At 72.4% G+C, this 110,620-nt stretch carries 109 protein-coding genes and 3 pseudogenes (2 of these 112 running past the window's edge); 62 read left to right on the top strand and 50 right to left on the bottom strand.

Features of this window, described 5'->3' with window-relative positions; genetic code table 11:
- Positions 1-831 carry the 5' portion of a universal stress protein gene (locus AB0L37_RS04660; RefSeq protein ID WP_365500047.1) on the bottom strand. It extends 33 nt beyond the left edge of the window, so the window shows 831 of its 864 coding nt (coding positions 1-831); the start codon lies at positions 829-831; the stop codon falls past the left edge of the window.
- A gap of 172 nt (positions 832-1,003) precedes the next feature.
- Here AB0L37_RS04660 and AB0L37_RS04655 point away from each other — a divergent pair, with 172 nt between their 5' ends.
- The 17 genes and pseudogenes from AB0L37_RS04655 (at position 1,004) to AB0L37_RS04575 (ending at position 19,136) form a co-directional block, all read left to right on the top strand.
- Positions 1,004-1,504: a hydrogenase maturation protease gene (locus AB0L37_RS04655; protein WP_365500044.1), complete on the top strand. Its 501-nt coding sequence runs from the start codon at positions 1,004-1,006 to the stop codon at positions 1,502-1,504.
- Positions 1,505-1,508: 4 nt separating this feature from the next.
- On the top strand, positions 1,509-3,824 hold the full coding sequence (gene hypF, locus AB0L37_RS04650; protein ID WP_365500041.1) for a carbamoyltransferase HypF: 2,316 nt from the start codon (positions 1,509-1,511) through the stop codon (positions 3,822-3,824).
- Positions 3,825-3,832: 8 nt separating this feature from the next.
- Positions 3,833-4,087, top strand: a pseudogene (locus tag AB0L37_RS04645) (HypC/HybG/HupF family hydrogenase formation chaperone); the annotation flags it as partial.
- A 110-nt stretch (positions 4,088-4,197) separates the two neighbouring features.
- Complete coding sequence (locus AB0L37_RS04640; protein ID WP_365500038.1) at positions 4,198-6,891, top strand: GNAT family N-acetyltransferase; 2,694 nt, start codon at positions 4,198-4,200, stop codon at positions 6,889-6,891.
- Positions 6,892-6,917: 26 nt separating this feature from the next.
- Entirely contained in the window at positions 6,918-7,628 is a 711-nt protein-coding gene (locus tag AB0L37_RS04635; RefSeq protein ID WP_365500035.1) for a CBS domain-containing protein, read from the top strand.
- Between the two features lie 13 nt (positions 7,629-7,641).
- Positions 7,642-8,154 carry a flavodoxin domain-containing protein gene (locus tag AB0L37_RS04630; protein WP_365500032.1) on the top strand — a complete coding sequence of 171 codons (513 nt, stop codon included), beginning with the start codon at positions 7,642-7,644 and terminating at the stop codon, positions 8,152-8,154.
- A gap of 115 nt (positions 8,155-8,269) precedes the next feature.
- On the top strand, positions 8,270-8,977 hold the full coding sequence (locus AB0L37_RS04625; RefSeq protein ID WP_365500029.1) for a universal stress protein: 708 nt from the start codon (positions 8,270-8,272) through the stop codon (positions 8,975-8,977).
- Positions 8,978-9,082: 105 nt separating this feature from the next.
- Complete coding sequence (locus tag AB0L37_RS04620) at positions 9,083-10,219, top strand: 4Fe-4S dicluster domain-containing protein (RefSeq protein WP_365500026.1); 1,137 nt, start codon at positions 9,083-9,085, stop codon at positions 10,217-10,219.
- Positions 10,216-10,680, top strand: coding sequence for a cyclic nucleotide-binding domain-containing protein (locus tag AB0L37_RS04615; protein ID WP_365500023.1), 465 nt, complete (start codon positions 10,216-10,218; stop codon positions 10,678-10,680). The genes AB0L37_RS04620 and AB0L37_RS04615 overlap by 4 nt, the downstream gene beginning before the upstream one ends.
- On the top strand, positions 10,677-11,489 hold the full coding sequence (locus AB0L37_RS04610; protein ID WP_365500020.1) for an FAD/NAD(P)-binding protein: 813 nt from the start codon (positions 10,677-10,679) through the stop codon (positions 11,487-11,489). Before AB0L37_RS04615 ends, AB0L37_RS04610 begins: the two co-directional genes overlap by 4 nt.
- On the top strand, positions 11,489-12,271 hold the full coding sequence (locus AB0L37_RS04605) for an oxidoreductase (protein ID WP_365500017.1): 783 nt from the start codon (positions 11,489-11,491) through the stop codon (positions 12,269-12,271). Before AB0L37_RS04610 ends, AB0L37_RS04605 begins: the two co-directional genes overlap by 1 nt.
- Positions 12,268-13,596, top strand: coding sequence for a Ni/Fe hydrogenase subunit alpha (locus tag AB0L37_RS04600; protein ID WP_365500014.1), 1,329 nt, complete (start codon positions 12,268-12,270; stop codon positions 13,594-13,596). Before AB0L37_RS04605 ends, AB0L37_RS04600 begins: the two co-directional genes overlap by 4 nt.
- 9 nt (positions 13,597-13,605) lie before the next feature.
- Positions 13,606-14,244 carry a CBS domain-containing protein gene (locus AB0L37_RS04595; RefSeq protein ID WP_365500011.1) on the top strand — a complete coding sequence of 213 codons (639 nt, stop codon included), beginning with the start codon at positions 13,606-13,608 and terminating at the stop codon, positions 14,242-14,244.
- Complete coding sequence (hypD, locus tag AB0L37_RS04590) at positions 14,241-15,362, top strand: hydrogenase formation protein HypD (protein ID WP_365500008.1); 1,122 nt, start codon at positions 14,241-14,243, stop codon at positions 15,360-15,362. Before AB0L37_RS04595 ends, hypD begins: the two co-directional genes overlap by 4 nt.
- Positions 15,359-16,393: a hydrogenase expression/formation protein HypE gene (gene hypE, locus AB0L37_RS04585; protein WP_365500006.1), complete on the top strand. Its 1,035-nt coding sequence runs from the start codon at positions 15,359-15,361 to the stop codon at positions 16,391-16,393. Before hypD ends, hypE begins: the two co-directional genes overlap by 4 nt.
- A gap of 111 nt (positions 16,394-16,504) precedes the next feature.
- Positions 16,505-18,130, top strand: coding sequence for a phosphodiester glycosidase family protein (locus AB0L37_RS04580; RefSeq protein WP_365500003.1), 1,626 nt, complete (start codon positions 16,505-16,507; stop codon positions 18,128-18,130).
- A 19-nt stretch (positions 18,131-18,149) separates the two neighbouring features.
- Positions 18,150-19,136, top strand: coding sequence for an alpha/beta hydrolase family protein (locus tag AB0L37_RS04575; RefSeq protein ID WP_365500000.1), 987 nt, complete (start codon positions 18,150-18,152; stop codon positions 19,134-19,136).
- Positions 19,137-19,193: 57 nt separating this feature from the next.
- Here the strand turns inward: AB0L37_RS04575 and AB0L37_RS04570 are convergent, their stop codons facing one another.
- From AB0L37_RS04570 to yicI, 3 genes are all read right to left on the bottom strand, one after another.
- Positions 19,194-20,558 (bottom strand): FAD-dependent oxidoreductase, encoded by a 1,365-nt coding sequence (locus tag AB0L37_RS04570; RefSeq protein ID WP_365499997.1) that lies wholly within the window; start codon positions 20,556-20,558, stop codon positions 19,194-19,196.
- Between the two features lie 180 nt (positions 20,559-20,738).
- Positions 20,739-21,137 (bottom strand): VOC family protein, encoded by a 399-nt coding sequence (locus tag AB0L37_RS04565; RefSeq protein WP_365499993.1) that lies wholly within the window; start codon positions 21,135-21,137, stop codon positions 20,739-20,741.
- Between the two features lie 54 nt (positions 21,138-21,191).
- Entirely contained in the window at positions 21,192-23,414 is a 2,223-nt protein-coding gene (yicI, locus tag AB0L37_RS04560) for an alpha-xylosidase (RefSeq protein WP_365499990.1), read from the bottom strand.
- Positions 23,415-23,725: 311 nt separating this feature from the next.
- Here yicI and xylA point away from each other — a divergent pair, with 311 nt between their 5' ends.
- From xylA to AB0L37_RS04535, 5 genes are all read left to right on the top strand, one after another.
- The gene (xylA, locus tag AB0L37_RS04555; protein ID WP_365499987.1) at positions 23,726-24,904 is read left to right on the top strand and encodes a xylose isomerase; all 1,179 of its coding nucleotides are present in this window, start codon (positions 23,726-23,728) and stop codon (positions 24,902-24,904) included.
- Positions 24,905-25,094: 190 nt separating this feature from the next.
- Complete coding sequence (locus AB0L37_RS04550; RefSeq protein ID WP_365500577.1) at positions 25,095-26,297, top strand: sugar ABC transporter substrate-binding protein; 1,203 nt, start codon at positions 25,095-25,097, stop codon at positions 26,295-26,297.
- A 14-nt stretch (positions 26,298-26,311) separates the two neighbouring features.
- A complete protein-coding gene (locus AB0L37_RS04545) occupies positions 26,312-27,262 on the top strand; it encodes a sugar ABC transporter permease (protein ID WP_365499984.1) in 951 nt (316 codons plus the stop codon).
- A gap of 5 nt (positions 27,263-27,267) precedes the next feature.
- Positions 27,268-28,107 (top strand): carbohydrate ABC transporter permease, encoded by an 840-nt coding sequence (locus AB0L37_RS04540; protein WP_365500574.1) that lies wholly within the window; start codon positions 27,268-27,270, stop codon positions 28,105-28,107.
- A gap of 8 nt (positions 28,108-28,115) precedes the next feature.
- Positions 28,116-29,504, top strand: coding sequence for a GH1 family beta-glucosidase (locus AB0L37_RS04535; protein WP_365499981.1), 1,389 nt, complete (start codon positions 28,116-28,118; stop codon positions 29,502-29,504).
- 39 nt (positions 29,505-29,543) lie between these two features.
- Here AB0L37_RS04535 and AB0L37_RS04530 read toward each other — a convergent pair whose 3' ends face one another.
- From AB0L37_RS04530 to AB0L37_RS04505, 6 genes are all read right to left on the bottom strand, one after another.
- Positions 29,544-30,803 carry an ROK family transcriptional regulator gene (locus tag AB0L37_RS04530; protein ID WP_365499978.1) on the bottom strand — a complete coding sequence of 420 codons (1,260 nt, stop codon included), beginning with the start codon at positions 30,801-30,803 and terminating at the stop codon, positions 29,544-29,546.
- A 13-nt stretch (positions 30,804-30,816) separates the two neighbouring features.
- Entirely contained in the window at positions 30,817-31,218 is a 402-nt protein-coding gene (locus AB0L37_RS04525) for a 5-carboxymethyl-2-hydroxymuconate delta isomerase (RefSeq protein ID WP_365499975.1), read from the bottom strand.
- An 84-nt stretch (positions 31,219-31,302) separates the two neighbouring features.
- Positions 31,303-31,809, bottom strand: a complete 507-nt coding sequence (locus tag AB0L37_RS04520) for a hypothetical protein (RefSeq protein WP_365499972.1) — start codon at positions 31,807-31,809, stop codon at positions 31,303-31,305.
- 89 nt (positions 31,810-31,898) lie between these two features.
- The gene (locus AB0L37_RS04515; RefSeq protein ID WP_365499969.1) at positions 31,899-32,537 is read right to left on the bottom strand and encodes a YceI family protein; all 639 of its coding nucleotides are present in this window, start codon (positions 32,535-32,537) and stop codon (positions 31,899-31,901) included.
- 182 nt (positions 32,538-32,719) lie between these two features.
- On the bottom strand, positions 32,720-33,343 hold the full coding sequence (locus tag AB0L37_RS04510) for an isochorismatase family cysteine hydrolase (RefSeq protein ID WP_365499966.1): 624 nt from the start codon (positions 33,341-33,343) through the stop codon (positions 32,720-32,722).
- Positions 33,344-33,443: 100 nt separating this feature from the next.
- Positions 33,444-33,716, bottom strand: a complete 273-nt coding sequence (locus AB0L37_RS04505; protein ID WP_365499963.1) for a hypothetical protein — start codon at positions 33,714-33,716, stop codon at positions 33,444-33,446.
- A gap of 137 nt (positions 33,717-33,853) precedes the next feature.
- Between AB0L37_RS04505 and AB0L37_RS04500 the strand changes: the two genes are divergently transcribed.
- The 3 genes from AB0L37_RS04500 to AB0L37_RS04490 are packed head-to-tail and all read left to right on the top strand — an operon-like array spanning position 33,854 to position 36,585.
- A complete protein-coding gene (locus AB0L37_RS04500; protein ID WP_365499960.1) occupies positions 33,854-34,729 on the top strand; it encodes an oxygenase MpaB family protein in 876 nt (291 codons plus the stop codon).
- Between the two features lie 60 nt (positions 34,730-34,789).
- A complete protein-coding gene (locus tag AB0L37_RS04495; protein ID WP_365499957.1) occupies positions 34,790-35,077 on the top strand; it encodes a hypothetical protein in 288 nt (95 codons plus the stop codon).
- Positions 35,074-36,585 (top strand): helix-turn-helix transcriptional regulator, encoded by a 1,512-nt coding sequence (locus AB0L37_RS04490; RefSeq protein ID WP_365499954.1) that lies wholly within the window; start codon positions 35,074-35,076, stop codon positions 36,583-36,585. The genes AB0L37_RS04495 and AB0L37_RS04490 overlap by 4 nt, the downstream gene beginning before the upstream one ends.
- 148 nt (positions 36,586-36,733) lie before the next feature.
- On the opposite strand, the gene AB0L37_RS04485 is transcribed toward AB0L37_RS04490, so the two are convergent.
- The 3 genes from AB0L37_RS04485 to AB0L37_RS04475 all read right to left on the bottom strand — a co-directional run bounded on the left by AB0L37_RS04485 (position 36,734) and on the right by AB0L37_RS04475 (position 39,913).
- Complete coding sequence (locus tag AB0L37_RS04485) at positions 36,734-37,339, bottom strand: GNAT family protein (protein ID WP_365499951.1); 606 nt, start codon at positions 37,337-37,339, stop codon at positions 36,734-36,736.
- Positions 37,336-38,496 (bottom strand): ThiF family adenylyltransferase, encoded by a 1,161-nt coding sequence (locus tag AB0L37_RS04480; protein WP_365499948.1) that lies wholly within the window; start codon positions 38,494-38,496, stop codon positions 37,336-37,338. The genes AB0L37_RS04485 and AB0L37_RS04480 overlap by 4 nt, the downstream gene beginning before the upstream one ends.
- Positions 38,497-38,632: 136 nt before the next feature.
- Positions 38,633-39,913 carry a DUF5933 domain-containing protein gene (locus AB0L37_RS04475; RefSeq protein WP_365500572.1) on the bottom strand — a complete coding sequence of 427 codons (1,281 nt, stop codon included), beginning with the start codon at positions 39,911-39,913 and terminating at the stop codon, positions 38,633-38,635.
- Positions 39,914-40,228: 315 nt separating this feature from the next.
- Here AB0L37_RS04475 and AB0L37_RS04470 point away from each other — a divergent pair, with 315 nt between their 5' ends.
- Together AB0L37_RS04470 and AB0L37_RS04465 are read left to right on the top strand one after the other, a co-directional pair.
- The gene (locus AB0L37_RS04470; protein ID WP_365499945.1) at positions 40,229-40,633 is read left to right on the top strand and encodes a hypothetical protein; all 405 of its coding nucleotides are present in this window, start codon (positions 40,229-40,231) and stop codon (positions 40,631-40,633) included.
- A gap of 84 nt (positions 40,634-40,717) precedes the next feature.
- Positions 40,718-41,404, top strand: a complete 687-nt coding sequence (locus AB0L37_RS04465) for a DUF6766 family protein (protein ID WP_365499942.1) — start codon at positions 40,718-40,720, stop codon at positions 41,402-41,404.
- A 17-nt stretch (positions 41,405-41,421) separates the two neighbouring features.
- On the opposite strand, the gene AB0L37_RS04460 is transcribed toward AB0L37_RS04465, so the two are convergent.
- A complete protein-coding gene (locus tag AB0L37_RS04460) occupies positions 41,422-43,491 on the bottom strand; it encodes an efflux RND transporter permease subunit (RefSeq protein WP_365499939.1) in 2,070 nt (689 codons plus the stop codon).
- A 93-nt stretch (positions 43,492-43,584) separates the two neighbouring features.
- Between AB0L37_RS04460 and AB0L37_RS04455 the strand changes: the two genes are divergently transcribed.
- Positions 43,585-44,058, top strand: a complete 474-nt coding sequence (locus AB0L37_RS04455; protein ID WP_365499936.1) for a MarR family transcriptional regulator — start codon at positions 43,585-43,587, stop codon at positions 44,056-44,058.
- Positions 44,059-44,073: 15 nt separating this feature from the next.
- Here AB0L37_RS04455 and AB0L37_RS04450 read toward each other — a convergent pair whose 3' ends face one another.
- Positions 44,074-45,045, bottom strand: a complete 972-nt coding sequence (locus tag AB0L37_RS04450) for an LLM class F420-dependent oxidoreductase (protein ID WP_365499933.1) — start codon at positions 45,043-45,045, stop codon at positions 44,074-44,076.
- A 130-nt stretch (positions 45,046-45,175) separates the two neighbouring features.
- Between AB0L37_RS04450 and AB0L37_RS04445 the strand changes: the two genes are divergently transcribed.
- Genes AB0L37_RS04445 through AB0L37_RS04435 form a run of 3 tightly spaced genes read left to right on the top strand, consistent with a single transcriptional unit; the run spans position 45,176 to position 47,214 of the window.
- Positions 45,176-45,904 (top strand): hypothetical protein, encoded by a 729-nt coding sequence (locus AB0L37_RS04445; RefSeq protein WP_365499930.1) that lies wholly within the window; start codon positions 45,176-45,178, stop codon positions 45,902-45,904.
- 46 nt (positions 45,905-45,950) lie between these two features.
- Entirely contained in the window at positions 45,951-46,166 is a 216-nt protein-coding gene (locus AB0L37_RS04440) for a DUF6479 family protein (RefSeq protein WP_365499927.1), read from the top strand.
- A gap of 7 nt (positions 46,167-46,173) precedes the next feature.
- A complete protein-coding gene (locus tag AB0L37_RS04435) occupies positions 46,174-47,214 on the top strand; it encodes a PHP domain-containing protein (protein ID WP_365499924.1) in 1,041 nt (346 codons plus the stop codon).
- Here AB0L37_RS04435 and AB0L37_RS04430 read toward each other — a convergent pair.
- Positions 47,201-48,163 (bottom strand): endonuclease/exonuclease/phosphatase family protein, encoded by a 963-nt coding sequence (locus tag AB0L37_RS04430; RefSeq protein ID WP_365499921.1) that lies wholly within the window; start codon positions 48,161-48,163, stop codon positions 47,201-47,203. The genes AB0L37_RS04435 and AB0L37_RS04430 overlap by 14 nt on opposite strands.
- 171 nt (positions 48,164-48,334) lie before the next feature.
- Here AB0L37_RS04430 and AB0L37_RS04425 point away from each other — a divergent pair, with 171 nt between their 5' ends.
- The 4 genes from AB0L37_RS04425 to AB0L37_RS04410 all read left to right on the top strand — a co-directional run bounded on the left by AB0L37_RS04425 (position 48,335) and on the right by AB0L37_RS04410 (position 50,819).
- The gene (locus tag AB0L37_RS04425; protein WP_365499918.1) at positions 48,335-49,552 is read left to right on the top strand and encodes an MFS transporter; all 1,218 of its coding nucleotides are present in this window, start codon (positions 48,335-48,337) and stop codon (positions 49,550-49,552) included.
- A gap of 70 nt (positions 49,553-49,622) precedes the next feature.
- Positions 49,623-50,183, top strand: a complete 561-nt coding sequence (locus tag AB0L37_RS04420) for a hypothetical protein (RefSeq protein WP_365499915.1) — start codon at positions 49,623-49,625, stop codon at positions 50,181-50,183.
- A gap of 83 nt (positions 50,184-50,266) precedes the next feature.
- Positions 50,267-50,581 carry a WhiB family transcriptional regulator gene (locus AB0L37_RS04415; protein ID WP_365499912.1) on the top strand — a complete coding sequence of 105 codons (315 nt, stop codon included), beginning with the start codon at positions 50,267-50,269 and terminating at the stop codon, positions 50,579-50,581.
- A gap of 10 nt (positions 50,582-50,591) precedes the next feature.
- Positions 50,592-50,819, top strand: a complete 228-nt coding sequence (locus tag AB0L37_RS04410; RefSeq protein WP_365499909.1) for a hypothetical protein — start codon at positions 50,592-50,594, stop codon at positions 50,817-50,819.
- Positions 50,820-50,834: 15 nt separating this feature from the next.
- On the opposite strand, the gene AB0L37_RS04405 is transcribed toward AB0L37_RS04410, so the two are convergent.
- From AB0L37_RS04405 to AB0L37_RS04380, 6 genes are all read right to left on the bottom strand, one after another.
- Entirely contained in the window at positions 50,835-52,793 is a 1,959-nt protein-coding gene (locus tag AB0L37_RS04405; RefSeq protein WP_365499906.1) for an acyl-CoA dehydrogenase, read from the bottom strand.
- Between the two features lie 94 nt (positions 52,794-52,887).
- A complete protein-coding gene (locus tag AB0L37_RS04400; protein WP_365499903.1) occupies positions 52,888-56,016 on the bottom strand; it encodes a discoidin domain-containing protein in 3,129 nt (1,042 codons plus the stop codon).
- A 250-nt stretch (positions 56,017-56,266) separates the two neighbouring features.
- The gene (locus AB0L37_RS04395; protein WP_365499900.1) at positions 56,267-57,325 is read right to left on the bottom strand and encodes a vWA domain-containing protein; all 1,059 of its coding nucleotides are present in this window, start codon (positions 57,323-57,325) and stop codon (positions 56,267-56,269) included.
- Positions 57,326-57,409: 84 nt separating this feature from the next.
- The gene (locus AB0L37_RS04390; RefSeq protein ID WP_365499897.1) at positions 57,410-57,649 is read right to left on the bottom strand and encodes a hypothetical protein; all 240 of its coding nucleotides are present in this window, start codon (positions 57,647-57,649) and stop codon (positions 57,410-57,412) included.
- 86 nt (positions 57,650-57,735) lie between these two features.
- Positions 57,736-58,560 (bottom strand): SigB/SigF/SigG family RNA polymerase sigma factor, encoded by an 825-nt coding sequence (locus AB0L37_RS04385; protein ID WP_365500569.1) that lies wholly within the window; start codon positions 58,558-58,560, stop codon positions 57,736-57,738.
- A gap of 139 nt (positions 58,561-58,699) precedes the next feature.
- Positions 58,700-58,843, bottom strand: a complete 144-nt coding sequence (locus tag AB0L37_RS04380) for a hypothetical protein (protein WP_365499894.1) — start codon at positions 58,841-58,843, stop codon at positions 58,700-58,702.
- Between the two features lie 612 nt (positions 58,844-59,455).
- On the opposite strand from AB0L37_RS04380, the gene AB0L37_RS04375 reads away from it, so the two are divergent.
- Positions 59,456-59,842, top strand: coding sequence for a hypothetical protein (locus tag AB0L37_RS04375; RefSeq protein ID WP_365499891.1), 387 nt, complete (start codon positions 59,456-59,458; stop codon positions 59,840-59,842).
- 36 nt (positions 59,843-59,878) lie between these two features.
- Here AB0L37_RS04375 and AB0L37_RS04370 read toward each other — a convergent pair whose 3' ends face one another.
- A complete protein-coding gene (locus AB0L37_RS04370; RefSeq protein WP_365499888.1) occupies positions 59,879-60,403 on the bottom strand; it encodes a MarR family winged helix-turn-helix transcriptional regulator in 525 nt (174 codons plus the stop codon).
- Here AB0L37_RS04370 and AB0L37_RS04365 point away from each other — a divergent pair.
- Positions 60,402-61,262: pseudogene (locus AB0L37_RS04365) on the top strand (DMT family transporter); the annotation flags it as partial. The gene AB0L37_RS04370 and the pseudogene AB0L37_RS04365 overlap by 2 nt on opposite strands.
- A gap of 4 nt (positions 61,263-61,266) precedes the next feature.
- Here AB0L37_RS04365 and AB0L37_RS04360 read toward each other — a convergent pair.
- The 3 genes and pseudogenes from AB0L37_RS04360 to AB0L37_RS04350 form a co-directional block, all read right to left on the bottom strand.
- Positions 61,267-61,850, bottom strand: a pseudogene (locus tag AB0L37_RS04360) (hypothetical protein).
- A 14-nt stretch (positions 61,851-61,864) separates the two neighbouring features.
- A complete protein-coding gene (locus AB0L37_RS04355) occupies positions 61,865-62,530 on the bottom strand; it encodes a hypothetical protein (protein ID WP_365499885.1) in 666 nt (221 codons plus the stop codon).
- Between the two features lie 131 nt (positions 62,531-62,661).
- Positions 62,662-63,267 carry a TetR family transcriptional regulator gene (locus AB0L37_RS04350; protein ID WP_365499882.1) on the bottom strand — a complete coding sequence of 202 codons (606 nt, stop codon included), beginning with the start codon at positions 63,265-63,267 and terminating at the stop codon, positions 62,662-62,664.
- A 90-nt stretch (positions 63,268-63,357) separates the two neighbouring features.
- Between AB0L37_RS04350 and AB0L37_RS04345 the strand changes: the two genes are divergently transcribed.
- Positions 63,358-64,050, top strand: a complete 693-nt coding sequence (locus AB0L37_RS04345; RefSeq protein WP_365499879.1) for an NAD(P)H-binding protein — start codon at positions 63,358-63,360, stop codon at positions 64,048-64,050.
- Positions 64,051-64,067: 17 nt separating this feature from the next.
- On the opposite strand, the gene AB0L37_RS04340 is transcribed toward AB0L37_RS04345, so the two are convergent.
- Positions 64,068-64,748, bottom strand: a complete 681-nt coding sequence (locus tag AB0L37_RS04340; protein ID WP_365499876.1) for a TetR/AcrR family transcriptional regulator — start codon at positions 64,746-64,748, stop codon at positions 64,068-64,070.
- A gap of 66 nt (positions 64,749-64,814) precedes the next feature.
- Between AB0L37_RS04340 and AB0L37_RS04335 the strand changes: the two genes are divergently transcribed.
- Genes AB0L37_RS04335 through AB0L37_RS04325 form a run of 3 tightly spaced genes read left to right on the top strand, consistent with a single transcriptional unit; the run spans position 64,815 to position 67,184 of the window.
- Positions 64,815-65,306, top strand: coding sequence for a quercetin 2,3-dioxygenase (locus AB0L37_RS04335; RefSeq protein ID WP_365499873.1), 492 nt, complete (start codon positions 64,815-64,817; stop codon positions 65,304-65,306).
- 57 nt (positions 65,307-65,363) lie between these two features.
- Entirely contained in the window at positions 65,364-66,299 is a 936-nt protein-coding gene (locus tag AB0L37_RS04330; protein WP_365499870.1) for a hypothetical protein, read from the top strand.
- 51 nt (positions 66,300-66,350) lie between these two features.
- A complete protein-coding gene (locus AB0L37_RS04325; RefSeq protein WP_365499867.1) occupies positions 66,351-67,184 on the top strand; it encodes a tetratricopeptide repeat protein in 834 nt (277 codons plus the stop codon).
- Positions 67,185-67,194: 10 nt separating this feature from the next.
- Here AB0L37_RS04325 and AB0L37_RS04320 read toward each other — a convergent pair whose 3' ends face one another.
- The gene (locus AB0L37_RS04320) at positions 67,195-68,025 is read right to left on the bottom strand and encodes an AraC family transcriptional regulator (RefSeq protein ID WP_365499864.1); all 831 of its coding nucleotides are present in this window, start codon (positions 68,023-68,025) and stop codon (positions 67,195-67,197) included.
- A gap of 202 nt (positions 68,026-68,227) precedes the next feature.
- On the opposite strand from AB0L37_RS04320, the gene AB0L37_RS04315 reads away from it, so the two are divergent.
- Positions 68,228-69,016 carry an alpha/beta hydrolase gene (locus AB0L37_RS04315; RefSeq protein ID WP_365499861.1) on the top strand — a complete coding sequence of 263 codons (789 nt, stop codon included), beginning with the start codon at positions 68,228-68,230 and terminating at the stop codon, positions 69,014-69,016.
- Here the strand turns inward: AB0L37_RS04315 and AB0L37_RS04310 are convergent.
- From AB0L37_RS04310 to AB0L37_RS04280, 7 genes are all read right to left on the bottom strand, one after another.
- Positions 69,003-69,863 (bottom strand): anchored repeat-type ABC transporter permease subunit, encoded by an 861-nt coding sequence (locus tag AB0L37_RS04310; RefSeq protein ID WP_365499858.1) that lies wholly within the window; start codon positions 69,861-69,863, stop codon positions 69,003-69,005. The genes AB0L37_RS04315 and AB0L37_RS04310 overlap by 14 nt on opposite strands.
- Positions 69,860-70,606, bottom strand: a complete 747-nt coding sequence (locus AB0L37_RS04305; RefSeq protein WP_365499855.1) for an anchored repeat-type ABC transporter ATP-binding subunit — start codon at positions 70,604-70,606, stop codon at positions 69,860-69,862. The genes AB0L37_RS04310 and AB0L37_RS04305 overlap by 4 nt, the downstream gene beginning before the upstream one ends.
- The gene (locus AB0L37_RS04300) at positions 70,603-72,165 is read right to left on the bottom strand and encodes a TIGR03773 family transporter-associated surface protein (protein ID WP_365499852.1); all 1,563 of its coding nucleotides are present in this window, start codon (positions 72,163-72,165) and stop codon (positions 70,603-70,605) included. Before AB0L37_RS04300 ends, AB0L37_RS04305 begins: the two co-directional genes overlap by 4 nt.
- A complete protein-coding gene (locus tag AB0L37_RS04295; RefSeq protein WP_365499849.1) occupies positions 72,165-73,700 on the bottom strand; it encodes an anchored repeat ABC transporter, substrate-binding protein in 1,536 nt (511 codons plus the stop codon). The genes AB0L37_RS04300 and AB0L37_RS04295 overlap by 1 nt, the downstream gene beginning before the upstream one ends.
- Before the next feature lie 101 nt (positions 73,701-73,801).
- Positions 73,802-75,460, bottom strand: coding sequence for a choice-of-anchor M domain-containing protein (locus tag AB0L37_RS04290; RefSeq protein ID WP_365499846.1), 1,659 nt, complete (start codon positions 75,458-75,460; stop codon positions 73,802-73,804).
- Positions 75,457-76,092, bottom strand: coding sequence for a choice-of-anchor M domain-containing protein (locus AB0L37_RS04285; protein ID WP_365499843.1), 636 nt, complete (start codon positions 76,090-76,092; stop codon positions 75,457-75,459). The genes AB0L37_RS04290 and AB0L37_RS04285 overlap by 4 nt, the downstream gene beginning before the upstream one ends.
- 93 nt (positions 76,093-76,185) lie before the next feature.
- Positions 76,186-77,049, bottom strand: a complete 864-nt coding sequence (locus AB0L37_RS04280) for an alpha/beta hydrolase (protein WP_365500566.1) — start codon at positions 77,047-77,049, stop codon at positions 76,186-76,188.
- Between the two features lie 129 nt (positions 77,050-77,178).
- Between AB0L37_RS04280 and AB0L37_RS04275 the strand changes: the two genes are divergently transcribed.
- Positions 77,179-77,580, top strand: a complete 402-nt coding sequence (locus tag AB0L37_RS04275) for a helix-turn-helix domain-containing protein (RefSeq protein ID WP_365499840.1) — start codon at positions 77,179-77,181, stop codon at positions 77,578-77,580.
- A 24-nt stretch (positions 77,581-77,604) separates the two neighbouring features.
- On the opposite strand, the gene AB0L37_RS04270 is transcribed toward AB0L37_RS04275, so the two are convergent.
- Entirely contained in the window at positions 77,605-78,549 is a 945-nt protein-coding gene (locus tag AB0L37_RS04270) for an alpha/beta hydrolase (RefSeq protein WP_365499837.1), read from the bottom strand.
- Positions 78,550-78,800: 251 nt separating this feature from the next.
- Here AB0L37_RS04270 and AB0L37_RS04265 point away from each other — a divergent pair, with 251 nt between their 5' ends.
- Entirely contained in the window at positions 78,801-79,226 is a 426-nt protein-coding gene (locus tag AB0L37_RS04265; protein ID WP_365499834.1) for an organic hydroperoxide resistance protein, read from the top strand.
- Between the two features lie 270 nt (positions 79,227-79,496).
- Positions 79,497-80,036, top strand: a complete 540-nt coding sequence (locus AB0L37_RS04260; RefSeq protein WP_365499831.1) for a GPP34 family phosphoprotein — start codon at positions 79,497-79,499, stop codon at positions 80,034-80,036.
- Positions 80,037-80,150: 114 nt separating this feature from the next.
- On the opposite strand, the gene AB0L37_RS04255 is transcribed toward AB0L37_RS04260, so the two are convergent.
- On the bottom strand, positions 80,151-80,681 hold the full coding sequence (locus AB0L37_RS04255; RefSeq protein ID WP_365499828.1) for a hypothetical protein: 531 nt from the start codon (positions 80,679-80,681) through the stop codon (positions 80,151-80,153).
- Between the two features lie 262 nt (positions 80,682-80,943).
- On the opposite strand from AB0L37_RS04255, the gene AB0L37_RS04250 reads away from it, so the two are divergent.
- Positions 80,944-81,441 (top strand): sigma-70 family RNA polymerase sigma factor, encoded by a 498-nt coding sequence (locus tag AB0L37_RS04250; protein WP_365499825.1) that lies wholly within the window; start codon positions 80,944-80,946, stop codon positions 81,439-81,441.
- An 11-nt stretch (positions 81,442-81,452) separates the two neighbouring features.
- Here AB0L37_RS04250 and AB0L37_RS04245 read toward each other — a convergent pair whose 3' ends face one another.
- Positions 81,453-82,013 carry a CGNR zinc finger domain-containing protein gene (locus AB0L37_RS04245; protein WP_365499822.1) on the bottom strand — a complete coding sequence of 187 codons (561 nt, stop codon included), beginning with the start codon at positions 82,011-82,013 and terminating at the stop codon, positions 81,453-81,455.
- A gap of 308 nt (positions 82,014-82,321) precedes the next feature.
- Here AB0L37_RS04245 and AB0L37_RS04240 point away from each other — a divergent pair, with 308 nt between their 5' ends.
- The 4 genes from AB0L37_RS04240 to AB0L37_RS04225 all read left to right on the top strand — a co-directional run bounded on the left by AB0L37_RS04240 (position 82,322) and on the right by AB0L37_RS04225 (position 85,875).
- A complete protein-coding gene (locus AB0L37_RS04240) occupies positions 82,322-82,990 on the top strand; it encodes a molybdopterin-dependent oxidoreductase (protein WP_365500563.1) in 669 nt (222 codons plus the stop codon).
- Complete coding sequence (locus AB0L37_RS04235) at positions 82,938-83,558, top strand: cytochrome b/b6 domain-containing protein (RefSeq protein WP_365499819.1); 621 nt, start codon at positions 82,938-82,940, stop codon at positions 83,556-83,558. Before AB0L37_RS04240 ends, AB0L37_RS04235 begins: the two co-directional genes overlap by 53 nt.
- Positions 83,559-83,670: 112 nt before the next feature.
- Positions 83,671-85,263: a tannase/feruloyl esterase family alpha/beta hydrolase gene (locus tag AB0L37_RS04230; RefSeq protein WP_365499816.1), complete on the top strand. Its 1,593-nt coding sequence runs from the start codon at positions 83,671-83,673 to the stop codon at positions 85,261-85,263.
- 18 nt (positions 85,264-85,281) lie between these two features.
- Complete coding sequence (locus AB0L37_RS04225; RefSeq protein WP_365499813.1) at positions 85,282-85,875, top strand: DUF308 domain-containing protein; 594 nt, start codon at positions 85,282-85,284, stop codon at positions 85,873-85,875.
- A gap of 82 nt (positions 85,876-85,957) precedes the next feature.
- On the opposite strand, the gene AB0L37_RS04220 is transcribed toward AB0L37_RS04225, so the two are convergent.
- From AB0L37_RS04220 to AB0L37_RS04205, 4 genes are all read right to left on the bottom strand, one after another.
- Positions 85,958-86,749, bottom strand: coding sequence for a Bax inhibitor-1/YccA family protein (locus AB0L37_RS04220; protein ID WP_365499810.1), 792 nt, complete (start codon positions 86,747-86,749; stop codon positions 85,958-85,960).
- Positions 86,750-86,807: 58 nt separating this feature from the next.
- Positions 86,808-87,275 (bottom strand): SsgA family sporulation/cell division regulator, encoded by a 468-nt coding sequence (locus AB0L37_RS04215; RefSeq protein ID WP_365499807.1) that lies wholly within the window; start codon positions 87,273-87,275, stop codon positions 86,808-86,810.
- 224 nt (positions 87,276-87,499) lie between these two features.
- Positions 87,500-87,988: a DNA starvation/stationary phase protection protein gene (locus AB0L37_RS04210; RefSeq protein WP_365499804.1), complete on the bottom strand. Its 489-nt coding sequence runs from the start codon at positions 87,986-87,988 to the stop codon at positions 87,500-87,502.
- Between the two features lie 113 nt (positions 87,989-88,101).
- A complete protein-coding gene (locus AB0L37_RS04205) occupies positions 88,102-90,894 on the bottom strand; it encodes an AAA family ATPase (protein WP_365499801.1) in 2,793 nt (930 codons plus the stop codon).
- Positions 90,895-91,047: 153 nt separating this feature from the next.
- Here AB0L37_RS04205 and AB0L37_RS04200 point away from each other — a divergent pair, with 153 nt between their 5' ends.
- The 5 genes from AB0L37_RS04200 (at position 91,048) to AB0L37_RS04180 (ending at position 96,534) form a co-directional block, all read left to right on the top strand.
- Positions 91,048-92,337 (top strand): cytochrome P450, encoded by a 1,290-nt coding sequence (locus tag AB0L37_RS04200; protein WP_365499798.1) that lies wholly within the window; start codon positions 91,048-91,050, stop codon positions 92,335-92,337.
- Complete coding sequence (locus AB0L37_RS04195) at positions 92,334-92,528, top strand: hypothetical protein (RefSeq protein ID WP_365499795.1); 195 nt, start codon at positions 92,334-92,336, stop codon at positions 92,526-92,528. Before AB0L37_RS04200 ends, AB0L37_RS04195 begins: the two co-directional genes overlap by 4 nt.
- Positions 92,529-92,656: 128 nt before the next feature.
- Positions 92,657-94,390: a ubiquinone-dependent pyruvate dehydrogenase gene (gene poxB / locus AB0L37_RS04190; protein ID WP_365499792.1), complete on the top strand. Its 1,734-nt coding sequence runs from the start codon at positions 92,657-92,659 to the stop codon at positions 94,388-94,390.
- 167 nt (positions 94,391-94,557) lie between these two features.
- Positions 94,558-96,090, top strand: coding sequence for an MDR family MFS transporter (locus AB0L37_RS04185; RefSeq protein ID WP_365500560.1), 1,533 nt, complete (start codon positions 94,558-94,560; stop codon positions 96,088-96,090).
- A gap of 81 nt (positions 96,091-96,171) precedes the next feature.
- Complete coding sequence (locus tag AB0L37_RS04180) at positions 96,172-96,534, top strand: response regulator transcription factor (RefSeq protein WP_365499789.1); 363 nt, start codon at positions 96,172-96,174, stop codon at positions 96,532-96,534.
- A gap of 18 nt (positions 96,535-96,552) precedes the next feature.
- On the opposite strand, the gene AB0L37_RS04175 is transcribed toward AB0L37_RS04180, so the two are convergent.
- A complete protein-coding gene (locus AB0L37_RS04175; RefSeq protein ID WP_365499786.1) occupies positions 96,553-97,212 on the bottom strand; it encodes a response regulator transcription factor in 660 nt (219 codons plus the stop codon).
- A gap of 402 nt (positions 97,213-97,614) precedes the next feature.
- Between AB0L37_RS04175 and AB0L37_RS04170 the strand changes: the two genes are divergently transcribed.
- The 3 genes from AB0L37_RS04170 to AB0L37_RS04160 are packed head-to-tail and all read left to right on the top strand — an operon-like array spanning position 97,615 to position 99,043.
- Positions 97,615-98,229, top strand: a complete 615-nt coding sequence (locus tag AB0L37_RS04170; protein WP_365499783.1) for a DUF308 domain-containing protein — start codon at positions 97,615-97,617, stop codon at positions 98,227-98,229.
- Between the two features lie 47 nt (positions 98,230-98,276).
- Entirely contained in the window at positions 98,277-98,684 is a 408-nt protein-coding gene (locus tag AB0L37_RS04165) for an SsgA family sporulation/cell division regulator (RefSeq protein WP_365499779.1), read from the top strand.
- A 50-nt stretch (positions 98,685-98,734) separates the two neighbouring features.
- The gene (locus AB0L37_RS04160) at positions 98,735-99,043 is read left to right on the top strand and encodes a WhiB family transcriptional regulator (RefSeq protein WP_365499776.1); all 309 of its coding nucleotides are present in this window, start codon (positions 98,735-98,737) and stop codon (positions 99,041-99,043) included.
- On the opposite strand, the gene AB0L37_RS04155 is transcribed toward AB0L37_RS04160, so the two are convergent.
- The 3 genes from AB0L37_RS04155 to AB0L37_RS04145 all read right to left on the bottom strand — a co-directional run bounded on the left by AB0L37_RS04155 (position 99,012) and on the right by AB0L37_RS04145 (position 101,627).
- Positions 99,012-99,530 carry a hypothetical protein gene (locus AB0L37_RS04155; RefSeq protein ID WP_365499773.1) on the bottom strand — a complete coding sequence of 173 codons (519 nt, stop codon included), beginning with the start codon at positions 99,528-99,530 and terminating at the stop codon, positions 99,012-99,014. The two genes, AB0L37_RS04160 and AB0L37_RS04155, sit on opposite strands and share 32 nt — an antisense overlap.
- Before the next feature lie 171 nt (positions 99,531-99,701).
- The gene (locus AB0L37_RS04150; RefSeq protein WP_365499770.1) at positions 99,702-101,105 is read right to left on the bottom strand and encodes a CHASE3 domain-containing protein; all 1,404 of its coding nucleotides are present in this window, start codon (positions 101,103-101,105) and stop codon (positions 99,702-99,704) included.
- Positions 101,106-101,156: 51 nt separating this feature from the next.
- Positions 101,157-101,627 (bottom strand): SsgA family sporulation/cell division regulator, encoded by a 471-nt coding sequence (locus AB0L37_RS04145; RefSeq protein ID WP_365499767.1) that lies wholly within the window; start codon positions 101,625-101,627, stop codon positions 101,157-101,159.
- Between the two features lie 206 nt (positions 101,628-101,833).
- Here AB0L37_RS04145 and AB0L37_RS04140 point away from each other — a divergent pair, with 206 nt between their 5' ends.
- Positions 101,834-102,598, top strand: coding sequence for an alpha/beta hydrolase (locus tag AB0L37_RS04140; RefSeq protein WP_365499764.1), 765 nt, complete (start codon positions 101,834-101,836; stop codon positions 102,596-102,598).
- Positions 102,599-102,600: 2 nt separating this feature from the next.
- Here the strand turns inward: AB0L37_RS04140 and AB0L37_RS04135 are convergent, their stop codons facing one another.
- Complete coding sequence (locus AB0L37_RS04135; RefSeq protein ID WP_365499761.1) at positions 102,601-105,363, bottom strand: AAA family ATPase; 2,763 nt, start codon at positions 105,361-105,363, stop codon at positions 102,601-102,603.
- Between the two features lie 323 nt (positions 105,364-105,686).
- Between AB0L37_RS04135 and AB0L37_RS04130 the strand changes: the two genes are divergently transcribed.
- Genes AB0L37_RS04130 through AB0L37_RS04120 form a run of 3 tightly spaced genes read left to right on the top strand, consistent with a single transcriptional unit; the run spans position 105,687 to position 107,999 of the window.
- The gene (locus AB0L37_RS04130) at positions 105,687-106,520 is read left to right on the top strand and encodes a hypothetical protein (RefSeq protein WP_365499758.1); all 834 of its coding nucleotides are present in this window, start codon (positions 105,687-105,689) and stop codon (positions 106,518-106,520) included.
- Positions 106,495-107,334, top strand: coding sequence for a prephenate dehydratase (locus AB0L37_RS04125; protein WP_365499755.1), 840 nt, complete (start codon positions 106,495-106,497; stop codon positions 107,332-107,334). Before AB0L37_RS04130 ends, AB0L37_RS04125 begins: the two co-directional genes overlap by 26 nt.
- The gene (locus tag AB0L37_RS04120; RefSeq protein ID WP_365499752.1) at positions 107,331-107,999 is read left to right on the top strand and encodes an HAD-IA family hydrolase; all 669 of its coding nucleotides are present in this window, start codon (positions 107,331-107,333) and stop codon (positions 107,997-107,999) included. Before AB0L37_RS04125 ends, AB0L37_RS04120 begins: the two co-directional genes overlap by 4 nt.
- Here AB0L37_RS04120 and AB0L37_RS04115 read toward each other — a convergent pair.
- The 3 genes from AB0L37_RS04115 to AB0L37_RS04105 form a co-directional block, all read right to left on the bottom strand.
- Positions 107,988-108,497 (bottom strand): TetR/AcrR family transcriptional regulator, encoded by a 510-nt coding sequence (locus AB0L37_RS04115; RefSeq protein ID WP_365500557.1) that lies wholly within the window; start codon positions 108,495-108,497, stop codon positions 107,988-107,990. The two genes, AB0L37_RS04120 and AB0L37_RS04115, sit on opposite strands and share 12 nt — an antisense overlap.
- Before the next feature lie 64 nt (positions 108,498-108,561).
- Positions 108,562-109,056 (bottom strand): SRPBCC family protein, encoded by a 495-nt coding sequence (locus tag AB0L37_RS04110; RefSeq protein ID WP_365499749.1) that lies wholly within the window; start codon positions 109,054-109,056, stop codon positions 108,562-108,564.
- A 114-nt stretch (positions 109,057-109,170) separates the two neighbouring features.
- Positions 109,171-110,620: the 3' portion of an AAA family ATPase gene (locus AB0L37_RS04105; protein WP_365499746.1), read on the bottom strand. Its footprint extends 1,346 nt past the window's final position; the window shows 1,450 of its 2,796 coding nt (coding positions 1,347-2,796); its start codon lies beyond the right edge, outside the window; the stop codon is at positions 109,171-109,173.

Here is a 110,620-nt window from a genome sequence, read left to right as displayed (position 1 = left end):
GCTGTGGTGCAGCACCGCGTGGTTGACCGGACCGAGCTGGAGACCGACGCGGCCGTCACGGCGCCGGGCGCCGACGACCAGCAGGTCGGACAGGGCCGACGCCTCCAGGAGCACGTCCCGCGGGTGCCCCTCGTGGGCGTGCGCACGTACGTGGATCGAGGGGTGAGCCGTCCGGGGCACGTCGAGCGCGGCTTCCAGCTCGGTCTCGGCACGCACCTGGTGGGCCGTGCTGTCGGCCGTCGGATAGTCGACGCCCTCGTGCGCCGGGCAGCGCCAGGTCCGCACGGCGAAGACCTCCGCACTCCGCAGCTCGGCCTCGTGCAGCGCGAACTCGAGGGCCGCCGGTGCCTGCGGGGCCTCCCCGACACCCACGGTGATCTGGCCGAAACCGGCCGTCGGGTGGGTGCCGGTGCCGCGGACCACCACGACCGGTGTCTCGGCGTACGCGGCGACCGGCAGACTCACGGACCCGAGCAGCAGACCGGTGAGCGCGCCCCGCCCCCGGCTGCCCACGACGACCGCGGACGCGTCGCGGCCCGCCTCGATCAGCGCGGCCGCCGGGTCCTCGGGCACCACCAAGGTCTCGACCTTCACCTCGGCGGACCGCTGCCCGGCCCGCTCGGCGGCCTGGGCCACGATGTGCTCGGTGTACTGCCGCACCGACCCGCGGTGGAGCTCGAAGGACGGCTGATGTCCCTCGTACCACTCCCAGCGCGAGCCGTGCACGACGCGCAGCGCGACGGACCGCCGCGCGGCCTCGTCGACCGCCCAGTCCAGGGCGCGCAGGCTCGACTCCGAACCGTCGACCCCCACGATCAGCGGACGTTCCACCGTCCCCACCTCCGTACCCGAGGGCCCGCCTGCGGCGCGCCGGTGCGATGCACGCTGCCACCGGCGCGTGAACCCGATAAGGGACGAACTGGCCTCACCCCTTGGGCCCTTCGGCCCCGTGCCGTCCCCCGCCCGCGCGGCGACGGTGAAGGGGAATCCGAGGGGAGCCGTCATGACCCGGCACACACATATCGCGGTGATCGGCGTGGGCAACGCGTTCCGGCGCGACGACGGAGTCGGCCATGCCGTCGTCGCCGCGCTCCAACAGCGTGCCCGGCAGCGGCCGTTGCCGCCCGGCACCGTCCTGACCGCCTGCGACGGCGACCCCGCGCGCCTCATCGCGCTGTGGGCGGACGCCGAGCTCGCCGTCGTCGTGGACGCCGCCCACGCGCACCCCGCCCATCCGGGCCGCGTGCACCGCCTCGAACTCGACGCCGAGCACCTGGAACGGCCGCCGACCACCAGCTCGCACGGGCTCGGCCTCGGCGAGGCCGTCGAACTCGCCCGCGTCCTCGGCCGGTTGCCGCGCCGCCTGGTCGTGTACGCGGTGGAGACCGCCGAGACGACCCTGGGCGATGAGCTGTCCGCGACCGTCTCCGCCGTCGTGGACCCTCTCTCCGCCGACGTCGAGGCGGAGATCGTCCGGCACCGCGACGCCGCGGCGCGAGGCTGATCCGGTGGCCCGCAGGGCACGCGACTTCGAGGTCACCGGCATCGTCCAGGGCGTCGGCTACCGGCCGTTCGTGCACCGCACGGCCACCGCACTCGGCCTGGACGGCTGGGTCGTCAACGTCGACGGGCACGTCGAAGGGGGCGTCGCCGGATCGCCGTACGCCGTCGAGGAGTTCACCCGCCTCCTCGCGTCGGCCGCCCCGCCGCTCGCCCGGGTCCGAGAGGTGCGCACGACCCCCGCCACAGGGCCGGGGCCCGCGCCCGGCAGCGGCTTCGAGGTGCGCGTCAGCGGGCTGCGCCACGTGCCCGGCGGGCCGCGCGAGATCCCGCCGGACGCCGCGCTCTGCGCCGCCTGCCTGCGCGAACTCCTCGACCCGCGCGACCGGCGCCACCGCTACCCGTTCGTCAACTGCACCGACTGCGGCCCCCGCGCCACGATCATCGAGGACCTGCCCTACGACCGGGTCCGCACCACCATGCGCCGCTTCCCGATGTGCGCGGACTGCGCCGCCGAGTACGCCGACCCGCGCGACCGGCGCTTCCACGCCGAACCGATCGCCTGCCCGGCCTGCGGACCCCGCCTCGCCTGGGACGACCTGGCCGGCGATGACGCCCTCGCGGCGGCGGTCAAGACCGTCGACGCGGGCGGCACCGTCGCCGTACTGGGGCTCGGCGGCTACCAGTTGGTGTGCGACGCGACCGACCCCGCCGCCGTGGACCGGCTGCGCCGGCGCAAGCACCGCCCGGCGAAACCCCTCGCCGTGATGGTCCACGACCCGGCCGAGGCGCGCCGCCTCGCACGGGTGGGCACCGGTGCCGCCGCGCTGCTCACCTCACCGGCCCGGCCGATCGTCCTGCTGCCCGCTCTACCAGGAGGCGGGCAGCGGATCGCCCCCGGCGTGCACCCCGGCACCGACCGGATCGGACTGTTCCTGCCGACCACAGGGCTGCACGAACTCCTGCTGCGCGACCTGGCCAGGCCCCTCGTCGTCACCAGCGGCAACCTCTCCGGCGAACCCCTCGCGCTCGACGCGGCGACGGCCCGCCGCACCCTGGGCGCGGTCGCCGACGGCTTCCTCGACCACGATCGCCCGGTGCGCGCCCGCTACGACGACTCCGTGACCCAGGTGACGGGCCGCACCGTCCGCACCGTCCGCCGCGCCCGGGGCCTCGCCCCCGCCCCGCTGCCCTGCCCGGCGACGGACGGCGTGGTCGGCGCGGGCGCGCAGCTGAAGCACACCTTCACGCTCGCCGCCGACGGCCGCGCCCATCTCGCCCCGCACGGCGGCGACTTGTCGGACCCGGCGACGTACGACGCGTTCACGACCTCCTACGAGCATCTGCGCGCGCTCACCGACATCACGCCGCGCGCCGTCGCCCACGACCTGCACCCCGGCTACCTCTCGACCCAGTGGGCGAGGGAGCAACGCCTGCCCCTCGTGCCCGTGCAGCACCACCACGCGCACCTCGCCGCGTGCGCCGCCGAACACGGGCTGACCGGACCGTTCACCGGCGTCGCCTACGACGGCCTCGGTCTCGGCGACGACGGCACCCTGTGGGGCGGCGAGATCCTCGTCGCCGACCTCACCGGCTACCGCCGGGTGGGCCGCCTCGCCACCGCGCCCCTGCCCGGCGGCGACGCGGCCGTCCGCCATCCCTGGCGCACCGCCCTCGGCCACCTCCACGGAGCCGAGTTCCCCCAACAGGGCACAGGAGTGGGGGAGTTGTTCGACGGGCGGATCGACCCGCGGCACGTCCTCGCCGTACGGACCATGGTCGAGCGCGGCCTCAACTGCCCGCGCGCCTCCAGCGCGGGACGCCTCTTCGACGCGGTGGCGAGCCTCATCGGCCTGGTCGACAGCGTCAGTTACGAGGGCGAGGCCGCCGTCGCCCTCGAAGCCGCCGCCGGACGGACCCGGGCCGTCCCCTTCGACCATCGCCTCGTCCGCGTCGACGGGCTGTGGGTGTACGACACCGCGCCCACCCTCGCCGACCTCCTGACCCGGCGCGCCGACGGCGCCGACCAGGCTCATCTCGCGGCCGCCTTCCACGAGACCCTCGCCCGCGCCACCGCCGAGCTCGTGGGCCGCGCCGTCGCGGCGGGCGCCCCGCGCACCGTCTGCCTGGCCGGCGGCTGCTTCGTCAACCCGCGCCTGCTCGGCGACGTACGCCGGCGGCTGCGCGCGCAGGGTCTTCGCGTCCTGACCGGCGAGGCCGTCCCCGTCGGCGACGGCGGCATCAGCTACGGGCAGGCGGCGGTCGCCGCCGCACGCCTCGCATCCCGTACGTCCACGACTTCCAAGACATCCAGGAAGGGGTGAACACCCTCATGTGTCTGGGCATCCCCGGCAGGATCATCGAGATCCACGAGCGCCATCAACTCCCCATGGCCACCGTTGACTTCGGCGGACTGCGCCGCGAGGTCTGTCTCGCGTACACGCCGGACGCGGCCGTCGGCACGTACGTCGTCGTGCATGTCGGCTTCGCCATCACCACCGTCGACGAGGCCGAGGCGCAGCGCACCCTCGACGTGCTGCGCGCCATGGCCGACGCCGTGGAGGGCGAGCTGGGAGTGCCGCTGCCCGTGCGGGGGCCGACCGGCCCCACCGCGGTGCCCGGGCAGCCCATGGGGCCCGGAGCCCGCACGCCCGACGCTGGGCAGGACACGGCACGGCCACGCGAAAGGCGGACGCCATGACGGACACGCACGCGACCACGGGAGCGGTGCACGCGCTCCTCACCGACGGCACCACCGCCCGCATCCGACCGCCCAGGGCGTCCGACCACGACCTGGTGCAGGGCATGTACGAGGAGATGTCGGACCAGAATCTGCGGCTGCGCTTCTTCGGCGTGAGCCGCGGCTCCGCCAAGGCGGCGGCCGACCGGATGTGCGGCCTCGCCCGAGAGGGCCACCGCGGCCTGCTGGCCGAGGCCGACGGGCAGTTGCTGGGGGTCGCCGAGTACGAGCGGGCCGCCGGCACGGACCTCGCCGAGATCGCCCTCGCGGTCGGCGACGAGTGGCACCACCGCGGCGTCGGCACCCTCCTGCTCGAACACCTGGTGTCGGCGGCCCGCGCCCAGGGCATCATCGCGTTCACCGCGGACGCCCTCGCCGAGAACCACGAGGTCCTCAAGGTCTTCGCCGACCTCGGACTGCGCACCGCCCGCCGCTTCGACGGACCCGAGGTCCACTGCACCGTCCAACTCGCCGATGACGAGGGCTACTTGACTGCCGTCGAGGAGCGGGGCCGGGCTGCCGACGTGGCCAGCCTCGTCCCCCTGCTGCGCCCCCGCTGCGTCGCCGTGGTCGGAGCGGGCCGCAAGCCCGGCTCCGTCGGCCGGGCGATCCTGCGCAACCTGTGCACCGCCGGGTACACAGGACGCCTCTACGCCGTCCACCCCCAGGCCCACGCCGTGCTCGGCGTGCACGCCCGCCCGTCCGTGTCCGCGCTGCCCCAGGTGCCCGACCTCGTCGTCGTCGCCGTCCCGGCCGCCGAGGTCGTCACGGTCGCCACCGACTGCGGCAAGGCCGGGGTGCGCGCCCTGCTCGTCGTCACGGCGGGGCTCGACACCGACCAGGCCGCCGGCCTCCTGGAGACCTGCCGCACCCACGGCATGCGCCTCGTCGGCCCCAACTGCCTCGGCATCGCCCACACCGACGTCGGCGTGCGCCTGGACGCCACCTTCGCCGCCGCGCACCCGCGGCCCGGCACCGCGGGCGTCGCCGTCCAGTCCGGCGGCGTCGGCATCGCGCTGCTCGGCGGCCTCGCCCGGCTCGGCATCGGCGCGTCCAGCTTCGTGTCGCTGGGCGACAAATACGACGTCAGCGGCAACGACCTGCTCCAGTGGTGGGAGAGCGACGGCCGCACCGATCTCGCGCTCCTGCACCTCGAATCGTTCGGCAATCCGCGGGCGTTCTCGCGCACCGCGCGCCGTGTCACCCGCCGCATGCCCGTCCTGACCGTCGACGCGGGCCGCACCGAAGCGGGCCGGCGCGCCGCCGCCTCGCACACCGCGGCGGCCGCGACCCGCACCATGACCCGGCAGGCCCTGTTCGCCCAGGCCGGGATCACCGCGACCCGCACGGTCCCCGAACTCCTCGACGCCGCGGCCCTGTTGCACGCCCAGCCGCTGCCCACCGGCAGCCGCGTCGCCGTCCTCACCAACGCCGGCGGCGCCGGGGTCCTCGCCGCCGACGCGCTCGCCGAAGCCGGACTGAGTGTGCCCCCGCTGCCCCCGGCCCTCGTCGACGCCCTTCTCGCCGTGCTGCCGCCGGGCGCCCGCGCCACCAACCCCGTCGACGCCGGGGCCGCCGTCACCGAGGCCGAACTGCGCGACGCCTTCGAGGTGCTGACCGCCAGCGCGTCCGTCGACGCGGTCCTCGTGGCCCTCGTACCCACCGCCGTCTCCGCCGCGACCGGCGACGATCTCGTCCGGTCCCTCACCCACAGCCCCGGGCGCGATCGCGGCCGCCCAGTCGCCGCGGTCCTCCTCGACCAGGCCGAACCCGTCTGTCTGCTCGCCGCCGACGAGGGGCGGATCCCCGCCTACGCCGACCCGCAGGCCGCCGCCCGCGCCCTCGCCCACGCCGCGGAGCGCGCCCGGTGGCTGGCCCGGCCCGCGGGCACCGTCCCCGCCCTCGACGGCATCGACACGGCCCGCGCCACCGCCCTCGTCGAGGAGTGGCTCGCCGCCCACGAGGACGGCGGCTTCCTCGACCCGCACACCTGCGCCGCCCTCCTCGACTGCTACGGCATCCCGCAACTGCCGTGGGCCTGGGCCGACACCGAGGACGACGCCGTGCTCGCCGCCGAACGCGTCAAGGGGCAGGGCGGCCTCGTGGTCCTCAAGGCCCACTGGCCCGGCCTGCTGCACAAGACGCAGGAGCACGCCGTCCACCTCGACCTGCGCGGCGACAGCCAAGTACGCGCCGCCTACCGGGACTTCGAGACCCGCTTCGGCGCTCTGCTCACCGGCGTGGTCGTCCAGCCGCTGGCCGCCCGCGGCATCGAACTGTTCACCGGCGTCGTCCAGGACGCCGTGTTCGGGCCGCTGGTCCTGTTCGGGCTCGGCGGCACCGCCACCGAGGTCCTCGCCGACCACGCGGCACGCCTCGCCCCCCTCACCGACCACGACGTGCACGACCTGATCACGGGACCGAGGTGCGCCCCGCTGCTGTTCGGCCGCGGCGGCGGCGGACCGGTCGACCTGGAAGGCCTCGAAGACCTCCTGCTGCGCGTCTCCCGCATGGCGAGCGACCTGCCGCAGCTCACCGAGGCCGACCTCAACCCCGTCCTCGCCCGGCCCGACGGCATCACGGCCCTCGACGCCCGCATCCGCCTCGCCCCGGCCCGCACCCGCGACCCGTACCTGCGCCGGCTGCGCTGAGCGAACACCCCAAGGAGGCAGGAACCATGAAACACAGCAAAGTCGGCTCCGTGATGGTCGGCGACGTCGTCCGCGTGCGGTACGCCACCCCGTTCAAGGACGTCGTCCGCCTCCTCGACCAGCACCGCATCAGCGGACTGCCCGTCGTGGACGAGGAGGAGCACGTCATCGGTGTGATCTCCGAGACGGACCTGCTGGTCCGGCAGGCGGGGGAGCGGGAGCACCGCTGGTCGCGCCTGTCTCCGGGCGCACGCACCACGCGCCGCAAGGCCCGTGCCCGTACGGCGGGACAGCTGATGTCCGATCCGCCCGTCACCTCCCGCGCCGACGACACCATCGCGGAGGCCGCCCGCACGATGGCCCGCCACAAGGTGGAGCGGCTGCCCGTGGTCGACGAGGCCGACCGGCTCGTCGGCATCGTCACCCGCCGCGACCTGCTCCAGGTGTTCCTGCGTGCCGACGAGGAGATCCGCCGCGAGGTCGTCGACGAAGTCCTCGTCCGCGCCCTGTGGCTCTCCCCGCAGACCGCCACCGTCCAGGTCCACGAGGGCGTCGTCACGCTGTCAGGACAACTGGAGCGGCGCAGCGAGAAGGAGATCGCCGCCCGCATGGCCGGACACATCGACGGTGTCGTCGCCGTCGTCGACAAACTGACCTACCGCCTCGACGACGCGCATCTGCAACCGGACGAGCAGGCACTGCACGGCATCCAGGAAGACTGGCTGCGGGGTCACTGAGGAGGCCGACACCATGCACACGCACGACACACGCCCCCGGGTCCTCGTCGCCTACGGGACCAAGCGCGGCGCCACCGCCGACATCGCCGAGCAGATCGCCGACGCCCTGAAGAAGACGGGCTGCGCCGCCGAGACGCGGCCCGCGGGCGAGGTCCGTGACCTCGCGGAGTACGACGCGGTCGTGCTCGGCGGCGCGCTCTACGCGGGGCGCTGGCACCGCGACACGCGTCGGCTGGCCCGCCGCACGGAGAAGGTCCTCGCCGACCGGCCCGTCTGGCTGTTCAGCAGCGGCCCGCTGGACGACTCGGCGACGCGCCGCGACATTCCCGCGGTGCCCGCGGTCCGCCGCGTCGCCGACCGGGTCCACGCCCGCGGGCACGTCACGTTCGGCGGCTGCCTCACCGACGACACCCGTGGCCGCACGGCCCGGATGATCGTGAAGTCCGGCCGTGGCGGCGACTTCCGCGACGCCGACCAGATCGCGACCTGGGCCGCGGAGATCGGACGGGAACTGACCCGGACCTAGGCCCTGAACCACCCCTTCAAGGGACCGAACGGCCCTCCCGCGCCACGCGCGCACTGCGCGAGCCTGGGCGCGGGCCGGCCGACCGGACGCCGGCGCTCCGTGGAGGTGAACAGCCGTGCGACAAGCGGTGGTTGTGGTGGCGGCCGGTACGGCGGCCGGTACGGCGGCCGGTACGGCGGACGGCCGCGCCGCGGCGCAGTGGGCGGCATTGGAGGCGGCCCGCGGCGGCCTGCGGCTGCACGTGACACAGGAAGGCGAGCCGGACGCCGTGCTGCGCGAGGCCCGGCCGGCCCGCCTGCTGGTCCTCGGCGCGCACGACACGCGCCAGGTGCGCGCCGTGGCCGCCCAGGCGCCCTGCCCCACGGTGGTGGTGCCCTCGACGACGGCACACGGCGGCGGAGGGTCGCGCGAGATCGCCCTCATGCTCGACGCCCGGCACCCGGCCGAACCGGCCCTGGACTTCGCCTTCGACCGCGCGCGTCGGCTCGGGGTCCCGCTGCGCGCCGTCCACGCCTGGCGGCTGCCCGACATCGTCGAGCGCGCCTGGCCGTTCGCGGTGCCGGAGGCGGAGCGGGCCACGTGGGAGGCCCACGAGACGCAGCTGCTCGCCGATGCGCTGCGCCCCTGGCGGCACAAGTACCCGCAGGTCGACGTCGTGCCGGACGTCGTCAGGTTCAGCGCGGCCGACGCCCTGGTGTGGGCCGCGCGGCGGGCGGAACTCCTGGTCGCCGGGCGCACCGGCACGTGCCTCGAACCGGGGCTGCGCGCCCTCCTCGCCCACCCCGAGGGCGCGGTGATCGCCGTCGTGCCGGACGGCCCGTAGGGGCGCATGGACCGGCCCCGGGGCCACTCGGCCCATGCCGCCGCGGCCTGCGGCGCAGAACGCTGGATGTGAAGGAACCAGGCGACGCAACCGAGGGAGAGCGCGATGCACCCGTCCGCAGCCACGCCGGTCCTGATCGACCGCGCCGGACTCGACGCCCTGGTCGCGGCGCTGCGCGCCGACGGCCGCACGGTCGTCGGCCCCACGGTGCAGGACGACGCGATCGTCCTCGCCCCGCTCACCGGCGCCGACGAACTCCCGTGGGGGTGGGGCACCGAACTGGACGCGGGACGCTACCGGTTGGTGCGCCGCGCCGACGGCTCCGCGTTCGCGCACACCGCGGGACCGCAGTCGTGGAAGACGTTCCTGCACCCGCAGCGCGAGCGGCTGTGGCAGACCGACCGCGCCCCCGACGGAACCCTCACCGTCACCGAGGACCGGCCGGAGCAGCCCGCGTACGCGTTCCTCGGCGTACGCCCCTGCGATCTGCGGGCCATCGCGATCCAGGACCGGGTCCTGGCCGGCGGCCGCTTCGCGGACGACGGCTACGCGCGCCGCCGCGGGGGAGCCTTCCTCGTCGCCGTCGAGTGCACCGAACCCGGCGCCACCTGCTTCTGCGTGTCCATGGGCGGCGGACCGGCCGCCGACGCCGGCTACGACCTCGCCCTGACCGAACTGCCCCAACTCCCGGAAAGCGGACACCGTTTCGTCGCCCGGGCCGGCAGCGCCGACGGAGAGCGGATCCTCGCCCGGCTCCCGCACACCCCGAGCGACCCGGACACACAGCACACCGCGCGCGCCGCCGTCGACGCCGCCCGCGACCGTATGGGCCGCGCCATGCCGCCCGTCGACCTGCGCACCCTGCTCGGCGCGAACCCGGACGCCGACCGCTGGGACGACGTCGCGTCCCGCTGCCTGGCCTGCGGCAACTGCACCATGGTCTGCCCCACCTGCTTCTGCACCACCACGGAGGAGGTCACCGACCTCACCGGCGACCACGCCGAGCGGTGGCAGCGCTGGGACTCCTGCTTCGACCTCGACTTCAGCCACCTGCACGGCGGCCCCGTCCGCGCCTCCACGCGCGGCCGCTACCGCCAGTGGCTCACCCACAAACTCTCCACCTGGTACGACCAGTTCGGCTCGTCGGGCTGTGTCGGCTGCGGGCGCTGCGTCACCTGGTGCCCGGTCGGCATCGACCTCACCGAAGAGGTCGACGCGCTCGCGAAGGAGGCCCGGAAATGATCGCCACGACCACCCCCCGGATGATGCAGGCCCTGCCCGCCCCCCACCGCGACCGGCTGATGGCCCTGTCCCGGCAGGTCAACTTCCCGCAGGACGCGCGGCTCTTCGAGGAGGGCGGCAAGGCCGACCGGTTCTGGATCATCAAGTCCGGCACCGTCGCCCTCGACCTGCACGTCCCCGGCCGCCGGCCGGCCGTCATCGAGACCCTCGGCTTCGGTGAACTCGTCGGCTGGTCCTGGCTGTTCACCCCGCACGTGTGGCAGCTCGGCGCCGAGGCCGTCTCGCCGGTGCGCGCCTACGAGTTCGACGCGCAGGCCGTCCGCGCGCTGTGCCAGGCCGACCCTGAGCTGGGCCGCGAGGTCGGCGAGTGGGTCGGCCGGGTCCTCGCGCACCGGCTGCTCGCCGCCCGCACCCGCCTGCTCGACCTGTACGCCCCGCACGGCAGCGGACTGCCCCGATGAGCCCGCCCCCCGTCCCGTACACCGTGGTGGACCGTGTCCGGGAGACCGCCGACACCGCCACGCTGCGCATCGCCCCGGCCCGGCGCCGCCACGGCCTCGGCCCGTTCGCGCCCGGCCGGTTCGCGATGGTGTACGCGTTCGGGGTGGGGGAGATCCCGCTGTCGGTCAGCGCCGTCGAACCGGACGGGGTGCTCGCCCACACCGTCCGCTCGGTCGGCGCAGTGTCCGACGCGCTGTACCGGGCCCGCGTGGGCGACACGGTCGGTGCGCGCGGCCCGTTCGGCACGGGCTGGGAGCTGGAGCGGGCCGCCGGGCGTGACGTGCTCGTCGTCGCGGGCGGCATCGGCCTCGCCCCGCTGCGCCCGCTCGTGCGCGCCGCCGTCGACGCCCCCGACGCGTACGGGCGGCTCAACGTCCTCATCGGCGCCCGCACCCCCGAGGACCTCCTCTATCCGGCCGAGTCGCAGATGTGGAGCACCACGAGCACCGGCGTCACCGTCGACCACCCCGGCCCCGGCTGGCGCGGCGAGACCGGCCTCGTCACCCGGCTCCTGGACGCGGCGCGGTACGACCCGCCGCAGACCACCGCGTTCATCTGCGGACCCGAGCCGATGATCCGGGCCACCGCCCGCGACCTCGCCCACCGCGGCGTCCCCGCCGACCGCATCCGGGTCTCCCTGGAACGCAACATGCGCTGCGCCACCGGACACTGCGGCCACTGCCAGCTCGGCCCGGTGCTGCTGTGCCGCGACGGCCCCGTCATCGGCTTCGACCGCGCCGAACGCCTCATGTCCGTAAGGGAGTTGTGATGACCGTGACGCACACCCCGACGCTGGCCGTGTTCAAACTCGCCTCCTGCGACGGCTGCCAGCTCACCCTCCTCGACTGCGAGGACGAACTCCTCGGCCTCGCCGGGACGGTGCGCGTCGCCCACTTCCTGGAGGCGTCGAGCAGGGTCGAGCCGGGCCCCTACGACCTCACCCTCGTCGAAGGATCGATCACCACGGCCGCCGACGCCGAGCGGATCCGCGCCATCCGCGCCGCCTCCCGCCACCTCGTCACCATAGGTGCCTGCGCCACCGCAGGCGGCATCCAGGCGCTGCGCGACTTCGCCGACGTCGACGAGTTCCGCCGCACCGTCTATGCCCGCCCCGACTACATCGACACCCTCGCCACCTCCACCCCCGTCTCGGCCCATGTCGAGGTCGACTTCGAACTGCGCGGCTGCCCCATCGACCGGCGCCAACTCCTGGAAGTCCTCACGGCGTTCCTCGCCGGGCGCAAGCCCGACATCCCGAACCAGAGCGTCTGCTTCGAGTGCAAGCGGCGCGGCACGGTCTGCGTCACCGTCGCCCGCGGCACCCCGTGCCTGGGCCCCGTCACCCACGCCGGGTGCGGCGCGCTCTGCCCGGCGTACGGACGCGGCTGCTACGGCTGCTTCGGCCCGGCCGGCACCGTGAACCTGCCCGCGCTCATCCCCGTCCTGCACCGCGACGGCCTCGACGAACGCGACACCGAGCGCTTCCTGCGCACCTTCAACGCCGCCGCCTTCGACACCTATGCCACCGACGACACGGAGGCCCGGCCGTGACGCACCGCGGATCACGTGTCCTGCACGTCGGCTCGCTCGCCCGCGTGGAAGGCGAGGGCGCCCTCCACCTCAGCGTCTCCGGCACCGCCGTCACCGCGGCCCGCCTGCAGATCTACGAACCCCCACGCTTCTTCGAGGCGTTCCTGCGCGGCCGCGCCCACACCGAACCCCCCGACATCACGGCCCGCGTCTGCGGCATCTGCCCCGTCGCCTACCAGCTGAGCGCCTGCGCCGCGATCGAGGACGCCTGCGGCATCGAAGTCCCCTACCGGATAAGGGAGTTGCGCAGGCTGCTCTACTGCGGCGAGTGGATCGAGAGCCAGACCCTGCACATCTACCTGCTGCACGCCCCCGACTTCCTCGGCCGCGACGGCGCCATCGACCTGGCCCGCACCCACCGCGCCGACATCGAACGCGGACTGCGCCTCAAACAAGCCGGCAACGCGATCCTGGAACAGCTCGGCGGACGCGCCATCCACCCCGTCAACGTCCGCGTCGGCGGCTTCCACCGCGCCCCCACCCGCGCCGAACTCCAGCCCCTCGCCGAGCGGTTGCGCCGCGCCCTCGACGACGCGCTGCACACCGTGCGCTGGGCGGCGGGCTTCGACTTCCCCGACGCCGAGTGCCCGTACGACCTGCTGGCCCTGTCCGAGCCCGGACGGTACGCCATCGACACCGGGACGCCCACCGTCCTGACCCAACAGGCCGACGACGTACGGCAGTTCCCCCTCGCCGACTTCACCCGCGAGGTCGCCGAGGAGCAGGTCCCGCACTCCACCGCCCTGCACGCCACCCTGCGCGGCCGCCGCCATCTGACCGGTTCCCTCGCCCGGTTCGCCATCAACCACCGCTCCCTGTCACCCGTCGCCCGGCAGGCCGCGTCCGACGCGGGCCTCAAGGGGGAGTGCCGCAACCCCTTCCGCAGCATCCTCGTCCGCGCCGTCGAAGTCGTGTACGCCGTCGACGAAGCCCTGCGCATCATCGCCGCCTACGAGCCGCCGGAGCGCCCGTACGTGGAGGTGCCCCCGCGCGCCGGCGTCGGCCACGGCGCCACCGAAGCGCCCCGCGGACTCCTCTACCACCGCTACGTCCTCGACGCCGACGGCACGGTCACCGACGCCCGGCTCGTGCCGCCCACCGCCCAGAACCAGGGCGCCATCGAGGAGGACCTGCGCCGCCTCGCCGAGAGCGCCCTGGTCCAACAGGACATGGGTGACGCCGAGTTGACGCACCTGTGCGAACGGGCCGTCCGCAACCACGACCCGTGCATCTCCTGCTCCACCCACTTCCTCGATCTCACCGTCGACCGCACCCCGCACCCCTAGGAGGCCACCGTGCACACCGGTCCGCACATCGTCAGCGACGTCATGACCCACACCGTCGTCGCCGTCGGCCGCGACGCCCCCTTCAAGGAGGTCGTCGCGCTCATGGAGCAGTGGAAGGTCAGCGCCGTACCCGTCCTGGAGGGCGAGTCCCGTGTCGTCGGCGTCGTCTCCGAGGCCGACCTGCTGCCCAAGGAGGAGTTCCGCGACGCCGACCCCTCCCGCCACGACCAGCTGCGCCGCCTGTCCGACCTGGCCAAGGCCGGAGCGGTCAGCGCGGGCGAGCTGATGAGCAGCCCCGCGGTGTGCGTACGTGCCGACGCCACCCTCGCCGAGGCCGCCCGCGTCATGGCGCACAGCAAGGTCAAACGGCTCCCCGTCGTCAACGCAGAGGGCATGCTCGAAGGCGTCGTCAGCCGCTCCGACCTGCTCAAGGTGTTCCTGCGCCCCGACTCCGACATCGAGGAGGAGGTGCGCCGCACCGTCGCCGCCTACCTGTTCCCCGAGCAGCCCGTCACCGTCTCGGTGCGCGAGGGCGTCGTCACCTTCGGCGGGAACCTCGGCAACCGCAACCTCGTCCCGGTCGCCGCCCGTCTCGCCCGCGCCGTCGAGGGAGTCATCGACGTCCGCATGGACTTCCGTACGTCATGAAGTACCTGGACGAATACCGCGATCCCGTCCTCGCCCGCCGGCTCCTCGCCGATCTGACGGCCACGGCCACCCGGCCCTGGCGGATCATGGAGGTGTGCGGCGGCCAGACGCACACTCTCGTCCGCCAGGGCATCGACGAGCTGCTGCCGGCCGGGATCCGGATGATCCACGGCCCCGGCTGCCCGGTCTGCGTCACCCCGCTGGAGACCCTGGACCGGGCGATGGCGATCGCCGCCCGGCCCGGCACCGTCCTGACCAGCTTCGGCGACATGCTGCGGGTCCCCGGCTCCACCACCGACCTGCTCACCCTGCGGGCCCGCGGCGCCGACGTCCGCGTCGTCTACACCCCCATGGACGCGGTGCGCCTGGCCGCCGAACTCCCGGACAGGGAGGTCGTGTTCCTCGCCGTGGGCTTCGAGACGACCGCGCCCGCCAACGCCATGGCCGTCCTACACGCCGCGCGCCTCGGCCTGACGAACTTCTCCGTCCTCGTCAGCCACGTCCTCGTCCCGCCCGCGCTGACCACGCTCCTGAACGACCCCGACTGCGAGGTCCAGGCATTCCTCGCCGCCGGGCACGTCTGCGCCGTCATGGGCTGGCGCGCCTACGAACCGATCGCCGCCCGCCACCACGTCCCCATTGTGGTCACGGGGTTCGAGCCGCTCGACCTCCTCGAAGGCATCCTCATGACCGTCCAGCAACTGGAGCAGGGCCGCCACGAGGTGGAGAACCAGTACGTACGGGCCGTGCGCCGCGACGGCAACACGGACGCCCAGGACGCCCTCACCGAGGTCTTCCGCGTCACCGACCGGGCCTGGCGCGGTATCGGCGTCATCCCGGCGAGCGGCTTCGAACTCGCCGCCGCCTACCAGGAGTTCGACGCCGCACGGCGCTTCGACGTCGGCGGTCTGAGCCCCGTCGAGGACCCGGCGTGCCTCGCGGGCGCCGTCCTGACCGGCGCCGCCCTGCCCACCGACTGCACCGCGTACGGCACCCGCTGCACACCCCGCACCCCGCTCGGCGCGCCCATGGTCTCCAGCGAGGGCACCTGTGCCGCGTTCCATCTGGCGGGCCGCACCCGCGCCGCCGACCCCCCGCCCGTCAGGAGTGCGCCGTGAACGTCAACTGCCCCCTGCCGCGACCCGGCCACGACACGCTCCTCCTGGGCCACGGAGCCGGCGGCCGTCTGACGGGTGAACTCCTCGACGACCTCGTGCTGCCCGCCCTCGGCATTCCGCCGGACGGCGTCCTGGAGGACGCGGCGCTGCTGCCCGGCGACGGCGAACTCGCCCTCACCACCGACTCGTTCGTGGTCAGCCCGCTGTTCTTCCCCGGCGGCGACATCGGCTCCCTCGCCGTGCACGGCACCGTCAACGACCTCGCGATGCGCGGCGCCCTGCCGATCGCCCTCGCCCTGGCCGTCATCGCGGAGGAAGGACTGCCGCTGGCCGAGCTGCGCCAGGTGCTCCAGTCCGCGGGCAAGGCCGCCCGGGAGGCGGGCGTGCCGGTCCTCACCGGCGACACCAAGGTCGTCGGGAGGGGCGCCGCCGACCGCCTCTTCCTCACCACCACCGGCATCGGCCGCCGCATCCCGAGCCTGACCCCCTCCGCGGCCCGCGCCCGCCCGGGCGACGCGATCCTCCTGTCGGGCCCCATCGGCCTGCACGGCACCACGGTCCTGTCCACCCGCGAGGGCCTCGGCTTCGCGGCGGACATCGCCTCCGACACCCGGCCCCTGCACCGCCTCGTGGCCCGGCTCGCGCCGCTCGGCCCGGCCCTGCACACCCTGCGCGACCCCACCCGGGGCGGCCTCGCCGCCGCCCTCAACGAGATCGCCCGCGACGCCCGGATCGGCGCCGGGATCGACGAGACGTCCCTGCCCGTCCCCTCCGTCGTCGCCGCGGCCTGCGACCTCCTCGGCCTCGACCCGCTCACCGTCGCCAACGAAGGCTGCATGGTCGCCTTCGTGGACCCCGCCCACGCCGACGCGGCGCTCGACGCCCTGCGCTCGCTGCCGGAAGGCGCCGACGCGACCCGCATCGGCGAGGCAGTCGCCGACGCACCCGGCCGCGTCGTCCTGCGCACCTCGGTCGGCGCCCGCCGCATCGTCGACCTGCCGCTGGGCGAACAACTCCCCAGGATCTGCTGAACGTCGACGGGCCCGCCCCGGTACGTCTGCCCAATGACGTGCGCATGCCTTGACTGGTGGTCGTGGTGTCGCGCACCGTTGCTGGGGTCCGTGTCGCTGCCTGGGGGGTACGTGAACAGCAGACTGCTCGGCTCGGGGACGGTCCTGGCCGTCCTCGCCCTGATGAGTGCCCTGCCCGCTCCGGCCCAGGCGTCGTCCGAGGTGACCGCCCGCCCGCTGCCGCTCGGCGCCGCCGGACTCACCGAGACCCGGACCACCCGCACGCTCCAGCCGGGCGTCACCCTCACCCGCATCGTGCGCGGCGCCGACGCGCCCGCGATGGCGTGGACCGTCGAGATGTCCATCCCCGGCGGCGCGGGCTCCCCGGACCCGGACGCCCCGCCGACCGCCCTCAAGGACCGGGTCAGCGCCGACGCGTTGACCGCCGCCTTGCGCGCGGGTGGCTTCGACGCCCGCGCCGAGGAGGTCGTCACTCCCGCCCTGGCCGACTACGCGGGCGGTTCGCTCGGCTGGCGGGTCCGCGTCGGCACGTTCGCCTCGCAGGACGCGGCGACGGCGGAACGCACCCGCCTGCGGAACGCCGGGTACGCCGGGTCGGCGCTCTACACCGGCTGGGACGGCGACCCCGGCGACCGCGGGCCCTGGCGGATCGACGTGCTGACCATCGACCCGCACCGGTTCCGCGGCACGCTCGACGCCTCGTACGGACCCGACCTGGAGGACCGCGAGACGACCGGCGACCTGGCGCGCACGGCCGGCGCCACGGCGGGTGTCAACGCCGGGTTCTTCGTTCTCGACCCGCGCGCCGGCGCCCCGGGCGACCCGGCCGGCGTCGGCGTCTACGACGGACGGCTGCTGAGCGAACCGGTCAACGGGCGCCCGAGCCTCGTCGTCGGCGACACGGCGGCCGACAGTCGCGTCACGCGGCTCACCTGGAAGGGACGGGCCGTCGGACCCGACGGCTCCCTGCCGCTCGACGGCGTCAACCGGGTCCCCGGCCTGATCAGGAACTGCGGCGGCACCGCCGACGACGCCCCCACGGCACGCCCGCTGCATGATGCGACCTGCACCGACCCGGACGAACTCGTCGCGTTCACCGAGGACTTCGGCCCGAGCACCCCGGCGGGCGAGGGTGCGGAGGCCGTTCTCGACGCCCGCCACCGGGTCCTCTCCGTGCGTTCACCGCGCGGCGGCCCGCTGCCCGACGGCGGCAGCTCCGTCCAGGCCACCGGCGCCCAGGCGACCGCGCTCACCGCTCTCGCCCAGGTCGGCCACCCGCTGCGCGTCCAGGGCACCCTGCACGACGCCAAGGGCCGGCGCGTCACCCCGTCCCCGCGCACGGACGTCGTCAACGGCGGACCCGAACTCGTCCGCGACGGACGCCCGCACGTCACCGTCGCCGCCGACGGCATGGTCAAACCGAACGACCCGAGCTTCTTCTACGGCTGGGTCCACAAACGCAATCCGCGCACGCTGGCCGGCGTGGACGCGGCGGGCCGGACCGTCCTCGTCACCGCCGACGGACGCGCCACCGGATCGCTCGGCCTGAGCATCCCCGAGAGCGCCGGCGTCGCCCGTGCGCTCGGCCTGCGCGACGCCATCAACCTCGACGGCGGCGGCTCCACCACGATGGTCGTCGACGGTGCCGTGATCAACCAGCCGTCCGACGCGACCGGTGAACGCCCCGTAGGAGACGCCCTGTTGATCCTCCCCGACCGATCGTCCGCCGCGCACTGAACCGATCCAGGGAGCCGTCATGACCGCCGCCACCACCCGCCGCGCCAGACCGCTCCTGCTGGTCCTGGCCGCCCTGCTCCTCGTCCTCGCCCCGCTCCCGACGGCGGGCGCCGCCCTCGCCGCGGCGCCCCCGCGCGGCGCCGAGGTCGTCGCCGTCACCCGGGTCGCCGACCGTCAGGTCGACCTGTCGGTACGGTCATCAGCGCTCGGCGGTCGCACCGTGAAGGTCCGCCTGCTCACCCCGGAAGGCTGGCAGCCGGGCCGGCACTGGCCGACCCTGTGGCTGCTGCACGGCTGCTGCGGCGACTACACGTCCTGGACCGCCAAGACCGACGTCGCCCGCATCGCCGCCCTGCGCGACGTCCTCGTGGTCATGCCGGAAGCCGGCTGGAACGGCTGGTACAGCGACTGGTGGAACGGCGGTGAGGGCGGCGACCCGGCCTGGGAGACCTTCCACACCAAGGAGCTCAGGCACCTGCTCGAACGCGACTGGGGCGCCGGCCCCGACCGCGTCGTCGCGGGCCTGTCCATGGGCGGCCAGGGAGCACTGATGTACGCGGCCCGGCACCGCGGGATGTTCAAGGCGGCCGCCGCCTACTCCGGCTCCGCCCACCCGCTCCTGAACGACGAGTCCGTGAACCGCATCATGGGCTTCTTCGGCGGCCAGGGCGACGACCCGCGCCGCGTGTGGGGCGACCCGGTCGCCCAGCGCGACGTGTGGGAGGCGCACGACCCGTACTACCTCGCGAAGAACCTCAAGAACATCCCCGTGTACCTGTCGTGCGGCGACGGCACCACGGGCCCGCTCGACGCACCCGGCGCCACCAGCGCTCTGGAAGCTGACTTCAACCGGCAGAACCAGGCACTCGCGGGCGCCCTGGAGCACGCCGGCGCCCGGCGGCTGACGACGCACTTCTACGGCCCGGGCACGCACGCGTGGCCGTACTGGGAGCGGGAGTTGCACGCATCGCTGCCGATGCTGCTCGACGCGCTGCACACCGCGTGAACGCCGAATGCCGGGCCGGGGCGTGTGCCCCGGCCCGGCATTCCCGTCGGCGGCAGGTCAGGCGCCGCTGGCGTCGAGCATGCCCTCGCGCTCCACGATCTTCACGCGCTCGCGGCCCTGCGGCTCACCCAGCGCCTTCTCGGCGGCGTCGAGCTTGTACCAGCCCTCCCACGTGGTGAACCGGACACCGCGCTCGCCGAGGAACGCCTCGACGGCCTCCGGCGCGGGCGTGACGGGCTCCGGCAGCCGGCCGGCGGCGTGGTCCTCCAGGAGGTTCGCTACGGTCTCGTTGGCGTCGCCCTTGGTGTGGCCGATCAGGCCGATGGGGCCGCGCCGGATCCAGCCGGTCACGTACGTCGACGGCAGGTGCTCGCCGGACTCCTGGATCACCCGGCCGCCCTCGTCGGGAACGGTGCCCGAGGCGAGGTCCCACGGCAGCTTCGGCAGCTCGTCGGAGAGGTAGCCCACGGCGCGGTACACGGCGGACAGGTCCCAGTCGGTGAACTTTCCGGTGCCCTTGACGTTGCCGGTGCCGACCAGCTCCGTGCGCTCGGTGCGCAGGCCGACGACCTTGCCGTCCTCGCCGAGGATCTCGGCGGGCGACTCGAAGAAGTGCAGGAACAGCTTGTGCGGGCGGTCGCCCTCGTCGCGGATCGCCCAGTTCTCCAGGGTCTTGGCGACCATGTCGACCTGCTTGTTGGCCCGCCGCTCGGTGATCGAGCCCTCGTCGTAGTCGATGTCCTCGGGGTTGACGATGACCTCGATGTTCGGCGAGTGGTCCAGCTCGCGCAGCTCCATGGGGCTGAACTTGGCCTGTGCGGGACCGCGCCGCCCGAAGACGTGGATCTCGCGCGCCTTGTTGGCCTTGAGGCCGTCGTACACGTTCGCCGGGATCTCGGTCGGCAGCAGCTCGTCCGCGGTCTTCGCGAGGATGCGGGCGACGTCGAGCGCGACGTTGCCGACGCCGAGGACGGCGACCTTCTCGGCGTCGAGCGGCCAGGTCCGCGGCACGTCCGGGTGCCCGTCGTACCAGGAGACGAAGTCCGCGGCGCCGTAGGAACCGTCGAGCTCGATGCCCGGGACGTCGAGGGCACGGTCGGCGGTCGCCCCCGTCGAGAAGATCACCGCGTCGTAGAACGCGCGCAGGTCGTCGAGGTCGATGTCACGGGGGTAGTCGACGTTGCCGAACAGCCGGATCTGGGGCTTGTCGAGCACCTGGTGCAGGGCCTTCACGATGCCCTTGATCCGCGGGTGGTCGGGGGCGACGCCGTAGCGGATCAGGCCGAAGGGGGCCGGCATGCGCTCGAAGAGGTCGATGGACACGCCGGGGTCGGCGGCCACTGCGGACTTCAGCAGCGCGTCGGCGGCATAGATTCCGGCGGGACCGGCTCCGACAATGGCTACCCGCAGAGGGCGAGGCATCAGGTTTCCCTTCGAGCGATTTCGGGGTACTCGAAGAGATCTTAAAGTAAGGCAAGCCTTAGTTGGCAGGCGGGTCAGGTCTATGGGGTCATAAGGCGAGGTTATGAGAAGCCATACATCTGCTTTGGGGGCTGCCGGGGGCCAGGGCCTGTCGCCAGACTCCCGCCTGCCTCGCAGGCCCTAGGCCGGTGCGTCCGTCGCCGCGTCCGCGGGCTCCGTGAACACGCAGAACTCGTTGCCCTCAGGATCGGCCAGGATGTCCCAGTCGATCTCGGCGTCACGGCGCCGGACCACGCTCGCCCCCAGCTCCACGAGCCGCCGCACATCGCCCCAGACGTCCAGGTGCAGGCGGTTCTTGACCGTCTTGGCCTCGGCCACCGGGTTGATCCAGATCAGCGGGGCCGAGCCGGACGGGTCGACCAGCGGCACCGGCCACGCGGCAGGCCGCTCCTCGCCGCTGTCGAGCGGCCTGCGGACATAGCCGAGCGCCGCGCACCACCAGTCCGCGAGGGACTGGTGGTCCACGGCGTCCAGTGCGAGGTCCTTGAAACGGGCCGGGGCCCCGTCGATGCGCGTCATGGCCGCCATGAAACCAGCAAGGGCGATCACGCGCAGGGCAGTTGGGCCCCGCGGTCAGAGGACGGTGACCTCCGGGGCGGGGCCGTCCCCGGCCGCCGTCACGGCGCCGGTCTCCGCGTCCCGCGTCACCCGGTACGTCGCCGCGACACCGCCGTCGTGGTCGGGCACCGTCACCGTCACGTCCTCCGCTCCGGGCGCCACGAGCAGGGTCAGGCCGTCGAGCCAGTCGCCGTCGGGGCGCTGGTCGTCCGCGCCGAGCGGCAGCACCGCACCCTCGCGGACGTACAGCGGCAGGCTGTCGAACCCGTGCCGCTCGCTGCGCCAGGCCGGACCCTGCACCCGCTCGCCCGTGAGGAGGTGCGTCCAGGTGCCCGCCGGCAGGTAGTACTCGACGTCGCCCTCGGCGGAGAACACCGGAGCGACCAGCAGATCCGGGCCGAGCATGTACTGACGGTCGAGGGCCCGGGCCGTCGGGTCGGCCGGGAACTCCAGGAGCATCGGCCGCATCAGCGGGACGCCAGTGGCGCGGGCCTCGGCGGCGGTCCCGTACAGATACGGCATCAGGCGGTGCTTGAGCAGCGTGAACTTCCGGGCCACGTCGACGGCCTCGTCGCCGAACTCCCACGGCACCCGGTACGACGACGAGCCGTGCAGCCGGCTGTGCGAGGAGAGCAGGCCGAAGGCCAGCCAGCGCTTGAACACCGCCGGGTCCGGCGTGCCCTCGAAGCCGCCGATGTCGTGCGACCAGAACCCGAACCCGGACAGCGACAGGGACAGACCGCCGCGCAGCGACTCGGCCATCGCCCCGAACGACGACCAGCAGTCGCCGCCCCAGTGCACCGGGAACTGCTGGCCCCCGGCCGTGCCCGAGCGCGCGAAGAGCACCGCCTCACCGCTGCCGCGCTCCTTCTCCAGCAACTCGAAGACGGTGCGGTTGTACAGGTGCGTGTAGTAGTTGTGCATGCGCTCCGGGTCGGAGCCGTCGTGCCAGACGACATCGGTGGGGATGCGCTCGCCGAAGTCCGTCTTGAAGCAGTCGACGCCCTGGTCGAGCAGGACCTTCAGCTTTGCCTGGAACCAGGCGCGGGCCTGCGGGTTCGTGAAGTCGACGAGCGCCATGCCGGCCTGCCACAGGTCCCACTGCCAGATGTCGCCGTCGGCCCGCGTCACGAAGTAGCCCTCGGCCGTGCCCTCCTCGAACAGCGCCGACTTCTGCGCGATGTATGGGTTGATCCACACGGAGATCTTGAGGCCGCGCTCCTTGAGGCGGGCGAGCATCCCCTCCGGGTCCGGGAACACGTCCGGGTCCCAGGCGAAGTCCGACCACTGGTACTCGCGCATCCAGAAGCAGTCGAAGTGGAAGACCGACAGCGGGATGTCCCGCTCGGCCATGCCGTCGACGAACGAGGTCACCGTCGCCTCGTCGTACTGCGTGGTGAAGGAGGTGGTCAGCCACAGCCCGAACGACCAGGCGGGCGGCAGTGCCGGGCGGCCGGTGAGGGCGGTGTAGCGGCGCAGCACGTCCTTGGGGGTCGGGCCGGCGATCACGTAGTACTCCAGCGTCTGGTCCTCGACGCTGAACTGCATCTGGCCGACCGACTCCGAGCCGACCTCGTAGCTGACCCGGCCGGGGTGCGAGACGAACACGCCGTGCGCGCCGGCGGGGGAGACGTGCAGGCTGAACGGCACGTTCTTGTACGCCTGCTCGCTGCTGGTGCCGCCGTCGGCCTGCCACATGTCGACGACCTGGCCGTTCTTCACGAACGGGGTGAAGCGCTCACCGAGGCCGTACACCTGCTCGCCCACCCCGAGCGTCAGCTGCCCCGCCATGTGGTGGGTGCCGTCGCCGGTGGTGAAGAACGCGGTGCCCTTGCGGCCCGCCGAGGTGATCTCGCGCCCGTCGGCGTCCCGGAAGGACAGCGTCCAGGGCGCGGCCTCGTCGAGCCGCACCGACAGGGCGCCGCTCGTCAGCTCCACCAGCGATCCGTCACGGCGCACCGCACCGGCGCCCGCGTCCGCGCCCGGCAGGTCGAACTCAGGGCCGCGCCGCTTGCGGCCGGCGAGGTGGGTGACCCGGACGCCGATGACCCCGTCGGCGGGGGAGAAGCAGTCCACGGTCAGGAGCGGGGAGTTCAGGGTGTCGCCGCGCCGCTCGACCCGTTTGATCGAGGCGAAGGCGGTGAAGCGGTCGGCGTCCGCGCGGACGTCACGGACCTCGGTGGCGTAGGAGGCCTCGACGCCGTCGCGCATGAGCCAGAAGCCGTCGGTGAACTTCATGATCTTCCTCGGGGTGGTGCCGTCCGCCCACTTGTGTGTGACCTTGAAGGCGAAGTGTCTGTAAGTCGCATTTGATCGTACAGAAAACAAAAGATCAATAGGCCCTGTGACGGCAGGTCGCGGAAGCGCTTCGACACGGTGATTCACCAGGTGACGGAGGGGTAACGGGATGTGAGATCCAGCGGAGGGTCTGGTGTCGAAGCGCTTGATGGCGTATTAGTCATGTCAGGAAACAAACGCGCTCGCCGGGCGCCGAGCCACCCCCAGGCGCAGCCGAGCAGAGTTGCCGAGCACGAGGTAAGGGCCGCACCATGTCCGACCGGACCACCCGCTTCACCCCCACCCCCGATGACAAGTTCACCTTCGGTCTGTGGACCGTCGGCTGGCGGGGCAACGACCCCTTCGGCGACGCCACGCGTCCGGCGCTCGACCCGGTCGAGTCCGTGCACCGGCTGGCCGAACTCGGGGCGCACGGCGTCACGTTCCACGACGACGACCTGATCCCGTTCGGCGCCTCGGACGCCGAACGCGAGGCGACCGTCAAGCGGTTCCGCGCCGCGCTCGACGCGACCGGGCTCACCGTCCCGATGGCGACGACGAACCTCTTCACGCACCCGGTCTTCAAGGACGGCGGCTTCACCGCCAACGACCGTGACGTACGCCGCTTCGCGCTGCGCAAGACGATCCGCAACATCGACCTCGCCGTCGAACTCGGCGCGAAGACCTACGTCGCCTGGGGCGGACGCGAGGGCGCCGAGTCCGGTGGCGCGAAGGACGTGCGCGACGCCCTCGACCGCATGAAGGAAGCCTTCGACCTGCTCGGCGAGTACGTCACGGAGAAGGGCTACGACCTTCGCTTCGCCATCGAGCCGAAGCCCAACGAGCCGCGCGGCGACATCCTGCTGCCCACCATCGGCCACGCGCTGGCGTTCATCGAGCGCCTGGAGCGCCCCGAGCTGGTCGGCGTCAACCCGGAGGTCGGGCACGAGCAGATGGCGGGCCTGAACTTCCCGCACGGCATCGCCCAGGCGCTGTGGGCGGGCAAGCTCTTCCACATCGACCTCAACGGCCAGACCGGCATCAAGTACGACCAGGACTTCCGCTTCGGCGCCGGCGACGTGCGCCAGGCGTTCTGGCTCGTCGACCTCCTGGAGAGCTCCGGCTACGACGGCCCGCGCCACTTCGACTTCAAGCCGGTGCGCACCGACGGCTTCGACGGCGTGTGGGAGTCCGCCAAGAACTGCATGCGCAACTACCTGATCCTCAAGGAGCGGGCGGCCGCGTTCCGCGCCGACCCCGAGGTCCGCCAGGCGCTGCTCGACTCCCGTCTCGACCAGCTCGCGCAGCCGACCGCCGCCGAAGGCCTTGCCGAACTCCTCGGCGACCGGGGCGCGTTCGAGGACTTCGACGTGACGGCCGCCGCCGAGCGCTCGATGGCCTTCGAGCGGCTCGACCAGCTCGCCATGGACCATCTGCTCGGCGTCCGCTGACGTCGGCCCTCACGCGACACGACCCGTACGGCGCAGGCCGGAGCCGTACCGGGCAGGAGCGAACACCTCGACGGGACACGGGCGTCCCGTCGAGGCCGGCCACCCCTCCCAGGCAAGGGCAACCACCGTGACAGCAGTAACTCCACCGGAGGCGACGCGCGCCAGGCGCCGCCGTCCCGGCCGGCGGGCCGTGCTCCCGCTCACCGTTGTCTCCGCACTCGTCGCGGGCGTCGCCCTCGCGGGCTGCGGCCAGCAGCGCGACGACGACGTCTACACCGTCCTCAACTCGTCGACCGACGACTCGTACCACGGCTGGGACGCGGCCACCCTCAAGCGGTGCAGCGCGCGGCTCGGCATCACCATCGAGCAGCGGAGCGTCCCGGCCGCCCAGGTCATGACGAAGTCGCTGCGCATGGCCTCCTCCAAGTCCCTCCCGGACGTCATCCAGTTCGACGCCTCCGAGATGCCGACGTTCGCGGAGCCGGGCGGCCTGGTCGACCTGCGCACCCTGGGCCTGTCCACCAAGGACATCCCCAAGGGCATCGTCGACTTCGGCTCCTACAAGGGCACGTACTACGGCGCAGCGCGCACGGTGAACACCCTTGCCCTCTTCTACAACAAGGACATCCTGAAGAAGGCGGGCCTCCAAGTTCCCACCACCTGGGACGAGATGCGGGAAACCGCGAAGAAGCTCACCCAGGGCAAGCAGTACGGCATCGCGCTCAGCGCGGGCGGCGCCGAGGACGGCGTCTTCCAGTTCACGCCGTTCATGTGGTCCAACGGCGGCGACGAGACGAAGCTGGACACCAAGAACGTCGCCGGGGCCCTCGACTACTGGAAGGGCCTCATCAAGGACGGCTCCCTGTCCAAGTCGACCGTCAACTGGACCCAGGCCGACGTCAACGACCAGTTCATGGCCGGCAACGCCGCGATGATGATCAACGGCCCGTGGCAGGTGGAGACCCTCAACACCAAGAAGAACCTGCACTGGGGCATCGCGCAGATCCCCGTCCCGAAGAGCGGCGACAAGTCGGTCGGCCCGCTCGGCGGCGCCATCCTCACCGTGCCCAACACCGGTGACACGGCCCGCGAGAAGACCGCCGCGAAGATCATCGAGTGCATGTCCTCCGAGAAGGAGCAGATCACCTACGCGCGCAACAGCTGGATGGTCCCGGCCAACGAGAAGGCCGCCGCGATCTGGCGCAAGGAAGTGCCCGAACTCGACGCCCTCGCCGACCAGGTGGCCACCGCCCGCTCCCGTACCGCGAAGGTCGGAGCCGGCTGGTCGTCCGTGTCGCTGGCCCTCCAGAGCGCCTTCCAGTCGGCACTCACCGGTCAGGACAGCGCGGCCGCGCTGAAGAAGGCGCAGGCCCGCGCCACGAGCGGGAACTGAGGGGACACACGAACATGTCGACCACCACCGCTTCGGCGCCCGCCGTCAAGCCCGCCGCTCCCGTGAAGACGGCCGATCCGCAGCGCGCCCGGCGCCGCCGCAGACTCTCCCAGTGGGGGTTCATCGCCCCCGCCGTCGTCTTCATGCTGTTCTTCTTCGGCTACCCCCTCGTCCGCAACGTCGTGATGAGCTTCCAGGACTTCTCGCCGTCCACCTTCTTCGACGGCAAGTCCCCCTTCAACGGCACCGACAACTGGAGCAAGGTCTTCCAGGACGACCTCTTCGGCAAGGCGCTGTGGCACACCGTCGTCTTCACGATCGGCTCGCTGATCGGCCAGTTCGGCATCGGCCTCGCGCTCGCCGTCTTCTTCACCAAGAAGTTCCCGCTCAACGGCTTCCTGCGCTCGCTGATCCTGCTGCCCTGGCTCGTCCCCATGGTCGTCTCCGGCATCGTCTGGCGCCGCATCCTCGACCAGGACACCGGAGTCCTCAACTCCTTCGCCGACACCGTCGGCCTCGGCGGCCACACCCCGTGGCTGACCAGCCCGAGCATGGCCCTGTTCTCCGTGATCATGGTGAACATCTGGATCGGCATCCCGTTCAACATGGTCATCCTCTACGGCGGACTCCAGGAGATCCCCAAGGAGCTCTACGAGGCCGCGTCCCTGGACGGCGCCTCCGCCTGGCGGACCTTCCGCTCCATCACGCTGCCGCTGCTCAAGCCCGTCATCACGGTCGTGCTGGTCCTCGGCTTCATGTCGACGGTGAAGATCCTCGACCTGATCCTCGCGCTCACCGACGGCGGCCCGGCCGACTCCACGCAGACGCTCGGCACGCTCACGTACCAGAACTCCTTCGTGCAGCTGGACTTCGGCGCGGGCGCCGTCGTCGGCAACGTCCTCATCCTCATCTCCGCCGTCTTCGCGGTGTTCTACCTGCGGGCCAACCGCTCCGAGGGGAAGTGACCGACATGGCAACCGTCTCCGAGACCGCCGCGACCACCGCGCCGAAGCGCCGCTGGGGCGCCACCGCCGCCGGCGTCGTCATCCTCGCCGTGATGCTCTTCCCGCTGTACTGGATGATCAACACGGCGCTCCAGCCCGAGTCCGGGCTGCTCGAAGTCTCACCCGTACCGCACTCGCTGGACCTGTCCGGCTTCACCTCCGCGATCAGCGAGCAGGGCGGCCATCTGCTGACCTCCCTCGCGGTCGCGCTCGGCGCCGTCGTGATCTGTCTCGCCGTCGCCGCGCCCGCCGCGTACGGCCTCGCGCAGTTCCGGCTGCCCGGCACCAAGTCGATCGTCTTCGGCACCCTCATCACGCAGATGGTCCCGGGCATCGTCATCGCCAACGCCCTCTACAGCGCGTACGTCGATCTCGGCCTGGTCAACTCCTACTTCGGCCTGATGCTCGCCGACGCCTCGCTGGGCATCCCGTTCGCGATCGTCCTGATGCGCTCGTTCATGGTGGCCATCCCCAAGGAGGTCATCGAGGCGGCCGAGGTCGACGGCGCGAGCAAGATCCGTACGTTCGTCCAGGTCGTCCTGCCGATGAGCCGCAACTCCCTGATCACCGCAGGGCTGTTCGCGTTCCTGTACGCGTGGAGCGACTTCATGTTCGCGCTCACCCTGAACACCACGGACGACGTCAAGCCCGTCACACTCGGTATCTACCAGTACATCGGTGCCCACGTCGGGGACTGGGGCTCGGTCATGGCCGCGTCCGTCCTGTCCGCGATCCCGGCCGCCGTGCTCCTCGTCCTCGCCCAGAAGTACATCGCCGCCGGGATCACCGGCGGATCCGTCAAGTAAGGCTGCCCATGAGCGATCAGACCCCCTTGCCTGTGTTTCCGCCCGGATTCGTCTTCGGCGCGGCCACCGCCTCGTACCAGATCGAGGGAGCCGCGAACGAGGACGGCCGCGGCCCCTCCATCTGGGACACCTACAGCCACACGCCCGGCCGCACCGACGGCGGCGACACCGGCGACGTGGCCTGCGACCACTACCACCGCTACCCCGAGGACGTGGCCCTGCTGCGCGGCCTCGGCGTCGACTCCTACCGCTTCTCGATCGCCTGGCCCCGCATCCAGCCGACGGGCCAGGGCCCCGCCAACCAGAAGGGCCTCGACTTCTACTCGCGGCTCGTCGACGAGCTCCTGGAGGCGGGCATCGAACCCGCCGCCACGCTCTACCACTGGGACCTGCCGCAGGCCCTGGAGGACAAGGGCGGCTGGCGGGTGCGCGAGACCGCCGAGCGCTTCGGCGAGTACACGGCGATCGTCGCCGAGCACCTCGCCGACCGCGTCCCGCGCTGGATCACCCTCAACGAACCCTGGTGCAGCGCCTTCCTCGGCTACTCGGTCGGCCGCCACGCCCCCGGTGCCCAGGAAGGCACCGGTGCCCTGGCCGCCGCCCACCACCTGCTCGTCGGCCACGGCCTGGCGATGAAGGCGCTGCGCGCGGCGGGCGTGCGCGAGGCCGGCATCACCCTGAACCCGGACTGGAACGTCCCCGCCACCGATTCGGCCGCCGACCGCGCCGCCGCCCTGCGCGCCGACACCCAGCACAACCTGGTGTGGACCGACCCGCTCCTCGCCGGCCGCTACCCGGACTCCGAGGAGGACACCTGGGGCGAGCTGATCACCGGCCAGGACTTCCGCCGCGACGGCGATCTCGAACTGATCGGGCAGCCGCTGGACTTCCTCGGCGTCAACTACTACCGGCCCACCCTCGTCGCCGACGCCCCGCCCCGCGAGCCGGACCCGGCGCTGCGCGTCGCCACCGACAACCGGTACGCGGAGCGTCCCTGGCCCGACGTGCGGCGCACGGCGATGAACTGGCCGGTCGTCCCCGAGACGTTCACCGCCCTGCTCACCGATCTCAAGGCCCGCTACGGCGACGCCCTGCCGCCGATCCACATCACGGAGAACGGCACCGCCGAGCACGACGAGGTCGCCGCCGACGGCGCGGTGCACGACGAGGACCGCGTCGCCTACCTGCACAGCCACCTCACGGCCCTGCGCGCCGCCATGGACGCGGGCGTCGACGTGCGCGGCTACTACGTCTGGTCGCTCCTGGACAACTTCGAGTGGGCGCTCGGCTACGCGAAGCGGTTCGGCATCGTGCGCGTCGACTACGACACCCTCAAGCGCACCCCGAAGGACAGCTACCAGTGGTACCGGAAGCTGATCGCCGCACACCGCGGCTGACCCGATGAACGGCGGGCGGGGTCGTGGGGGCCCCGCCCGCTAGTCCTTTTTGCGCTGCGCGTACGCCGCCGGGTCCGCCAGGACCTCCCTGATCACCCGCGCCGCCGCACCCCGCGCCGCGTCACCGGACGAGGACGAGGCCCGCAGCCGTCCGTTGCCCGGCGTCCACAGGCCCGACACCACCCGCGCCGTCAGCTCCGCGTCGGCCGCGGGGGCGAGCCACGGCATCAGGACCCGGAAGGCGCCGCCGAGCATCACCGCGTCCGGGTCGATCAGGTTGACGGCGCCCGACAGGACCCGGCCCAGGCGCCGCCCCGCGTCCTCCAGTGCGGCCAGCGCCCGCGCGTCACCGGCCCGCGCACGGCTCTCCAGCTCCGCGACACCGGCGACCCCCGACTCCGGGTCGAGGCCCGCGGCGCGCAGCAGCGCCGACTGACCCGCGTACTGCTCCAGGCAGCCGTGCGCCCCGCACCGGCACGCGGGCCCTTCCGGGTCGACCACGACATGCCCGATCTCCCCGGCGAACCCGTGGGCGCCGCGCAGGAGTTGACCGCCGAGGACGAGTGCGCCGCCGATGCCGATCTCGCCGGTCAGATAGATGAAGCTGCGCAGCGGGGGCTCGCCGTCGCCGCCCGCGCAGCCGCCGAACCACAGCTCGGCCATGGCCGCCAGGTTGGCCTCGTTGTCCGCGCTCACCGGCAGCGCCCGGTGCGCCGGACGCAGCGCGGTGAGCGCCTGCGCGAACAGGCCCTCCACCGGCACGCGGTTCCAGCCCAGGTTCGGCGCCTGCCGCACCGCGCCGCCGGACACCAGGCCGGGCAGCGCCAACTCGGCCGCCACCGGCCGCAGTTCCTGCTCGGTGGCCGACTCGATGGCGCGGGCCGCGATCCGCGCGGCCTGCGCGAGGACCGCGGCGGGCGCGGCGGCCCGATTGTCCATCCGCTCCACGAGCCGTACGCGGTCGGTGCCCGCGAGGTCGACGACGCACACGGTGACGTAGTCGATGTTGATCTCGACGCCGAGCCCGGCGGCCCCGGTCCGCGCCATCTTCAGCGCTGTCCCCGGCCGGCCCGCCTGTCCGCTGAACGTCTTGCCCCACTCGGTGAGGTAGCCGTCGGTCAGGAGCTGGTCCACGAGCGAGGAGACCGCGGCCCGCGTCAGACCGACCCGTCCGGCGACCTGCGCCCGGGTCGCCTCGCCCTCGTCGTGGACGGTCCGCAGCACGAGGCTGAGATTGTGCCGGCGCACGGTCGCCTTGTCGGCCTTGGGCGGGGTCGCCGAGGGATCGGTGCTGTTCATCGTGGGTACGAGCCTATGCGACCCGGTCCCTCGGCGGCGGCGCGGAGAGGGCTGCGTCCACCGGTTCGGCGTGCCGCGTCGGGTACAGGCTGTACGCGGCGAGCGGCCGCACTTCGACCGAGCAGACGACGCCCGGACCGAGATGCTCCCGCAGCAGGGCGAGGATCTGCCCGGACAGCCGCGCCGTCGTCGCCTCGCTGCGCCCCGGCAGCAGCGCCACCTCCACATGCGCCATCGGCACGTCGTCGGGCGCGCATCCCCCTACGTACGTCTGCGCCGCGGTGCGGAAGAAGGTCTTGCAGGTCCCGCGCGAGCCCGAACCCTCCAGGACGATGGCGTGCAGCGCCGCCGCGAAGGCGCCCTGGTCGAAGGTGCCGGCCAGCCGGGGAGAGTGGTCGACGGTGATATGAGGCACGGCGCCCCCAGCGAGCAAGGTAGTTTCGGTGTACATCTACAACCGGACCACTCTAGCGCGCCCTCCCGCACCACCCGCTCCGGGTCAGGGGCTGTGGCGCTTGCTCGCCCAGAAGACCGCCCGCGCGGCCCGCACCCGCTCCGCCTGCCGGTCGGGGTCCTGGGCGGACGCCAGCGCGGCGCGCAACTGCTCGGGGTCGGCGAGATACCCGCTGCCGTCCGGCGGCACCCGCCACAGGAACGAGTGGTGGCGTACGCCGGTGATGGCGTCGGCGGCGGGGGAGGGCATCCGCAGTTCCTGCCCCGCCGTCACCATCCGGACCTCGTCGCTCTGCGGCCAACTCCCCGCTGTGCCAGGGGTGGTGAGGATGTAGAAGACCGGCCGCGGCTTCGCGTGCTCCTCGAGCACCGGCACCGCCTCGCCGGCGCGGCCCAGCTCCCACAGCACGGTGAGGCCGAGCGGCTGCGGCAGCCGCAGCGCGTCCCACGTGCGGCCCGCGGGCAAGGTGACGAGATACGGCGACTGCTCCCAGGCGGCATATGCCTCAGCGGGCCGCCGGTGGCAGGAGGCCAACCACTGCGCTCCGTCCATCGGTTGACCATACGTCACTCGCGCGCACCGGTCAGCCGATTGCCGAAGGCGACTACCGCTCTGGCAATTGCCCGGCGCCGCGGTCCGGTTCAGACGCCGGACGTGGACCGGATCGCGGAGATGTCGAACTGGAGCCGGACCTTCTCGCTCACCATGGTGCCGCCGGCCTCCAGGCGCTGGTTGTAGACCAGGCCCCACTCCGTACGGTCGATGGTGGTGGTGCCGTCGAACCCGGCCCGCTCGAAGCCGAACGGGTCCACCACCGAGCCCAGGTAGTCGAGTTGCAGCTCGACGGGCCGGGTCACGTCGCGGATGGTCAGATCCCCGGTCATCCGGAAGGTCTCCCCGCCCGCGTGCGTCGCCGACGTGCTGCGGAACACCATCTCGGGGTACCGGCCCGCGTCGAAGAAGTCGGTGCCGATCAGGTGCGCGTCCCGCTGCTCCACGCCGGTGTCGACACTCCCGACCCGGATGGCGATCTCGGCGTGCGACGCGGAGGGGCGCTCGCCGTCGAAGTACAGGGTGCTGTCGTAGTCGGCGAACGCGCCGCGCACCGTCGTGACCATCGCGTGCCGCACGGAGAAACCGATCCGGCTGTGCGGGCGGTCGATGGTCCACTGCCCGGTCAGCGCGCGCAGCGCCGGATCGAGCGCGACACCGCCGGCCTCACCCGCCGGTGCAGGCGCCGGGTCGATGGTCGCGGTCTGTCGACGGCTGAAGATACCCATGGATCGCACCCTCCTTCGATTTCGGTTACTCAGTGTTATCACGGCGTGGGTGGGTGGCCCGCAGCGAGATGGGCGGCCTCGTCCGGTTTTCATGCCGCGGTCTGCAAAGTTGCACAGGATCGACATGACTGTGAAGGCACGGTCGGGTGCGCCTCCTTCACGCACGGTGATGCCCGGATGCGCTATCCGGAGGTCTCGTCGCCGAAGTCCACGTCCTTGGCGACCGTCACGTGCGCCGACATGTTCCGGCGCATCATCTCCAGCGCGGCGTCGGCGAGTTCGGCATGGATGTGGGCCACGGCGTCGCGCGGCACGACGACCTCCAGATGGCGGATGTGCGCGTCGAGCGCCGAGTACAGGACGCACTGCTCCGTGACCTGACCGCACAGCACGATCCGGCCGATGCCCAGTTGGGACAGCAGATAGGACAGCGGGGTCTCGTAGAAGATCGAGTGGCGGGCCTTGACCACGAACAGTGAGTCCTCGTCGGGCTTGAGCGGCTCGACCAGGTCGGCGTGCGGCCCCGCGAGGGCCCGGTCGACCAGCTCCCCGTGGTGGGAGCGCCACTGCCCGAAGTTGTCGTTGGCGTAGATCACGGGGGTCCCCGCGGCGCGGGCCCGCGCGACCAGGTCGACCACGACGGGCACGGCGGCGCGGGAGGCGGGCAGCAGCAGGTCCGCGTCCTCGTGGTCGTACGTGTTGATCATGTCGATGACGATCAGCGCGCACCCGCTGCCGCCGACAGGGTCGGAGGGTTCCGCGGGTTCGGTGTGGTCGGTCGTGGCGGGGTCAACGGCGGGCGTCATGACGATCGCGTCCCCGATCCGCGGCGGGGATAACGGTATTGCTCCTCTTGCGGCGCTCTCATGCCCCGCCCGGGTGGCGCGCGCCCGGCGGCCGGGCGGCCTACGCGTCGCCGGGCACGCCCATCGCCGCCCGCAGCAGCCGTACCGTCTCCCGGGCCGTCGCCCGCGTCGCGTCGTCCGCGCCGCTCGTGCCCAGCTCGTCCAGGAGGAGCACCGCCGCCTGGAGGACGCCGAGCGGGACGGGTACGGGGTGCAGGGCGGCCAGCGCGGCGGCCGCCCTGCCTGCGGCGGACACCTCGGAGCCGGACTGGGGGATGAGCGCGGCCACGCCGCGGCCGACCTGCCGGGGCGGAGGCGGAGGAAGATGGGGCACCCGCCGATTCTGCCGCCCCGACAGCCCGCACCGCCCGCCGGACGGCCACAACAATGTCCGAACATCGGTTCCGGCGGCGCCGCCGGACCGGGATCATGAGGGGGCGACAGCGGCGCCGGCCGCGGGGGAGGACGACCATGCAGCGCAACCACTGGATCCGGCGGATCCTGACCCTCGATCCCGAGCGGGACTTCGAGGAGATCTACCGCATCAGCTCCGCCCACGAGTTCCCCTGGGACACGATGCAGGCCCTCGGCTTCGCGCTCTACCGCACGTACGCCGTGCCCAGCATCGGCCAACTGCTGGGCAAGACCGGCGAGTTCACCGAACGCCCGCAGAAGCGCTACGACGACACCGTGCTCATCCTGGACGCCCCCGGGGAACACGGCCTCGACTCGCCGCACGGGCGCGAGGCGATCCGCCGCATGAACCAGATGCACCGCGCGTACCCCATCTCCAACGACGACTTCCGCTACGTCCTGGCCACGTTCGTCGTCGTCCCCGTCCGCTGGATGGCCGACTACGCCTGGCGGCCCTACTCGCGCAGGGAGGTGCGCGCCGCCACGAACTACTACCGCGCGCTGGGCAGGCGCATGAACATCCAGGACATCCCCGCGACCTACGAGGAGTTCGAGGAGTACCTGGAGGCGTACGAGCGCCGCCACTTCGCCTACGACGAGGGCGGGTACGCCGTGTCGGAGGCGACCCTCGACCTCATGTCCTCCTGGTACCCGGGACCGCTCGGCCCGCTGATGCGCACCGCGTCCCTGTGCCTGATGGACAAGCCGCTGCGCGCCGCCTTCGGTTACGACGATCCGCCCGCCGCCCTCGAACGGGCCGTCCGGCGCGGCATGCGGCTGCGCGGCCGTGTGATCCGTCTGCTGCCCGCGCGCCGCACACCGCGCTTCGCCCGCCAGAGCAGCAACGTCCGCGGCTACCCCGACGGCTACCGCATCCCCGACCTCGGCACGTTCCCCGAGGGCTGCCCGGTGCCGCACGGCCAGGGGGGTTGACCACGGTTCCTGGACCGTCAAGAAATTGAACTCGGCCGCGGAAACGGCGATGCTGGCCGAATGACGGACAGAAACACGGGTTCGGGCACGGGCGCCGATACGGCGGCGGCCGCCGAGGGCGAGAGCCGACTCGCCGCCGCGGTGGCCGAGTTGCACGCCGCGGAGGAGCGGGTCGCCGAGGCCCTCCGCGCCTACCTCGCCCGGGACCCGCTCACCGGGCGCCCCGTGCACGGGCGGATCGGGCGCGCCGCGCAGATCACCGGCTGGGGCGAGCAGCGCGTGAAGGAGACCGTCACGCCCGCCCTCGCCGAGCGCCGCCGGGCCCGCCGGAAGGTGGCCGGGGCATGAGCGACTTCGACGCGATCGACTCCCTGCTGGCCTCGGTCGTCCCCGATGCGAACCTCCCCGAGCCGCGGGTCCGGCGTGAACTGCGGGAACGGGCGGGCCTTTCCAAGGTCCAGGTGGCGCGGGCGCTCGGGGTGAACCCGGCCACGGTGAGCGCGTGGGAGGCGGGCCGCGACCCGTCCCCGGAGACCCGCGCGAAGTACGCGTATCTCCTGGACGGCCTGGCCGCGAAGGTGGCGCCGGAACCCGAGAAGGAGGCTGCTGCCGAGGACTCCGGCACGGCGGACGATGCCGACGCCGCACCCGACGACACGTATATCGCTGACGACGGCGACGACGGCGACGACGGCGACGACGTCGAGACCCTCGCGGCCCCCGAGTCCTGCGTGCTGTGCGGCAACCCGGCGGGGCAGCGCGTGGCCGGCTTCCCCCAGCACCTGGACCCGGCCGACTGCAGCCCCGCGCCGCCCGCACCCTCCACCCCGAAAGCGCGGCCGCCGCGCGCGTCCGCCGAGCGGCCCAAGCCGCCCACCCGGCGCGCCTTCCAGCCCTCCTCCGGACCCGCCGACCTGATCGGCCAGGCCGTCCGCGCCGCGCTCGCCCAGCACGAGGGCGACGTGGAGGCGGCGACGGCGGCGCTGGTCAAGCGGGCGATCCCGGACGCGATGGCGCTGCTCGACGAGACCCGCAAAGGCGGGCGCTACGACGTGATCGCGCACCCATGGATGCCGGACATCCTCAAGAAGCAGACGTCGCGCGGAGCGGACCAGGTATGGGAGGCCCGCCCCAAGTGGACCAGGCCCGAACTGCCGCCGGGCGAGCACGAGGTGACCGCGCTCGACATCAACGGCGCCTACCTGTCCGCTCTCAAGACCCATCTGCCGATCGGCCAGTTGGAACACTCGACCGGCTTCGACCACGACCGGCGCCGGGCCGGCGTGCACCTGATCACGCCGTCACACTGGGACCACGACGCGGTGCTGCCGAACCCCATCGGACAGCGCGACGAACCCGGCCCGCTGTGGGTCACCGAGCCGACGCTGCGGCTGCTGCAACGTCTGTCGGGACCGAAGTACGGCCTGTGCGAGCCGCCCGAGATCCACGAGTCGTTCACCTCGGGCGCGACGGAAGGCCTGCTGGAGAAGTTCCGGGTCGCGCTCAAGGACGCGCGGGACACCGCGATCGCCGAGCAGGACGAGGTGACGCTGGAGTACGTGAAGGCCATGTACTCCAAGTTCGTCTCCACGATGGGGGAGTCGAACTACAACCGGGAGCTGTACCGCCCCGACTGGATGCACCTGATCCGCTCGCAGGCGTTCGCGAACCTCTGGATGAAGGCCCTCAAGGCCCACGAGGAAGGGCTCACCGTGGTCCGCGCGATGGGCACCGACGAACTCCACGTGATCGGCGACTGGCGCCGCGTCTTCCCCGAGGGGCGTGCCGTCTCCGAGGTCAAGGTCAAGGACGTCTACACGGCGGGTGAGCCTCAGGAGCGCGAAGTGACCGACTGACACCGGGTCTTGTCCCGCGCGTCGCACGCCCACAGGACGTCCCGCTGACCGACCGCCGGCCGACTCGACAGGCGCGAGGCCCCGGCCCTTTCGGCCGACCGGGGCGCGGTGCGCCGGGCGCCGTGGTGGCCCCGGGCACCGCGCGCCCTCAGACGGAGACCAGCGCGTCGTCCCCGTCGAGAACCGCCCGCTCGGCCCGCGACGCCGTCGGGATCCACTCGTGGGCCAGCGCCGCGTACGTGGTGACGTCGTGCCAGGCCCCCTGGGTGTGGAACAGCTCGCGCAGCGTGGCCTCGGGACGCAGCCCCGCCGCGAGCATCACGTCCCGCATCCGCGTGTGGTCGGCGCGGTGGCCGGCCCAGATCCGGTGCAGGCCCAACTGCCCGAAGCCGTACGCCATCAGCAGCCGGCCGGCCTCGTGGCCGTGGCCGCGCACGGGGGCGTCGGGCAGCAGCACGAGCCCGGTGAGCATGGCGTTGCTCCCGTACTCCTCGACGAGCAGCCCCATGGTGCCGACCATCGTGGTGCCGCCCGGCGCGCACACGGCCAGGGTGTGCCGGCGGCGCGGGTGGGTGTACGGCTGCGCGAGACACTGCGCGAAGGCGTCCTGGGCCTCGCGCGCGTCCATCCGGTCGATGCCGAGGTAGCGGGTCAGCACCCGGTGCGTGTGGATGCGCTCGAAGGGCGCCAGGTCCGTGGCGCGCAGCTCGCGCAACCAGAGCCGCTCACCGTGCAGTTCGGGCAGATGGTTCACGACGCGGCTCCCGCGAGGACGGGGCCCGCGTGGCCGACCAGCTCGTCGAGGTCGACGTAGTAGCGGCCCGACGCCACCGGCCGGCCCAGCAGAATCCTTCTTGCGGTGTCGGTGACGAGCGCGCCGCCGAGCATCACCCCGCTGGCCAGCTGCGGCCAGCTGGACAGCGTGCGGCCGATCCTGCCGAGCGCGTCGGTCATCGCCGGGCTCAGCCGGCTCTCGTCGCAGACCCGCAGCAGGAAGGCGAGCGCGGCGTCCGGGGCGAGCGCGCGGATCTCGCGGGCCGTGACGTCACCGCCGCGGCCGTGGAAGAGCGGCCGGTCCGGCTCCTCGTCGAAGCGCTCGACGTCCAGCAACCCCCGGTCGTTGGCGTCCATGAGCACCGGGACCCGGCGAGCCCGGGCGTGTTCGCGCACGGCGGCCTTGACCCACGGGGTGTCGCATTCCTCGACGAGCAGGTCCAAGGGGTGCTCGGCGTCACCGAAGAACTCCTCGACGGTGTCCTCGTCGAGCCCTTGGTGCCACACCTCGATGTCGAGATAGGGGTCGATCTCGTACATCTGCCGTGCGCACAGCACGGTCTTGGGCACCCCCAGGTCGTGGACGCCGGCCCGCAGCCGGTTGAGATTGCTCAGTCCGAGACGGTCGAAGTCGGCCAGGCGGAACGATCCTGCTACGCCTTCCATGGCACAGGTCAGCGCCGCGCTGTTGCCCACGGACAGGCCGACGACGCCGATCCGGCGGCCGAGCAGACGGCGCTGTTCCGTGTCGCTGATCTTGTCGCGGTTGCGGTCGGTGCGCACCCGGCGGAACTCGGCCCGGGGCAGCACATGGACGAGCCGCCGCGACCACGGGTACCAGACCCAGGTGCCGTACCGGCGCCGCTCGACGCCGGCGCACACCGCGTCGACAGCGGCGTCGAGCCGTGCCCCGTCGAGCGCGTCACCGGGGTTGAGGCACCGCACCAGCTCGACGAGTTGGTCGTCGATCCGGTCATGCGTCTCACGGACGGCGCCGGAGGCGATCAGGTCGTCGAAGCGGGCCAGGTCGGAGGGATCGGACAGGCACAGGAGGACAGGACGGCAGACGTCCTCCCGCTCATGTTCCTGAGCGGGATACGCGACTGCGTCCCGGGCGGAAACGTCAGAGATGATCACGAGGCGGCAAGCTAGCAGCGAACGATCTTGGAAAGCCCTTGCGGCAGGAGCCGCGTGTTGCCGAACACTCGCGCGGGCGTTCACCGCGGCTGACAACCGGCTGCGCCCCGGGCTGATCGACCGGGGCGCAGCGGGCTCATGCGAGTTCGGGGTGCGGGTCCGCGGGCCGGGACTCCGGCTGCGGGACGGGCACGAATTTCGGGTCCCACAGCTTCGTGGTGCGCACGTACAGGTGGATCACGGTGGCCATCGCCAGCAGGAGCAGCGGCCCGAACAGCCACGGATACGCGGCGATGGAGCGCGGCGCGAAGCGGTACGACACGAGGAGCACGGTGAAGACGACGGATCCGTAGCTCACCAGCACGGTGGCCGAGCGGTCCCAGCCGCGTGCCACGGCGCGCATCGTGGCTTCGACGGTGAGCGCGAACACCACGCCGGCGATGAGGTCGGCGCCGTAGTGGTAGCCGAAGCCGAGCGTCGCGGTGAGGGTCGCGACCAGCCAGAACGTTCCCGCGTACCGCATGACGCGGGAGCCCTGGCGGGTGTGGATGAACAGTGAGGTGGCCCAGGCCGTGTGCAGGCTCGGCATGCAGTTGCGCGGCGTGATCTGGTCGAACGGGACCGCGTGCGTGGCGATCGGCGGCAGCACGTCGGGCCAGATGTTCGCCACCGCCCAACTCCCGCCGTCGGGCCCGTAGGCGTACAGCGGTCCGACGACCGGGAAGATCATGTAGACCGCCGGGCCGATCAGGCCGATGGCCAGGAAGGTGCGCACGAGGTGGTGGGCGGGGAAGTGCCGCTCGGTCCCCACATGGCGCAGCTGGTACAGGCCGACCAGCGCGGCGGCCAGCGGGAGTTGACCGTAGACGACGCCGAGGACATGACCGCTGAGCGGCCCGGTGGCCTCCATGAACCGGCCGACCAGCCACGACGGGTTGCCGAGCGCGTGGTCGACGGTGGCCACATAGGGATCGAGCACCGTGGGGCGGGTCTTCGACGTGATGAGCAGCCAGGTGTCACCCGTCTTGTGGCCGAACACCAGCAGCAGCCCGAGCCCGGAACCCTTGAGCAGGAGGGAGCGTTCGGCCCCGGTGCGGCGCGTGACGGCGAGGACCGCGCAGCCGAGAATCACCCACAGCGCGCCGTTGCCGAAGTTCATGTCGGCGCCGACCGCCCAGCGCACCAGCCAGAAGACGATGTCGATGCCGACCGCCACGCCCGCGGCGATGAACCGCTGCCGCCAGGTGACCACCACCATCGTCAGCGCGAGCCCCGCGTACAGCAGGGGCCCGGAGTGCGGTGCGAAGATCACCTCGCGCGCTTCGACGGTGAGCGGTCCCGCTTCGCCGTAGCGGCGCGCCGCGCATTCCAGCACGACGAAGAATCCGAGGGTCACGAGCCCCGCCGCGGCCCACAGGCCACGCCGGCCGGGCGTAGGTATTCGTGGTGGTGTGCTTCTCAATTGCCTGACTTATCGAGGTAAGTGTCCGGAAAAGGACAGGTGTCGCGCTGCTTGGGTGAACTTCCAGTGAGAAGTGGTGATCGCGGTGATCGTTCCGGGCTCGAACATGCTAACGGGGCCCGCTCGCGCCAGGTAGGGGCAGGTCGGAAGGGGTGCACCGGCGTCCGCTCCAGCGTGTCTGATATCTGCCTTTTGCCGTTTGTGGCAGCGTGAGGTGATTCCCGCGCGATCGGCCGCGGATGCTCATTGCGGCGAAGGAGGAATTCCCTGGTGCGCACATGGTCGGGGGTGATGGTGGCGGTGCTGATGTGCGGAGGGCTCTGCGGCTGCGGAAGCGTGGATTCCCGCGAGGAGTCGGCGGCCGCCGCCGCGGCGCGGTTCGAGGCGAGTCTGGTGGCCGAGCGGCCCGTCGAGGGGTGCGCCGCGCTGGCGCCGGGCACCCGGGACGAGCTGGAGCAGTCGGCCGAGATGCCGTGCGTACGCGCCCTGCCCGAGGAGCGGTTGCCGGTCGCGGGCGCGGTCAGGACGGTCGACGTGTACGGCCACCAGGCGCGCGTCGTGGCCGCCCGCGACACGCTGTTCCTCTCGTCGTTCCCCGGCGGCTGGAAGGTCGTCGCCGCCGGGTGCACGCCACGGCCCCGGCAGCCCTACCAGTGTCTGATCAAGGGCGGTTGAGCCGATGCGGACCTTGTTCACGCTCTATCTGCTGATCGTGGTGGTGGGGCTCGCCTACTTCATGGCATTGGGGCTGATGCAGCGGTGAGCGGAGTGCGGCGCTTTCTGCGTCACAACGGACTGACCCTGGCGTTCGGCGCGGGGTTCCTCATCAGCCTCGCGGGCCAGGCGATCGCCGGACACGCGGACTTCAACAACCAGCTCCGCACCGAGGACCTGGCCCCGCTGAGCTTCGGGAGCTACCTGCTCACGTCCGACTTCGCCGTCGACGTGACCGAGAACTGGCAGTCCGAGTACCTGCAGTTCTTCCTCTACATCTTCGGCACGGTCTGGTTGCTCCAGCGCGGTTCCCCCGAGTCGAAGGGGCTCGACAAGGCGGGCCCCGAATCGGACGAGGATCAGAAGGTCGGTGCGCACGCCCGGCCCGACTCGCCGGGCTGGGCGTCCGCCGGCGGCCTGCGCCAGGCCTGGTACTCGCGCTCCCTGGGCACCTTGATGTGCACCGTGTTCCTGCTGTCCTGGCTGGGGCAGTCCGTGACCGGCGTGGCGGCGTACAACGAGGAGCACCTGCGTCAACTCCAGGCGCCGATCAGCTGGTTCGCGTACCTGGGCGCCGCCGACTTCTGGAGCCGCACGCTGCAGAACTGGCAGTCCGAACTGCTCGCCGTGGGCTCCATGGCGATCTTCTCCGTGTATCTGCGCCAGCGGGGCTCCCCGGAGTCGAAGCCGGTCGGGGCCGCCCACGACGCGACCGGCGTCGAGGGCGGCTGAGAGCCCCGGACCGGCGCTCAGTCGCGCAGCCGCCCAGGCCACCAGACGCGGGCGCCGATGTCGCGGACGAGCGCCGGAACCAGCAGGGAGCGCACCACGATCGTGTCCAGCAGGACGCCGAAGGCCACGATGAAGGCGATCTGCGCGAGGAACGCCAGCGGGATGACCAGCAGCGCGGCGAACGTCGCGGCCAGCACGACGCCCGCCGACGTGATGACGCCGCCGGTCGCGACGAGCCCGCGCAGCATGCCCTCGCGGGTGCCGTGGAGCAGCGACTCCTCCCGTACGCGCGACATCAGGAAGATGTTGTAGTCGACGCCCAGCGCCACGAGGAACACGAAACCGTACAGCGGCACCGAGGCGTCCGTGCCGGAGAAGCCGAGGACGTGCGTGAAGACCAGGCTCGAAATGCCCAGCGTGGCCAGGTAGTTGAGGGCGACCGTCGCCACCAGGAGGACGGGCAGCAGGAGCGAGCGCAGCAGCGCGATCAGGATCACGAGGATGATGGCCAGCACGACCGGCACGATCACGTCGCGGTCGTGCTCGGCGGTGCGCTGGGTGTCGTACTGCTGCGCGGTGTAGCCGCCGACGAGAGCGCCCGGGTCGACCGCGTGCACCCGCTCCCGCAGCGCGCGCACCGCCTCCTTCGCCGCGTCGGTGTCGGGGGCCGCCGTGAGCGTGGCGTCGACCCGGACCCGCCCGTCGACCACGCGCGGCTGTGCCCCAGGACGCCCCTCGGCGGTGACGGCGGCGGCGTCGGTCACGCCGGGCGTCTTCGAAGCCGCCCGCTCCACCCGCTGCCGCGCGTCGTCGTCGGCGATGATCACGACGGGCTGACCCGAACCGCCCGGGAAGTGCCGGCCGAGCGTGCGCTGCGCCGCGACCGAGGGCGCGTCGTTCACGAAGACCTCGTCGAGCGGAACGCCCTTGGACTGCAAGGCCGGCGCGAACGCAGCGCCGGCCAGGAGCAGCACCACCGTGGCGGCCCACAGCCGGCGCGGGACGCTGTCCACCCGGTGCGCCACGCGGCGCCAGATGCCGTGACCGCCGCCCTCCGCGTCGGCCGCCTTCGGCTTCGCGGGCCAGAACGCGGCCTTCCCCGTCAGGGCGAGCACGGCGGGCAGGAAGGTGAGCGCGGACAGGGCCGCGCAGACGATGCCGATCGCACCCACGGGGCCCAGCGCCCGGTTGTTGGTGAGGTCGCTCAGCAGGAGCGCGAGCAGGCCGAGCGCGACCGTCGCCGCGCTGGCCGTGATCGCGCCCAGCGACCTGCGGGTCGCCGTGAGAGCGGCGGCCACCCGGCTCTCGCGGCCCGCCACCTCCTCGCGGAAACGGGCCGTCAGGAGCAGCGCGTAGTCGGTGGCCGCTCCGATGACGAGGATCGACAGGATGCCCTGGACCTGGCCGTCGACGCGGACGACGTCGTGGTCCGCGAGGACGTAGACGATCGCGGAGGCCACCGCCAGGGCGAAGACCGCGCTGACGATGATGACGAAAGGCAGCAGCACGCTGCGGTAGACGAGCAGCAGAATGAGCAGTACCGCCGCGAGCGCGACGCCGAGCAGGACTCCGTCGATCCCGGCGAAGGCGTCCCCGAGGTCGGCCTGTGTCGCCGCCGGCCCGGCGAGCTGAGCGGTCGTGCCGTCGACCGTGCGCGCCTGTGCCGTGATCCGGTCGAGGACGTCCCCCAGCTCGTCGCCGAGGTCGGGCCGCAGCGGGACCACGCCCTCCAAAGCCTTGCCGTCCTCGGACCGCAGCGCCGGCGACGGACTGCCGTCGACGGCGTCGATCTCCTTGACGGCGGCGAGCGCGCGCTGGGCCTGTGCGCGCTGCGCGGCGGTGATGTCCGCTCCGTTCTCCGCCGTCCAGACCACGATGACCGGCAGGGTCTCCTGCTGCCGGAAGGCCTTCTGTGCCGCGAGGACCTTTGTCGACTCGGCGCTCTGCGGCAGGAAGGCGGCCTGGTCGTTGGTCGACACCTCCCCGAGCTTGCCCGCGTAGGGGCCGAACAGGCCCGCGAGCGCGAGCCAGACGATGACGAGGACGGCGGGCACCAGAAGGCGCACCGGGCGACGGACAGCGTGCATGTTCTCCCCGGACAGCAGGCGAGCGGGCGGCGTCGGGCCAAGGTATCTCAATGGTGAAGTATCTCAAACATTGAGAGATCTTATGCTGGTCGCATGCGCGAGGGGAGCTCGGACGAGCCACGTGAGACAAGCACCGATCTACAGGCTTTCGCCGTCCGGCTGCGGCGTCTGAACGGCGAGTTCAACCGGCTCGCCCACGCCTTCGCGCAGACGCACGGGCTCCACCCCACCGACATCCACGCACTCGGCGCGATCCTCGACGCCGAGCGCGGCGATCCGCTGACGCCGTCCCGGCTCAGGGAGCGGCTCGACCTCACGTCCGGCGCCGTGACGGCCTGCCTCGACCGGCTGGAGCGCGCCGGGCACATCGCGCGCGTGCGCGACCAGTCGGACCGCCGGGTCGTGCACCTGCACTACCAGCCGGCCGCGCGTGACCTGGCCCGCCGCTCCTTCGCCCCGCTGGCGCGCGGCACCGACGTGGCGCGGCAGCAGTTCAGCGATGAGCAACTGGCCACCGTCGCCCGCTTCCTCGACACGCTCAACGAACAGCTCGAGGACGAGCGCTGAGCTGTCCGCGGCCGCTCAGGCGAAGGCGTCCCGCAGGGCAGGGAGCAGCTTCTTCTCCGACCACGCGAGGAACGGCTCCTGCTGGTCGCCGCCGATCTGGACGAGCGCGACCTCGGTGAACCCGGCGTCGGCGAAGGGCCGTACCGCCTCCACGAACGCGTCGACGTCGTCGCCGCAGGGAATCGACCCGGCGACGTCGTCGGGCCGGACGAACTGGGTCGCGCCCGCGAACGAATCGGGGTGCGGCAGCTCGGCGTTGACCTTCCAGCCGCCCGCGAACCAGCGGAACTGGTCGTGCGCGCGGGCGACGGCGGCGTCGCGGTCGGTGTCGTAGCAGACGGGCAGCTGCCCCACGCGCGGCTTGCCCGTGCCGCCGTGCCGGTCGAAGGCCGACAGCAGCTCGGGCTTGGGCTCGGTGGCGATGAGCAGGTCGGCCTGGCGTCCGGCCAGGGCGCAGGACTGCTCGCCGGACACGGCGATGCCGATCGGCGGGGGAGCGTCCGGCAGGTCCCACAGACGGGCCGAGTCGACGTCGTAGTGCTTGCCGTGGTGGGTGACGTGGCCGCCCTCGAACAGGGCACGGATGATCGTGACGGCCTCCTCGAACATCTCGTGCCGCACGTCCACGGCCGGCCAGCCGCGGCCCACCACGTGCTCGTTGAGGTTCTCGCCGGAGCCGAGGCCGAGGCGGAACCGCCCCTCGGAGAGCAGTTGGAGCGTCGCGGCCTTCTGCGCGACCACGGCCGGGTGGTAGCGGAAGGTCGGGCAGGTCACGTACGTCATCAGCGGCAGCCGCGACGTCGCCTGCGCGACCGCGCCGAGGAGGCTCCAGGCGTACGGGGAGTGACCCTGGGAACGCAGCCAGGGGAAGTAGTGATCACTGGTCACCGAGAAGTCGAAGCCGCTCTCCTCGGCGCCGACCGCGTGCCGCACGAGCTCGCGCGGACCGGCCTGCTCGGTCATCAACGTGTATCCGATCTGCACCATGACCACCGCGTCCCCATTTCTTCGCAGATGTAACGCTTTGTTCCTCGGTGGGCGCGAGTGAAAACCGGTCGACGTCCCGGCGCCGTACCGCCTAGCGTGCCCAGCCGGTACACACACGGGGGTGGGGAACATGGGTGCGCGCAGCTATCTCATCGGGGGCGGTTGGCGCTCCACGGACGTCTTCGCGGGCTTTCTGCGGGATGCCGGGACGCGGCCGCGGATCGGCTGCGTCGTCCTGGACGAGGGCGACGGCGGCGTCGACCAGGAGTTCGCGCGGTATGCGCGGCGCCTGACCGGGACGGCGGCCTGCGAGCCGGTCGCGCTGCCGGTGCCGATCGGCTCCCGCTTCGACCCGTCGGTCCTGGACACCGTGGACGCCGTCCTCGTGTGCGGCGGCCTGACCCCGGCCTACCAGGAGGCGCTCGCCCCCTGCGCCGAGGAGCTGCTCGCCGTTCTGGCGCGCAGGGATCTGCCGTACGCCGGCTTCTCCGCCGGAGCGGCGCTCGCCGCGCGGACGGCGCTCGTCGGCGGCTGGCTCGACCGGGACGTCCCGGTGTGCCCGCCGGACAGCGCGGAGGACCTGGACGACGTGACGGTCGCGCCCGGTCTCGGACTCGTGCCCTTCACCGTGGACGTGCACGCGGCGCAGTGGGGCACGCTGCCCCGCCTGATCGCGGCGGTCGCCCGCGGCGACGTGACGGACGGCGTCGCCCTCGACGAGGACACCGTCCTCACCATCGAGCCGGGGGAGAAGCCACAGGTCGGCGGTCTTGGACGTGCGCATGTCGTGCGCCGCGGCGACGATGGAGTGGTCGTGCGCTCCTACCGTGCCGGCGAGGTTCTCCCCGTCGGCGGCTAGGCGGCGGCACGACGGACCGCACCGTCGGCCGGAAGGACAGACGCTCATGAGCCCCTCCTTCGTACGCGCGGACACGCTCGCCGCGAGCAGCGGCACGGCGATGTTCTTCACCGTCATCGGCGTGCTGATCGTCATCGCGCTCCTCGCCCTGTTGTGGAGCAGCAGGCGACGGCTCGCCCGGCGCCCGAACCCGCCGCAGACACCGCAGCCCCGCGCCGACTCGTGGGAAGAGCCGGACGACACCGACCACGGCACCCGGTGAGCGGGCGATGGAGCCCGCGCGGGCCCTGGAACGGATCGCGTTCCTGCTGGAACGAGGCCGCGCCCCGACCTACCGCGTCCGCGCCTTCCGTACCGCCGCGGCCGTCGTCGACGCGCTGAGCGACGCCGAACTCGCGGACCGCGTCGCCCACGACTCCCTGGAGGCGCTCAAGGGCATCGGCCCGAAGACCGCCGGCGTGATCCGCGAGGCGTACGCGGGTGACGTGCCCGCCTACCTCGAACGCCTGGAGGAGGAGGCGCGGACGCCGCTCGTCGAAGGGGAGGCGGGTTCGGCGCTTCGGGCCCTGCTGCGCGGCGACTGCCATCTGCACTCCGACTGGTCCGACGGCGGCAGCCCCATCGAGGAGATGGGCCGCGCCGCCCAGGAGATCGGACACGAGTGGGCCGTCCTGACCGACCACTCCCCGCGGCTGACGATCGCCCGCGGCCTCTCCCCGGAGCGGCTGCGCGAGCAGCTCGAGATCGTGGACGCGCTGAACGCGACCTGGGCCCCGTTCCGGCTGCTCACCGGCATCGAGTGCGACATCCTCGACGACGGCTCCCTCGACCAGGAACCCGAACTGCTCGACCGGCTCGACGTCGTGGTCGTGTCCGTGCACTCCAAGCTCCGGATGGACGCCGCCGCGATGACCCGGCGGATGATCGCCGCCGTCAGCAACCCCCGTGCGGACGTCCTCGGGCACTGCACCGGGCGGCTCGTCACCGGACGCGGCAGGCCCGAGTCGCAGTTCGACGCCGACGCCGTGTTCGAGGCATGCGCCGCCGCGGGCACCGCGGTCGAGATCAACAGCAGGCCCGAACGCCTCGACCCGCCCCGCAGACTGCTGCGCAGGGCCGTCGCGGCGGGCACCCTGTTCTCCGTCGACACCGACGCGCACGCGCCGGGCCAGCTCGACTGGCAGATCATCGGCTGCGCGCGGGCCGAGGAGTGCCACGTCCCCGCCGACGACGTGGTGACGACCTGGCCCGTGGACCGGCTCCTGGAATGGACTCGGGCGAAGCGCGCGGGAGCGGTCACCCGAAGGTGACCCGCGCGGCCACCGGCAGATGGTCGCTGCCGGTGGCGGCCAGCGCCCGGATCCGGCCGACCGTCGCCGAACGCGCCATGACCTGGTCGATCCGTGCCAGCGGGAACCCCTCGGGGTAGCTGAGGGCGAAGCCACGGTGGGAGACGTTCAGCCGCGACGTGAGCGGACCGAGTCCGCGGTCGTCGACCGTGCCGTTGAGATCGCCGAGCAGCACCACCGTGCCGACCGGCTCCCGCGCGATCGCCGACCCGAGCAGGCCGGCGCTCTCGTCCCGCAGAGCCGATGCGAACCCGGTCGCCGTGACCCGGACCGACGGCAGATGCGCGACGTAGACCGCGACGTCCCGGCGCGGTGCGTGGACCACGGCGCGCAGACCGCGACTCCAGCCCTCGTCGACCGACCGCGGCCTGATGTCGACGACCCGGTTCCCGCTCAGCGGGTACGCCGACCAGAGGCCGACCGTGCCGTGGACCGCGTGGTACGGGTAGTCGGCGGCCAGCGCCCTGCGGTACGCCGGAAGGTCCCGGGGCAACAGCTCCTCCAGCGCGATGAGTTCGGGGCCGGCGGCGGCCAGCGTGCGCGCGGTGCCCGCCGGGTCCGCGTTCTCGTCGCTCACGTTGTGCTGCACGACCTCCAGCCCCGGCCGGCCGGAGTCCGCGCCGGGCAGGAGCAGAGGGCCGAACTGGTACGCCCATGCCGCAACCGGCACCACCAGCGCCAGCAGCGCGGTCGCCGACCGGCGCAGCAGCGCGCACACCGCGAGCGGCAGCACCACCAGGCCGAGCCACGGCAGGAAGGCCTCCAGCAGACTCCCCAGGCGGCCCACGCCGTTGGGCACCACCTTCGGGAACGCGAGCAGCACTCCCGTGACGAGCGCCAGGACGGCGGGAACCCGGCCGCGCACCCACATCGAGGGGCCCGGACCGCGCCCGCCTTCGTCCGTCGTCATGTCAGCCAGGACGACCGGGCGCGACGATCAGTTGCCGGCGTACGACGGCGCATGACATAGATCACGAAACCGGTGGCCGGATCCTGGAATGCGGGGAGGAACGAGGAGGCTGGAGTCGTAGTCCGCCCGTCCCCTCGCGGGCCTGCTGTCTTCGAAAGGTCCTTCTCCACCATGCCGCTGGCTCTGCTGGCCCTGGCTGTCGTCGCGTTCGGCATCGGCACCACCGAGTTCGCCACGATGGGGCTGCTGCCCCAGATCGCTGACGGGATCGACGTGTCCGTGCCCCATGCGGGCAACCTCGTCTCGGCGTACGCACTCGGTGTCGTCGTCGGCGCCCCCGTGCTCACCGGCATCGGTGCGCGGATCCCGCACAAGCGGCTGCTGCTGCTCCTGTCCGCGCTGTTCGTCGTCGGCAACACCGCCTCCGCGCTCGCCCCCGACTTCGGCACGCTCTTCGCCGCCCGCTTCATCGCGGGCCTGCCGCACGGCGCGCTGTTCGGCGTCGGCGCCGTCGTCGCCTCCCGGCTCGTCGCCCCCGAACGGGCGGCGCGCGCCGTGTCGAAGATGTTCCTCGGCCTCACCGTCGCGAACATCGTCGGCGTCCCCCTCGGCACCGCCCTGGGCCAGCACCTCGGATGGCGTTCCGCCTATTACGCCGTCGCCGTCATCGGGCTTGTCGCCCTGGCCGCGATCGCCGCGTTCGTCCCCCACCAGCCGCGCGGCGCGCAGTCCGGGATCCGGCACGAACTGCGGGCCATGGGCAACAAGCAGGTCGTCCTGGGCCTCGCCACCGCCGTCGTCGGCTTCGGCGGATTCTTCGCCGTCTACAGCTACCTGGTGCCGATGCTCACGCACCTGACCGGCATCTCGGACTCGTCGACCACCCTGGTCCTCGCGCTGTACGGCGTCGGCATGACGGCCGGCACCCTGCTCGCCGGACCGCTCACCGACCGCGCCCTGCGCCCCACGCTGTACGGCGGACTCGTCCTGCTCGCCGCCGCGCTGGTGACGTTCTACTTCACCGTGCACAGCACCGTGCCCGCCCTGCTGACGATCACCTTCATCGGCGCCATGGGCTCGCTCATCACCACCCCCGTCCAGATGCTCCTGATGGCCAAGGCGAAGAACGCCCCCACCATGGCCGCCGCCTCCAACCACTCGGCTTTCAACCTGGCCAACGCGGGCGGCGCCTGGCTGGGCGGCCTCGTCATCACCGCCGGGTGGGGCTGGGCCGCACCCAACCTCGCCGGCGCCGCGCTCGCCGTGGCCGGTCTCGTCCTCGCCGTGATCAGCGGCCGCATCGACCGCGGCGGCGCCCCCTCCGCACCGGCGGCCCAGGGATCAACTCCGGCCCTCGACAAGCGTGTTGAGAGTGTGACAAAGGGGTGAGGGTACCCGGGTGACTCGGTGTCCGTCGCGATCGGCCGCGACGGACCACGGGTGCCCGGGGAGGGCGGACATGGAGCGCGTGAAGATCTTCCTGGCCAAACATCTGTGGGCGCAGACCGCCCTGTCGGTGCTCGCCGCCGCGGTGCTGATCCAATTCCTCTACCCCGGGCGCTCCTTCGCCGCCATCCTGGCCCGCACCGCGGTCATCTCCCTCGGCGGAATCGGCGTCACGCTGGCGGTACGCCGCAAAGAGAAGCGGGCCGCCGGCAGCACGAACGGCCTGGTCTCGCTCGACCGCAGGCTGCGCAGCGGTGACGTACCCACCGACCCCGAGGAGCGGCGGGCCATGCGCGACCTGGTGGACCAGCGCCTGCGGCGCACGCATCACCGGGTGGCCGCGCTCGTCTTCCTGGCGGTCCTGTTCGTGACCATCACCGTGTTGACCGCCTTCACCGCGGGCCCGCGCCAGACCATCGGCTTCTCCGTCCTCACCGTCGTGTTCCTCGGCTGGATGGTCCACGTCAGCAACCTCACGAACCGGCGCCTGCACGCCATGGACGACGCCCTGCGCTCCGTTCCGCGCGACGCCCGGGAACCTTCCGACGGTCACTCGCTGTTCAACCAGTGGTGATGGGCTGCTCATCGCGGGACAGTGCCGTACAGTCGCCCGCCAACCGCAGCGTCAAACCGTAAGAGAGCAACGGGGGTTGGGTCATGGCCGACAAGCAGGGCTCGTGGTGGGAGAAGGCGGCGTGCCGCACGGCGGACCCGGAGGAGCTGTTCGTCGAGGGGGCCGCGCAGTCCGGCGCGAAGCGGATCTGCGCGGCGTGCGTGGTCAGGACCGAGTGCCTGGCCCACGCCCTGGACGAGCGCATCGAGCACGGCGTCTGGGGCGGCATGACGGAGCGCGAGCGGCGGGCGCTGCTGCGCCGCCGGCCCACCGTCACCTCCTGGCGCGCCCTCCTGGAGACGGCGCGCGCCGACCACGAGCAGTCCCGCACGGAGCGGCAGGAAGCCCGGGCTTCCTGAAGCGCCCGTCATGGCAGCGCATCCGGAACACCGGCCCGGCGAACGCTTCTCCGTGACGCTCGCCCCGCCGGCCGTCGTCGCCGTGAACGAACTGGCCGAGACGGGACGCGCCGGCAAGGCCGACGTGATCCACCGGGCCGTCCTGCTGCTCGGCTTCGTCGAGCGCGAGCGCGCCAAGGGGCACGAACTGATGATCCTTACCCCCGACGGCGAGCTGGAGCGCATCCACATCCTCTGAGCCGGCCCGCGCCGTTCACCCCACGAGGTCCGGGGAGCGCAGCATCTCCGTGGGGATGCCCCACGCGTCGACCAGGTCGCCGGCGATCGGCCGGACGCGGCGGCAGAGCTCGTTCACCTCTCGGGTGATCGCCTTCGAGCGCTGGACGGTCAGCCGGCCATGCTCCATGAACCAGGCCCGGTCGGCCTCGATCGACGACAGGGCGAACAGGTCGCACAGCAGCTCAAGCGCCACCTTGTTGTCGCCATCGGGCACTGCGCGCAGCTTCTCGACGAACGCCTCGAGCACCAGCCGCTCGACGTGCGCGCGGGCCACCGCGATCACATGGTCCTGCACCCGCGAGAAGACGGCGCCGGGGCTGCCGCCGCGCTCGACCCCGCGCTTGAGGCGCCGGGCCACCCCCGCCACCAGGTGCTCCTCACGAAAACGCAGCATGGCCAGGTGGTACTCGGAGTCGAGCAGCCCCGCCTCCCGGTCCCACTCGTCGCCGCCCGGCAGCAGGTCCCGTACGCGCTCCAGGAGCTTGTGCGCCGACGTCCTCTCGATGACGGTCTCGACGGCCAGGGACGTGACGAAGCGGGCCGTGCCGAGCTGGTCGAGGTCCTCGAAGTCGCTGGCGTAGCCGGTGAGTAGGCCCTTGGCGACGAGCTGGAGCAGGACGTGGTTGTCGCCCTCGAATGTCGTGAAGATGTCGCTGTCGGCCTTGAGCGCGGCGAACCGGTTCTCGGCGAGATACCCGGCGCCGCCGCACGCCTCACGGCACTCCTGGATCACGCGCGTGGCGTGCCAGGTGCCGAGCGCCTTCGTCCCTGCGGCCCGCGACTCCAGCTCGCGGCGCGTCTGTTCGTCGTCCTCGATGCCGGAGAGCACCTTGTGCAGATCCGTGCGGACGACGTCCTGCGCGAAGTGCAGCGCGTAGGTCCGCGCGAGCAGCGGAAGCAGCCGGCGCTGGTGCATGCCGTAGTCGAGGAGCAGCTGCTCCTCGCCGTCGGTGGCCGTCTCGAACTGGCGCCGCCGCAGGGCGTACTTGACGGCGATGGCGAGGGCCACCTTGGATGCGTTGATCGCGCCGCCGCCGACGCTCACCCGCCCCTGGACCAGCGTGCCGAGCATGGTGAAGAAGCGGCGGCCGGGGTTCTCGATCGGACTCTCGTACGTCCCGTCCGGCGTGACGTCGGCGAACCGGTTGAGCAGCGCCTCGCGCGGCACCCGCACGCCGTCGAACCAGAGGCGGCCGTTGTCCACGCCGTTGAGCCCCATCTTGCGGCCGTCGTCCGCGATACGGACGCCGGGCGCAGGCGCGCCGTCCACCCGGATCGGCACGACGAAGGCGTGCACCCCCTCGGAGCGGCCGCCGACCTCCAACTGGGCGAAGACAACGGCCAGTTCGGCGTGGCGGGCGGCATTGCCGATGTAGTCCTTGCGGGCCGCGTCGCCGTGCGTCGTGAGGACGAACTCCTGCGTGGCGGTGTCGTACGTCGCCACTGTGCCGAGCGCCTGCACGTTGGAGCCGTGTCCCGTCTCGGTCATCGCGAAGCAGCCCATCAGCCGCCCGGTGATCAGGTCCGGCAGGTAGGCCGCGTGATGGCGCTCGGTGCCGAGCTGAAGGATGGCCCCGCCGAAAAGACCGAACTGCACGCCGACCTTCACCAGGACCGACAGATCACCGAACGCGAGCGTCTCGAACGCGGCGATGGACGCGCCGATGTCGCCCCCGCCGCCGTACTCCTCGGGGAAGCCCATCCCGGTCTGGCCGGTCGCCGCCAGCTCGACGACGAGCTCGCGCACCCGCTCGCGGAACGTGTCGATGCCGAGCTCTTCGGCCTCCTCGAGAACGGAGGCGTGCGCCACCAGGTTCGTGCGCACGAGATCGCGGATCGCCGCGTACTCACCGTCGAGAACGGTCCGCAGTGCGTCGACGTCGACGGCGGGCCGCTCGCGGCCGCCCCGGGGTGTGGAGGTGTCGTTGACCATGGTGGCCAGCTACCCCGTCCCCGAAGCGGCCAAGCAGGGTCCGGGCCGGGTGCCCGCCACCGGCCCAAGGGCGGCGGGCACCCGGCGGCGGACGTCAGGCGCGTACCGAGAGCCGGACGAGCCGGACGCCCGCCCGGGGCGTGCCCCCGACCGCGAACGACACATAGCGAGCCGAGCCCTCGGCGGCGAGCGTGCGCACACGCCCTCGGCCGTCGGTCCTGCCCACGGAGCGGTACGTGAGACCGTCCTCGCTGAACTCCACCGCACCCTGCGGCGCGCCCGCCGCCGTCCACGCGGCCTCCACCCGGCGCACCGGCACCACGGCGCCCAGGTCCACGACGAGGCGCCCGTCCGGACCCGGGGTCCACGCCGTGTCCGCGTCGCCGTCCACGGCGGCCGCCGGATCGGACATGCCCTCCGGCAGGGGGCCGGTGGGGAACACCGTCCTGCCGAGCGCCAGATCGTCGAAGGGATAGGCGGCGGCGCCGCGCAGCGTGGCTGTCGTCTCGCGGCCCGGCCGCACCACGGCCACCGTCCCGCGTCCCCGCGCCTCGACGCGGACCCGGCAGGACGCTCCGGACAGGCGCACGGTCGCCCCGTCGACGACGTGCACCCGCAGCCCCGCGGGCAGCGCGCCGCCCGCGACCGGCGAGAGCGTGACGCGCGGCGCGAGCACGGCGCCCTCCGCGGCGGGCAGTTCGGCCTCGTACGCGATCCCGTCCCGCGTCACCGTCTGCACACCCTCGAAGAACAGCGTGCGCGGGCCCCGCTGCCGCAGCTCGACGCGCGCGGACACCGCACCGTCCGACAGGTTGAACAGGCTCAGGTGGTCGTCGGTGAACGCCGCCCGCACGGCGTCGTGGTCCGGCACCGGAGCGGGCGCATCCGCGTGGGTGCGCAGCGCGGACACCGACGCGGCGGGCAGGCCCTCGACCACGAGCGGCGCCGCCGGCCCGTCGGCCAGGACGATCGTGTCGTCGGACACGGTGAGCGGCAGCTCCGTACCGCGCACCACGAACCCGGCCCGGCCGTCGACGTCCAGCCAGCCGCCACGGCTGCGCACCGCCGGCGTCGGCCACGCGGCGAGATCGGCCCAGTCCGTGCCGTCCGCCGAACCCTGCACCCGGTAGGCGCGGCCGGCGGCCGCCTCCCAGCGCAGCGTCACCCGGTCGATCTCGCGCGCGGAGCCGAGATCCACCGCCAACCAGCTGTCGACGCGGGGCCGGTCGGCCTTGGACACCGCCCAGCGGCTCGCCGCGTCCCCGTCGACCGCGAGCCCCGGCGCCTTCCCGGAGTCGTACGACGATGCCGTCGCCGCCGCGCCACGGGCGAGGTCGGCGCCGTCCGCGCCGTCGCGTACCTCGAGGGCGTACAGCGAGTACCCGTACGACGGATCGGGGCGCACCCCCAGCATGCGGACGTGCCGCACCGTGGTCGCGGGGAAGGTGAGGTCGTCGACGCGGCCCGGTCCCGCGGCGGGGGAGGAGTCCTTGGCGCGCACGGTGGCCTCGCCCTCCGCGAACCGGTAGGTGCGCGCGCCGTCGAGGCCCGCCATGCCCGGCATCGTCAGATTGTGGATCTCCACATGGCCCTCACCGGCGGCCGTGCCCGTGCTCGCGTAGACGACGGCGCCGGTCGGCAGCGTCGCGAAACCCGCGTACCCCTGCTCCAGGCGCAGCACGGTCGCGCTCGCGTCGTAGCCGTGGCGCACGGACTCGTACCGCCGCACCGACCGTCCGACGACCTGGCCCGCCGTCGTGGGCAGGAACATCGGTGTCGCGCCGCTCAGCCGGAACAGCCAGTCGTCGTGGGCCGGCTGCCAGGCGAACTTCACGAAGCCCGGCTTGCTGACCGCGCCCGCCCACGCCGCCGGCGTCTGGTGGGAGACCAGACCGGGACCCGTCCCGAAGTCCGTCACGCCCGCCGCCTCGGCGAACAGCTCGGCCCGCGTCAGCGGCTCCACCCGCCGTCCGGCCGCGGCCGCCCACACGTGCAGCAGATAGCTGATCGCGATCTCGGCGCGCGCCTCCGGCTCGTACTTCGGCTCGCCCGAGAACTTCGCCATCCGGTGCTCCGGCGGGTACTTCTGGTACGCCTCGAGGCGGTCGGCGAGCTCCCGCTCCGCGCGCGCCGCCGCCCGGTCGCCCGCCACCTGGGCGAGGAAGGCGAGCGGGATCACGTCCCTGCCGTAGAGGTGCTCGCGGTCGTTGACCATCGGCATCAGCGGCTCACCGGCGTCGCTCATGACGCCGAGCAGGGTGCGCCACAGCGGCCGCGCGTTGGGCTGCTCCGTCAGGACCTCGGGCAGCGGACGGCCGGCCGCGAGGAAGTGGGCCGCGTTGCGCCCGGAGGTGCGCCACAGCTCTTCCTGGTAGTGCGGGCCGAACGAGCCGTGGTTCTCCACGATGAACGTGTCGTACAGGTTCCGGGCCGTGTTGGCGGAGACGGGGACGCCGTCCACGCGCGCAGGGTTTGCGAGATCCGCCGGCGGCAGGCCGGCCTCGTTGCGCGACCAGGTCCCGTACGCGGACGCCCAGGCGGCGTGCCGGGAGTCGTCCGGCGCCCAGGCCAGGGCGGGCGCGAGGGTCTGGGCGTACAGGCCCATCTCCTCCAGCTTGGTGTCCCCGACATGCCCGCCGGCCAGCCCGTTCGGCGTCCAGTCGCCCGAGGCGGGGTCGTCGCCGGAGCCCAGCCCCTGGGTGTAGGCGGCCTGTTCGCGCGTGATGGTGTCGATGTGGGCGCGCGTCGTGGCGTCGAGGTCGTCCCACAGCAGCCGCGCGGCGAGCAGGAAGTACGACTGGAACGTCGTGTCGAAGAACAGCTTGCGGCCCCACTCGCTGCCGCCGGTGAGCCGGTTGGTGGCGGCGAAGCGGCGGATGGTGGCGAGCGTGCGCCGCTTGAGCGTGTCGCGGTCGATCCCGGCCAGGCCCTCGTCGTACGTGCCGTGGGTGAGCAGGACGGCATGCCCGAGGACCACGGCGAACCCGAAGTCCTTCCCGGTGTACGCCCCCTGGGCCTCGTCCCACTGCGTCTCCGACCAGTGCGTGTGGTCGAGCAGGACCCGGTGGTACGTCGCCGCGACGGCGTCCGGGGGAGTGCCGTCGCCGTCGGCCGCCCGTGCCGCAGCGGATCCGAGCGTGGTGGGAAGGGCCGTCAAGGCGCCGGTGACGCCGATCAGTTGGAGGAACCTCCGGCGGTCGACCGGGGGGAGAGCGTGCGGCACGGGTCGGGCCTCTCTGCATGGACAACGTTGTCAACGAGGAATGGCCTCATTCTTGGGTCAGGTGGGGTGGACGTCAACGGGTGGGACGGGAGTTGCCGCGACATCGGTGGCCGCGCGGGGGATTGGCGGGCCGCCGCCGGGGCACTCGACCGGTGCGCCCCGCCGTGTCTCCCCCGTCGCGGCGGGGCCCATGGAACGTCTCCCCGGACCCCGCCTCCATCAGCGCCTCGCGGTGCTCGGCGCCGCCGTGTCAGAGCATGATGAGAATTCGCGTATTCGGCTTGAGTTTCCTGTTCACCGAGCGGCTCTGCACATACACCTCCAGCTTGGGATTGTTGCCCGCTTTCACGGAGACGGTGCCCTGAATTCCGGTGCCGAACAGAAGGCTGCGCGCCGCATCTCCCGTATAGGCGCGATCGGTGTCCTTCTCGACGACGATGACTTCTTTGTTCAGCTGAACTTGTGCCCGGGCGCCCAACTGGTAATAGCAGGAGCCCCGTTCATAGCTGACTCCCGGATGCGAGTCGACGAACGGCCGGATCTCCATCTCCTTGTCCACCTTCAGGAGCCGGTATTTGTCCGCAGGAATCGGTTCGAGATTCGCCCGTACCTCGTCGACGGATATGTCCTGGCCCACGGCGAAGAGGTTCTTCGTGCCGCGCACCCCCTGCTCCCGTCCCCGCAGGAAGCTGGTGGCGGCGGCGCGCACGGTGCCGATCGCCTCCTCGACACCCTTCTGCGAGTCGGCGTCCCAGATCGCGATGTTCCCCGCGGGGAAGCCGTAGTTCTGCGCGGTGCGCTTGGCCAGGGAGTTCGGCACGAGGATCGCCGAGGTCCAGTGCCCGGGGAGGCCGCGCATCGTGGCCGTGATCCGGTCGAGCCACGGACCCAGGATGGTCATGTCGCCGTCGTGCCGGCGGTCTCCGCCCGACGCGTTCTCCTCGCCGTCGGTGACCACGATCTGGAGGAAGCTGTGCTCGCCGTACTCCTCCCATATGTGGCCGAGATCGTCGAGCGACTTGAGGGAAGCCTCGATGAGTGCCGTGGCGCCGTTGTTCACCTGATACAGGCCGCGCATGGACGGGAGGTGCTTCACGTCCATGTCCCACACCAGGTTCTCCACCCGGTGGTCGAAGGAATAAAGGCTGATCCTCGTCTCGTGACCGAGGCTGTCGGATTCCGCCTTCAGGCCCGCCACGAACTCGTCGACCACACGAATGAGTTGACTCTCGTGCGGTCGCATGGAACCCGAACAGTCCACCACGAGCGCGACGTGATTCACCTTGTGCTGGATCTTCTTTGCGGGCATGTCTGTGCTCCCCCTCCGGAGTTCCCCGAGTGATGTATTCACTCTATGGGGAGGCACTGACAACGCCCTTGGGAGCGGGACGACTTACCCGCCGGAGGGCCCCGCTTTGACAGGAGCGGGGGAACCCGCTTCCTTCACGAGGCGGTCACCCGCGTCGAGGGTCTCCCAGAGCTCCTTCTCGACGCGGATCTTCTTGCGCGCACCGTCGGCCAGCCGGAGCTCGACGTAGTGATAGAGGTTCGAGCCGTCCGTCGCCCTGCGCGTCTTGTCGACGACGACGCCGTCCCACACGTCGTCCTTGTGTACTTTGCGTGAGCTGAACATACGTCCACGGTAACGGCGATGCCCGGCTTGCGCCGGGCATCGAGGACTCGCTCCGTCGTGGTCGGGCCGCTTCGGCCGGCCCGTGGTCAGTCCGTGGCGAGAAGGCCGTTGCGCAGGCGCGTCAGGAGCCGGCTGAGCAGCCGGGACACGTGCATCTGCGAGATGCCGAGCTGTTCGCCGATCTCCGCCTGGGTGAGCTCCTCGGCGAACCGGAGCCGGATGATGTCCCGCTCGCGTTCGTCGAGACCGGCCAGCAGCGGCGCGAGCGCGTGGAAGTCCTCCACCAGCTCCATGCGCTCGTCCTCCTCGCCGATGAAGTCGGCGAGGAGGGTGTCGCTCTCGTCGTTCCCGGCGCCGATCGTCGCGTCGATCGAGGCCGCGTGGTAGCCGTTGGACGCCTTCTGGGCCTCGACGACCTCCGTCTCGGGCAGCTGCATCAGCTCGGCCAGTTCGGCGGTGCTCGGCGTTCGCCCGAGCCGGGTCGCGAGTTCCTCGTTGGCCTTGGCCAGTTCGACCCGGGCCTCCTGGAGCCGGCGCGGCACGTGCACGGCCCAGGACGTGTCACGGAAGAACCGCTTGATCTCGCCGGTGATGTACGGCACGGCGAACGTGGCGAACTCGACCTCGCGCACGAGCTCGAACCGGTCGATCGCCTTGATCAGGCCGATCGTGCCGACCTGGACGATGTCCTCCATCTCCTCGACGCCGCGATGACGGAACCGGCCCGCCGCGTACCGGACGAGGGAGAGGTTCATCTCGATGAGCGTGTTGCGCACGTACTGGTACTCGTGCGTGCCCTCTTCCAGGTTGGCCAGGCGCTCGAAGAAGCGACGTGACAGAGTGCGGGCGTCACGGGGTGCGACCTCTTGCGCGCATCCGGCCTCGAGGAGTTCCTCGGCCGTGGTGTGCATGAGGGGTCCGGTTTCCGTCAGCGCGGTCATTCGCCCGACCTTCCCTGTCTGTTGGCGTGCTTATGCGGGTGCGAGGCTCCGCTTACCCCGGAACCGCGCGCCTACTCGGGAGAGTTGGGTGAAGATCTTCAGCGGCGGCTCAGCGACGGCGCAGCCGGCCGAGCCAGGCGCGGGCCTGCGCCCGCTTGCGGGGGTCCGCGGCCGCGCGCCGCGCTGACGCGATCGTCCGCCGTCCCTGCGGGCTGCGGCTGTACTGCTTGATCCGGTTCACGATCCCCGGCATGGCACCTCCAAGGGTGGGCGCTCGGAATGTCCGTGGGCGACGGTTACCCGTGAAGGACGTCCGTACGCGCCGAGCGATGGCCCGGGACGCGGGGCTGACGCGGTGTCACCGGCTGAACCGAGGGGGGAACGCATCCGCCCCGGCCGTGAGGGAGCTGTGGCCGGGTCGGACACGTGGCCACCGCCGTGTGTGACGGCGTCGGACCCGCCGCCTGACTGCCCACGCGGCGCCCGACTCCCGTAGCGCATCGGCTCGGCCTCCCCGCTGCCTGAAGTCTGCGACGCACACGCCGCCGCGGGCAGGGGCCGACCGGCCCCGTCGCGGGTCCGGACGGCCCTCGTCAACCTCTCGGTCCCGAGGGCCTGTTGGGGCGCGGGAGAGGGGAGGGGCCCGAATCGGTGCGGGTCGCCCTCTGCCCGGCGTGACGGCGCAGGAGTACGGTGGGAAGCAGACCGTGGAACATCTCTCGCCGTCAGCGCGGCGAGTGTCTTTCGGCGATCTCTCGGGTCCGAGGTGGGACCCTGCGCCAGCGGCTGCTTCACGCGGGACCATGGGCCCGCATTCTTGAGCACCGCCACGGCCCGTGTGGATGCGGCTTCTCCGATCCGGACCGTGATCACCCCGTCAGGGGTGCGCGAGCGGTGCGCGGCATGGCGGGAATCCCTGATGCGCGGCTACTTCATCGACGATCAACTCCTGATCACCACTCTTCACCACGACGACGGGGTGCGCCTGTTCGGCGAGGTCCTCGGCGCTCACAAAGCCCCCCTGGCGCTGGCCGTGACGGAGTACGCGCGGACCGCGGACGAGATCACGGTGGACCTCACCCGCGTCGACTTCCTCGCCAACGGCGCCCTCGAGACGCTGGTGGCTCTCGCCCGCGGCCTGGAGCCGCCGCAGTACCTGTGCCTGGTGGCCGGGGCCGGGCTCGACCTCGCCGAGCGGCTGGCGACTCGCGGCTGGGACGCCATCGACACGCTGCGGCTGCGCGTCGCCTGAACGCATCCCGGGGCCGCGCGCGTGGCGTCCTCGTACCTAGGGGGCGGTGGGCGGTTCGAGCCGGGCCAGCCATGCGGTCAGCAGGGACGTGAGGGTCTCGGCGTCGGACGGCGGCAGGGCGTCGAGCAGGCGGTGCTCGTTGCGGATGTGGTCGGTGAACGCGCGGTCGAAGAGGTCACGGCCGGCGGCGGTGAGGGCGACGACCCGGCCGCGCCCGTCCCCGCCGGAGCGGCGGCGCGTGACCAGGCCCGCGCGTTCCAGTCGGTCGATGCGCTTGGTGATGGCGCCCGTGGTGACCATGGTGTGGGCGGCCAGTTCGCCCGGAGCGCGCTCGAAGGGCTCGCCCGCCCGGCGCAGCGCCGCCAGCACGTCGAACTCGCCCTCGCTGAGGCCGTACCGGGCGTAGACGGCGCACAGCTCCTGAGTGAGCAGCGTGGCGATCCGGTGCAGGCGGCCGATGACGGCCTGCGGACCGACATCCAGGTCGGGGCGCTCACGCCGCCACGCGGCCTGGATGCGGGCGACGTGATCCAGCTCCGCGGGGGACGGCTTGTCTTCCATGGAAGCTATATTACCTTCCATGGAAAATACTTACCGGTGGAGTGCGGAAAATACCTACCGGTGGGGCGCCGTCGCGGCGCTCGCCCCGGTGGCCTGGGGAGCCAACTACTTCGTCACCCACCAGTACCTGCCCGCCGACAGCCCCTGGTGGGGCGCCGCGCTGCGCGCCCTGCCCGCCGGATGCCTGCTCCTCGCCCTGACCCGCCGGCTCCCGCGCGGCGCCTGGTGGTGGAAGTCCGCCGTCCTCGGGCTGCTCAACACCAGCGCGTTCTTCCTGCTCGTCTACCTGGCCTCCCACCTGCTGACCACCGGGACCGCCGCGACGCTCATGGCGCTCTCGCCCCCGGCCCTGATGCTCAGCGCCTGGGCCCTGCTGTCCGAACGGCCCCGCGCCGCCCCCCTGGCCGGCGCCGCGGTCGGCCTGGTGGGCGTGGCCCTGATGCTCGCCGGACAGGCCGGGGCGCCCAGCCTGTCGGGGCTGCTCGCCTCGACGGGGGCGCTCGCGTCGTCCTCCGTCGGCTACGCGCTGTCCAAGCGCTGGGGCACCGGCCCCGGTGTCCTGCCCACCACCGCCTGGCAGTTGATGTACGGGGGCCTGCTGCTGGTCGTGGCCGCCGCCGTGTTCGAGGGGGCGCCCCCGCCCCTCACCGCGCCGGGCGTCGCGGCGCTCGGCTACACGTCCGTGATCGCCACGGCGCTGGCCTTCGTCGCCTGGTTCACCGGCCTGCGGCGACTGCCCGCCGCGACCGTCGGCCTCATCGGCCTGCTCAACCCGCTCACCGGCGTCTTGCTCGGCACCGCGCTCGGCGGCGAGGCCCTCACCGCGCGCCAGGGAATCGGCATGGCCCTGGTCCTGGCCGGCATCATTCTCGGCCGCCCCGGTCCCCGCCCCGCGGCGGGTGCAGACGGGCCGCGTGACCGGGGACGTACGTCTGGGGACCCCGTGGCGGACGCTGGTACCCCCACGCCGCGGGCCTCCCCGGAAGATCGAGCGCGGGCGGCGGGATGCACCGGCAGGGGACCGTCGACAGGAGACGGGTGATCATCTTGAGCCGCGCCCGCCGCTTGTCCTCGCTCTCGGCCACGTCCCACGGCGCCACCGGGCGCGGACAACTTCCTGCGCCGGGTGGGGTCTTCGCGGCGACGCCGGAGCCGCTGCTCCTGCACGGCGTCGCTCACGGAGAACCGGTACGTGCGCAGAAGTACGCCGTCCTCGACCAGGAGCCGCTCGAAGTTCGGGCACTGATGAAGGAACCGCCGGTGCTCGGCCGGGGTGCCCTGAATGCTCCACGCCCGCCAGCTTGCACCGACTGCGGAGGTGCTCGGCGACTCGCTTGATCGTGCCCTCCGTGCGTACCCACTGCTGGAGCTTCACCAGCTCCGTCCGCAACCGGTACGACGCCCGCTCATACACGCCCTTGTTCACCGGGGCCCCTTCCTCGGGCACGTGCGCAGCCGACGTCAATGCTGGAGCGCCGGCGCCTCGGTGGACGCACGTCGCGTGGCGCTGCGGTACGTGGAGATGCCCAGCGCGAGGATCCAGTAGCTGAGGATCGCACCCATCAGCGCCGTGGTGCCCCAGCCGTTCGCGGCATAGAAGTTCGCCGGGTCGTTGCCGAAGAACAGCGATGGTACGAAGGCCAGGTTGATCCCCGCGAGGACGTACGCGGAGCGGCTGGTCCAGCGGGGCAGCAGCGCGGTGCGCGAGATCGCGAAGCCCACCGCGGTCAGGAACAGCGCGAGCATGAGGCGGCTGATCGTCCCGTAGAGGATGTACGTGCCGCTGACCGCGATGGTCGGGTCGATCGGCCGGTCCGCTTCGATGACCGCGCCGGCTTCGAGGCCCATGGAGACCAGCGTGATCGTCGCGTAGACGAGACCCGTGGCGAACGCCAGCGTGCCGGCCCACTCGTAGGCGGGGTCGGCCCGCTTGACCAGCTCGCGGAAGGCCGCCACGAACACGACCAGGAACGCGAGCCCGACGATGCCGATGAGCAGCCGGGACAGGACGTTCGCGTCCGGCGGCGGCCCCGAGTAGATGAAGTAGAGGGGGACTTCGATGATGAGGGAGCCGGCGGTGACGATGCCGGCGACGCCGGTCAGCCGCCTGGCCAGGATGTCGCTCATGAGAGTCCTTCCGGGATCGCGGGGGAGTGGCCTGCTCGTCGGCCCGTTGCCGACGACATGAATGCTGCCGCTCCCGGCGCGCCCCGTCCCTGGGCCTGGACACCGGAGGAGGGGTGGTCCTGCCGACACCCTCAGCGGCCCGATCGCGGCCGGACGCGTGGGGCCAGGGCCGCGCGGAGCGCCGGGACGAGGGCGGCGCGCGCCTCGGACGGGGTCAGGGAGGACGGTGTGGGCAGGGGATTGAGGTACCGCGTGTAGATGAGGCCGCCGAGGACCGTCACCGCGGCCGTGGCCCGGGCGGTCGCGTCCCGCCCGCCGAGAAATTCAACAAGCCGGAGCAGCAACTCCCGTTCCAGGTACTCGCGGACGACCTCGGCCGCCTCGTCGCCCCGCGCGGTGAGCCGACGGAAGTCCGCGTCCTCCCACAGGTCCGTCACCGCGTCGATCAGGCGGTCGGGCAGCGTGCCCGGATCGCCGTCGAGCACCCCGTCCAGCGTCAGTGCCTGAGCGCACTGGACCTGCATCACGTCAGCGAACAGGCCCTTCTTCGAGCCGAAGTGATACGCGATCAGCGCCGGATCGACCCCGGCCGCCCCGGCCACCGCGCGCACGGTGGTGCTCCGGTAGCCGCGTTCCAGGAACAGGGAGCGGGCCGCGGAGACGATCGACTCGCGCGTGGGCGGCGCGCCCCGGGGACGGCCTCGGGGGCGTACGGCGGCAACGGTGGCGTTATTCATCAGCGTTGAGCCTGCGCAGCGGGGGTCGGCACAGTCAAGGGCGTTCCGCGCCGCACCTCCGGCGTGACCCACACGAAGGGATGCCCCCTCATGCGTATCGCCGTCTTCGGTGCCAACGGACCCACCGGCCGCCACCTCACCGACCAGGCCCTCGCCGCCGGGCACGAGGTCGTCGCCGTGACCCGCCGCCCCGGCTCCCTGCCCGCACGCCCCGGCCTCACCGTGGCCGTCGCCGACGCCACCGACCCCGACGCCGTCGATGCCGCGGTCGACGGCACCGACGCCGTGCTCTCGGCCCTGGGCGCACGCTTCAGCAAGGACACGATCACCACGTACTCGGCGAGTGCCACGGCTCTCACCGGCGCCATGACCCGCCACGGCGTCAAGCGCCTGCTCGTCGTCAGCTCCAGCGTCGCCGACCCGCACTGGCGGCCGACCGGCGCGCACTTCTTCAACCACGTACTCGACCCGCTGGTGAACCGGCGCCTCGGCCGCACCCTCCACGAGGACATGCGCCGCATGGAGACGGTGATCCGGGAGACGGACCTCGACTGGACCCTCGTAAGGCCGTCGGGACTCTTCGAGCACCCGGCCGTCACCGACTACCGCACCGCCGAGTCCAGCGCCGACGGCGTCTTCACCGCCCGCGCGGACCTCGCCGCGAGCATGCTGCGCGAAGCCGAGGAACGCCGGTACGTGCGCACGGCGATGGGCGTCATCACGACGGCCGTGAAACCCAACATCGCCAAGCTGATCTGGAACGAGGGCGTGAAGAAGAAGTGACCCGCGGGGCGCCGCCCTCAGTCGGCGGGGCGCCCGGTGCCGAGGCCGGTGCCGAGCACCATCTGTTCACCGATCCAGGAGGTGTACGCGCGCTCGCTCCAGCCGCAGCCGTGGACCAACGCCTCATAGTGGGCGGGGTCGTTGAACAGCCACACGACGTCCACGGCGCGTTCGTGATCGAGGTCCGGCGGCCGGGGGCCGAGCGTCTCGGCGTGCCGGACGACCATCTCGGCACCGGCCCGGCGATTGCGCCGCATCGTCTCCCACAGTTCGGCCGGCTCGGGCCCCTCGTCCGCCGCCCGCCGCACCACCTCGAAGATCGCGGCGGCACGCGAGCCGATGAGGCAGCAGACCCCCGCGTACGCCTCCAGGACCGCACGTGGAGTCCGTGCGTCCCACACCGGCCGGAACCAGGGACGCTCGGCGACCGGCACCGCCTCGTCGTCACCCGCCAGCGCCTGGTCCACCACCTGGCGAAGCAGCGCGGCCTTGGACCCGAAGGCGGCGAAGACGGTCGGGCGCGCCACCGACGCTTCCCTGGCGATGTCGGCGAGCGAGGCACTCGCATACCCGCGGGAGACGAAGAGCCGGCTCGCCGCCGAGACGATCGCCCGCCTGGTCTGCCGGGACTGCTCGCTGCGCAGCGGCGAGTCGTACCGGCGCCGCTCCTCGCCGCCCGAACCGCTCTTGACGCCCATGAGCCGCAATAGTAGCGTGATATTCGATAGACGCTGTCTCTCCAAACCTCCCCCCGGGAGGCGGTCATGCCACCGCTCAACCGTCCTTACGTCCTGGAGAGCGCCGAGGGTCAGGACCTCTGGTTCGTCGGCAACCTCGTCACCTTCAAGGCCACCGGCGCGCAGACCCGCGGCCGGCTCACCGTGGCGGAGTTCCTGAATCCCCCCGGCTTCGCCCCGCCGCTGCACCGGCACCTCGAAGAGGACGAGATGTTCTACGTCCTGTCGGGCACGGCCCGCTTCCAGTGCGACGGCGAACAACTCACCGCCGGTCCGGGCGACTTCGTCCTCTTTCCGGTCGGCCTGCCGCACACCTTCCTCGTCGGCTCCGAGGAACCCCTGCGCTGTCTCCAGATCACGACGCCCTCCGGATTCGAGGACTTCGCCGCGGCCGTCGGTGCTCCCGCGCTCGAACACCGGCTGCCCGACCCGGCACCCGTCGACCCCGCGGTCCTCGGCCACGCCGCCGCGACCCACCACATCGAGATCCTGGGCCCGCCCCCGGGCGCCCTCGACTGACCCCGCACCACCGGGCCTCGCGGAACCCCGTCCGTCCCACGACGCGTCTTGGCCACCGTGACAGCACAGTTGTACGGAGTTCGGGGCGGCGCCCCCTACCGCTTCACCCTCGTCGTCTCCGCCCTGACCGCCGTGGTCGGCGGCGTGATCCTCGCCGGTGGATTCGCCGCGGCCTGGGGCGCCTTCGAGCGTGTCCGTGACTACGCGGACACCAACATCGCCAACGAGGACTCCTACGTGGCCTACGCCGACGGAGGCTTGGAGGAGCTGGTGAGGGTCGGCGTCGTCGTGGCGGCGCTGCTCCTCGTGCTCGCCCTCCTCGTCGTCTCCGTGCTGCATGCCGCGTACGCCGTCGGCGACGCGCACACACGACGCGACGGCGCGCCGCAGACCGTACGCGACCTGTGGCGCCGCAGCCGTCGGCGCCTGCCCGCCGCCGTCGCGGTCAACGCGCTGACCGGCCTGGCCGTGGGCGCCCAAGTGCTCGCCGGTCTGGTCGTGTTCGACCTCGCCGACCGGGGCCGACTGCCCGGCGTCGAACCCACCCCGCTGCACGGCACCGCGACCCTGCCGTACACGGTGGTGGGCTGGGTGCTGCCGATCACCGTGTGGTGTCTCGCCCCGGTCCTGCACGCGCGCCTGGCGCTGGCGACGGCGGAGACCGTCGTGGAGCACCGTTCGCCGTTCGTGGCGCTGTACCGCTCCTGGCGGCTGACCCGCCGCGCGCGCGGCCGCACGCTCGGCCTGGGCGTGCTCGCGACGGCGGCCACCGTGCTCGTCTTCTGGCTCGGCCGGTACGCCGCCGCGCCCCTGTGCCACCCGCTCGGCCTCGCCATGTTGTGGCTCAGCGGCGACAACGTGTGGATCACCGGCGTCCTGGTGCTGATCCTCCCCACGGCCGTGGCCCTGCTGCTGCTCCCTCCTCTCGTCATGCCGCTGGTGTGCGGTGCGTACTCACGGCTGTACGGGGACCTGCGCGCGGCCGAGGGCTGAGGTCGCCCCCCTTCGACAGGCGGTGCGCGCGGCATACGTATGCTCCCGGGCATGAAATTCTTCCGGTCGCGCAGACGCACCGACGCCGACAGCACGACGGGGACCCCGGTGGACCAGGCCAAGGCGCTCTACGAGGCCGGGCGGTACGCCGAGGCGGAGGCCGCGGCGCTCGCGGTGGCCAGGTCCCGGCCGCGCGACGACCAGTACGCGGCCGTGGCGCTGAACATCGCCGCCGTCGCGGCGGGAGCCCAGGGCCGTCACACCGAGGCGCTCGCGATCTTCGACACCGCGCTACCGGTCTTCGGCCGGGTATTCGGGGTCGGCCACTGGGTGACCCTGAAGCTGCGCTCGGACCGTGCCCAGCAGTTGACCTCGCTCGGCCGGCACGCCGAATGCGAGGCGGAGTGCGCGGCCGTCGTGGCGGCAGCACAGCACGAAACCGGCCCGGACATCCCCCTGCTGGTCGCGGCCGCCCGCAACGGACTGGTCTTCGCGCTCAACGCGCAGGGCCGCCACCAGGAAGCGGAGACGGTCGTCCGCGAGGCCCTGGCCGCCCATCGCGCACACGACCGGGCCGGCCTCGTCCTGCGGCTCGGCCTGGCGCGCAGCCTCAGCGGCCAGGCCCGTCACGAGGAAGCCCTCGCCGAGGCGCACGGCGCCGGCGAGGTGTACCGAGCCCTGCCGGACAGACTGCGCCACCCGGACGCGGGCGCCGTCGAACTGGCCCTCGCCACCGCCCTGTCGGGCCTGGGCCGCACGCCCGAGGCCCGGCTCCGAGCCGCCGCCGCACACGACGCCTGCCTGGCCTCCTTCGGCCCGGACCACCGGCGCACCGTCGAAGCCCGCACCCTGCTCGACCGCATCGACGGGCCGGACACCGCCTGAAGGGGAGGGCTCAGCCGGCGCGCCAGCGGCTCGGTGACGTGCCCTCCTGGCGCTGGAAGAACGTGGTGAAGTTGGCCGCGTCGTCGAAGCCGAGGCGCTCGGCGCACCGGGCGACGGGCAGGTCGGTGTGCGCGAGCAGGCGCTTGGCCTCCAGCAGGATGCGCTGGTCCAGGAACTGCTTGGCGCCGATGCCGGTGGCGGCCCGGGTGGCGCGGGTGAGGGTACGAGGGCTGTGGCCGAGTGCGCGGGCGTAGTCCGTGACGCGGTGCCGCCGGGCGAACTCCGCTTCCACCGCGGAGCGGTAGCGCAGAAAGACCTCCTGCGCGCCGCCGTCCGCCGGGCCCGGCGCGGGTCGGGGCGGGCGGACGCGCAGGACGAGCGCGGCGAGCAGGTGGGCGAGGACGGGCGGCGAGGCGAGGGCGGGATCCGCCCCGGCGGTCGTCTGCTCGTCCCCGAGGTGCCGGGCCGCGCGCACGCTCAACTCCCAGGCAGGCAAGTCCAGTTGCCAGGTCGACGGGGCGAAGGGATCGGCCGCCGCCGCGGCGGCCGCGCCCGTGGGTACGACGTCCTGCCGGAACAGGATCAGTGGTCCGTCGACGCACTCGATGTCCGTCCACCGATGCACCACCCCGGGACGGATCCACACCACGCTGCGCTCGCGCAGCCGATGCTCGACGAAGTCGGCGGTGTGCCGGCCCACGCCGGAACGCACCAGGGCGAGGACATGGAAGTCCGGACGCTGGGTGCGGCCGCGCAGACCCTCAGGGTCCATCTCTCGCAGGCGCGCGAAGCTCAGCACCTCGACGCCGAACGGGGCGCCGGGGGCGGGCGCGTACCGCACCTGCCTGATCTCGGAAGGTTGCCCGATTCGCTGGGCCCGCTGTCCCTTTTCCACAAGAAGTGCGCCGCTTTCGACCGTGCCGGACTCTCCCCGGAATCGTAGCGTGAGCGAGGAGATCGCAAGGGTGGCCATCGCGGGGGCGATGAGCCGAGAACGTGATGGGGACATGATGGGGACCGAAAACACAAGTACTCGGGTTGAGGTGGACGGTGGCGCGATCACGGTGCGCGGGCAGGCCGGTGACCGTGGGGCGACGCCGGTCCTGGTGCACTACTGGGGCGGCTCCGCACGCACCTGGGACGGGGTCGTGGCGCGGCTGCCCTCACATCGTGGTGGCGTCCGCTACGACCAGCGGGGCTGGAGCGGCTCGCGGGACCTGCCCGGACCGTACGGACTGCGTCACCTGGCCGACGATCTGCTCCGCGTCGTCTCCGCCCTGGAGCTCGACGACTATGTGCTGGTCGGGCACTCGATGGGCGGGAAGGTGGCCCAACTCGCGGCGGCGCAGGCCCCGTCGGGGCTCTCCGGTCTGCTCCTGGTGGCGCCCGCGCCGCCGCGTCCGCCCGCGACGGTGACCGCCGCACACCAGCGGGCGCTGGCCCACGCGTACGACAGTGCGGAGGCGGTGGAGCAGGCCCTCGACCACGTCCTCACCTCCACCGCGGTGCGGGGAGCCGCCCGGCGGGCGGTGCTCGCCGACAGCCTCGCGGCACACGACCCGGCGCGGCGGGAGTGGCCGCTGCACGGGATCGCCGAGGACATCACCGCGGACGTGACGGCCATCGAGGTACCCGTGCTCGTGCTGGCCGGCGAGCACGACCGGGTCGAGCCGGCGGCGGTGCTGCGCGAGCACCTGCTGCCCCACGTCCGGCACGCCCGCCTTCAGGTCGTCCCCGGCAGCGGTCACCTCCTGCCGCTGGAGGCGCCCGCCGCCGTGGCCGCGGCCGTCGAGGCGTTCACGGCCGACCGGGCCGGCGTCAGGCCGGCGTAGGGAGGCGGCGTGTCCGGGCCAGCAGCCCGTGGCGGGGTGCCAGGGTCCACACCAGGGTGAAGAGGGCGGTCAGGACGCAGACGATGGAGCCGCCGGCCGCCAGGTCGTACGTGTACGAGACGTACAGCCCGGCGAGCGCGCCGGCGCCGCCGATCAGTGACGCGAGCAAGGTCATGGCCCAGAGGCGTTCGGTGAGCATCCGGGCCGCCGCGGCCGGGGTGATGAGGAGGGAGAGGACGAGGACGTTGCCGACGGCCTCCAGGGACATGACGATCGTGGCGGTCACCACCGTGTAGAGGATCAGGTCGAGCCGCATGACCGGCAGTCCGGCCGCCCGCGCGGTCTCCCGGTCCAGGCTGACGGCCACCAGGTCCCTGCTCAGCAGCAATACGACGGCCACGAGCACCGCCTCGACGCCCGCGGCCGTCCACACGTCCTCCGTGCCGACCGCGAGCACCTGCCCGAACAGGAACGAGGACAGGTCCGTCGACCAGCTGTCCTGCGTCGACACCAGCACGATGCCGAGGCCGAACGCGCAGGAGAAGAAGACTCCGATGACGGTGTCCTCCTTCAGTCGCCGGTTCTGTGACACCAGCGCGATCAGCACGGACGTGGTGAGTCCGGCCAGGGCGCCGCCCAGCAGCAGGTTGCCCTGGAAGGCGTAGGCGAGCGCCACCCCCGGGAACGCCGAGTGGGAGACGGCCTCGCCGATGAACGCCATCCCGCGCAGGACGACGTACACGCCGACGACCCCGCACACCAGGCCGGTGATGACGGCCACGAGGAACGCCCGCTGCATGAAGGGGAGTTGCCAGGGGTCGGTGAGGAACCCGATCAGGTCGCTCACGCCGCCGCCCCGATCGCGGTGTCGAGGCCGAACGCCCGCAGCATCTGCTCCGGGTCGGCGAGAAGCGACGGACCGCCACGAGCCACGACCGTACGGTTCAGGAGCGCGACCCGCGTGCAGGTGCGGGCGGCGGCCGCCAGGTCATGGGTGGTCATGAGGAGGCCCTTGTCGTCGTCGGCCAGCTGTCTGAACAGGTCGTTGAGGAGGTCCTGCGTGGGGACGTCCACGCCGGTGAACGGCTCGTCCAGGAGCAGGAGTTGAGGCTGGACGGCGAGGGCGCGGGCCACCAGGACGCGTTGCCGCTGCCCGCCGGAGAGTTCACCGATCGGGCGGCGGCGCAGGTCGCCGAGGCCGACCAGCTCCAGCGCCTCGTCGACGGCCGCCCGGTCCGCGGGCCTGGGGCGGCGTACGCGGCCCAGCGAGCGGGTGCGCCCGGAGAGCACGGCCCCCGCGATGTCGATGGGGAAGTCCCATGCGAACTCGTGACGCTGCGGCACGTATCCGATGAGGTGCCGGGCCCGGGCCGGAGGCAGTCCGTCGATCAGTACGTGGCCGGCCGAGAGCGGGACCAGGCCGAGCGCGGCGCGCAGCAGGGTGGTCTTGCCCGCGCCGTTCGGCCCGAGCAGTCCCAGCAAGTCGCCTCTGCGTACGGTCAGTTCGGCCTGTTCGACGGCGAGACGCCCGCCCAGCGTCACATCGACACCGCGGAGGTCGAGCAGGGGTGGCCGAGCGGCGGCGGTCACGCGGGACTCTTTCCTGCGCCGCGGTCGCGGCGCCGGCGCGTGGCGACGACGAAGCCCGCGCCGGCAGCGGCGAGCGCGGCCGCGGCGCCGCCGAGCAGCGCGGCGTTCCCGGCGCCCGTGGAGGCCATGGATCCGTCGCCGTCGGCCGAGCCCTTTTCGCCGGCGGACGCATCGGCTCCGGAATCCGCAACCGAGCCGCTCCCCGATCCCGGGGAGGGTGAGCTCCCGGTCCCGGCGCCGGGCTTGACGCCGGACGGATCGCTGCCGCCCACCACGAAGGCGACGGTCTCCGTGTCGCTGACGGCGGTCCCGTCGGCGAGCTTGCCGCTCATCCTGAGCGTCAGCCGGTACGTCCCCTCCTCGGTGAAGGCCCACCCGCCGTGTGCGTGCGTGTTCTGCGGCACGTCGAAGGAGTCCGGCCCCCCGTCCTTGCTGTTGAACAGCACGTTCGCGCCCGACATGGCGTCGTAGGTGTACAGCGCGACGGCCCCGGGACCCTCGGCCCCCGTGAGCGCGAACCTCACGTCACCCTTGGTCGCCCCGGCCTTGACGTTGTCCGTCGACCAGCCGGGCCAGAGCAGACCTTCCTGCTGCACCTGGTCGAGCAGCCACACCTCGGTTCCGGCCTTCCCGAGGAACGCGAACTGGCCGCCTGCCGGGAGGGACTTCTTCGCCGCGGGTCTGACGTGCAGCACCAGGGAGGAGGGCTCGCGCCAGGTCGTCGTGCCGGGAACGGTGCCGTCCTTGACGTGGATCTGGAGACGGCCGCCGACGACACGTGCCGCGAAGTCGATATGCCCCTCGTCGAGGACCTTCTTGGCGGCGACGACATCGGAGGCCGCTTTGGTGACGGGGGAGTTGGAGGCCGACGGGGAGGCCGTACGCCGCGACTCCGCGGGGGCCGCGAGGCTCCGCGCCGGGGGGACGGGCGAGGCCGACGCGGTCTCCTGCGGCACAGGTCCCTCTCCGCCGGCCTCGTCCGCCTCCTGCGCGGCCGACTCGATGGCCTCGTCCCCGACCAGCACCGTATAGACGGCGTCGGCCGACAGCTCCCGCCCGTCGAGTCCGGTGGCCGCGGCGGAGAAGATGACCTGGTACGCCCCCTCGGCGCTGAACTCCCAACGGGTGTCGGCCTGTTCACCCACCGGGACCTCGTAGGCGTCGGGCTCGGCGTCGGCACTGTCGAACAGCGCTGTTTCCGCGGCGTCGTCGTGGACCTTCACCTCGCCCGGCCCGTCGACCCCGTTCAGGGACCACCGCACGCGGTCCCCGGCGACCGTGCCCGCGGCGACACCCGTGGTGTCCCAGCCGGGAGCCGAGGCGTCGGCCAGTCGGTCGTCGCCGATCTCGATTACGTGCGTAGCCGCGGCGTCCGCCACCGGATCGAGGCTCAGCGCACCGTCCGCGTAGCCGATCCGCCCCAACTCGGGCCGCTCGCCGCCGTCACCGACGCCGCTGCCGCTGCCCGCGAAGGCGACGCCACTTCCCGACAGCGTCGCCGCGAGCGCCACCGCGACACCGATCCGTACCCTTCGCGCGCCTCTCATCAGGCGTGTCATCAGGCGTTCCTCCCCAGGCACCGCGCGAGTTCGTCCGCGTTGTGCCGCATCATCGCCACGTAGTCGTGGACCTTGTCGTCGAACGAGTCGCCGTAGATCGTGCAGATCCCGACCTGCTGGTCCTGGGCGACCCGCTTCAGGACGTCCGCGCGGGCCGCGAGATTCGGCTCCAGGAACACGGACGGGACCCGCTTGTCGCGGATGGTGGTGCCGAGCTCCTCGGCCTCGGCGGCGCTCGGCTCCTGCGTGGGCACCGGCACCACGAACCCGGCGACCTCCAGGCCGTACGCCTTGGCGAGATAGCCGAAGGCGTCGTGCGTGGTGATGAGCTTGCGGTGCTGCGCCGGGATGGTCGCGAGCTTCTCCGCGACCTCCGCGTCCAGCGCCCCGAGCGTCCTGAGATACGCCGCGGCGTTCTTCTCGTACGTCGCCCGACCGTCCGGGTCGGCCGTGATCAGCTCCGCCTCGATCCGCCGGACGTACGCCTCCGCGTTGGCGACGTCCTCCCAGGCGTGCGGGTCCAGGTCGCCGTGCACGTGCTTGCCGATGACGGCCTGGGGGAGCACCCACACGTCGTCCCCCGGCTCGCCGAGGAACCGGTACGCCCGCCCCTTCGGCACCGCATCCTTGGCCCGGCCGGGCACGTGGAGCACGACGTCGCCGGCCGGGTGGCGGGTGCGCGCACCGCTCTTTTTGTCGTCGGCGCGGACGTACACCTTCCCGGTCTCGGCGTCGAGCGCGACGTCGGCGTGCCCGTCGTCGAGCACGGCCCGGCCCGCGGGGGCGCCGGCCGCGTCGCCGACGGTGAACGTGAAGGTGCCGCTGCCGAACTCCTCGTGCTTCCCGTCGAGGGTCTCCGTGCGGCCCTCGACGGTGAGCCTGTACGTTCCCGGCTCACTGAACGCCCAGTTGACGTGGGTGTGCGCCTCGGGCGGCAGGGTGAAGGAGTCCTTGGCGCTGAAGCCGTCGGCCGAGTCGACGTACACCTGTGGTGTGCCGAGGGTGTCCGTGAGGTACACCCGCAGCTCGCCGGGTCCCTCCAACTTCGTTGCCGTCGTACGGACTTGAGAGCCGTCGCCCGGGACCTCGCCCTCGACCGCCCAGCCGAGCCAGAGGACGTCGAGGCCCAGGTCCTCCTCCAGCTTCATCACGGTCCCGCCGTACTGTTCGAGCCGCTCGGCGATACCGATCTTCGGCGCGGACTTCGGCGCGTTGTTGTGGATCATCTTCGTGATCCCGGGCTCTTCGAGCAGGAGCCCGTTGCTGAACACGACGTCCGCCCCGGCGACCTTCGCCGCGTCGCCGGGGCTCGGCTCGTAGGAGTGGGGGTCGCCGTGGTGCGGCACGATCGAGGTGACGTCGACACGGTCGCCGCCGACGTGTCGCACCAGATCGGCGATGATCGCGGTGGTCGTCGACACCCTCAACTCGGCGTCGGAGCGCGACGATCCGGGAGCGGTGCAGGCGCCGGCGAGCAGCGCGCAGGCGGCGGCGAGCCCGACGGCGGTGGTGGTGGGTCTGGGGTGGCCCCGCATGGGGCTCCTCCTTCTCAGAGTTCTCGGGCATGTGCGGGCGTCCGCGAAACCGCGTACGGAAGGCCGGGGCTGCCGACGCCGGCCCTCCGTACGCGGAGCATTCACCGGGCGCCGCGCCGTCGTCGTACGGCGAACACCGCGCCACAGCCCGCGAGCAGGGCGACCACGGCGATCCCCGCGATCACTGCCACGCCCGCACCGGTGGCGGCCAGCCCGCCACCGGACGGCGAACCGCCGCCTGAGGCAACGGAGTTGACGGCCGGCGCATCAGAGGATGAGGCGCCCGCATCCGTCACGGACGGGCCCGCGGTCACCGGCGACGGCGCCGTGACCGAAGCCGAAGCTGAGGCCGATGCCGAGGGCGATGAGCTGTGGGTCGGCGTCGCGGCCGGCGCGTCGCCGGGACCCGGCGTCACGGTCGAGGGATCCGTCTCGTCGCCGACCACCCACGCGATCGTCTCGCTGTCACTGACCTTCGTGCCGTCGGCGAGCGTGGCGCTGACGGTGAAGGTGGTGCGGTACACACCCTCGGCGGTGAAGGTCCAGTTCCAGTGGCTGTGGGCGTGCGCGGCGTGCGCGAGGGAGTCCGGCAGCCCGTCACCGCTGTTGAGCGCGACATCCGCCGACCCGAGCGACCCCGAGTTGAACACCGCCACCGAGCCCGGCCCGCGCACCGCGTCGAGCCGATAGGTGAGGTCCCCGTCGACGTCGCTCTTCGCGTACCCCTCGGTGCTCCACCCCGGCCAGACCAGCCCGTCGACCTGCTGCATGGGCAGCCACCACACCGGGTCCCCCACCGCGCCCAGGAACTCGTACCCCGCGGTGACCTTCCGTCGGGCGCCGGGTTTCACATGCAGCACGACCTTGTCCGGCTCGTACCACTCGTACGTCTGGGAGTTGCCCTCCTTGACCTGGAACTGGAGGTCACCGTCCACGGGCCGCGCGGCGAGGTCGAGATGGCCGTTGTCGATGACGTGCGCGGGCCCGGCCGGGGCGGGCGGTGACGTGGTGCCCGGAGGTGTGCCCGGCGTCGAGGTCCCGGGCGGCGGCGTGGAGCCGTCACCTGGCAGGACCTCACCCGGATCGACGTCGTCCCCGACCACGACGGCCAGGGTCTCGGTGTCGGTGGAGCCGCCCGAGGTCACCGTGAAGGTGAGGCGGTAGACGCCCTCCTCGGTGAACTGCCAGGTGGGCAGCAGGCGTTGCGCGTCGCCGGGGAGAGTGAAGGCGCGCGGCACCTGCTCCGCACTGCCGAGGTGCACGGTGGGCGCGGCGTCCGCGTCGTCCATCGCCCGCGTGTACGTGGCCAGCCCGAAATCCCCCGGACCTTCGTACGCCGACAGCTCCACCTCGGTGTCGCCACCGGCCGCCGAGCCGTTCCAGCCGGGCTCGGCCGCGAAGAGGTTCCGCCCCTCCCAGCCGTTGAGCTGCCAGGTGTCGAGATCGGTGGTGCCGAGCGCCATGGCGAGCGGCGACGGCGTGAACTGCAAGGTCGACTGCACGGCATGCACCACGACCTCGGAGGGTTCGCGTACGACGGTCGAGGCGCCGCTGCGGTCGTCGAGCCGCAACTCGATCCGCCCGTCGGCCGGTCGAGGCGTGAGGTCGAACGCGCCCTCGTCGAGCACGACGGCACCGCCGGCGGCGCGGGCCTGCCCGCCGCCGGCGACCAGCCCTGCCGCGCCCACGAGCATCGCGGTCGCCGTGGTCAGCGCCGCCACGACGGGGACGCGCCCGCGGCGCGTCAGGGCTCCCCTCACGAGCCGACGACGACGGTGTACGTCTCGGTGGCCGACTCGGCGACGCCGCCGACCGTGCCCTGCACCCTGAACGTCAGCTTGTAGGTGCCCGCCTCCTCGAAGGCCCAGGTGGCGTGCTGGTGCGTGGCCACGCCGAAGGACTTCGACTTGTACGAGGCGGTGGCGGTGTTGCTGTCGAACCAGCGGCTGCCGCTGCCCGCGTACACGCTGAAGTCCTCGGTCGTGGCGCCGTCACGGGTGGCGCCGACCAGGGTGAACGTCACCGCGTCCCCCGAGAAGACGCCGGTGGAGAGGTGCTCGGTGGAGATTCCCGGGAACAGCACGCCCCGGGACGTGGCGAGCGCCTGGTCCTCGGGCAGCAGCCACACCTGACTGCCCGAACCGAGGAAGCCGTAGCCGGGGTTGGCAACCTTGGCGGCCGCGGGCACGGACAGTGTGACGTCGGCCGGGGCGTACTCGACGTCGTTGACTTCGTCGTGGACGTGCAGGTGCAGGTCGGCGCCGTCCCACTCGGCGTCGACGACGTCCACGTGACCGCTGCCGAGCGTGGTCGCGGCCAGGGCCGGGGTGGCGGCGAGGCCCGCCGCGGCGAGGGCCGCGGCGAGTGCGCCGGAGACGGTGAGAGCACGCACGGCACGTATGGAGGTACGCAAAACAGATCCCCCCTGGATCAAAGGGGCGCACGTTGTTCGTGCACCAACAAGACACACGATAATCATGTTCATCTAGGGATGGCAATGCGCTGCGGGCGTCCCTGCCCAGAGGAACGGGCGCAGCAGGGCGAGCAGTTGGCGTGGCCGGTGCAGCGGGACGATGTGCCCGCAGTTCTCGATGACGTGCCCGGTGAGGTGGTCGGCGATCGGACGGAGCTGGCGTTCCAGCGCCGCGCCGACCGGATGCGCGCCGATCGCCATCGTCGGCACCGTGAGCCGCGCCGCCGCGGTGGCCTCGGCGATCTGCGCCGCGCTCTCGGGCAGCGCGCGGTAGTACGAGAACGCGCAGCGCAGCGCTTCCCGGCCGGTGTAGGCGTCGACGAACGCGTCCCGCAGCGGTGGCCGCACACCCTCGCCGAGGGTGCCGGTGCGCAGGAACCAGTCGACGTAGGGGGCCTCTTGCCCCTCGACGACCGTCTCCGCCAGACCGGGAACGGCATGGAAGCCGAACCACCACGGGGGTCCGCCCGCAAGGAACTCCTCGGCGCCCGGCAACCTGCCGGCCAGGGACTCCATGACGACGAGCCGCCGCACGAGGCCGGGGCGGCGCAGGGCGAGCAGCAGCGCCGGCGGCGTCCCGGCGTCGATGCCGACCACCGAGGCCGAGGGCACGTCGAGCGCCGCGAGCAGGGCCGCCGCGTCGTCGGCCAGGGTCCCGGCGTCGTACCCGGTGGCCGCACGGCCGCTCGCGCCGAAGCCGCGCAGGTCCGGCGCGATGACGCGGTGGCGCAGGGCCAGATCGGCCATGACGTCGGTCCACACCTCCCAGGTGTGCGGGAAGCCGTGCAGCAGGAGGACGGGCGGGCCCGAGCCGGCGAGGGCGACATTGAGCTCGACGCCGTTGACGGGGACGCGGCGCAGTTCGGGAGCGGGCATGGAGAACTCCAGGCGCAGGAGGGCCGAGGGGGAGTGCCGGTAGGCGGTCACCATTGGTGACAAGCCGACGGTAGGTAACTAGGCTCCTTGCGCCAAGACGGCACTTCTCCCACAGGTGGTGAGCTACAGGTGACCAAGGAAGCGGCGGCCCGACGCGGCGAGCGCGGCGACCTGTTCGACCCGGACTGCCCGACCCGGCAACTCCTGGACCGCGTCGGTACGAAGTGGACGTCGATGGCGGTCAAGGTGCTGGCCGAGGCGGCGCCGGGCGAGGTGCGCTTCGCGGACCTGCGCCGTCGGATGCCGGGCATCTCCCAGAAGATGCTCTCCGTCACGCTGCGCAGCCTCGTGCGCGACGGCCTGGCCGCCCGCCGGGTGGAGGACACGGTGCCGCCCGCCGTCCACTACCGGCTCACCGACCTCGGCCTGTCGCTCGAAAGACCGTTGTCCGCGCTGCGCGCCTGGGCCGAGACCCACATGGCGGCCGTCGAGGACAACAACCGCCTGGCCGACAGCTCCGGCGGCCACTGACGGCCCTCGGCGCGCCGCGAACCGCTATGGCCGGGACGCGCGGGACCCCGTACCGGCCTCGACGAAGCCCCGCACGGCGGTGGCGAACACCTCCGGCTCCTCCAGGTGACCGAAGTGGCCGCTGTGCTCCAGGATCAGCAGCCGCGCGTCGGGGATCAGCTCACTGAGTTCGAGACCCCAGCGCGGGCCGCAGATCACGTCGTGCCGGCCGACGACGACGAGGGCCGGAACCTGCAGATTCTTGAGCGCGGCGCGATCGTCGACGAGGTCCGGGTCGCCGTGCTCGTCCAGACCCGAGATGTACGTCGCCCTGATCGCCTCCCGGATCGCGGACCACTCCTCCTCGCGGGCCCAGTAGTCGGCGAAGTACGAAGGGAAGACCCCGCGGGCCACGGCCACGGTGTCCTCGTCACCGGCCATGGAGGACATGGCGCCGAAGGCGGCCAGGACCTCGCCCAGTCCCGGGTGGGCGCTGTGTCGCGCGGCGAACTCCTCGACCCTGCGCCCCGCTTCCGCCCCGTGCTCGGGTCCGGTGACGGGGGCACCCTCGTACAGCACGACGCCCGCCAGCTGCTCGGGGTGGTGCAGTGCGTGGTACGCGGCCACGAACGCGCCGTGCGAGTGGCCCAGCAGGTGCACCCGGGGCACACCCAGATGGCGGATCAGCCGCTCCAGGGCGTCGCTGTACCGCGCGCGGGTGTATCCGTGCGGGTGTGAGGACAGGCGGCTGTCCTCCGTCGTCCCGATCGGCTCGACGTACACCATCGTCAGGTGGTGCTCGAGCGCGGGCATGCGCAGGTAGTCCCAGAAGATGCCGGGGCCTCCGGAGTGGACCACGCACACCGGTCCGCTGCCGTGCACGTGGTAGCGCTGGACCAGACCGTCGTCGTACGGACATGCGTGAGCGCCGGGGGAGAGGGGCGTCTCGCTCGCCTGGTCCATCGGGTTCACCTGGTTCGTTCGGTTCATCGGGGGCTCCTGTGGGTGGCGGTGATCGCGGGGTCGAAGGTGGCCGCGCACGAGGTGTGCTCACACCCCATCTGGAGAACGGCCATGGGGCTCATGCGGTTCACACGTGTTTGGCTCCGAACATGTATCGTCACACGTGTCGGGTGCGACACCGGCTTGACAGGTGACGCGAGCGACAGCATGCTGATGTCACCGGCTTAACCGGTGACGACTTTCGGTCCAGATCTCAACCCAGATGGGGAGCAGCAGTCATGGCCACTAGCTACACCGCCGTTGTCGACGTCGACGGAGAGGGCCGCAACGGCGGTCACGTGCACTCCTCGGACGGCCTGCTCGACTTCGGTCTCGCCCTGCCCAAGGAACTCGGCGGCTCCGGCGCGGCGACCAACCCCGAGCAACTCTTCGCCGCGGGCTGGGCCGCCTGTTTCCTCGGTGCACTGCGCCGCGCGGCGGCCTCCCGCAAGATCCGGCTCACCAGCACCACGATCACCGCCGAGGTCACCCTCACCCACGGGGACGACGGCGAGTTCTCCCTCTCCGCGGTGCTCTCCCCGGTGCTCGGCGGCGTCGACGGCGCCACGGCGCAGGAGCTCGCCGACGCCGCCCACCAGATCTGCCCGTACTCCAAGGCCACGCGCGGCAACATCGCCGTCACCATCAACGCCTCCGCGGCCTGACCCCACCCCGGACCGCGGGCCTCGTGCGCCTTCCCCCGGCACGGGGCCCGCCCCCGGCCCTCCCGCCGGCTTCGCCGACCCAAGGAAGGCGACACACATGTTCAGCAAGACACAGGCACATGTACACACCCCTCGACGACGTCGCCGTCCCGTGGCCGCACCCGACGGTGGCCTGCCCGACGCCACCCAGGTGTGGGTGTGGGCCACGACCACGGTCATGTGGGGCTACGGGCCGACGCCCTCGGACTTCATCGACCGAACGGGGGACCGATGACCACGGCCCGCGACCTCGCGCTCCTCGTCCTGGACGGGACGGTCGACCGGCACACCGACCCGGCCGACCTGTCCCTTGCGCTCGCCGGGGCCGAGGCGATCGACCTCCTGGAGCTGGGCGGTCTGACGCTCGACGGCGACAGCGTCGTGCCCGCCGCCCCGACGGCCACGGGGGATCAACTCCTGGACGCCGCTTCCGCCTTGCTCGCACGGCAGTACCCGTACGAGACGGTCGGCGACTGGCTGTGGCGGCGCGGTCCGGGCCTCGCGCGGGCCTACTCAGACGAGCTGCGCCGGGAAGGCCTCGTGACCCGTCCGCAGTGGCACCGGGAGTCGGTTGACGCGATCCTCGAGGCGCTGCTTGCCGCCGCGAGGATCGAGAGCGGTGACGGGGCGGCGGAGGTCGACGAGAGTCTGCTCGGGGACGCGGTCACGACGGTGCTGGCCGCCGTCGGAGAGTCCGTGACGCAGCTGGAGGCCGTACGTCTGCGCCGTGGCATCGAGAACGCGGCCTTCGACAACGTGTGGCGTGCCTGACCGCGGTCGCACGTCGGCGGGCGAGTGCCCGGTCTGCCCGGACACCCACCCGCGGAATGACTGAACGAAGGGAACGGCTGAAGGACCGAACGACTGAAGGGCCGAACGGCTCCGTCAGTGCGAGCCCTTCACGACGGTGTACATGACCGACCGGTCCTCCTTGTGCCGCCGGATGCGACCCTTGGCGACCAGGGACTCCAGCGTGTTCCGCACGACCTGAGGTGTCGGGTTGCGGCTCGGGTGCTTCTCCAGGAGTTCGTCACGGAGGTCCTTCGCCGGGCAGGGCTCGTCGTGACCGGTCAGCAGCTCCAGCAGAAGGTCGCCCAAAAGAGGCCGGCGCGACGCTCCCTTCGCGTCGGCCTTCTTCGAACCCGCCGCAGCCGACCTGCCCGCCGTGGTGCGGGCCCGCTGCTTCGCCGTCGTGACAGCGGGCTCGTCCTGCGCCTGCTCCGGCAGCCGCGAGGCGTCGCCGAAACCCTCGTACCGCTCGGCGAGTTTGAGGATGTCCGCCAGCAGAGCCTCCTCCTCTTTCAGCAGGGCGAGCTTCTCCGTCAGCTCCTGCTGGCGCCTGCGGTTCTTCGCCAGATCCGACGCGGCCTGTTCCACGTACCGCGATCGGAGCGTGTCGGCTGATTGGCTGGTCACAACCGTGCACTCCTTTAGATAAGTTTGACCCTGCGCATGTTACCTGCGCGGAGGTTTCTCCGCAGGCGCATGTCGGCACCGGACGGCGTATCACACCATCTGGCATGTTCACTCCCCACCATAGACACAAGTGTGCTCTGGGGGACAGGGGCCGAGGCGGTACGGCCGCCGCCTCGGCGAGGGAACATGTGTGCAGCCACGGCAAGATACGTTTGCACATGTACGTAGAATGGGTTTCTCCGACACAGAACCAGGATGGCTCATGTCCCGATCCGATCTGCTCCGCACCATCATGAGAGAGCACCGTGACGGTCTGGTCTCGTACGCCGAGAAGATGCTGGGTGATCGCGGGCTCGCCGAGGACATCGCGCAGGAGACCGTCATCCGGGCCTGGCGGAACATCGACCGGCTGGCCGGCATGGAGGGGTCGGTGCGGGGCTGGCTCTTCACGGTGGCCCGGCACCTGGTCATCGACTGGGTGCGCAAGGCCCACGTGCGCAGGGAGGTCGTCGGGGACTCCCACCGCGAACTCGCGTCGGGGCCGGACGGCACGGCATCCGTGCACGACGCCCTCGTGGTCAGGCCGCTGCTGCTGCGGCTCTCCCCCGAACACCGCGCCGTGCTCGTGCACATATATCTGTGCGACCGCAGCATCCAGGAGACCGCCGGCATCCTCGGGGTGCCGCAGGGGACGGTCAAGAGCCGTCATCACAACGCCCTGCGCAAGCTCCGCGCCGTCGTGGAGCTCGAAGCTGCGTAGGGCGCCTGGGCTCACACGGCCGCGGCGGGCGCGCTCTTCTTCCGGGCGCGGTACGCGGCGGCCTTGATCTTGTTGCCGCAGGAGTCCATCCCGCACCACTGGCGCCGCATCCCGCGCGAGCGGTCGATGTAGACGCGCGTGCACTCCGGGTTCCCGCACTCCTTGAGCAGCGGGACGTCCGGACCGCTGAGCAGTTCGACGGCCTGCCGGGCGACGGTGGCCAGGGCCTGCGCGGGGGTCGCCTCCGTGTGCCGCCCGGCCGGGGTGAGCTGCGGCGTCACCGGGTCCTTGCGCGCGGCGGCGTTGAGCACGGCGAGCGTCTCGCGGTCGAACTCCTCGCCGAGGCGGCGCTCGGTGATCAGCCGGTACAGGGCCTCGCGCACGGTCGTGGCCGCCCGGACGTCCTCGTCGGTGCCGGGGGTGATCGTGTCCACGAGCCCGGACTCCAGGTACCAGGCGTTCAGCCGCGCGGGCGTCACGAACATCTCGAAGCGGGTCGAGCGTCGCGCGCGGAGCGTGGCCGCGAAGTCGAGGGCCGGATGTCCGCATACGAAAACGTGGTCGAGGTTCACATCACCATCCTGACAGGTTACGCCGGGGGGATGCAAGGACCGGGCGGGGCGTGAGGGCCGCAGCTCACACGTGTGTTGACAGGGGAGGCGTGGCATGCCAAAGTCGTCACCACTTAGACAGGTGACGCGGACGAGAACGTGAACGCGGGAACGCGACCGGCACCGCCACGCATGTGGAACGCCGACAGAGGCGCGGAGAATCAAGGAGCGCGGTGACCATGGCACAGGGACAGGAACGGCCGGAGCCGCCGGAACGGTCAGGGCGGCCGGAACAGGCGGCCGCGGGTGCGCCGGTGGGGCGTCGGGCCATGCTCGGCATGCTCGGGGCGGGGGCCGCGGGGCTCGCCGCCGCGCCCTACCTCCAGCGGGGGTGGGAGAGCTTCCTGGCCGCCGCGTCCCAGGCCGACCCGTCGGGGGTGACCGGCCTGCTGCCCGACCCGGGCGGCTTCCGGTACTACAGCGTCGTCGGCTCCGTGCCCCGCAAGGACGCGACGTCGTACGCGCTGAAGGTCGACGGGCACGTGCGGCGGCCGACGACGTACACGCTCGACGCGTTGCGGGCGATGCGGCAGACCCGGGTCGTCCACGACGTGCAGTGCACCGACGGCTGGCGCGTGGACCGCACCCCCTTCGAGGGTGTGCGGCTCGCGGACATCCTCGATGCCGCAGGTGTGCGCTCCCCGGGCGCCGCGGTCCGCTTCACCTGCTTCGACGGCGCCTACAGCGAGAGCCTCACCCTCGAACAGGCCCGCCGCGCCGACGTGTTGGTGGCGCTGAACATGCAGGACAAACCCATCACCCACGCCCACGGCGGGCCCGTCCGCCTCTACGTGGCACCCATGTACTTCTACAAGTCGGCCAAGTGGCTGTCCGGAATCACGGTCACCGACGAGGTCGTCCCCGGCTACTGGGAGGAGCGCGGCTATGCGGTCGACGGATGGCTCGACGGGGCCGACCGGCACGGCGACGCGGCCTGACCCCGACGGTCGTGTCCGGCGGTTCGGGCCGGCGGAGCGCAGGGTGCACCGGGCCACCGGATGCCTGATGCTCGTCTGTGTCGTCTCCGCCGCCTGCCTGTACCTCGGACCGCTGGCCCAACTCGTCGGACGGCGCGCCCTGTTGGTGACGGTCCACGAATGGTCGGGGATCCTGCTGCCGGCGCCCTTCCTGCTCGGCCTCCGCTCCGCCGCCTTCCGGGCGGACCTGCGCCGGCTCAACCGGCGTCCGGCCAAGAAGTTCAACACCGGGCAGAAGATCTACGCGGGCTGGATCGCCGGCGCCGTGCCCGTGATGATGTTCACCGGCCTCCTCATGTGGTTCATGGGGCTCGCGCCCTTCATCTCCCGCACCAGCGCGATCTTCGTCCACGACCTTCTGGCCTGGGCGGTCGTGTTCGTGATCCTCGGACATGTGCGCAAGGCCCTCGCGGATCCCGAGGCCAGGCTCGGTATGCGCACCGGTCACGTCAGCCGTTCCTGGGCCCGGCGGCAGCACCCCGGGTGGCTCCGCGAGGAGGACGAGGAGACCGGACGCACCGTCGAATGACCCAACTCCCGCGCGTCGAATGACTGTTGTCGGACATGTGTGACGCCGACCAGAGTGCACATGTCACACCTCACACCTCAGTATTTCAACCCACGTATCTGGATGGATTCCCATGAGACGAGTTCTGACCGTGCTCGCGGCCGGTGTGCCGCTGGCCGCCGCCGTGTATCTGCCGACCGCGTCCGCCGACGCCGGGGACGGCACCGCCCGCACCACCGCGACCACCTGCGCGACGGCGGGCGTGAAGGCGCCCTCCGGTACGAAGATCGAGTCCGTGACGGCGGTCGACCGGGCGGGCGGCACCGTGCAGGGCACCGGACTCCTCGGCGGCACGGTCGACGACGTGCCCGCCTACTGCGAGGTGACCGTCACCCTCACCCACCCCGGCGACGACGACCACGCCACGGTGCGGACCTGGCTGCCCCGGACCGGCTGGAACGGCCGCTTCCAGGCGCTCGGCGGCTCCGCCTTCGCGGCGGGCGACAACAACGTCGGGATGGGGGCGGCCGTCAAGAACGGCTACGCCGCGACCACCACCGACGCGGGCGTCGGTGACGTACTCGACGTCGACTGGGCGCTGAAGAGCGACGGAAAGATCGACACCGGGCTGCTCGAGAACTTCGCCTCCCGCTCCCAGCACGAGGCCGCCGTCGTCGGCAAGCAGGTCGTCGACGCCGTCTACGGCAGCCGCCCCGCCTACGCGTACTTCACCGGCTGCTCCACCGGGGGCCGGCAGGGCTACATGGAGGCGCAGCGCTACCCCGACGACTACGACGGCATCCTCGCCGACGCTCCCGCGATCAACTGGGGCGCGTACGAAGTCGCCACGCTGTGGCCGCAGGTCGTCATGAACAACGAGAAGACGTACCCGACCGGCTGCGAGTTCGCCGCGTTCACCAAGGCCGCCGTCACGGCGTGCGACCCGCTCGACGGGGCCAGGGACGGGCTGGTCAACGACCCCTCCCGGTGCGACTTCGACCCGCGCACGCTGATCGGCACCAAGGTCGTGTGCGACGGCAAGGAGCTGACCATCACGGCGGCCGACGCGGCCGTGGTCCGCAAGATCTGGGACGGGCCGCGCACGACCACCGGCAAGAAGCTGTGGCCGGGTGTCCCGGTCGGCGCCGATCTCTCGGGTCTTGCGACGCCCGGTGCGCCGTTCCCGGTGCCCGCCGACTGGGTCAAGCTGTGGGTCGCCAAGGACCCGTCGCTCGACCTGTCCACGATCACGTACGACCGCTTCACCGAGCTCTTCCGGCAGTCCAAGGCCGAGTACGACAAGGTCATCGGCACGGCCGACCCCGACCTGTCGGCCTTCCGCGACTCCGGTGGCAAGCTGCTGAGCTGGCACGGTCTGTCCGACCAGTTCATCCCCACCCAGGGCACCGTGAAGTACCGCGAGCGGGTCGACCGGGAGGTGGGCGGCACCAAGCGGGTCGACGACTTCTACCGGCTCTTCCTCGCCCCCGGCACCGACCACTGCGGTCTCAACGGCCAGGACGGTTCGACGGACGGACTCGCCGCGCTCACCGCGTGGGTCGAGAAGGACAAGGCGCCGCGGACGCTGCCCGCGACCCTCGTCAACGACGCGGGCCGGCAGGTCGACCGCGACCTGTGCCGCTACCCGCAGGTCCTGCGCTACCGGGGCCAGGGTGACCCGGCCGCCGCATCCAGCTTCCGCTGCGTCACCGCGCACCAGCACTGAACGAAGGGCCCGACCGACATGAGTACGCACACCATCACGACGCCGGTCCGACCGGCCGACGCCGCGGAACGCACCTCTCTCGTGAAGCTCTGTCTGGGCCGCGGCGTCCTGGCCCTCGTGTGGGCCGCGGTGTTCGCCGGAGCCCACGAGGACGTGGACGCCGTGGCGGTCACGCTGCTGGTCGTCTACCCGCTGATCGACGCGGTGTCGTCCCTGATCGACCACCGGGCGCTGCCCGGCGGTCCGGAGCGCGGGATCACCGCGTTCAACGGCGTGCTGAGCACCCTCGCCGCGATCGCCGTGGGCATCGCGGGCGCGGGCGGTGTCGCGCCCGTGCTCCACGTCTTCGGCGCCTGGGCCGTCGTCTCCGGGGCCGCCCAGGTGGTCGTCGGACTGCGGCGGCGCGGCCCGGAGCTGGGCAAGCAGTGGCCGATGCTGATCGCCGGCGGGCTGTCGTTCGTCGTCGGCATCTTCTACAACATCCAGGCCGCGGGCGCCGATCCGTCCCTCGACGTGCTCTCGGTGTACGCGACGGGAGGCGGGGTGTTCTTCATCGCCCAGGCCCTGCTGCTGAGCTGGAAGGCACGCCGCTCCGGTACGGCCGCCGCCTGATCCACGAGAGCGCTGAAACCCCGAACCCCTGATCCTGCGCTGAGGGCGAAGGATCAGGGGTTCGGGGTGTGGGGCTCAGGGTTCAGGACTCGCCGTTGACGATGGTCAGCACCTGGAGCACCTCCAGGTAGATCCACACCAGCGTCATGGTGAGGCCGAAGGCGGCGAACCACGCCTCCTCGCGGGGTGCGCCGAACGCGATGGCGTCCTCCACCTGCTTGAAGTTCAGCGCGAGGAAGCACGCGCCGAGCAGGATGCCGATGACGCCGAAGACGACACCCAGGCCCCCGCTGTGGAAGCCGAGGCCATGGCCCGCGCCGAAAGCGGAGAAGAGCGCGTCGGCGACCAGCAGCAGAAGGAAGCCGGTCGCGCTCGCCGCGACGACACCGGCGAACCGCCGCGTCACACGTATCCACCGCATCCGGTACGCGATGAGCATCCCCGCGGCCACGGCGAACGTGCCGAGGACCGCCTGCACGACGACACCCGGGGCGATGTACGTCGAGGTCGCGCTGGAGAGCACACCGAGGAAGACGCCCTCGAACGCCGAGTATCCGAGGATCAGCGCAGGAGCAGGCGTCCGCTTGAACGCCTGGACCATCGAGAGGACGAAGGCGATGACTGCGGCGAACACGGCGATCCCGTAGGAGCGGCCGATGTTCGCCTCGTCCACGGGCAGGAGGAGCCAGGACAGGACTGCGGCCAGCGCCACCGTCCCGAGGGCGGTCGCGGTGCGGACGACGACGTCGTCCAGCGTCATGGCGGTCTGTTCGCTCTGCTCGGTCCGCACGGCCCGGTCGGGGGCGTACGGGTTGGTCAGGTTCTCGCCCCGGGTGGCGTCCCAGCGGGAGAAGACCGGGTTGCTGCTCTTCATCTCGTTCCTCCTAATGTCGGTGCCCGGTCGGGCAGGTCGTTCGTGTGGGCCGCGGCCGTCAGTCGGCCGCGGTGCCGGGGCTGTCGAGGAGCCCGTGCAGAAAGGCGTCCCAGTCGAGGCCGGCCATCTCCGCCTCGGCGGGGACGACCCGGTAGGTGGCGTCGAGCCACTGGGCGAGGTCCGCGGTGGGCACCTCGAACAGCACCTCCACCTCCGGTGCTTCGAGGAGCAGCCACGACGCGGGGTGCTCGCCGGGCAGGGTCGGCCACATCCGCACCTCGCCGGATCCGCTCATCGCCGTCAGGCCGTGGTGCAGCAGCTCGCGGCCGATGCGCCACAGCAGACCGGGACCGCGTTCGGCGAGGAACTCGACGCTGATCACCGCGGGCATGTCCGGGTCGAAGTGGAAGGTCGCCCGCAGGGACTGCCGGGTGAACTCGTCGAGCAACTGGTCGACGTCCACGCTCAGCGGCGGTACGTGTGCGGGCTCCGGACGCGCCCGCAGAGGTGACTGATCACGGTGCATGTCGGGGTTCCCCTTCGTTCGGCGAAGTCTGCGTCTCCCACTCTTCATCCGGGGTCACCCACCTGCATCGGTCACATGACGGTCGGACATGTGAGGTATGTGCTGAACCTTTCCCCGGCCCACGTTTCCTGCCCGCGGCACACCTACGCCTCGGGGGCGCCCCTCCGAAGAGGGACGCCCCCGAGGCGTCGTATCCGTGGGTGAAGGGCTTGTGCGTCAAGGCCTCAACTGCGGTTCTCCGCCTGGAACATCCAGCTCTGCTTCTCCAGAGCGGCCGTCAGCCCGATCAGCAGATCCTGCGTGACGGCGTCGGCCGGCCCGGTCCGTGCCACCCGCTCCCGTACCCGGCCGATGACGGCGGAGAACGCGCGCACCAGCGCCTCGACGGCGTCGGTGTCCTTCGTCCAGCCCGCGGCGAAGGCGGGCACCCCGCTGGTCGCGGCGACGGTGGCGGCGCGGCCGTCCGGGCTGACACCGAGCGCCGCCGCGCGTTCCGCCACCGTGTCGGCGAAGTCGCGGGCGGTGGTGACGACTTCGTCGAGCTCGAGGTGGATGGAGCGGAAACGCGGCCCGTACAGGTTCCAGTGCGCCTGCTTGGCCACCAGCGACAGGTCGAGCAGATCGACCAAAGTGGCCTGCAAGGCGCTGCCCGCGATCTCGCGTTCCTGGTCCGACAGGGAACTTGTGATGACGGGGCTGTGGGGTGCGGTCATGGTGGAGGGTCCTTTCCGGAGGGTGGCGGACGCCCCCATGGTCGGGGCGTCCGCGATCCGGCGGAACCGTCGTTTGACTGCCGGGACGACGCTGGAAGCGGCAGCGCCGGGGCTCAGTTCCCCCGGCCCTCGTCCATCCGCTCCAGCGCGTCCCGGAGCGCGATCCGCGACGCGATGCCGAGCTTGGGATAGATCTGGTACAGGTGTGCGCCGACGGTGCGGTGCGAGATGAACAGGCGCTCCGCGATCTGCTTGTTCGTCAGCCCGGCCGCGGCCAGTTCGGCGATCTCCCGTTCCTGGCCGGTGAGCGCCGCCCGGTGCCCCTCGTCGCCCGTGCCCGCCGACACACGCCCTGCCGCCCGCAGTTCCTTGCGGGCGCGGTCCGCCCAGGCCACGGAGCCCAGCTGCTCGAACGCCGTCACCGCGGCGGTCAGCGGACCCTTGGACTCGGACAACGCCCGTGCCCTGCGCAGCCGTTCACCCTGAGCAAGACGCACCCGCGCCACGGTGAACGGCGCCCGCTCCGCCCCCGGCAGCGCGAGCGCCGCGTCGAACAGTCGGTTCGCCTCCGCGTCGTCCTCCGTCACGAGCGCCTCGGCGCCGCCCGCCAACAGGGCGAGCCGGGGCGAGAGTTCCGCCACCTGCGTCGCGCGCAGCGCCCGTACATGTGCGAGCGCCTCCGCACGACGGTCGGTGCGTACGGCGGACTCGACCAGGTCGAAGAAGACCCAGGACGCGTGCGCGACGTACGGAGGGAAGCTGCCGGCCTCGCTGATGGCGCTCACCCGGCGGAACGCCGCGTCGAACTCGCCGTCGGCGATGTGCGCGAGGGTGTGCACATGCAGGGCGCAGTGCACAGCCTCCAGGATGCCTCGTGGCGCAGCCCAGTTGGTCATCGCGTCGGCGAGCGCGTGGGCGGTCGCCGAGTCGCCCTGGGAGGCGGTGATCAGGCCCTTGGTGTATTGGAAGAACCAGGTGCAGACGGTGTATCCGGACGTCTCGCACGCCGCGAGCCCCTCCTCGGACAGCTCAAGGGCCTCGGCCCACGCACCCCGGTGCCAGTCCTCCAGACACAGGTGCAGCAGCGCCCCGATGTGCCGGCGCACCGCTCCGCCCTCCCGCCCCTGCCGTACCAGTCGCCAGGCCGCCTCGCGCACCGCGGGCAGCCGGTCCGGGTAGAGGGCGGCGGTGCCCACCCGGACCACCCGCGCCGGATCGGTCTCCGCCGTCGTCCCGTCGATGATCTCGTCCAGCGCCTTGAGCGTCTCCGCGTCGGCGTGGGCCGGATCCCCCCAGGTGCGCGCCGCGACCAGGAGCAGCGGCGGGGGAGCGGGACGCAGCCGGGCGACGGCCGCGTAGAAGGGGGCCCAGAGTTCCTCACTGGCCCCGTAGTTGCACAGCAGCAGAAGGAAGTGCAGGGCGTCGACCAGCGCCGGGTCGTCGGCGTCGAAGCCGTGGTCGCCCTGCTCGATGGCGCCGACCAGGAGGCGGTGGGCCGTCGCCAGGTCGCCGTCCCCGTTCAGGACGAGTTGGACGGCGGCGGTGGCCGAGCGCAGCGACGCACCGTGCAGGGGATCCGCCCGCCAGGCGTCCTCCAGGAGCTCCGACGCGCTGTGCAGGGCGCCGATCGCCTCGGCGCCGACATACGCGGCCTCGGCGAGGCGGCGCGCGCGGTCGCTGTCCCGCGGGCTGAGGTCCGCGGCCCTGGTGAGCGCGCTGATCGCGGCCACCGAGTCGCCGCGCTCCAGAACACGCCGGGCGGTCTGTTCGAGGAGCAGGGCGACGTCCTCGTCCGCCTTGAGCGTCGACTCGCCCAGGTGCCAGGCCCGTTCCTCCGGCTTGTCGACCAGGACGTGGGCGAGGGCGCGGTGGGCCGCGCGCCGGGCGCTGCTGGTCGCCGCCTCGACGACCGCCGACATGATCAACGGGTGCCGGAACACCAGGCGCCGCGGCGACTCCTGTACGCGGACCAGGCCGTCCTGTTCAGCGGGGTCGAGATCGTGCAGGTCGCTCCGGCCGAGGCTCTCCTCGGCGGCGGCGGACAGCACGCCGAGGTCGCCGGTGCCGTCCAGAGTGGCGAGGAGCAGCAGGGTGCGGGTCGCGTCCGGTAGGGAACCGACACGGGAGACGAACAGGGACTGCAGGCGCTCGCCCAGCGGCAGCACGGCGGGCAGCACCTCCCGCGCGCTGCGCTGGTCCGCCCGCAGCGCGCCCGGGAGTTCGAGCAGCGCCAGGGGGTTGCCCTGCGCGGCGTCCAGGAGGCGGTGGCGCACCGGGTGGGCCAGGTCCGGGAAGCGCAGGTCCACGAGGCGCGCGGCGGACTCGGCGTCCAGGGCGGGGAGTTCGTACGACGGCAGACCGCTTCCGTCGAAGAAGCCGGCCACGCCCGTGCGGGACGCGCCGAGGAACCGGACGCGGTCGGCGTCCCCCGTCAGGCGCCGGGCGAGGAATCCGAAGACGGCGGCGCTCGCCCGGTCGACCCAGGGCAGGTCGTCCACGACGAGCAGCACGGGGCTGTCCTCGGCCGCCGCCCGCAGCAGGGCGAGCGTGGCGTTGCAGACGAGGAGGCGCTCGGGCGGCGGCCCGGCACCGAAGCCCAGGGCGACGCTCATCGCCTCCCGGCTCCCGGGAGGCAGCCGGTCCAGAGCGTCGTACAGGGGGAGCAGGACCTGGTTCAGTGCCGCGTAACTGATGTCCGCCTCGAACTCTGCGCCGGCCGCCCGCAACACCCGCGCACCGCCGGCGCCGGCCGCGTCGGCCACGGCGTCCAGGACCGCGGACTTGCCGACGCCCGGGTCCCCCGACAGCAGCAGGGCCCCGGCCCCCGGCGCCTGCGCCCAGGCGCGGATCCGCTCCAGATCGCGGTCGCGCCCCACGAGGGCGGCGGGCGACGAGTCGTTCGGCATCCGGCCATTGTAGGAGCGCACACCCCGTTCATGATCCGGCGAATGAACCCGCACGGGGTCCCACTCCGTGTCCCTGAAGACACTTCTCCCCGGAGACACCTCTTGCTCCTGAGCACTCCTGTCCCGGGCTCACCTTTCAGCGAGGACACACACATGGATACGGAACACACGTATCGGCAGACCGCGGTGGGCGGTGCGTCGGCCGAGCCCGTCGTCATGGGCCCGGACTTCAAGGCGGACGCGCCGCGCCGCTTCGCCCGGATGCGGGCCGAGGGGCCCGTGCACCCGGCGCAGTTCTTCCCCGGGATCACCGGCTGGATCGTCGTCGACCACGAGGTCGGCCGGGCGGCACTGACCCACCCGGCGCTGCTCAAGAACCCGGAGCCGGCCGCGGCGATGCTGGAAGCGGCCGGGTTCCTCGGACACCGGAGCGGCACCGGCCTCGGCGGCAACATGCTGGAGTCCGACCCGCCCGAGCACACCCGGCTGCGCCGCCTGGTGTCCGCAGCCTTCTCCCCGAAGCGGACCGCCGCGTTGGAACCGCGGATCACCCGGATCGCCCACGGGCTCATCGACGCGCTGCCGCCCGCCGGGCGGACGGACCTCGTGGAGTCGTTCGCCGCGCCGCTGCCCGTGGCGGTCATCGCGGAACTGCTCGGCATCCCCGAGGCCGACCGCGTCGACTTCCGCCGCTGGACGACGCTCGCCTTCCAGGTGAACCACCCCGAGTACGCGACGGCCGTGGCGCGTCTGCACGGGTTCCTGCGCGAACTGGTCGAGGAGAAGCGCCGCGCACCGGGCGACGACCTGTTGTCCGTTCTCGTGGCCGCCCGCGACGAGGACGACGGGCGCCTCTCGGAGGACGAACTGGTCGGCACCGCAGCGCTGCTGGTCATCGCCGGGCACGAGACGACCGTCAACCTCCTCGGCAACGCGGTCCTGGCGCTGCTCCGGCATCCGGATCAGCTCGGCCTGTTGCGGTCCGACCCGGGCCTGCTGCCCGGCGCGATCGAGGAGTTCCTGCGCTACGACCCGTCCGTGGAGCGCACCACGAACCGCTACGCCGCACAGGACCTGGAACTCGGCGGGGTACGGATCCCCCGGGGCTCCGTCGTCGCCGTGGCCCTGTCCTCGGCGAGCCGCTCCCTGCCGCAGGAGGACGGCGGCGACCCGGACACCCTGGACGTCACCCGGCGCTCCGCCCGCCATCTCGCCTTCGGCCACGGCATCCACCATTGCCTGGGGGCCCCGCTCGCCCGCCTCGAAGCCCGCGTCGCCCTGCACACCCTGCTCACCCGCGTCCCCGACCTGGAACTGGCCGTGCCCGCCGAGGCGCTGGAGTGGTTCCCCGTCGGCATGGTCCGCGGCGTGCTGTCCCTGCCGGTGCGCTACCGGACCGCAGAGAGGATCACGGAGAAGACCGCGGAGAGGACCACGTCATGAGCCGCCACGAGGACCCGTACGCGTACCCGTATCCGCCCCGGAGCAAAGAACAGGCGGCCCTCCAGGACCTGCTCGGCCGGGTCAACTGCAACGACCGCCGTGAGCCGGACGGCGACGCCCGTGCGGCGGAGGAGTACACCGCCCGGACCCTGCGCCAGGTCGCCCTCACGTACCTCAGCGCGTTCCTCTGAACCCGGGGTGCCGAACCGCAGTCATACCCCGCAGTCATTCGACGGATGTGTGAGCAATGTCCGCCCCCGGACCCTGGACGGGTGTTCGCCGCGGCGGACGCGCTCACCACCGACGAAAGGCGACACGTATGAACACCTTCGCTGACCACGTCATCGCATCCCTGGCCGCGTCCGGCGTGCAGCGGCTGTACGGACTGCCCGGTGACTCCCTCAACGGTCTGACGGACGCCATCCGCCGGGCCGACGGAGTCGACTGGGTCCATGTGCGGCACGAGGAGAGCGCGGCGCTCGCGGCGGCGGCCGAGGCCGGCCTCACGGAGGAGCTCGCCGTCTGCGTCGGGAGCTGCGGCCCCGGCAACCTCCATCTGATCAACGGCCTCTTCGACGCCCAGCGCAGCCGCGTGCCGGTGCTCGCGATCGCCGCGCAGATCCCGGGCGGCGAGATCGGCTCGGGCTACTTCCAGGAGACCCGGCCACAGCAGCTCTTCGCGGGGTGCAGCGTGTACGCGGAGACGGTCACCGACCCCGAATCCGGTCCGCGCATCCTGGAGTTGGCGATGCGGGCGGCCGTGGAACGCAGGGGAGTGGCCGTCGTGATCGTGCCCGGAGAGGTCTTCCTCGCCAAGACGGCACGCGGCGCGGCGCCGGCGGTGGTACGCCCCGCGCGGTCCGTCGTGCGGCCCGACGACGCCGCCCTGCGCGCCGCCGCGAGCCTTCTCGACGACGCCCGCCGGGTGACGGTCCTGGCCGGCGCGGGCACCGCCGGAGCCCATGAGGACCTGATCCGCCTCGCGGAGACGCTCAAGGCCCCGATCGTGCACACCCTGCGCGGCAAGGAACACGTCGAGTACGACAACCCGTACGACGTCGGGCTCACCGGACTCCTCGGCTTCGCCTCCGGTTACAAGGCCATCGAGGAGGCCGACACCCTGCTGATCCTCGGCGCCGACTTCCCCTACCGGCAGTTCTATCCACGGGACGCGAAGATCGTCCAACTCGACGTGCGCGGCGAGCAGATCGGCCGTCGCGCGTACGTGGACCTGCCGTTGCTGGGCAGTGTGCGGGACACCCTGCCCGCGCTCCTTCCGCTGCTCGCTCCCAAGACGGACCGCGCCCATCTCGACCGGGCCCTCGGCCACTACGCACGGAGCCGGAAGTCGCTGGACTCGCTCGCCGTCAACGACCACGAACGCACCCCGATCCACCCGCAGTTCGTGGCCCGCACCGTCGACCGGCTGGCGGAGCAGGACGCCGTCTTCACCGTGGACGTCGGCTCGCCGGTGGTGTGGGCGGCACGGTACGTCACGTTCAACGGCCGCCGCAGGCTCGTCGGTTCGTTCAACCACGGCACGATGGCCAACGCCCTCCCGCACGCCGTCGGCGCGCAGGCGGCGCACCCGGGGCGCCAGGTGGTCTCCCTGTCCGGGGACGGCGGCCTCACCATGCTCCTCGGCGAGCTGTTCACGCTGCGGCAGAACGACCTGCCGGCGAAGATCGTCGTGTTCAACAACGGCTCCCTGAACTTCGTCGAGCTGGAGATGAAGGCCGCCGGCATCGTCAACTACGCGACCGAGCTGGACAATCCACGGCTCGCGGACGTCGCCGCCGCGGTCGGCCTGTGGAGCCGCCGGGTGGAACGCCCCGGCGACCTGGAGGACGCCCTCAAGGGTGCCTTCGCCCACGAAGGCCCGGCGCTCGTCGAAGTCATGACGGCACGTCAGGAACTCTCCGTGCCGCCCGCCGTGAGCTCCGAGCAGGCCAAGGGGTTCACCCTCTACGCCATCCGCACGATCCTCTCCGGCCGCGGCGAGGAACTCCTCGACCTGGTCACGACGAACGTCGCGCGGCGCATCCTGCGCTGAGCGCCCCGCCCCCGCGCGCATCCCCGTACACCTCCCCCTCTTCGTTGCCTGAGGCAATGACAGACAGTGACAGGACACCGAACCCCATGACCACCACGCCACGACCGCGACCGGTCCCCAGGGCCGAGCTGCCCACCGACGCACACGCCGGCCCGGGCCCCGCCCCCATGACCCACGCGCAGATCATGCGCGCCCTCTCGGGCCTGCTGCTCGGACTCTTCGCCTCCATCCTCTCCTCCACCGTCGTCACCAACGCCCTGCCGAGGATCATCGGCGACCTCGGCGGCGGCCAGAGCGCGTACACATGGGTCGTCACCTCGTCCCTGCTCGCGGTCACGGCATCGACGCCGCTGTGGGGCAAACTCGCCGACCAGTTCAGCAAGAAGGTCCTGGTCCAGTCGGCGCTGAGCGTCTACGCCCTCGGGTCCCTGGTCGCCGGTGTCGCGCAGAACCCGGGCACGCTGATCGCCGCCCGCGTCATCCAGGGCGTGGGCGGCGGCGGCCTCGCCGCGCTGTCACAGGTCGTGCTCGCGGCGATGATCTCCCCGCGCGAGCGCGGCCGTTACTCCGGTTACCTGGGCGCGACGTTCGCCGTCGCCACCGTCGGCGGGCCGCTGCTCGGCGGTGTCATCACCGACACCTCGTGGCTCGGCTGGCGGTGGTGCCTGTTCGTCGGCATCCCCTTCGCGGTCGTCGCCCTCGTCGTCCTGCAACGCACCCTGAACCTCCCCGTCACCCGGCGCGCGGTCAAGGTCGACTGGGCCGGAGCCTTCTTCGTCACCGCCGCGGCCTGCCTCCTGCTGATCTGGATCACCTTCGCGGGCGACCGCTACGCCTGGCTGTCCTGGCAGACATACGTGTCGGTCGGCGGCACACTCGCCCTGACCCTCGTCTTCCTCTACGTCGAGACACGTGCGAGCGAGCCGATCATCCCGCTGCGTCTGTTCCGCAACCGCACCATCGCCCTCGCCTCGGTCGCCTCGCTGTTCACCGGCACGGCGCTCTACGTGGGCGCGATCTACTTCAGCCAGTACTTCCAGCTCGCGCGCGGCGACTCCCCGACGAAGTCCGGTCTCATGACGATCCCGTTCATCCTGGGCCTGTTCGTCGCGTCCCTGGTCTCCGGCCGGATCATCACCCGCACCGGGCGCTGGAAGGTGTGGCTCCTCGCGGGCGGCATCCTGCTGACCGCGGGTCTGGGCCTGCTGAGCATGCTCCGCTACGACACCTCGTACGGGTATGTCGCCGCCTGCATGACGCTGATCGGCCTCGGCGTCGGCATGACGCTCCAGAACCTCGTGCTGTGCACCCAGAACCAGGTCGCCCCGGACGATCTCGGAACCGCCTCGTCCACCATCACGTTCTTCCGCTCCCTCGGCGGCGCGGTGGGCGTCTCGGTGCTCGGCTCCCTGCTCACCGAACGCATCGGCCGCTACACACGGGAGACCGTCGCGCAGCTCGGCCCGCAGGACCGGGCCGCGGCGGCGAAGACCTCCGGCGGCGGCCTCCCGGACCTCGGCGCGCTGCCCGCGCAGGTCCGCACCTGGCTGGAGAGCGCGTACGGGCACGGCATCGGCGACATCTTCCTGTACGTCACACCCGTCGCCCTGCTCTCCCTCCTGATGACGCTCTTCATCAAGGAAGTACCGTTGCGCACCCGCAGCGGCCTCGGCCGGGCCGCAGGGGGACACGACAGGTGAAACGCGTTTTACCTGAGCCATACACAAACCGTAGGGCTCCCCCTATGGCCCACCCGTCGCGCCGTTGGGCATGCTGAGACCATGTGCATCAACATCGTCGTCGTCGACGACGACCCCGGATTCCGCCGCATCGCGACCATGCTGCTGACGGCCCGCGGCCTGCGTGTCGTGGCGGAGTCCTGGGACGGTGCCTCGGCGCTGGAGGCGGTGCGCACGCACCGTCCGGACGGGTTGCTGCTCGATCTGCACCTGCCGGATGTGGACGGGCTGAGCGTGGCCCGCCGGCTCACCGAGGAGGAACACCCGCCGCGGATCGTGCTCACCTCCACCGACAAGTCCGCCTGGTCGGCCGAGGAGTTGCACGGCGCGGGGATCAAGTCGTTCGTGGCGAAGGACAAGTTGTTCGACGCCGACCTGCGCGGGCTGTTCGAACCCTCGGCCTAGTGAGAGCCCGGTGCGTGATCACTGCCCGAGGTAGCGCAGCACCGCGAGGACCCGCCGGTGCTGGCCCGAAGCCGCCTGGCTGAGGCCCAGCTTCAGGAAGATGCCGGTCACGTGCCGCTCGATGGCCGCGACGCTCACGAAGAGCCGCTCGGCGATGCCCGTGTTCGAGTGCCCTTCGGCCATCAGGGCAAGGACCTCGCGCTCCTTCGGCGTCAGCGCGGCCAGCGGATCCTCCGGACGCTTGCGGCCCAGGAGCGCCGAGATCACGTCCGGGTCGAGCGCCGAGTCGCGGGCGACGACGCGCTCCACTGCGTCGATGAGGAGTTGCGGGCTGGCCACCTTCTCCTTGAGCAGATAGCCGACGCCGCTCGGATCGTCCCCGACCAGGTCGAGCGCGTACGACGCGTCGAGGAACTGGGACAGGACGATGACGGCCGTCTCGGGCCGGGCCGCGCGGATCTTGCGCACCGCGTCCAGGCCGTCCGCCTCCAGGGCCGGCGGCATCCGGATGTCGGTGATCACCACGTCGGGCCGGTGCTCGTCGGCCGCGCGGACGAGGTCCACCGCGTTCTCGACGGACGCGACCACGTCGATGCCCGCGCTCCGCAGAATGGCGGCGATGCCCTCGCGCACGATCGGCTGGTCTTCGCCGAGCACCGCCCGCAGTGGTTGACTCATGGCGGCATATTAGCCCGGTCGGGCGTACGCACGTGTGGGAGACGGCGACCGACGTGGACGGGCACCTTTTCGTACACATGTGACCACGGGCGGCGCCTTCGGCGATCAACCGCACCACGCCCGGCATGCCCCGCCGGCGCGCGGACATCGGCGCAGGTCAGATGAGTGGCTCCGGCCCCGGTGTGGGGTGGTCCCTACATCGGTCTGCGGCAGCCCCGACGGAGACCGAGGGGACGCACGACAGACCTGGATGTGCCGTGATCCGAGACTGTCGCTTGGCTCCGGGGAAAGCCACCGCGGCGGAAACGTCCCGGGACCGGACCCGGACCCACATGTTCCGGATCAAGGACAGGCAAGCAGCACATGCGAGCACCACGTGTGCATCAGGAACGGGAAGTGGACATGGCCCAGCTGGAATCCCTCCGAGACGAGCTCCGCACGCCGACCGACCGGTCCGCCGCACGCGTCGTCGCCGGACCGGGTGGGGTTCTGACCCGGAAGACGATGCTGGCCGGCTCCCTGGTCTCGGCCGCGGCCGGGGCGGCGCTGCTCGTCAGCCCCGGCCGCACGGTGCCGGCCGTCGGAGCGCTCTTCGGGGTGCACCTCGCGGCGCAGGGCGTGCTCCAAGTGCTCGCGGTCCACGCGTCGCGGGCGTCGGCCGCTGTGCGCTGGCTCCTGGCCGCCGGCGGCGTCGCGACCCTGGTGCTCGGCGCGTTGCTCGCCCACGGCCGGGCGGACACGGTTCTGCTGCTCGGCGTGTGGACCGGGTGCGGCTGGCTCCTGCGCGGGCTGACCATGGCCGTCTCCGCCACCTCGTCCTCGGTGAGCCACGTCTTCGTCCACGACGACGTACTGAACGCGGTGATCGTGTCGGCGGGCCTGTTCATGACCGCCTTCCCGTACGAGTCCCCGGGGCAGCTCGCCGACGTCGGCGGCTCCGTCCTGCTGGCGACCGGCGTGATCGAGGCGTTCGCCGCCGCGCGACGCCACCCCGGCACCCTGCGTGCCATCGACTGACCCCCGTCAACCCGGCCGGAGAACCGGCCACGCCCGAGGAGGCAACCATGAACGAGTCCCACCTCTCCCTCGTCGTCACGCACTGGGTCACGTCCGAACTCGGACTCGCGCTCAACTGCGAGCTCTCGTACGACGCAGGTGACCCCCTCGCCGTCTGCCTGGTCTTCACCGGTCAAGGACCGCGCTCGGTGCGCTGGGTCTTCTCCCGCGAACTGCTCGCCGAGGGCCTGAACGCCCGTACCGGCGAAGGGGACGTGGCGCTCTGGCCGGTGCTCGACGAGGACGGCGAGACCGACTGCCTGCGGATCCGTCTCGGCGGCGACCGCACGGCGCTCATCGAACTCGACGCCGCGCCGGTCGCCGAGTGGCTCGCCGAGACGTACGGGCTCGTACCGCCCGGCACCGAACTCGACGGCGTGGACTGGGACGAGCTCGCCGCCCAGCTCGCCGAGTGACCCGCCCGCTCACCGCACACCCCGCACCCGCACCCACCGGAAGGACCGTCATGCGCACCGAACCGAGGCCGCTCCTCGTCGACTGGGAATGGCAGCAGCGCGCCGCCTGCCGCGGCATGAACAGTTCCGCCTTCTTCTCGCCGTCCGGAGAACGCGGCCCCGCCCGCCGCACCCGCGAGGAGCGCGCCCGCCGCATCTGCGCCGGCTGCGAGGTCCGTACGACCTGCGCGGCGACCGCCCTCCGGCACGGGGAGACGTACGGCGTCTGGGGCGGCCTGTCCCGCGACGACCGCCGCCGGCTCGGCGACGAGGCCGCCGCCGGCACGGTCACGGGGCGCGCGGCCCCGTCGCGACGGTGAGGCTCGTGTCCGTGGCGCCGGCCAGGCCTTGGAGGTACAGCGGCCGCAGGCACAGGCGTGAAGCGGCCGCCCGGCCGGGGGAGTTGGCGAGCGCGATGACATCGATGGCCGGTGAACTGCGCGGAGTCGGGGACGTCGTACGCCAACCGGTCTGGCGGGGCGGCGACGACCACCCCACCCGCCACGCGAACGGGCCGCCGCCGCGACGCGGGGATACCCGCACCCGGCCGGCCGACTGGGCATCGACGGCCGCCCGGCGCCGTCCCCGACACCGGGCACGGGCGACGGTTGCGGCACCCCCACGTGCCGACGGCTCGCCGGTCCAGGTCGCGTGGAAGCGACACCCGCTGCGCGGCGCCGACCTCGGCGTCCTGTACGGCGTGCCGCGCCCCGCGTCGAGGCACACGTGTAGGCCCTCGTCACCGAGGCCGTCGAGCGTGCCCTGGAGCGTGGCGGCGCCGAGCGGATCCGGGTGTGCGTCGACCACACGACGTACGACACGAGGCACGACACGGCGAACCACGCGGCGGGACGGCTCACGGCGCCGGCGAGCCCCACCCCGGGCGAGGGCGCCACGACCACGGCGACCCTGCCCTTGCCGCTCTGAACTCCCTTACGGATCTGCGGAGCCGCCTTGTCCGGCGTCCGGCGTACTGGCTCAGTCCGGAATCGGGATCTGGATCAGCAGCGCGGTACCGCCCCCGGCAGGGGAATCGATGGTCAGCTTGCCGTCGAACGCGGCCACCCGGTCCGCGAGGCCCGTCATGCCGCTGCCCGCACTGGCCTTGCCCAGACCGCCGACGCCGTCGTCGACGACCGTGATCCGCAAGATGTCCCCGAACTCGATCCGGACGTCGATCCGGGACGCGGAGGCGTGCTTCACGGCGTTCGTCACCGCCTCGGCTACCACGAAGTACGCGTTCGACTCCACGGCGGAGGAGATCCTGCGCTCGTTCTCACAGGTGACGACGGTGGCCACCGGGCAGCGGGACGCGAGGTCCCGCACCGCCGCCACCAGGCCCTTCACGGTCAGCACCAACGGGTAGATGCCCGAGGCCAGTTCACGTAGTTCGTTGATCGCCGTCTGCGCGTTGTCGATCGACTGGTCCAGCAGGTCGATCGCCGCGGGCTCGGTGCCTGCCAGCATCTCGCGCGCGAGACGCAGGCCGATCATCAGGCTCACGAGTCGCTGTTGAGCGCCGTCGTGCAGGTCGCGCGCCGTACGCCGGTGCACGGCCTCGGTGCTCTCCATGATGCGCCGCCGGCTGTCCTGCAACGAGGCCGCCATGGTGTTGAACGAGGTGCCCAGCGCCCCGATCTCCGCGACCCTGCTGGGCGGCACCCGCACACTGAGGTCACCGCCCGCCAGCTCCTGGGCCGCCCCCGCGGCGCCCCGCACCGGCCTGACCACCGCCCGGTGCTGCAACACGGTGAAGACGGCGACCAGCGCCAGCGAACCGGCGAGGCCGAGCGTGGCGGCGAGCACGGCCTGACGGCTGTTGACCCCTGCCGCGTCCGTGCGCTCCGCGAGCTGGGCCCGCTCGTCCTTCATGTAGCGGTCGAACCAGGCCCGCAGCGTGTCGACCCGCTTCTTGCCCTCGGCGGTCTCCTGGAGGCCCGCCGCAGCGGGATCACCGCGCCGCACCATCGCGACGAGCGGAACCGAGTAGTCGTCGAGGAACGACTTGACGCCGCGCGCGATCCGCTCGGCGGCCCGGCGCTGCTGCGCGGACGTGGCGCTCGTCGTGAACCGCTCGGCCGCCGCGGGCAGCGCCTTGCGCGCGGCCGGCCACGGCCGGAGGAACTCCTCCTTCTTCGTGATCACGAAGCCGCGCTGACCCGTCTCCAGGTCGAGCAGCAACTGCTCCATCGTCCCGGCCTCGACCAGCGCCGTACGCGACGCCCGCCGGGCCGACACCGAACTGTTCGCGTCGGAGATCGCCCACAACAGCACGGCGAACGCGACACCGATCAGCGCGGCGAGCAGCGCGCTCGCCACGACGGTGAGATTCGTCAACCCCAGCTGACGCCCGGTGTGCGCCGGCCGTATGCCCCTGCCCATGCCCCGCCTGCCCCTCGAAGTGAGATACCGCAGTCTGCCCGGACCGCGGCGTCAGTCGGACGGTGCCCCGGGTCCGTCGAGCAGATCCGTCGCCGTGGCGTCCCAGTCGAGGTGCGCGAGCTCCCGACCGGCGGGAACCCATTCATAGGTGTGCTCGAGGAACGCGGCGAGCGGCGGCACCGGCAGATCGAACAGCGCGGCCATGTCACCGGAGACCAGCTGGAGCCGCGCCGTGTGACGGGGCGCGGGCCCGGTCGGCCAGATCTGCACGTCCCCGAGGCCGCTCATCGCGGACAGGCCCTGCCGCAGGAGGTCGCGCCCGATCCGCCACACCACGGACCGGCCGCCCTCGATGCCCAGTTCGACACGCACGGTCAGCGGGGTCTCCGGGTCGAACCGGAACTCGGCCCTGATCGTCTGACGCCGGCGGACGTCCAGGACGCGCTCGATGTCCAGGGCCAGCCGGGAACGGCCGTGCGGCGCCCTCGGATTGACCTGGACACCTGGTGGAGAGCCACTCATGACGGGTGGATCCTTCCCTGCGGAGGAAGCTGACGCGCACCACTGTCGTGCTCCGCGGGACGACGTACATAAGTAAGTTGACCGTCGAAATCCCCGGAGCACGCGACATTCAGTCATTCGACTGTCGTCCGGCGGCCTCCCGCGAAGGATCCTGAAGCGGTCGGTACACCCATACCGGACGGTCGTCGTGGTCCAAGGAGCCAACCGTGAAACAGACTCCCGTGGTGTTCATCCATGGCGCGTGGCTGCACGCGCGGTCCTGGGAGCCATGGGTGGACCGCTTCGCCGGCCTCGGGTTCCGCGCCGTGGCGCCCGCCTGGCCGGGAGAGCCCGACACCGTACGGGAACTGCGGGCATCGCCCCGTGCGCTGAGCGCCCTCGGTCTGGACGCGCTCACCGAGCACTACGCGGACATCGTGCGGTCCTTCGACACGGCGCCGGTGATCGTCGGGCACGCGGTGGGCGGACACGTCGCCCAGCACCTCATCACGGCCGACCTCGGCCGCGCCGCGGTGGCCATCGCACCCGCCCCAGCGCGACAGACCCCGCTGCCGCACGAGCTCAGGGCCGACCCCGACGGACGGACGGTGACCCTGACGCCGGAGCAGTTCCACCGCCTCGTCGCGAACACGCTGTCGGCGGCGGAGGCAGGCCGGCTCCACGAGGCCTTCGCCGTGCCGGCCCCGTACCGCCTGCTCACCGACCTCGCGCAGGGGCGGGAGGCGGACATCGCCCGCACCGCACGAGGACCCTTGCTGCTCGTCTCGGGGCAGGAGGACCGTCTCGTACCCGACGAAGCCACCCGCGCCGGCTACAAGCGGTACGGCGACACGGCGGCGGTGACCGATCTGAAGCAGTTCGTCAACCGCGGCCACAGCCTCGTCATCGACGACGGATGGCACTCCGTCGCCGACCATGTGCTCGCCTGGCTCCGCGAACAGGGCGTCCGCGGCCGTCCCGCCGAGCGGTGACCTCACACGTGCTGGTCCTCCGGCAGCCTCCCCAGCGCGTCGCGCAGCGCCGCCCGGGACGTGATGCCGAGCTTGGGGAACACCCGGTACAGATGGGAGCTGACCGTGCGCGGCGACAGATGCATCCGCGCCCCGATCTCCTTGTTGGTCAGGCCGCCGGCCGCGAGGTCGGCGATCCGGCGCTCCTGCCAGGTGAGGTCCGTCAGATGGGCGGCCCCGGCGGGTGTGGGTGTGCCGGTGGCGCGGAGCTCCGCGAGGGCGCGCTCGGTCCAGGGAGGTGTGCCCAGGCGCTCGAAGGTCTCCGCGGCGAGTGTGAGCGGGACCCGGGCCGCCTTGCGGTCATGGGTGTGCCGCAGGTGGATGCCGTGGGCGAGCCGGATCCGGGCGAGCTCGAACGGGAATCCGGCCGCGGAGGGCAGCGCCTCGGCCCGCCGGAAGTGGCTCTCGGCCTCGCCCGCGTCGGCCGAGGTGAGAGCGAGCGCGCCCTCGGTGACCAGCGCGAGACGCGGCGAGACGGCGGGCAGCCCGGCGTCCCGCGCGGCGACGGCGTGCCGCCGGGCCTGCTCGGTGCGGCCGGTGTGCAGGGCCGCCTCCACCAGGTCGAGCAGCGTGCGGGGCGCCTGGTGCGCGTAGGCGGCGAACGTGCCCGGCGGTGTGATGCCGATGGCGTGCAGATACGCGGCCTCGTAGTCGCCGTCGGCGAGCGCGGCGGCGGTGCCGATCGCATCGGTGATCTGCGTGAGGAAGCCGACGCCGCGCGGCCGCGCCCAGGCGTCGACGCCGGCCTGGAGCCCGCGTGCGTCGTCCGTCCGGCCGCGCAGGGCGGCGAGCAACCCGAGGTACGCGCGCGTGTGGTGCGCGAACAGCGTGTTGCCGTGGGACGTGGTGACCTCCAGATTGCGCAGCCCGGTGCGCTCGGCCTCGTCCCACTCACCCCCCGCCATCTGGTCGAGCATGATGTGGTGCAGCATCGTCATGCCCGTCGACACGGCCCCGGTCTCGACCTCCCGGTCGACGACGCGCTGGAACCGCGGCCGGTACTGGCTGAGCGTGTCCACGTGGTAGGCGGCGGCGCCCAGGCGCGTGACGTCCCACGGTTCGAGGGCGCGCGGCTCGGTGAACGCCCGCTCCACACGCTCGCGCACCCCGGCGCCGCGCCGGACGACGTCGCCCCACGCGTCCTCGTAGATCCGCGACAGCGGGGGCACCAACGCGCCCAGCGAGTCGAGGAGTTCATGGGTGCGCCGCCACGCCTCGGCGTCGCTCGCGTACTGGCTGATGGCGAGGAGCAGGTTCACCAGCCGGGTCAGCAGCTCGTTCGGCTCCGTCACACCGTCGTCGCGGACGCTCTCGATCGCCGCGCCGACCTGCCGGTGCGAGGTCCGTACGTCGCCGTCCTCGTACAGCGCGACATACGCCGACGCGATCACCGCGGCCGGCGACCCGGCGCCGCCGGACGCCGCGTCGAGGCGGACCAACTGCCGTGCCCGGTCGAGGAGTCCGGCGTGCGAGGCGATGAACGCGGCGTCGTCGAGGCGCCGTGTCCGCGTCTCGCGGCCCGGGCTGAGCTCCGCGGCCCGGGTCAGCCAGGCCACGGCGGCCCGCGCGCCGCCCCGCCGGGTCGCCGAGTCCGCCGCCGCCTCCAGGGCGGCCGCGACCTCCTCGTCCGGGTCGACGGTCGCCGCCGCCAGGTGCATGGCGTGCCGCTCCACGTCGTCCCGGTGCACCTCGGCCAGCGCGGCGTGCGCCGCGCGCCGTTCGTTCGGGGTCGACATCTGCACGACCGTCGAGCGCACCAGAGGATGCCGGAACACGAAGTCGCCGGAGAGCGGATCCAGGTCCAACAGGCCGTCGGCCGCCGCCTGTTCGGCGCCCGCCATGCGGTAGCGGGTGCGCCCGGCCGCCGCTCCCGCGCCACCGCCGTCCAGGGCGCCGCGCAGCAACTCCCCGCGTACGACGCCGTCGAGCGCCGCGATCCGGGCGCCGTACACCTGTTGGAGCCGCTGGGGCAGCGGGGTGCCCGTGAAGGGGTCCGGCAGCGTCGCCCCGTCGTTCGCGCTGCGGACGCTGCGCATCACGTGGGGCGGAAGTTCCAGCAGGGCCAGGGGGTTTCCGCGCGCCTCGTCCAGGACCCGGGCGCGGATCCGCCCGTCCAGGCCGGGGTGGCGCAGGTCGAGGAGGCGCTGCGACGCCTCGTCCGAGAGCGTCGTCACCGGAAGGTCCGGCAGCGCCGCCGTGTCGAACCCCGACGGCACGTCCGAACGCAGGCCGACCGCGAGCCGCACCGAACTGCCGGTGAGCCTGCGCCCCACGAAGCCGCACACCTCGGTGCTCGACGTGTCGAGCCACTGGCCGTCGTCCAGGACGAGCAGCAGCGGCCGCTGCGAGGCGGCGAGCGACAGCAGGTCGAGGACGGCGATCCCCAGCGTCATGACCGAGGGCGGCGCGCCCTCGCTCCGCCCGAAGACCACGTCGAACACCCGGCGCTGCACCTCGTCGAGCCGGTCGATGCTGGGCAGCAGCGGATACAGGAACTGGTGCAGCCCGGAGAACGGCAGCTCAGCCTCCGCCTCGACACCCGCCGCCCTGATCACCCGGTGGTCCTCGTCCGCGGCCAGCGCGGCGGCATGGTCGAGCAGCGCGCTCTTGCCCACCCCCGTCTCGCCCCGCAGCACGAGCGCCTGGGCGTCCGTACCCCGCACGAACGCGGTCAGCACCTGTTGCTCGTTCTCCCGTCCCACCATCGACCCGTCGAACGACACCATCGTCCCCCACATCCTTCCCCGCTGGAGGCGGCGCAGATATCCAGGCCGGCACATGTGTTCGTCCGGCGTGTTCCCGCCTGTCGCAGCAGCTTATGTGTCTCGGCAGGTTTCGTCATTCGATGAGGCGGAGAACGTACCCGCTTTGAGAAACATGTCCTACGTTCACATGTGAACCTCGGAGTCGTTCAAACACGTTGTCCTGCTGAGTGGACATGTGCCGACGGAGGCGGTCCACGTACGGAAACGGGAAGAAGCCGATGCACGATTCAGGACGGCGCGATCGCCCGGCGGCGCCGACAGCCCCCGACAGGCGGCCCCACCCCATGACCGCCCACGTCCACGGCGGGCCCCGCACCCTCCTCGGACCGCGTGCGCCGCTCTCCCGGGTCCTCGCGTTCTACGAGGGCCTGGCCCACGCCGATCCCGCCGCGTCCTGGCAGGCGTTCACGACCACATGGAACTGGGCCGCACCCCTGCCCGCCGCCGAACCCGACGCCGGGGCACGGCAGCCGTCCGGGGTGCGACCCACCCCGGACGGCTACCGCCTGTCCGGCCGGTGGCACCGCCCACCCTCCGCGGCGCGCGGGAACTGGCACGCGCTGCGGCTCGCCGACGACCTCTACGTGGTTCCCGCCCGGCTCGTCGAGGGCGCCTCTCGTCCCCGTACGGGAACGGACCGCACCGCGGCTGTCCGCCTGACGGACCTGCACGTGCCCACCGGACTGGTCACGCGCACGACGGCGACGCCGCTGCGCGCCGAGCACGCGGCGTTTCACTGGACGGCCGTCGCGGCGCTGGCCCTCGGCGCGGCCCGCCACGTGGCCGACACGTCCGGGACCACCGAGCACGCCGCCGTGCTCCACGACGCACGGCTCGGCCTCGCGGCAGCACTGGACGAAACCGTCACCCCGTCGTCCTCGGCCCGGCTGGCCGACAGCGTCCGGCGGGTCTCGGACGCGGCCCATCACGTGGTCGCCGCGGTGTACACCGACGCGCTCATCCTGGACGAGATCACCGAACCGACCCCCACCGTGCGCCTGTTGGAGGCCTGTGCACCGATACTTCAGCAGTGCGGTACGCGACTCGCTTGCTGCCGCCCGCCCATACGCTCCTTCGGAAAGGCTCCACACGGTGACGACCGTCGCATATCAGGGTGAACCCGGCTCCAACTCGGCCACGGCGGCGCAGGCTCTGTTCCCCGACAACGCCGAACTGCCCTGCACCGGCTTCGAGCAGGCCCTGGACGCCGTGACGCTCGGCGCGGCCGACGTCGCCGTGATCCCGGTGGACAACTCCGCTGCGGGCCGCGTCGCGGACGTCCACCATCTGCTGCCCGAGTCGGGCCTTTTCATCGTCGCCGAGTACTTTCTCGCGATCCGCTTCGACCTGATGGCCGTGCCCGGCACGACCCTGGACCAGGTGGAGTGCGTACGCAGTCATGTGCACGCCCTCGGCCAGTGCCGCAAGCTGCTGCGCGAAGGCGGCTGGCGCACCCTGGTCAGCGACGACACCGCGGGCGCCGCACGGGAGGTCGCCGAACTCGGCGACCCCCGGCACGCGGCGCTCGCCCCGCCCGCGGCCGCCGCGCTCCACGGACTCGACGTGCTGCGCGCGGGGGTCGAGGACGACCCGGACAACACCACGCGCTTCGTCGTCCTGTCCGCGGACGCGGACTTCGCCCCCGACACCGGCCGTCCGACGATGACGAGCCTCTTCTTCAGCGTGCGCAACATCCCCAGCGCGCTCTACAAGGCGCTCGGCGGATTCGCCGCGGGCGGCGTGAACCTCACCAAGATCGAGAGCTATCAGATCGGCGCGGGCCTCAACGCCAGCCGCTTCTACGTGGAGATCGAGGGCCACCCCGACGACGAACGCGTCGCCCTCGCCCTGGAAGAGCTGAGGTTCTTCTCGTCCGAGGTGCGCGTCCTCGGCGTGTTCCCTGCACATCCGCACCGACAGGGGAACACGTGAGTTCACACGTAAGCAGGGGTCCGCGCCTCAAGGGCCTCGTCCTCGACTTCGGCGGCGTCCTGACGACACCACTGCTGCCCGCCGCTCTCGCCTTCGAACGGCGCGAGGGCCTGGCGGAGGGCACCCTGCTCACCGACCTCGCACTGACGCCGGAGGGGATCCGGATCACCGAGGACCTGGAACGCGGCGCGATCGGCCAGCGCGAGTGGAACGCGGTCGCGGGCCGGCTGCTGCGCGTGCGGCCCGACAACCTGATGGGCCGCATCTTCGCCGACCTGCGCCCCGAGCCGACGGTGATCGTGGCCGCGGCCGTCGCCCGGCGGGCCGGCGTGAAGGTCGGCATCCTCTCGAACTCCGTCGGCCTGACCCCGTGGAACCTCTACCAGGGCTATGCGGTCAACCGGCTCTACGACGCCGTGGTGCTCTCCGAACGCCACGGCCTCCGCAAACCCGAGCCGGAGCTCTACCGCCTCGTGCTCGCCCGGCTCGGCCTCACCGCCGAGGAGTGCGTGTTCGTCGACGACACCGCTCAGCACCTGCCCCCGGCCGCCGCCCTGGGCTTCACCACCGTGCACGCGGTGGAGCCCGCGGGGACCGTCGCCGCGATCGAGGCGGCACTCGGCATCCCGCTCGTGGGCGTCACACCCGAGCGCTCACACCGGTGACGCGGCGGTCCGGCCGGTCCCGAGCCCGTGCAGCAGGGTGTCGACGACGACGTCCGCGGCCTGCCCGGCGCCGAGTTCGGGCATGCGGCGCGACACCAGGTGCATGAGCTGGGGGAGCAGTTCGCCGGCCCAGCCCTCGGGCAGATCGCCGCGCAGCACGCCCTCGTCGACCGCGCGCCGCAGGAACGTGTCGACCTCGTCGATGACGGCGTCCCTGCGGCCCCGGACGGCGTCGTCGGCGAGCATATGTGTGAGGTCGACCGGCCAGGTGCGGTTGACCTCGATGATGTTCTCGACGTAGCGGTGCAGGGCCACCGGTACCGGGGCCTCGCGCAGCCGGGCGTCCTCGACGGCGGCCTCGATGGCGGTGACGCGGGCCTGGTGGATGGCGGTGAGGAGCTCGTCGCGTGAGGCGAAGCGCCGGTAGACGGTGCGCCGGTCCACGCCTGCCTCGGCGGCGATGCGCGCGATGGTGGTGCCCGGGTCCGCCGCGAGCATACGGGCGGCGGTGGTCAGGACGGCCTCGAGGTTGCGTGCTGCGTCGGCTCTCACGCGACCGAGTCTAGATTCCGTCCCTCGACGTCCGGTCGACGTCCCCCTGCGAGCCGTTCTCCGCGAGGCTCTTGAGGCGCGCGACCCACCGCGCGTTGAGGCGCCGCGCCCACCGGTCGGACACCGTGCGCACAGCCCCGGTGGCCGGCCCCCGGACCACGATCGCCGTCAGCACGTGGGTGTCCGCGCCGACGGGGGTGAGGAGCCAGGCCCGGTACGACTGCACCCCCGCGCCGACACCCGACCAGCCAAGACGCCGGGGCGGCTCGCGTTCGCCCACGTAGACCTCGAAGGAGCGCCCGAGGAAGACCACGTCCAACGCCCCGTCGAGCGGTCCGGCCCGGACCCGGGTGACGCCCGGAACCCAGTCGGCCCACCGTGCCGTGTCTCCGAGCAGGGCGAAGACACGGGCGGGCGGGGCGTGCACGAGGGCCTCGGCCCGGCAGTAGCCGTGGGCCTGGTCCGGTGAGAAACCCGACGGCCAGTGGATGTCGTCGACGGGCATGCCGTTCCCCTCTCCTCTCCGACACCTCACACCTGGCCGGCGGAACCGATCGCTTGGCGTTCACTGTGCGCGGGGCCGCTCCGCTCCACATACGTCACATGACTGAGCACCGGGTCACCCGTCCTCTTCGACGTCGAGACCGGACAGCGCGTCCCGCAGGGCCGCGCGGGAGGTGATGCCCAGCTTCGGATAGATCTGGTAGAGGTGGGTGCCGATCGTCCGGTGGGACAGCAGCAGCCGCTCCGCGATCTGTTTGTTCGTCAGGCCGGTCGCCGCGAGCGTCGCGATCTGCAACTCCTGCGCGGTCAGCGCGCCGGCCTTGGGCCGGGCGGCGCTCGGCGCGGACCGCCCGCTGGCCCGCAGTTCGGCCGCTGCCCGCGCCGACCAGGGCCCGGCGCCGAGCCGCCGGAAGGCATCGTGCGCCAGGCCCAGCTGCTCCCGGGCCTCCGCCGTCACCCGCAGCCGCCGCAGCCGCTCCCCGAGGAAGAGGCGGACCCGCGCGGTGTCGAACGGCCAGCGGTCGAGCCCAGGAAGGGCCAGCGCCCGCCGGAACAGGTCGAGGGACTCCTCCCCGGTGCCGGCCAGCGCCTCGCCCGCAAGGACGAGCAGCGCGAGGCGCGGCGACACCTCGGCCATCGCGGACTCCCGCATCGCCGCGGCGTGGGCGACCGCCTCCTCGGTCCGCCCCGTCCGCAGCGCCGCCTCGACCAGATCCAGGGCGCTCCACATCGCGATCGGCACGTAAGGGGCCACGGTCCCCGGCGGGTTGAGCTCGCAGACCTGCCGGTACGCGGTCTCGAAGTCACCGGCGCCGAGCGCGGCCAGCGCCCGCGCGTGGCACGCGAAGTACCGGGCGCCGCGCACCCCGCGCGGCGTCGCCCACCGCACGATCTCCTCGGCGAGCGCGGCTGCGGTCTCCACGTCTCCGCGCGCCCCCGCCACGACGGCCTGCATGTACTGGAAGTACCAGGCGTAGAAGCGGTAGTCGTGGCTCTCGCACAGCCCGAGCCCCTCGGCGGCCAGCTCCGTCACGTCGTCCCAGCGGCCCAGGTGGATGTAGTCCAGGCCCAGATGCATCAGGGCGCCCAGATGGCGGCGTACGGGCGCGGTGCCCGCACGGCCCTGTTCGATCAAACGGCGCGTCGCCCACCGGAAGTCGCCGAGCCGGTCGGGGAAGACCGAGGCGGTGCCCACCCGGACGACAAGGGTGGGATCGTCGCCGACCGCGGCGATCAGCTTCTCCAGGCGGGGCAGGGCCTCGGCCCCGGTGCGCGCCGGGTCGCCGAACGTCCGCGTGACGACCCACAAAAGCTCGGTCGGCGCGGGCCTCAGCCGGTCCACGAACGTGAACAGCGGTCCCCACAGCTCGGGTTCACCCGCGTACCAGCACAGCAGCACGAGGAGATGCAGCGCTTCGACGAGCGCGGGGTCGGTCGCGTCGAAGCCGTGGTCCCCCGACTCGATCGCCCCGACCAGCAGACGATAGGCGGTGGCGATGTCGCCGTCCGTGTTGAGGAGGAGGAACGCGGCGGCTGCCGCCGCGTGCAGCGACTCCTGCCCGGTG

Origin of the sequence: Streptomyces sp. NPDC052225, from assembly GCF_040679615.1 — a bacterium.
Taxonomy (GTDB): Bacteria; Actinomycetota; Actinomycetes; order Streptomycetales; family Streptomycetaceae; genus Streptomyces.
Note: the sequence above shows the minus strand (reverse complement) of the source record. Positions and strands in the feature narration are given on the sequence as shown.

Bases quoted from the DNA above. Each gene is read 5' to 3' on its own strand.
- AB0L37_RS04110 (WP_365499749.1), bottom strand. From the start codon at position 109,056: ATGCCCGTCGACGACATCCACTGGCCGTCGGGTTTCTCACCGGACCAG.
- AB0L37_RS04220 (WP_365499810.1), bottom strand. From the start codon at position 86,749: ATGAAGAGCAGCAACCCGGTCTTCTCCCGCTGGGACGCCACCCGGGGC.
- AB0L37_RS04270 (WP_365499837.1), bottom strand. From the start codon at position 78,549: ATGAACCGAACGAACCAGGTGAACCCGATGGACCAGGCGAGCGAGACG.
- AB0L37_RS04215 (WP_365499807.1), bottom strand. From the start codon at position 87,275: ATGCACCGTGATCAGTCACCTCTGCGGGCGCGTCCGGAGCCCGCACAC.
- AB0L37_RS04435 (WP_365499924.1), top strand. From the start codon at position 46,174: ATGGAGCCCGCGCGGGCCCTGGAACGGATCGCGTTCCTGCTGGAACGA.
- AB0L37_RS04225 (WP_365499813.1), top strand. From the start codon at position 85,282: ATGAGTACGCACACCATCACGACGCCGGTCCGACCGGCCGACGCCGCG.
- AB0L37_RS04385 (WP_365500569.1), bottom strand. From the start codon at position 58,560: ATGCACACCACGGCCGAGGAACTCCTCGAGGCCGGATGCGCGCAAGAG.
- AB0L37_RS04610 (WP_365500020.1), top strand. From the start codon at position 10,677: ATGAGCCCGCCCCCCGTCCCGTACACCGTGGTGGACCGTGTCCGGGAG.
- AB0L37_RS04145 (WP_365499767.1), bottom strand. From the start codon at position 101,627: ATGAGTGGCTCTCCACCAGGTGTCCAGGTCAATCCGAGGGCGCCGCAC.
- AB0L37_RS04350 (WP_365499882.1), bottom strand. From the start codon at position 63,267: ATGAATAACGCCACCGTTGCCGCCGTACGCCCCCGAGGCCGTCCCCGG.
- AB0L37_RS04510 (WP_365499966.1), bottom strand. From the start codon at position 33,343: ATGACGCCCGCCGTTGACCCCGCCACGACCGACCACACCGAACCCGCG.
- AB0L37_RS04150 (WP_365499770.1), bottom strand. From the start codon at position 101,105: ATGGGCAGGGGCATACGGCCGGCGCACACCGGGCGTCAGCTGGGGTTG.
- AB0L37_RS04490 (WP_365499954.1), top strand. From the start codon at position 35,074: ATGAGCGACTTCGACGCGATCGACTCCCTGCTGGCCTCGGTCGTCCCC.
- AB0L37_RS04455 (WP_365499936.1), top strand. From the start codon at position 43,585: ATGCGCGAGGGGAGCTCGGACGAGCCACGTGAGACAAGCACCGATCTA.
- AB0L37_RS04205 (WP_365499801.1), bottom strand. From the start codon at position 90,894: ATGCCGAACGACTCGTCGCCCGCCGCCCTCGTGGGGCGCGACCGCGAT.
- AB0L37_RS04260 (WP_365499831.1), top strand. From the start codon at position 79,497: ATGACCACGGCCCGCGACCTCGCGCTCCTCGTCCTGGACGGGACGGTC.
- AB0L37_RS04430 (WP_365499921.1), bottom strand. From the start codon at position 48,163: ATGACGACGGACGAAGGCGGGCGCGGTCCGGGCCCCTCGATGTGGGTG.
- AB0L37_RS04495 (WP_365499957.1), top strand. From the start codon at position 34,790: ATGACGGACAGAAACACGGGTTCGGGCACGGGCGCCGATACGGCGGCG.
- AB0L37_RS04530 (WP_365499978.1), bottom strand. From the start codon at position 30,803: ATGAACAGCACCGATCCCTCGGCGACCCCGCCCAAGGCCGACAAGGCG.
- AB0L37_RS04380 (WP_365499894.1), bottom strand. From the start codon at position 58,843: ATGCCGGGGATCGTGAACCGGATCAAGCAGTACAGCCGCAGCCCGCAG.
- AB0L37_RS04325 (WP_365499867.1), top strand. From the start codon at position 66,351: ATGAAATTCTTCCGGTCGCGCAGACGCACCGACGCCGACAGCACGACG.
- AB0L37_RS04620 (WP_365500026.1), top strand. From the start codon at position 9,083: ATGCACCCGTCCGCAGCCACGCCGGTCCTGATCGACCGCGCCGGACTC.
- AB0L37_RS04515 (WP_365499969.1), bottom strand. From the start codon at position 32,537: ATGGGTATCTTCAGCCGTCGACAGACCGCGACCATCGACCCGGCGCCT.
- AB0L37_RS04340 (WP_365499876.1), bottom strand. From the start codon at position 64,748: ATGGGCGTCAAGAGCGGTTCGGGCGGCGAGGAGCGGCGCCGGTACGAC.
- AB0L37_RS04180 (WP_365499789.1), top strand. From the start codon at position 96,172: ATGTGCATCAACATCGTCGTCGTCGACGACGACCCCGGATTCCGCCGC.
- AB0L37_RS04195 (WP_365499795.1), top strand. From the start codon at position 92,334: ATGAGCCGCCACGAGGACCCGTACGCGTACCCGTATCCGCCCCGGAGC.
- AB0L37_RS04565 (WP_365499993.1), bottom strand. From the start codon at position 21,137: ATGACGCGCATCGACGGGGCCCCGGCCCGTTTCAAGGACCTCGCACTG.
- AB0L37_RS04575 (WP_365500000.1), top strand. From the start codon at position 18,150: ATGACCGCCGCCACCACCCGCCGCGCCAGACCGCTCCTGCTGGTCCTG.
- AB0L37_RS04605 (WP_365500017.1), top strand. From the start codon at position 11,489: ATGACCGTGACGCACACCCCGACGCTGGCCGTGTTCAAACTCGCCTCC.
- AB0L37_RS04570 (WP_365499997.1), bottom strand. From the start codon at position 20,558: ATGCCTCGCCCTCTGCGGGTAGCCATTGTCGGAGCCGGTCCCGCCGGA.
- AB0L37_RS04135 (WP_365499761.1), bottom strand. From the start codon at position 105,363: ATGGTGTCGTTCGACGGGTCGATGGTGGGACGGGAGAACGAGCAACAG.
- AB0L37_RS04425 (WP_365499918.1), top strand. From the start codon at position 48,335: ATGCCGCTGGCTCTGCTGGCCCTGGCTGTCGTCGCGTTCGGCATCGGC.
- AB0L37_RS04410 (WP_365499909.1), top strand. From the start codon at position 50,592: ATGGCAGCGCATCCGGAACACCGGCCCGGCGAACGCTTCTCCGTGACG.
- AB0L37_RS04630 (WP_365500032.1), top strand. From the start codon at position 7,642: ATGCACACGCACGACACACGCCCCCGGGTCCTCGTCGCCTACGGGACC.
- AB0L37_RS04405 (WP_365499906.1), bottom strand. From the start codon at position 52,793: ATGGTCAACGACACCTCCACACCCCGGGGCGGCCGCGAGCGGCCCGCC.
- AB0L37_RS04545 (WP_365499984.1), top strand. From the start codon at position 26,312: ATGTCGACCACCACCGCTTCGGCGCCCGCCGTCAAGCCCGCCGCTCCC.
- AB0L37_RS04540 (WP_365500574.1), top strand. From the start codon at position 27,268: ATGGCAACCGTCTCCGAGACCGCCGCGACCACCGCGCCGAAGCGCCGC.
- AB0L37_RS04240 (WP_365500563.1), top strand. From the start codon at position 82,322: ATGCTCGGCATGCTCGGGGCGGGGGCCGCGGGGCTCGCCGCCGCGCCC.
- AB0L37_RS04175 (WP_365499786.1), bottom strand. From the start codon at position 97,212: ATGAGTCAACCACTGCGGGCGGTGCTCGGCGAAGACCAGCCGATCGTG.
- AB0L37_RS04420 (WP_365499915.1), top strand. From the start codon at position 49,623: ATGGAGCGCGTGAAGATCTTCCTGGCCAAACATCTGTGGGCGCAGACC.
- AB0L37_RS04165 (WP_365499779.1), top strand. From the start codon at position 98,277: ATGAACGAGTCCCACCTCTCCCTCGTCGTCACGCACTGGGTCACGTCC.
- AB0L37_RS04635 (WP_365500035.1), top strand. From the start codon at position 6,918: ATGAAACACAGCAAAGTCGGCTCCGTGATGGTCGGCGACGTCGTCCGC.
- AB0L37_RS04300 (WP_365499852.1), bottom strand. From the start codon at position 72,165: ATGACACGCCTGATGAGAGGCGCGCGAAGGGTACGGATCGGTGTCGCG.
- AB0L37_RS04335 (WP_365499873.1), top strand. From the start codon at position 64,815: ATGCCACCGCTCAACCGTCCTTACGTCCTGGAGAGCGCCGAGGGTCAG.
- AB0L37_RS04390 (WP_365499897.1), bottom strand. From the start codon at position 57,649: ATGTTCAGCTCACGCAAAGTACACAAGGACGACGTGTGGGACGGCGTC.
- AB0L37_RS04535 (WP_365499981.1), top strand. From the start codon at position 28,116: ATGAGCGATCAGACCCCCTTGCCTGTGTTTCCGCCCGGATTCGTCTTC.
- AB0L37_RS04355 (WP_365499885.1), bottom strand. From the start codon at position 62,530: ATGAGCGACATCCTGGCCAGGCGGCTGACCGGCGTCGCCGGCATCGTC.
- hypD (WP_365500008.1), top strand. From the start codon at position 14,241: ATGAAGTACCTGGACGAATACCGCGATCCCGTCCTCGCCCGCCGGCTC.
- AB0L37_RS04210 (WP_365499804.1), bottom strand. From the start codon at position 87,988: ATGACCGCACCCCACAGCCCCGTCATCACAAGTTCCCTGTCGGACCAG.
- AB0L37_RS04640 (WP_365500038.1), top strand. From the start codon at position 4,198: ATGACGGACACGCACGCGACCACGGGAGCGGTGCACGCGCTCCTCACC.
- AB0L37_RS04445 (WP_365499930.1), top strand. From the start codon at position 45,176: ATGGGTGCGCGCAGCTATCTCATCGGGGGCGGTTGGCGCTCCACGGAC.
- AB0L37_RS04250 (WP_365499825.1), top strand. From the start codon at position 80,944: ATGTCCCGATCCGATCTGCTCCGCACCATCATGAGAGAGCACCGTGAC.
- yicI (WP_365499990.1), bottom strand. From the start codon at position 23,414: ATGAAGTTCACCGACGGCTTCTGGCTCATGCGCGACGGCGTCGAGGCC.
- AB0L37_RS04370 (WP_365499888.1), bottom strand. From the start codon at position 60,403: ATGGAAGACAAGCCGTCCCCCGCGGAGCTGGATCACGTCGCCCGCATC.
- AB0L37_RS04265 (WP_365499834.1), top strand. From the start codon at position 78,801: ATGGCCACTAGCTACACCGCCGTTGTCGACGTCGACGGAGAGGGCCGC.
- AB0L37_RS04160 (WP_365499776.1), top strand. From the start codon at position 98,735: ATGCGCACCGAACCGAGGCCGCTCCTCGTCGACTGGGAATGGCAGCAG.
- AB0L37_RS04185 (WP_365500560.1), top strand. From the start codon at position 94,558: ATGACCCACGCGCAGATCATGCGCGCCCTCTCGGGCCTGCTGCTCGGA.
- AB0L37_RS04170 (WP_365499783.1), top strand. From the start codon at position 97,615: ATGGCCCAGCTGGAATCCCTCCGAGACGAGCTCCGCACGCCGACCGAC.
- xylA (WP_365499987.1), top strand. From the start codon at position 23,726: ATGTCCGACCGGACCACCCGCTTCACCCCCACCCCCGATGACAAGTTC.
- AB0L37_RS04655 (WP_365500044.1), top strand. From the start codon at position 1,004: ATGACCCGGCACACACATATCGCGGTGATCGGCGTGGGCAACGCGTTC.
- AB0L37_RS04235 (WP_365499819.1), top strand. From the start codon at position 82,938: ATGCGGTCGACGGATGGCTCGACGGGGCCGACCGGCACGGCGACGCGG.
- AB0L37_RS04345 (WP_365499879.1), top strand. From the start codon at position 63,358: ATGCGTATCGCCGTCTTCGGTGCCAACGGACCCACCGGCCGCCACCTC.
- AB0L37_RS04415 (WP_365499912.1), top strand. From the start codon at position 50,267: ATGGCCGACAAGCAGGGCTCGTGGTGGGAGAAGGCGGCGTGCCGCACG.
- AB0L37_RS04440 (WP_365499927.1), top strand. From the start codon at position 45,951: ATGAGCCCCTCCTTCGTACGCGCGGACACGCTCGCCGCGAGCAGCGGC.
- AB0L37_RS04500 (WP_365499960.1), top strand. From the start codon at position 33,854: ATGCAGCGCAACCACTGGATCCGGCGGATCCTGACCCTCGATCCCGAG.
- AB0L37_RS04520 (WP_365499972.1), bottom strand. From the start codon at position 31,809: ATGGACGGAGCGCAGTGGTTGGCCTCCTGCCACCGGCGGCCCGCTGAG.
- AB0L37_RS04230 (WP_365499816.1), top strand. From the start codon at position 83,671: ATGAGACGAGTTCTGACCGTGCTCGCGGCCGGTGTGCCGCTGGCCGCC.
- AB0L37_RS04295 (WP_365499849.1), bottom strand. From the start codon at position 73,700: ATGCGGGGCCACCCCAGACCCACCACCACCGCCGTCGGGCTCGCCGCC.
- AB0L37_RS04130 (WP_365499758.1), top strand. From the start codon at position 105,687: ATGACCGCCCACGTCCACGGCGGGCCCCGCACCCTCCTCGGACCGCGT.
- AB0L37_RS04280 (WP_365500566.1), bottom strand. From the start codon at position 77,049: ATGCCCGCTCCCGAACTGCGCCGCGTCCCCGTCAACGGCGTCGAGCTC.
- AB0L37_RS04615 (WP_365500023.1), top strand. From the start codon at position 10,216: ATGATCGCCACGACCACCCCCCGGATGATGCAGGCCCTGCCCGCCCCC.
- AB0L37_RS04450 (WP_365499933.1), bottom strand. From the start codon at position 45,045: ATGGTGCAGATCGGATACACGTTGATGACCGAGCAGGCCGGTCCGCGC.
- poxB (WP_365499792.1), top strand. From the start codon at position 92,657: ATGAACACCTTCGCTGACCACGTCATCGCATCCCTGGCCGCGTCCGGC.
- AB0L37_RS04395 (WP_365499900.1), bottom strand. From the start codon at position 57,325: ATGCCCGCAAAGAAGATCCAGCACAAGGTGAATCACGTCGCGCTCGTG.
- AB0L37_RS04460 (WP_365499939.1), bottom strand. From the start codon at position 43,491: ATGCACGCTGTCCGTCGCCCGGTGCGCCTTCTGGTGCCCGCCGTCCTC.
- AB0L37_RS04200 (WP_365499798.1), top strand. From the start codon at position 91,048: ATGGATACGGAACACACGTATCGGCAGACCGCGGTGGGCGGTGCGTCG.
- AB0L37_RS04115 (WP_365500557.1), bottom strand. From the start codon at position 108,497: ATGCTCGCGGCGGACCCGGGCACCACCATCGCGCGCATCGCCGCCGAG.